At 59.5% G+C, this 112,544-nt stretch carries 108 protein-coding genes, 1 tRNA gene and 5 pseudogenes (1 of these 114 running past the window's edge); 44 read left to right on the top strand and 70 right to left on the bottom strand.

Annotated elements, in window-relative coordinates:
- Positions 1 to 174: 174 nt before the first annotated feature.
- Positions 175 to 251, top strand: a tRNA-Met gene (locus AC1DMK_RS11085).
- 180 nt (positions 252 to 431) lie between these two features.
- On the opposite strand, the gene AC1DMK_RS11090 is transcribed toward AC1DMK_RS11085, so the two are convergent.
- Complete coding sequence (locus AC1DMK_RS11090; protein WP_477858939.1) at positions 432 to 974, bottom strand: GNAT family N-acetyltransferase; 543 nt, start codon at positions 972 to 974, stop codon at positions 432 to 434.
- Positions 974 to 1,282, bottom strand: coding sequence for a type II toxin-antitoxin system TacA family antitoxin (locus AC1DMK_RS11095; RefSeq protein WP_477858941.1), 309 nt, complete (start codon positions 1,280 to 1,282; stop codon positions 974 to 976). The genes AC1DMK_RS11090 and AC1DMK_RS11095 overlap by 1 nt, the downstream gene beginning before the upstream one ends.
- 289 nt (positions 1,283 to 1,571) lie before the next feature.
- On the opposite strand from AC1DMK_RS11095, the gene AC1DMK_RS11100 reads away from it, so the two are divergent.
- From AC1DMK_RS11100 to AC1DMK_RS11145, 10 genes are all read left to right on the top strand, one after another.
- Positions 1,572 to 2,558: a helix-turn-helix domain-containing protein gene (locus AC1DMK_RS11100; protein WP_477858943.1), complete on the top strand. Its 987-nt coding sequence runs from the start codon at positions 1,572 to 1,574 to the stop codon at positions 2,556 to 2,558.
- A gap of 102 nt (positions 2,559 to 2,660) precedes the next feature.
- Entirely contained in the window at positions 2,661 to 4,067 is a 1,407-nt protein-coding gene (locus tag AC1DMK_RS11105) for an aldehyde dehydrogenase family protein (RefSeq protein WP_477858945.1), read from the top strand.
- 3 nt (positions 4,068 to 4,070) lie between these two features.
- A complete protein-coding gene (locus tag AC1DMK_RS11110; protein WP_477858947.1) occupies positions 4,071 to 5,666 on the top strand; it encodes a GMC family oxidoreductase in 1,596 nt (531 codons plus the stop codon).
- A gap of 61 nt (positions 5,667 to 5,727) precedes the next feature.
- The gene (locus AC1DMK_RS11115; protein ID WP_477858949.1) at positions 5,728 to 6,981 is read left to right on the top strand and encodes an ABC transporter substrate-binding protein; all 1,254 of its coding nucleotides are present in this window, start codon (positions 5,728 to 5,730) and stop codon (positions 6,979 to 6,981) included.
- 71 nt (positions 6,982 to 7,052) lie between these two features.
- The gene (locus AC1DMK_RS11120; RefSeq protein WP_477858950.1) at positions 7,053 to 7,919 is read left to right on the top strand and encodes a branched-chain amino acid ABC transporter permease; all 867 of its coding nucleotides are present in this window, start codon (positions 7,053 to 7,055) and stop codon (positions 7,917 to 7,919) included.
- Positions 7,916 to 8,953: a branched-chain amino acid ABC transporter permease gene (locus AC1DMK_RS11125; RefSeq protein WP_477858952.1), complete on the top strand. Its 1,038-nt coding sequence runs from the start codon at positions 7,916 to 7,918 to the stop codon at positions 8,951 to 8,953. Before AC1DMK_RS11120 ends, AC1DMK_RS11125 begins: the two co-directional genes overlap by 4 nt.
- The gene (locus tag AC1DMK_RS11130; protein ID WP_477858954.1) at positions 8,950 to 9,654 is read left to right on the top strand and encodes an ABC transporter ATP-binding protein; all 705 of its coding nucleotides are present in this window, start codon (positions 8,950 to 8,952) and stop codon (positions 9,652 to 9,654) included. The genes AC1DMK_RS11125 and AC1DMK_RS11130 overlap by 4 nt, the downstream gene beginning before the upstream one ends.
- Positions 9,623 to 10,372 (top strand): ABC transporter ATP-binding protein, encoded by a 750-nt coding sequence (locus tag AC1DMK_RS11135; RefSeq protein ID WP_477858956.1) that lies wholly within the window; start codon positions 9,623 to 9,625, stop codon positions 10,370 to 10,372. Before AC1DMK_RS11130 ends, AC1DMK_RS11135 begins: the two co-directional genes overlap by 32 nt.
- Positions 10,373 to 10,387: 15 nt before the next feature.
- Positions 10,388 to 11,104: an SDR family NAD(P)-dependent oxidoreductase gene (locus tag AC1DMK_RS11140; RefSeq protein WP_477858958.1), complete on the top strand. Its 717-nt coding sequence runs from the start codon at positions 10,388 to 10,390 to the stop codon at positions 11,102 to 11,104.
- 11 nt (positions 11,105 to 11,115) lie between these two features.
- A complete protein-coding gene (locus AC1DMK_RS11145) occupies positions 11,116 to 12,060 on the top strand; it encodes a helix-turn-helix domain-containing protein (RefSeq protein ID WP_477858960.1) in 945 nt (314 codons plus the stop codon).
- Positions 12,061 to 12,098: 38 nt separating this feature from the next.
- Here the strand turns inward: AC1DMK_RS11145 and AC1DMK_RS11150 are convergent, their stop codons facing one another.
- The 10 genes from AC1DMK_RS11150 to AC1DMK_RS11195 form a co-directional block, all read right to left on the bottom strand.
- On the bottom strand, positions 12,099 to 12,488 hold the full coding sequence (locus AC1DMK_RS11150; RefSeq protein ID WP_477858962.1) for a nuclear transport factor 2 family protein: 390 nt from the start codon (positions 12,486 to 12,488) through the stop codon (positions 12,099 to 12,101).
- An 11-nt stretch (positions 12,489 to 12,499) separates the two neighbouring features.
- A complete protein-coding gene (locus tag AC1DMK_RS11155) occupies positions 12,500 to 13,279 on the bottom strand; it encodes a MoaF C-terminal domain-containing protein (RefSeq protein WP_477858964.1) in 780 nt (259 codons plus the stop codon).
- A 21-nt stretch (positions 13,280 to 13,300) separates the two neighbouring features.
- Positions 13,301 to 14,089, bottom strand: a complete 789-nt coding sequence (locus tag AC1DMK_RS11160) for an SDR family NAD(P)-dependent oxidoreductase (RefSeq protein WP_477858966.1) — start codon at positions 14,087 to 14,089, stop codon at positions 13,301 to 13,303.
- Positions 14,090 to 14,256: 167 nt separating this feature from the next.
- Positions 14,257 to 15,063 (bottom strand): 4-hydroxy-2-oxoheptanedioate aldolase, encoded by an 807-nt coding sequence (gene hpaI, locus AC1DMK_RS11165; protein WP_477858967.1) that lies wholly within the window; start codon positions 15,061 to 15,063, stop codon positions 14,257 to 14,259.
- A gap of 13 nt (positions 15,064 to 15,076) precedes the next feature.
- Positions 15,077 to 15,880, bottom strand: a complete 804-nt coding sequence (gene hpaH, locus AC1DMK_RS11170; protein ID WP_477858969.1) for a 2-oxo-hept-4-ene-1,7-dioate hydratase — start codon at positions 15,878 to 15,880, stop codon at positions 15,077 to 15,079.
- On the bottom strand, positions 15,880 to 16,752 hold the full coding sequence (locus AC1DMK_RS11175; protein WP_477858971.1) for a fumarylacetoacetate hydrolase family protein: 873 nt from the start codon (positions 16,750 to 16,752) through the stop codon (positions 15,880 to 15,882). The genes hpaH and AC1DMK_RS11175 overlap by 1 nt, the downstream gene beginning before the upstream one ends.
- Positions 16,753 to 16,768: 16 nt before the next feature.
- Complete coding sequence (gene gabD / locus AC1DMK_RS11180) at positions 16,769 to 18,223, bottom strand: NADP-dependent succinate-semialdehyde dehydrogenase (protein WP_477858972.1); 1,455 nt, start codon at positions 18,221 to 18,223, stop codon at positions 16,769 to 16,771.
- A gap of 62 nt (positions 18,224 to 18,285) precedes the next feature.
- Positions 18,286 to 19,266 (bottom strand): 3,4-dihydroxyphenylacetate 2,3-dioxygenase, encoded by a 981-nt coding sequence (hpaD, locus tag AC1DMK_RS11185; protein WP_477858974.1) that lies wholly within the window; start codon positions 19,264 to 19,266, stop codon positions 18,286 to 18,288.
- Between the two features lie 38 nt (positions 19,267 to 19,304).
- Positions 19,305 to 20,822 (bottom strand): 5-carboxymethyl-2-hydroxymuconate semialdehyde dehydrogenase, encoded by a 1,518-nt coding sequence (gene hpaE, locus AC1DMK_RS11190; protein ID WP_477858976.1) that lies wholly within the window; start codon positions 20,820 to 20,822, stop codon positions 19,305 to 19,307.
- A 41-nt stretch (positions 20,823 to 20,863) separates the two neighbouring features.
- Positions 20,864 to 21,256, bottom strand: coding sequence for a 5-carboxymethyl-2-hydroxymuconate isomerase (locus AC1DMK_RS11195; protein WP_477858978.1), 393 nt, complete (start codon positions 21,254 to 21,256; stop codon positions 20,864 to 20,866).
- 124 nt (positions 21,257 to 21,380) lie between these two features.
- Here AC1DMK_RS11195 and hpaR point away from each other — a divergent pair, with 124 nt between their 5' ends.
- Positions 21,381 to 21,854 carry a homoprotocatechuate degradation operon regulator HpaR gene (gene hpaR / locus AC1DMK_RS11200; RefSeq protein ID WP_477858980.1) on the top strand — a complete coding sequence of 158 codons (474 nt, stop codon included), beginning with the start codon at positions 21,381 to 21,383 and terminating at the stop codon, positions 21,852 to 21,854.
- Positions 21,855 to 21,868: 14 nt separating this feature from the next.
- Here the strand turns inward: hpaR and AC1DMK_RS11205 are convergent, their stop codons facing one another.
- The 6 genes from AC1DMK_RS11205 to AC1DMK_RS11230 are packed head-to-tail and all read right to left on the bottom strand — an operon-like array spanning position 21,869 to position 28,260.
- A complete protein-coding gene (locus tag AC1DMK_RS11205; protein WP_477858982.1) occupies positions 21,869 to 22,888 on the bottom strand; it encodes a phosphotransferase enzyme family protein in 1,020 nt (339 codons plus the stop codon).
- An 8-nt stretch (positions 22,889 to 22,896) separates the two neighbouring features.
- The gene (locus AC1DMK_RS11210; protein WP_477858984.1) at positions 22,897 to 24,180 is read right to left on the bottom strand and encodes an aspartate aminotransferase family protein; all 1,284 of its coding nucleotides are present in this window, start codon (positions 24,178 to 24,180) and stop codon (positions 22,897 to 22,899) included.
- A gap of 1 nt (position 24,181) precedes the next feature.
- Entirely contained in the window at positions 24,182 to 25,543 is a 1,362-nt protein-coding gene (locus tag AC1DMK_RS11215) for an aminotransferase class III-fold pyridoxal phosphate-dependent enzyme (protein ID WP_477858986.1), read from the bottom strand.
- Between the two features lie 16 nt (positions 25,544 to 25,559).
- Positions 25,560 to 26,210 (bottom strand): HAD family hydrolase, encoded by a 651-nt coding sequence (locus tag AC1DMK_RS11220; RefSeq protein WP_477858988.1) that lies wholly within the window; start codon positions 26,208 to 26,210, stop codon positions 25,560 to 25,562.
- Positions 26,207 to 27,475 carry a Tm-1-like ATP-binding domain-containing protein gene (locus AC1DMK_RS11225; RefSeq protein ID WP_477858990.1) on the bottom strand — a complete coding sequence of 423 codons (1,269 nt, stop codon included), beginning with the start codon at positions 27,473 to 27,475 and terminating at the stop codon, positions 26,207 to 26,209. The genes AC1DMK_RS11220 and AC1DMK_RS11225 overlap by 4 nt, the downstream gene beginning before the upstream one ends.
- Positions 27,475 to 28,260 (bottom strand): IclR family transcriptional regulator, encoded by a 786-nt coding sequence (locus AC1DMK_RS11230; protein WP_477858992.1) that lies wholly within the window; start codon positions 28,258 to 28,260, stop codon positions 27,475 to 27,477. The genes AC1DMK_RS11225 and AC1DMK_RS11230 overlap by 1 nt, the downstream gene beginning before the upstream one ends.
- Before the next feature lie 328 nt (positions 28,261 to 28,588).
- Between AC1DMK_RS11230 and AC1DMK_RS11235 the strand changes: the two genes are divergently transcribed.
- Positions 28,589 to 30,040 (top strand): APC family permease, encoded by a 1,452-nt coding sequence (locus AC1DMK_RS11235; protein WP_477858993.1) that lies wholly within the window; start codon positions 28,589 to 28,591, stop codon positions 30,038 to 30,040.
- Positions 30,041 to 30,100: 60 nt separating this feature from the next.
- Positions 30,101 to 31,579 carry an aldehyde dehydrogenase gene (locus tag AC1DMK_RS11240; RefSeq protein ID WP_477858995.1) on the top strand — a complete coding sequence of 493 codons (1,479 nt, stop codon included), beginning with the start codon at positions 30,101 to 30,103 and terminating at the stop codon, positions 31,577 to 31,579.
- 393 nt (positions 31,580 to 31,972) lie between these two features.
- On the opposite strand, the gene AC1DMK_RS11245 is transcribed toward AC1DMK_RS11240, so the two are convergent.
- Both AC1DMK_RS11245 and AC1DMK_RS11250 read right to left on the bottom strand, forming a co-directional pair.
- Entirely contained in the window at positions 31,973 to 32,485 is a 513-nt protein-coding gene (locus tag AC1DMK_RS11245) for a flavin reductase (RefSeq protein ID WP_477858997.1), read from the bottom strand.
- A 12-nt stretch (positions 32,486 to 32,497) separates the two neighbouring features.
- Positions 32,498 to 34,060, bottom strand: coding sequence for a 4-hydroxyphenylacetate 3-hydroxylase N-terminal domain-containing protein (locus AC1DMK_RS11250; RefSeq protein ID WP_477858999.1), 1,563 nt, complete (start codon positions 34,058 to 34,060; stop codon positions 32,498 to 32,500).
- A 95-nt stretch (positions 34,061 to 34,155) separates the two neighbouring features.
- Here AC1DMK_RS11250 and AC1DMK_RS11255 point away from each other — a divergent pair, with 95 nt between their 5' ends.
- Complete coding sequence (locus AC1DMK_RS11255; protein ID WP_477859000.1) at positions 34,156 to 35,049, top strand: helix-turn-helix domain-containing protein; 894 nt, start codon at positions 34,156 to 34,158, stop codon at positions 35,047 to 35,049.
- Between the two features lie 109 nt (positions 35,050 to 35,158).
- Positions 35,159 to 35,368 carry an IS66 family insertion sequence element accessory protein TnpB gene (tnpB, locus tag AC1DMK_RS11260; RefSeq protein ID WP_477859001.1) on the top strand — a complete coding sequence of 70 codons (210 nt, stop codon included), beginning with the start codon at positions 35,159 to 35,161 and terminating at the stop codon, positions 35,366 to 35,368.
- Between the two features lie 296 nt (positions 35,369 to 35,664).
- Here tnpB and AC1DMK_RS11265 read toward each other — a convergent pair whose 3' ends face one another.
- Positions 35,665 to 36,705: a LacI family DNA-binding transcriptional regulator gene (locus AC1DMK_RS11265; RefSeq protein ID WP_037062066.1), complete on the bottom strand. Its 1,041-nt coding sequence runs from the start codon at positions 36,703 to 36,705 to the stop codon at positions 35,665 to 35,667.
- A gap of 147 nt (positions 36,706 to 36,852) precedes the next feature.
- Between AC1DMK_RS11265 and AC1DMK_RS11270 the strand changes: the two genes are divergently transcribed.
- The 15 genes from AC1DMK_RS11270 to AC1DMK_RS11340 all read left to right on the top strand — a co-directional run bounded on the left by AC1DMK_RS11270 (position 36,853) and on the right by AC1DMK_RS11340 (position 51,468).
- Positions 36,853 to 37,827 (top strand): substrate-binding domain-containing protein, encoded by a 975-nt coding sequence (locus tag AC1DMK_RS11270; protein WP_477859004.1) that lies wholly within the window; start codon positions 36,853 to 36,855, stop codon positions 37,825 to 37,827.
- Positions 37,828 to 37,944: 117 nt separating this feature from the next.
- Complete coding sequence (locus AC1DMK_RS11275) at positions 37,945 to 38,949, top strand: ABC transporter permease (protein WP_037061981.1); 1,005 nt, start codon at positions 37,945 to 37,947, stop codon at positions 38,947 to 38,949.
- An 8-nt stretch (positions 38,950 to 38,957) separates the two neighbouring features.
- Entirely contained in the window at positions 38,958 to 39,779 is an 822-nt protein-coding gene (locus tag AC1DMK_RS11280) for an ATP-binding cassette domain-containing protein (RefSeq protein WP_477859006.1), read from the top strand.
- A 23-nt stretch (positions 39,780 to 39,802) separates the two neighbouring features.
- Entirely contained in the window at positions 39,803 to 40,705 is a 903-nt protein-coding gene (locus AC1DMK_RS11285) for a sugar phosphate isomerase/epimerase family protein (RefSeq protein WP_477859007.1), read from the top strand.
- A 172-nt stretch (positions 40,706 to 40,877) separates the two neighbouring features.
- Positions 40,878 to 42,050 carry a Gfo/Idh/MocA family protein gene (locus AC1DMK_RS11290; RefSeq protein WP_477859009.1) on the top strand — a complete coding sequence of 391 codons (1,173 nt, stop codon included), beginning with the start codon at positions 40,878 to 40,880 and terminating at the stop codon, positions 42,048 to 42,050.
- Positions 42,051 to 42,122: 72 nt separating this feature from the next.
- Positions 42,123 to 43,064, top strand: a complete 942-nt coding sequence (locus AC1DMK_RS11295) for a sugar phosphate isomerase/epimerase family protein (protein WP_477859011.1) — start codon at positions 42,123 to 42,125, stop codon at positions 43,062 to 43,064.
- Entirely contained in the window at positions 43,061 to 43,375 is a 315-nt protein-coding gene (locus AC1DMK_RS11300) for a putative quinol monooxygenase (RefSeq protein ID WP_477859012.1), read from the top strand. The genes AC1DMK_RS11295 and AC1DMK_RS11300 overlap by 4 nt, the downstream gene beginning before the upstream one ends.
- Positions 43,354 to 44,283, top strand: a complete 930-nt coding sequence (locus tag AC1DMK_RS11305) for a sugar phosphate isomerase/epimerase family protein (protein ID WP_477859013.1) — start codon at positions 43,354 to 43,356, stop codon at positions 44,281 to 44,283. The genes AC1DMK_RS11300 and AC1DMK_RS11305 overlap by 22 nt, the downstream gene beginning before the upstream one ends.
- Before the next feature lie 14 nt (positions 44,284 to 44,297).
- Entirely contained in the window at positions 44,298 to 46,220 is a 1,923-nt protein-coding gene (locus AC1DMK_RS11310; RefSeq protein WP_477859015.1) for a bifunctional 5-dehydro-2-deoxygluconokinase/5-dehydro-2-deoxyphosphogluconate aldolase, read from the top strand.
- Positions 46,217 to 48,055: a 3D-(3,5/4)-trihydroxycyclohexane-1,2-dione acylhydrolase (decyclizing) gene (gene iolD / locus AC1DMK_RS11315; protein ID WP_477859017.1), complete on the top strand. Its 1,839-nt coding sequence runs from the start codon at positions 46,217 to 46,219 to the stop codon at positions 48,053 to 48,055. The genes AC1DMK_RS11310 and iolD overlap by 4 nt, the downstream gene beginning before the upstream one ends.
- A gap of 56 nt (positions 48,056 to 48,111) precedes the next feature.
- The gene (locus tag AC1DMK_RS11320; RefSeq protein ID WP_477859018.1) at positions 48,112 to 48,678 is read left to right on the top strand and encodes a TIM barrel protein; all 567 of its coding nucleotides are present in this window, start codon (positions 48,112 to 48,114) and stop codon (positions 48,676 to 48,678) included.
- Between the two features lie 54 nt (positions 48,679 to 48,732).
- Complete coding sequence (locus AC1DMK_RS11325; protein WP_477859020.1) at positions 48,733 to 49,122, top strand: tautomerase family protein; 390 nt, start codon at positions 48,733 to 48,735, stop codon at positions 49,120 to 49,122.
- Between the two features lie 281 nt (positions 49,123 to 49,403).
- Complete coding sequence (gene nuoH, locus AC1DMK_RS11330; RefSeq protein WP_037061962.1) at positions 49,404 to 50,405, top strand: NADH-quinone oxidoreductase subunit NuoH; 1,002 nt, start codon at positions 49,404 to 49,406, stop codon at positions 50,403 to 50,405.
- A gap of 10 nt (positions 50,406 to 50,415) precedes the next feature.
- The gene (locus AC1DMK_RS11335) at positions 50,416 to 50,982 is read left to right on the top strand and encodes an NADH-quinone oxidoreductase subunit I (protein ID WP_477859022.1); all 567 of its coding nucleotides are present in this window, start codon (positions 50,416 to 50,418) and stop codon (positions 50,980 to 50,982) included.
- Between the two features lie 45 nt (positions 50,983 to 51,027).
- A complete protein-coding gene (locus AC1DMK_RS11340; RefSeq protein ID WP_477859024.1) occupies positions 51,028 to 51,468 on the top strand; it encodes a CBS domain-containing protein in 441 nt (146 codons plus the stop codon).
- A 75-nt stretch (positions 51,469 to 51,543) separates the two neighbouring features.
- Here AC1DMK_RS11340 and nuoG read toward each other — a convergent pair whose 3' ends face one another.
- The 26 genes and pseudogenes from nuoG to AC1DMK_RS11470 all read right to left on the bottom strand — a co-directional run.
- Positions 51,544 to 54,123 (bottom strand): NADH-quinone oxidoreductase subunit NuoG, encoded by a 2,580-nt coding sequence (gene nuoG, locus AC1DMK_RS11345; protein ID WP_477859026.1) that lies wholly within the window; start codon positions 54,121 to 54,123, stop codon positions 51,544 to 51,546.
- A gap of 32 nt (positions 54,124 to 54,155) precedes the next feature.
- Positions 54,156 to 55,421 carry an NADH-quinone oxidoreductase subunit NuoF gene (gene nuoF, locus AC1DMK_RS11350; RefSeq protein WP_477859028.1) on the bottom strand — a complete coding sequence of 422 codons (1,266 nt, stop codon included), beginning with the start codon at positions 55,419 to 55,421 and terminating at the stop codon, positions 54,156 to 54,158.
- 4 nt (positions 55,422 to 55,425) lie between these two features.
- Positions 55,426 to 55,935 (bottom strand): NADH-quinone oxidoreductase subunit NuoE, encoded by a 510-nt coding sequence (nuoE, locus tag AC1DMK_RS11355; protein ID WP_477859030.1) that lies wholly within the window; start codon positions 55,933 to 55,935, stop codon positions 55,426 to 55,428.
- A gap of 16 nt (positions 55,936 to 55,951) precedes the next feature.
- Positions 55,952 to 57,166, bottom strand: coding sequence for an NADH dehydrogenase (quinone) subunit D (nuoD, locus tag AC1DMK_RS11360; RefSeq protein ID WP_477859032.1), 1,215 nt, complete (start codon positions 57,164 to 57,166; stop codon positions 55,952 to 55,954).
- Positions 57,167 to 57,195: 29 nt separating this feature from the next.
- Positions 57,196 to 57,732: an NADH-quinone oxidoreductase subunit C gene (locus AC1DMK_RS11365; protein ID WP_477859033.1), complete on the bottom strand. Its 537-nt coding sequence runs from the start codon at positions 57,730 to 57,732 to the stop codon at positions 57,196 to 57,198.
- Positions 57,729 to 58,232 (bottom strand): NuoB/complex I 20 kDa subunit family protein, encoded by a 504-nt coding sequence (locus AC1DMK_RS11370; protein ID WP_477859034.1) that lies wholly within the window; start codon positions 58,230 to 58,232, stop codon positions 57,729 to 57,731. The genes AC1DMK_RS11365 and AC1DMK_RS11370 overlap by 4 nt, the downstream gene beginning before the upstream one ends.
- Entirely contained in the window at positions 58,220 to 58,585 is a 366-nt protein-coding gene (locus AC1DMK_RS11375; protein WP_037061949.1) for an NADH-quinone oxidoreductase subunit A, read from the bottom strand. The genes AC1DMK_RS11370 and AC1DMK_RS11375 overlap by 13 nt, the downstream gene beginning before the upstream one ends.
- A gap of 155 nt (positions 58,586 to 58,740) precedes the next feature.
- The gene (locus AC1DMK_RS11380; RefSeq protein WP_477859036.1) at positions 58,741 to 60,180 is read right to left on the bottom strand and encodes an NADH-quinone oxidoreductase subunit N; all 1,440 of its coding nucleotides are present in this window, start codon (positions 60,178 to 60,180) and stop codon (positions 58,741 to 58,743) included.
- Positions 60,177 to 61,652: an NADH-quinone oxidoreductase subunit M gene (locus AC1DMK_RS11385; protein ID WP_477859038.1), complete on the bottom strand. Its 1,476-nt coding sequence runs from the start codon at positions 61,650 to 61,652 to the stop codon at positions 60,177 to 60,179. The genes AC1DMK_RS11380 and AC1DMK_RS11385 overlap by 4 nt, the downstream gene beginning before the upstream one ends.
- Positions 61,653 to 61,660: 8 nt before the next feature.
- On the bottom strand, positions 61,661 to 63,421 hold the full coding sequence (locus AC1DMK_RS11390; RefSeq protein ID WP_477859039.1) for a Na(+)/H(+) antiporter subunit D: 1,761 nt from the start codon (positions 63,419 to 63,421) through the stop codon (positions 61,661 to 61,663).
- Entirely contained in the window at positions 63,414 to 63,668 is a 255-nt protein-coding gene (locus tag AC1DMK_RS11395) for a hypothetical protein (RefSeq protein WP_477859041.1), read from the bottom strand. Before AC1DMK_RS11395 ends, AC1DMK_RS11390 begins: the two co-directional genes overlap by 8 nt.
- Positions 63,665 to 65,128 (bottom strand): monovalent cation/H+ antiporter subunit D family protein, encoded by a 1,464-nt coding sequence (locus AC1DMK_RS11400; RefSeq protein WP_477859043.1) that lies wholly within the window; start codon positions 65,126 to 65,128, stop codon positions 63,665 to 63,667. The genes AC1DMK_RS11395 and AC1DMK_RS11400 overlap by 4 nt, the downstream gene beginning before the upstream one ends.
- A gap of 5 nt (positions 65,129 to 65,133) precedes the next feature.
- Positions 65,134 to 65,436: an NADH-quinone oxidoreductase subunit NuoK gene (nuoK, locus tag AC1DMK_RS11405; RefSeq protein WP_477859045.1), complete on the bottom strand. Its 303-nt coding sequence runs from the start codon at positions 65,434 to 65,436 to the stop codon at positions 65,134 to 65,136.
- The gene (locus AC1DMK_RS11410; RefSeq protein WP_037061940.1) at positions 65,436 to 65,936 is read right to left on the bottom strand and encodes an NADH-quinone oxidoreductase subunit J; all 501 of its coding nucleotides are present in this window, start codon (positions 65,934 to 65,936) and stop codon (positions 65,436 to 65,438) included. Before AC1DMK_RS11410 ends, nuoK begins: the two co-directional genes overlap by 1 nt.
- A gap of 321 nt (positions 65,937 to 66,257) precedes the next feature.
- The gene (locus AC1DMK_RS11415; RefSeq protein ID WP_477859047.1) at positions 66,258 to 68,633 is read right to left on the bottom strand and encodes a phosphoketolase family protein; all 2,376 of its coding nucleotides are present in this window, start codon (positions 68,631 to 68,633) and stop codon (positions 66,258 to 66,260) included.
- 11 nt (positions 68,634 to 68,644) lie between these two features.
- Positions 68,645 to 69,820 carry an acetate/propionate family kinase gene (locus AC1DMK_RS11420; protein WP_477859048.1) on the bottom strand — a complete coding sequence of 392 codons (1,176 nt, stop codon included), beginning with the start codon at positions 69,818 to 69,820 and terminating at the stop codon, positions 68,645 to 68,647.
- Positions 69,821 to 69,860: 40 nt separating this feature from the next.
- The gene (locus AC1DMK_RS11425; RefSeq protein WP_477859050.1) at positions 69,861 to 70,151 is read right to left on the bottom strand and encodes a hypothetical protein; all 291 of its coding nucleotides are present in this window, start codon (positions 70,149 to 70,151) and stop codon (positions 69,861 to 69,863) included.
- Positions 70,152 to 70,267: 116 nt separating this feature from the next.
- Entirely contained in the window at positions 70,268 to 71,101 is an 834-nt protein-coding gene (locus AC1DMK_RS11430) for a universal stress protein (protein WP_477859052.1), read from the bottom strand.
- A gap of 474 nt (positions 71,102 to 71,575) precedes the next feature.
- Complete coding sequence (locus AC1DMK_RS11435) at positions 71,576 to 71,929, bottom strand: EF-hand domain-containing protein (protein WP_477859054.1); 354 nt, start codon at positions 71,927 to 71,929, stop codon at positions 71,576 to 71,578.
- A 168-nt stretch (positions 71,930 to 72,097) separates the two neighbouring features.
- A complete protein-coding gene (locus AC1DMK_RS11440) occupies positions 72,098 to 72,511 on the bottom strand; it encodes a hypothetical protein (RefSeq protein WP_477859056.1) in 414 nt (137 codons plus the stop codon).
- Between the two features lie 62 nt (positions 72,512 to 72,573).
- On the bottom strand, positions 72,574 to 75,015 hold the full coding sequence (locus AC1DMK_RS11445; RefSeq protein WP_477859058.1) for an arylsulfatase: 2,442 nt from the start codon (positions 75,013 to 75,015) through the stop codon (positions 72,574 to 72,576).
- A 277-nt stretch (positions 75,016 to 75,292) separates the two neighbouring features.
- Positions 75,293 to 75,574: pseudogene (locus AC1DMK_RS11450) on the bottom strand (anti-sigma factor family protein); the annotation flags it as partial.
- Positions 75,543 to 75,653: pseudogene (locus AC1DMK_RS11455) on the bottom strand (protein-L-isoaspartate(D-aspartate) O-methyltransferase); the annotation flags it as partial. The pseudogenes AC1DMK_RS11450 and AC1DMK_RS11455, both read right to left, overlap by 32 nt.
- Before the next feature lie 309 nt (positions 75,654 to 75,962).
- Positions 75,963 to 76,436 (bottom strand): nucleoside deaminase, encoded by a 474-nt coding sequence (locus AC1DMK_RS11460; RefSeq protein WP_477859060.1) that lies wholly within the window; start codon positions 76,434 to 76,436, stop codon positions 75,963 to 75,965.
- Between the two features lie 240 nt (positions 76,437 to 76,676).
- The gene (locus AC1DMK_RS11465; protein WP_477859061.1) at positions 76,677 to 76,892 is read right to left on the bottom strand and encodes a tautomerase family protein; all 216 of its coding nucleotides are present in this window, start codon (positions 76,890 to 76,892) and stop codon (positions 76,677 to 76,679) included.
- 89 nt (positions 76,893 to 76,981) lie between these two features.
- Positions 76,982 to 77,375 (bottom strand): annotated as a pseudogene (locus AC1DMK_RS11470) (tyrosine-type recombinase/integrase); the annotation flags it as partial.
- 8 nt (positions 77,376 to 77,383) lie between these two features.
- Here AC1DMK_RS11470 and AC1DMK_RS11475 point away from each other — a divergent pair.
- Positions 77,384 to 77,533 (top strand): annotated as a pseudogene (locus AC1DMK_RS11475) (winged helix-turn-helix transcriptional regulator); the annotation flags it as partial.
- A gap of 215 nt (positions 77,534 to 77,748) precedes the next feature.
- Here AC1DMK_RS11475 and AC1DMK_RS11480 read toward each other — a convergent pair.
- The 6 genes and pseudogenes from AC1DMK_RS11480 to AC1DMK_RS11505 form a co-directional block, all read right to left on the bottom strand.
- Positions 77,749 to 78,102, bottom strand: coding sequence for a RidA family protein (locus AC1DMK_RS11480; RefSeq protein ID WP_477859063.1), 354 nt, complete (start codon positions 78,100 to 78,102; stop codon positions 77,749 to 77,751).
- A gap of 144 nt (positions 78,103 to 78,246) precedes the next feature.
- Entirely contained in the window at positions 78,247 to 79,104 is an 858-nt protein-coding gene (locus AC1DMK_RS11485; RefSeq protein WP_477859065.1) for a LysR substrate-binding domain-containing protein, read from the bottom strand.
- Positions 79,105 to 79,233: 129 nt separating this feature from the next.
- A pseudogene (locus AC1DMK_RS11490) lies at positions 79,234 to 80,295 on the bottom strand (ABC transporter ATP-binding protein); the annotation flags it as partial.
- 10 nt (positions 80,296 to 80,305) lie between these two features.
- Positions 80,306 to 81,145: an ABC transporter permease gene (locus AC1DMK_RS11495; protein WP_477859067.1), complete on the bottom strand. Its 840-nt coding sequence runs from the start codon at positions 81,143 to 81,145 to the stop codon at positions 80,306 to 80,308.
- Positions 81,142 to 82,026: an ABC transporter permease gene (locus AC1DMK_RS11500; protein ID WP_477859069.1), complete on the bottom strand. Its 885-nt coding sequence runs from the start codon at positions 82,024 to 82,026 to the stop codon at positions 81,142 to 81,144. Before AC1DMK_RS11500 ends, AC1DMK_RS11495 begins: the two co-directional genes overlap by 4 nt.
- Positions 82,027 to 82,122: 96 nt before the next feature.
- Complete coding sequence (locus tag AC1DMK_RS11505) at positions 82,123 to 83,199, bottom strand: ABC transporter substrate-binding protein (protein WP_477859071.1); 1,077 nt, start codon at positions 83,197 to 83,199, stop codon at positions 82,123 to 82,125.
- A gap of 260 nt (positions 83,200 to 83,459) precedes the next feature.
- On the opposite strand from AC1DMK_RS11505, the gene speB (AC1DMK_RS11510) reads away from it, so the two are divergent.
- From speB (AC1DMK_RS11510) to AC1DMK_RS11545, 8 genes are all read left to right on the top strand, one after another.
- On the top strand, positions 83,460 to 84,521 hold the full coding sequence (gene speB / locus AC1DMK_RS11510; protein ID WP_477859072.1) for an agmatinase: 1,062 nt from the start codon (positions 83,460 to 83,462) through the stop codon (positions 84,519 to 84,521).
- Positions 84,522 to 84,605: 84 nt separating this feature from the next.
- Entirely contained in the window at positions 84,606 to 85,403 is a 798-nt protein-coding gene (locus tag AC1DMK_RS11515; protein WP_477859074.1) for a transporter substrate-binding domain-containing protein, read from the top strand.
- Positions 85,404 to 85,546: 143 nt separating this feature from the next.
- Positions 85,547 to 86,215 carry an amino acid ABC transporter permease gene (locus tag AC1DMK_RS11520; RefSeq protein ID WP_477859076.1) on the top strand — a complete coding sequence of 223 codons (669 nt, stop codon included), beginning with the start codon at positions 85,547 to 85,549 and terminating at the stop codon, positions 86,213 to 86,215.
- Positions 86,212 to 86,859 carry an amino acid ABC transporter permease gene (locus tag AC1DMK_RS11525; RefSeq protein ID WP_477859077.1) on the top strand — a complete coding sequence of 216 codons (648 nt, stop codon included), beginning with the start codon at positions 86,212 to 86,214 and terminating at the stop codon, positions 86,857 to 86,859. Before AC1DMK_RS11520 ends, AC1DMK_RS11525 begins: the two co-directional genes overlap by 4 nt.
- Before the next feature lie 153 nt (positions 86,860 to 87,012).
- Positions 87,013 to 88,008: a bifunctional Delta(1)-pyrroline-2-carboxylate/Delta(1)-piperideine-2-carboxylate reductase gene (gene lhpI / locus AC1DMK_RS11530; protein ID WP_477859079.1), complete on the top strand. Its 996-nt coding sequence runs from the start codon at positions 87,013 to 87,015 to the stop codon at positions 88,006 to 88,008.
- A gap of 250 nt (positions 88,009 to 88,258) precedes the next feature.
- Entirely contained in the window at positions 88,259 to 88,510 is a 252-nt protein-coding gene (locus AC1DMK_RS11535) for a ribbon-helix-helix domain-containing protein (protein WP_477859405.1), read from the top strand.
- A gap of 1 nt (position 88,511) precedes the next feature.
- Positions 88,512 to 88,874: a type II toxin-antitoxin system RelE/ParE family toxin gene (locus tag AC1DMK_RS11540; RefSeq protein ID WP_477859081.1), complete on the top strand. Its 363-nt coding sequence runs from the start codon at positions 88,512 to 88,514 to the stop codon at positions 88,872 to 88,874.
- Positions 88,875 to 89,436: 562 nt separating this feature from the next.
- Complete coding sequence (locus AC1DMK_RS11545) at positions 89,437 to 90,381, top strand: MYG1 family protein (protein ID WP_477859082.1); 945 nt, start codon at positions 89,437 to 89,439, stop codon at positions 90,379 to 90,381.
- A gap of 530 nt (positions 90,382 to 90,911) precedes the next feature.
- Here AC1DMK_RS11545 and AC1DMK_RS11550 read toward each other — a convergent pair.
- The 3 genes from AC1DMK_RS11550 to AC1DMK_RS11560 form a co-directional block, all read right to left on the bottom strand.
- Positions 90,912 to 91,229, bottom strand: coding sequence for a plastocyanin/azurin family copper-binding protein (locus AC1DMK_RS11550; protein ID WP_477859084.1), 318 nt, complete (start codon positions 91,227 to 91,229; stop codon positions 90,912 to 90,914).
- Between the two features lie 10 nt (positions 91,230 to 91,239).
- Entirely contained in the window at positions 91,240 to 91,761 is a 522-nt protein-coding gene (locus tag AC1DMK_RS11555) for a DUF4142 domain-containing protein (protein WP_037061926.1), read from the bottom strand.
- Positions 91,762 to 91,849: 88 nt separating this feature from the next.
- On the bottom strand, positions 91,850 to 92,548 hold the full coding sequence (locus tag AC1DMK_RS11560; RefSeq protein WP_477859086.1) for an RNA polymerase sigma factor: 699 nt from the start codon (positions 92,546 to 92,548) through the stop codon (positions 91,850 to 91,852).
- A gap of 208 nt (positions 92,549 to 92,756) precedes the next feature.
- On the opposite strand from AC1DMK_RS11560, the gene AC1DMK_RS11565 reads away from it, so the two are divergent.
- The gene (locus tag AC1DMK_RS11565; RefSeq protein ID WP_477859406.1) at positions 92,757 to 93,662 is read left to right on the top strand and encodes a LysR family transcriptional regulator; all 906 of its coding nucleotides are present in this window, start codon (positions 92,757 to 92,759) and stop codon (positions 93,660 to 93,662) included.
- A 39-nt stretch (positions 93,663 to 93,701) separates the two neighbouring features.
- Complete coding sequence (locus tag AC1DMK_RS11570) at positions 93,702 to 94,841, top strand: HPP family protein (protein ID WP_477859087.1); 1,140 nt, start codon at positions 93,702 to 93,704, stop codon at positions 94,839 to 94,841.
- Between the two features lie 63 nt (positions 94,842 to 94,904).
- On the opposite strand, the gene AC1DMK_RS11575 is transcribed toward AC1DMK_RS11570, so the two are convergent.
- The 4 genes from AC1DMK_RS11575 to AC1DMK_RS11590 all read right to left on the bottom strand — a co-directional run bounded on the left by AC1DMK_RS11575 (position 94,905) and on the right by AC1DMK_RS11590 (position 99,520).
- Positions 94,905 to 95,204, bottom strand: coding sequence for a hypothetical protein (locus tag AC1DMK_RS11575; protein WP_477859088.1), 300 nt, complete (start codon positions 95,202 to 95,204; stop codon positions 94,905 to 94,907).
- A 238-nt stretch (positions 95,205 to 95,442) separates the two neighbouring features.
- The gene (locus AC1DMK_RS11580; protein WP_477859090.1) at positions 95,443 to 95,847 is read right to left on the bottom strand and encodes a hypothetical protein; all 405 of its coding nucleotides are present in this window, start codon (positions 95,845 to 95,847) and stop codon (positions 95,443 to 95,445) included.
- 154 nt (positions 95,848 to 96,001) lie between these two features.
- Positions 96,002 to 97,033, bottom strand: coding sequence for a sterol desaturase family protein (locus tag AC1DMK_RS11585; protein WP_477859092.1), 1,032 nt, complete (start codon positions 97,031 to 97,033; stop codon positions 96,002 to 96,004).
- A gap of 519 nt (positions 97,034 to 97,552) precedes the next feature.
- Positions 97,553 to 99,520: a hydrolase gene (locus AC1DMK_RS11590; protein ID WP_477859093.1), complete on the bottom strand. Its 1,968-nt coding sequence runs from the start codon at positions 99,518 to 99,520 to the stop codon at positions 97,553 to 97,555.
- 580 nt (positions 99,521 to 100,100) lie between these two features.
- Here AC1DMK_RS11590 and AC1DMK_RS11595 point away from each other — a divergent pair.
- Positions 100,101 to 101,129, top strand: a complete 1,029-nt coding sequence (locus tag AC1DMK_RS11595; RefSeq protein WP_477859094.1) for a glycosyltransferase family 2 protein — start codon at positions 100,101 to 100,103, stop codon at positions 101,127 to 101,129.
- Positions 101,130 to 101,301: 172 nt separating this feature from the next.
- Positions 101,302 to 102,093 (top strand): SDR family NAD(P)-dependent oxidoreductase, encoded by a 792-nt coding sequence (locus tag AC1DMK_RS11600; protein WP_477859408.1) that lies wholly within the window; start codon positions 101,302 to 101,304, stop codon positions 102,091 to 102,093.
- Positions 102,094 to 102,140: 47 nt separating this feature from the next.
- Here the strand turns inward: AC1DMK_RS11600 and lhgO are convergent, their stop codons facing one another.
- From lhgO to AC1DMK_RS11650, 10 genes are all read right to left on the bottom strand, one after another.
- On the bottom strand, positions 102,141 to 103,328 hold the full coding sequence (gene lhgO / locus AC1DMK_RS11605) for an L-2-hydroxyglutarate oxidase (protein ID WP_477859096.1): 1,188 nt from the start codon (positions 103,326 to 103,328) through the stop codon (positions 102,141 to 102,143).
- Positions 103,329 to 103,515: 187 nt separating this feature from the next.
- On the bottom strand, positions 103,516 to 103,758 hold the full coding sequence (locus tag AC1DMK_RS11610; RefSeq protein ID WP_051973997.1) for a hypothetical protein: 243 nt from the start codon (positions 103,756 to 103,758) through the stop codon (positions 103,516 to 103,518).
- A 133-nt stretch (positions 103,759 to 103,891) separates the two neighbouring features.
- Complete coding sequence (locus tag AC1DMK_RS11615) at positions 103,892 to 104,932, bottom strand: fatty acid desaturase (protein WP_477859098.1); 1,041 nt, start codon at positions 104,930 to 104,932, stop codon at positions 103,892 to 103,894.
- A 77-nt stretch (positions 104,933 to 105,009) separates the two neighbouring features.
- Positions 105,010 to 105,390, bottom strand: coding sequence for a DUF6481 family protein (locus AC1DMK_RS11620; protein WP_080725493.1), 381 nt, complete (start codon positions 105,388 to 105,390; stop codon positions 105,010 to 105,012).
- 184 nt (positions 105,391 to 105,574) lie between these two features.
- Positions 105,575 to 105,784, bottom strand: coding sequence for a cold-shock protein (locus AC1DMK_RS11625; protein WP_037061912.1), 210 nt, complete (start codon positions 105,782 to 105,784; stop codon positions 105,575 to 105,577).
- Between the two features lie 342 nt (positions 105,785 to 106,126).
- Positions 106,127 to 107,662, bottom strand: coding sequence for a SpoVR family protein (locus AC1DMK_RS11630; RefSeq protein WP_477859099.1), 1,536 nt, complete (start codon positions 107,660 to 107,662; stop codon positions 106,127 to 106,129).
- A gap of 12 nt (positions 107,663 to 107,674) precedes the next feature.
- Entirely contained in the window at positions 107,675 to 108,988 is a 1,314-nt protein-coding gene (locus AC1DMK_RS11635) for a YeaH/YhbH family protein (protein WP_477859101.1), read from the bottom strand.
- Between the two features lie 25 nt (positions 108,989 to 109,013).
- Positions 109,014 to 110,963 (bottom strand): PrkA family serine protein kinase, encoded by a 1,950-nt coding sequence (locus AC1DMK_RS11640; protein WP_037061908.1) that lies wholly within the window; start codon positions 110,961 to 110,963, stop codon positions 109,014 to 109,016.
- A 292-nt stretch (positions 110,964 to 111,255) separates the two neighbouring features.
- Positions 111,256 to 112,299, bottom strand: coding sequence for an agmatinase (speB, locus tag AC1DMK_RS11645; protein ID WP_477859104.1), 1,044 nt, complete (start codon positions 112,297 to 112,299; stop codon positions 111,256 to 111,258).
- A 62-nt stretch (positions 112,300 to 112,361) separates the two neighbouring features.
- Positions 112,362 to 112,544, bottom strand: partial view of a nuclear transport factor 2 family protein gene (locus AC1DMK_RS11650; RefSeq protein WP_037061905.1) — the 3' end only. Its footprint extends 210 nt past the window's final position; 183 of the gene's 393 nt are visible here — the last part of the coding sequence; its start codon lies beyond the right edge, outside the window; it ends in the stop codon at positions 112,362 to 112,364.

Raw genomic sequence — 112,544 nt, forward strand, 5'->3', positions numbered from 1 at the left:
ACGGCCCAAGCCGAATACAAAGGGCCGCCCAAAGCGGTCCTTTCCGCGTTCGGGCACGYCRACAGAACAGAAACAACAGTTGAGACAAATTGTCTTCGCAATTTGCTCAAACAGGATGCATAATCGCTCGCGCGGTTACGCAAGCGCGACAAATCCAAACGGATYKKCGCTCRACGCGGGGTGGAGCAGCCCGGTAGCTCGTCAGGCTCATAACCTGAAGGCCGCAGGTTCAAATCCTGCCCCCGCAACCATCTCAAATTGCGATACCAAGTCGCGCATATCAGCCGCCCCAACCGGGCGGCTTTTTTGTGTTCGCAAGTTCTGATGGTTGCGCCCTCCCGCAACCATCATTGAAGTCGACGAGACCTCACCTTCTAACCTCATGACGAAATTACGACAGACCCGTCGAGAACTCCATGAGCGGCAGGGGTTTAGTCGAACATCTTTTTGATCGTCGCGATTGGGATGAACATCCGCATCGCGTTTGTCGGCAGAGGCTGGAAGCCGTATTCCTTGTAAAGCTTTACTCGTCTCTCGGTCCGCTCTGCATCACCACAATCCAGGACATCGAGCATGACAATTGCCGTTCCTATGTCATCCGAGATACGCGCTATTCGCGTCAAGCAATCGATCAGCAGGTCGCCGCCGTATCCGCTTCCAGCGAATTTCAAGTCGCGACCGATCATTGAGATGTAGGCCGCGGGAATTGACCCATGTCCGGGCCGGTCGCGGGCAAACCTTTTCGGAAGCTCCGTATAATCAACAGCGTGGCTGTTGATGGCGTAGAAGCCCATCACCGGGCCGCCGTCTTGCGTCATCACGAAAACACGAAGATTGTCGCTCTTCTGAAGCTTGTTTGCGGTCTTCTGAAAGAAGTTGTCGACCTGCTCAATGCCGCACGAAAAAGCCGCCCGATCATGTTTTGAGGGATCGAGCGGCTCGATGATTGGCTTTGGCGCATCGTTTTGCGGCATTATTTTGAAACGACAGTCTCGCTGTGACGCTTGAAAGCAGCCTTAAGTTTATCTGTCGGCTCTGGCGGGTTGTCCAGTGCAGCAAAAAACGCAGCATGATCGGCTGGCTGCAAAAGGGTCCGTTCATGAGCGGCAATCGTCGTCATGGCGGATTGATAAGCAGCGTTGATCGTGAAAGCGGAGTCGTCTACACCGGACAGCGCAGCAGCGCGTTGAATTGCCGTCTTGATGCGCGCCTTCGTACGGAAGCCCATACGTGCGTCGTTTGGTTCATCGATTTCGGCAGTCATGTCTTTGAAAGCAAGCATAGTCGCCTCCTATTCGGGTGTAACAGTGTGGCTATGTGTACGTCAAAACGACGTACGCGTCAAGGGATCCTTGTACGTCGTGTGTGTGTACGTGCAATGAACGTCGCGCAACTTCTATGGTTCCTGCGCACCGTGCGCTACGGCTCGAAGGCGAAGCGGGCAGCGAAGAATGAGCTGCACTTCGAAACATTGCGCCGCCGCAATTTAATTAATGTGTTAATTATAGGAATTGACGATCCGGTCCGCCTGTAGCAATCTTTAGCTTAACTGGCACTGTTGGGAGGCAGAGTTGGACCTATTACAGAACCGTAGTCTCGTACATCGCGACCGGCTGCCGACCCCTTACGATCAATGGGTCGATGACCTTCAGAGTATTTGCGGAAATTTCAATCCACATTTGATGAAACGCGGCGATAGCGTGATTGGTACCGCGAGCCGCATCGACGTCTGTGGAATGGAATTTGCCCATGTCTCCAACGATCTCGATTTTGTTCATCGCGATTGGGATGACATTCGCCGAGATGCCAATGAACATCTGTTCCTGATTATGCAGCTCGAGGGAGCCTGCGGGGTGGAACATTCCGGCCAGCAGAACATCCTTGATGTCGGCGAATGCATTCTCGTGGATTCCACGCGACCGACTACCTTCTATTTTCAGGGCCATTTCTCCAATCATATGTCTCTGCATCTGCCGCGGCAATTGATGTATTCGGACAGTCGGATGGACTTCGATGTGGCCCGCAAGCTTGTTGCCAGCGATCCGATGGCGATGATGCTCCGCGCGTTGATCGCCAAGATGATGACGACGCCGGACAGCGAAGCGGCGTCGCCGTTCCTTCGCCAATTAATGTTCGATACGACACGCCAAGCATTTCTGTCGACCGGCATGCAGACGGCAAGTTTGAGTTCACTGCACGATAGTGCAAGCAAGCGCATGCAGATGGTCGATATCCTGATCGACAGACACCTGACCGACACCGATCTCAATGCCAAGTGGCTGGCGACAAGGTTGGGTGTGTCGATCCGCACACTGCAGCAGGATTTCCAGGGCATGGGGATGACCTGCACCACGGTTATTCGCGACAAGCGCCTGCGCTTTGCCCGCGAAAAGATCGAGCAGCTCAAGGAACAGCGCAGCCCCACGACCATAGCCGAAGTTGCCTATTCGGCCGGCTTCAACGATATTTCCTATTTCAATCGCAGCTTCAAGGAGCTGTTTGATTGTGCGCCGAGTGAACTGCTTCGTTCCGCTGAGCCGGCACAAAAGGTGGAGTGAAGCGCAGTCTGCGCTCTAGTCCAAGACGAGGCGCGTTTCTCCCCAAGACGGGCCTTGTCGCAATAGTCATAGTCCTCCCGAAAGTTACGGGAGGAGAATATCGTGAAGCAGTATAATCTGCTCATCGGCGGCGAACCGGTTGCCACGCCCCATCATAGGTCAATTGCGAATCCGTCGAGTGGCGAGTTGGTCGGTTACATGCCACTTGCCGGCGAAGCGGACCTCGATCAGGCTGTTGCTGCGGCGACGGCGGCCTTCAAGACATGGTCGCAGACTCCGAATGAAGAGCGTGCCAGGGCTTGCCGGGCAATTGCCGAAAAGATCAATGATCATGCCGAGGAACTGGCTCAGATCCTGACCCGCGAGCAGGGCAAGCCGCTTAATGGCCTCGGTTCGCGCTTTGAGATTGGCGGCGCGCTTGCCTGGACGCGCCATACCGCCGAACTCGAGCTGCCTGTCGAGGTTCTGCAGGACGACCATGAGGGCCGCGTCGAGCTGCATCGCAAGCCGATCGGTGTCGTTGGCTCGATCACGCCGTGGAACTGGCCTGTCATGATCGCCTGCTGGCATGTCGTGCCGGCTGTGCGCGCAGGCAACACCGTGGTCATCAAACCGTCGCCTCTAACGCCGCTGTCGACCATCCGCCTCGTCGAGGTCATGAACGAGGTGCTGCCACCTGGTGTCGTCAACGTCATCACTGGCGACAACAGCATTGGAGCTGCGCTTTCCGCACACCCCGGGATCGCCAAGATGACCTTCACCGGCTCGACCGAAACCGGCAAGAAGGTCATGGCCTCGGCAATCGCGACGTTGAAGCGGCTGACCCTGGAGCTTGGCGGCAACGATGCGGGCATCGTATTGCCCGATGCCGATCCGGCGGCCATCGTCGAGGGTCTTTTCTGGGGCGCCTTCATCAACAATGGTCAGACCTGTGCGGCCCTGAAACGCCTCTACGTGCATGATAGCATCTATGAGGACGTCTGCCGGAGACTTGCCGATTACGCCGCCAAAATCGCTGTCGGTGATGGCCTGGACGAGGCAAGCATCCTCGGCCCGGTGCAGAACGAAATGCAATTCAATAAGGTGCGCGAGCTTGTCGACGATGCGCGCGCTCGCGGCGGCCGCATCCTGACCGGCGGTGCCCCGATGGATCGGCCAGGCTACTTCTACCCGATCACGCTCGTTGCCGACGTCGATCACGGGGTACGGCTGGTCGACGAGGAGCAGTTCGGTCCGGCCCTGCCGATCATCCGCTATAGCGACATCGATGAGGTGATCGCGCGTGCCAATCAGAATCCGGCCGGTCTCGGCGGCTCGGTCTGGTCTGCCGATGTCAAAAAGGCAAGGCACTATGCGATGCAGCTCGAATGCGGCTCGGTTTGGATCAACAAGCACGGCACGATCCAGCCCAACGCGCCATTCGGCGGCGTGAAGCAGTCGGGCATTGGTGTCGAGTTCGGCGTCGAAGGCTTGAAGGAATTCACGACGATCCAAACGGTGTTGAGCTGAGCCATGACGACTTACGACTATATCATCGTCGGTGGCGGATCCTCGGGCTGCGTGCTGGCCAACCGGCTTTCGGAAAATCCGGCGCGCAAGGTGCTGCTGATCGAGTCAGGCCGACGTGACTCCGATCCATGGATCCATATTCCGGCCACCTTTTTCAAGGTGCTCGGCAAGGGGATCGACATACACCCCTATGCCTCGAACCCCGACAACGGCTTAAACGGTCGGCCATGCATCATCCCGCAGGGCAACGTCCTTGGGGGCGGCAGCTCGGTGAACGCGATGATCTATATTCGCGGTCATCGCAACGACTACGACATATGGTCGCAAATGGGTTGCCAGGGCTGGTCGTATGATGACGTACTGCCGGCCTTCCGTTCGTTGGAAAACAACGAGCGGCTGAACGGCCATTTCCATGGCAGGAAAGGCGGGCTGCGGGTCTCCGATCCACGCCACCGCCATCCACTGAGCGAAGCTTTCATCAGGGCCGCCACCGAAATCGGCATCCCCCATAATGACGACTTCAATGGCGCCGATCAGGCTGGCGTCGGCTTTTATCAGAGCACCACCTATGGCGGTCGGCGCTGGAGCTCGGCTCAGGCCTTCCTGCGTGAAGCGGAGAAGCGGCCGAACCTGACTGTCCTGACGCAGCGCAAGGTCGCCCGCATTCTGTTCGAGGGGCAGAAGGCCGACGGTGTCGAGCTCCTCGACGGTACGATTTTCAAGGCGTCTCGCGAAATCGCGCTCACCGCCGGCGCCATTGCAACACCGAAGATCCTGCAATTGTCCGGCATTGGCGACGGCACGCATCTTTCCTCTCTCGGCATCAAGGTCGTCGCCGACCTTCCCGGCGTCGGCGCAAACTATCAGGACCATCTGGAAGTGCCGGTGCAGGGTGAAACACAGGAGCCGATCTCGATCCTCGGCCAAGACAAGGGGCTGCGGGCAGCCGGCCACATGCTGCGTTATCTGAGCTCGCATCGCGGGTTGCTGTCCTCCAATGTCGTCGAATGCGGCGGGTTTATCGATACCGCCGGCACCGGTCAGCCGGATGTCCAGTTTCATGTCCTGCCTGTCCTGATCGGCTTCGTCGACCGCGAACCTGAACCGGGTCATGGCATAAGCATCGGGCCGTGCTATCTGCGGCCGAGGTCGCGGGGCTGGATCCGACTGAAGAGTGCCGATCCCATGGACCAGACGGATTTCAATGCCAATCTGCTTTCCGACCCAGCCGATATCGACACCTTGGTGCGCGGCGTGGAGACGGCAATCCGTATCCTTGACGCGCCGGCACTCGCCAAGCTGATCAAGCGCCGGGTGCTTCCGAAGCCCGGTGTCGAAAAGGACCCGGCCGCCTTGCGCGACTACATACGCCAGTCGGCAAAAACCGTGTTCCATCCGGCTGGCACAGCCCGAATGGGCCGGGCTGACGATCGCCTGACAGTCGTCGCACCGGATCTGAAGGTGCGCGGCATCGAAGGCCTGCGTGTCTGCGACGCCTCGGTGATGCCCACCCTGGTCTCAGGTAACACGAACGCGCCGACGATGATGATTGCGGCAAGGGCTGCCGCCTTCATGACCGGAAAGACAATTTCCGGCTAAGGCGGAGATTGCCGAGCTGAAGACCCCGTGGGGAGCGGGGAGAAACAAACTGGAGGAGATTATGCGTATCAATCTGCAAACGCTGGCAATCGGCCTTTTTCTGACGCTCTTTTCGGCGTTCAGTGCTCATGCCGCTGCATCTTGCGGCGACAACAGCGGCAAGCCGGCAAGCGGCGAGCCGATCATCATCGGCGCCATCACCGGCAAGACCGGACCGGACGACTTTTCGAATTCGACAAAGGCCGCCACCGCCTATTTCGACTGCCTTAACGCCAATGGCGGCATTAAGGGGCGGCCGGTCAAATATATCGTCGGGGATGACCAGTGGAATCCTGAGATCGCCGCGCAGCTGGCGGCCAAGCTCGTCAACGACGAAAAGGCCGTGTTGATGGTCGGAAATTCGAGCTTCGTCGAATGCGGTGCGAACGCTGATTTCTACAAAAAGTCAGGCATTCTTGTCGTTGCAGGTGTCGGCGTACCGCGCGAATGCTACTTTGCGGGGAATTATGCACCAACCAACGCAGGGCCGCGTGTCTCCATGTTGGGCGCGATGGGTTATGCGCTCGACAAGCTAAAAGCCAAGTCGGTCGTCTGCATCGGTCCGAATATTCCGAATGTCGGTACCTGGTCCTGTGATGGGATTGCGCAGCTCGCCAAGGAAAAAGGCCTGGCGGCTGAAACGATACTGATGGATCCCGGCACCGCCGATTCGACATCGACGATCTTGCAGGCTGCGGCCTTTAACCCGGATGCGATCATCCTGGGGCTTCCAAAGGGTGTAACTGTGCCACTTCTGACGGCCGCTGAAGAGCAGGGGCTCAATAAAACGATCAAGTTCTTAAGCGCTGCCTCGGCCTATGATCTGTCGGTGCCCGCTACGATTGGTGCCGGCTGGGACGGCAACTTTACCGTCAACATGGAATTCAACGATCTGGAAGCAACAACACCCGACAATCAAAACTGGCGGGCCATTATGGACCAGTACGGCCAGAAATCCGACCCGCGCGACACCTTCTCCCAAGCCGGCTATCTGGCCGCGCGGATTGCCGAAAAGGCACTGATGACGCTCGATCCCGCCAAGATCAACCGTGAGACCGCATCTGCCGCCGTGCGCCAGATCAAGGACTTCAAAAGCGATATCTTCTGCGCTCCCTGGTACTTCGGCGACGGCCAACTACGTCACAATGCCAACTCGACGACGCGCATGGCTGTCAGCGAAGGCGGCAAATGGAAAGTTGTCTCCGACTGCGCACCCTCGCCGGATCCTGAGCTCAAGGACATCCGTGCTTTCGAGAAGTCTGCCGGCATCAACTGAGCCCCTGACACCTGCCATCGTGTTTCGCGGCTGCAACGCCGCGGAACCGAGCGACCCTAGAGGATCAACTTATGAACCTTCTGCCTTTCGTCATTTCCGGGCTAGGGATCGGCGCGGTCTATGCGCTGTCCGGTGTCGGCCTTGTCGTTTTGTTTCGAGCGACCGGCGTTCTCAATTTCGCTTTCGGAGCTTTTGGCGCGATCGGTGCACATTGCGCCTGGCAGTTGCTTGAGTGGAAAATGCCGCTCGCTCTCGCCATTCTTGCCGCCGTTGCCGTCTCCACAGCGATCAGTTTTTTCTACGGCCGGATACTCGCGCCCATGCTGTCGCATCGCGATACCGTCGTGCGGGCCGTTGGGACGTTGGCACCTGCTCTCGTCCTGATCGCCGTCATGGGCGTTGTGTGGGGTGAGCTGCCACGCCGCCTGCAGTATCCGACCGACCAGATGTTCGTCTCGCTCTTTGCCGTGCGCCTTACCTTCACACGCATCATCGCCATTCTTCTTGCGGTCATTATGGTCATCGCCATCACGGTGCTGTTGAGCCGTACTCGCCTTGGCCTCGATATGCGCGCACTTGCCAATGATCGCGATCTCAGCGCCGTGCTTGGCGTACGCATTCTCTATACCGAGACGGCCGCCTGGATCATCACTGGCATCTTTGCCGGCCTTGCCGGCCTGCTGCTTGCCGACCTCGTGCGCTTGCAGGGCACGTTTCTGACTTTATTGGTAATACCGGCGATTGCAGCTGCAATCCTCGGCCAGCTGCGGTCGCTTTGGGAAACGGCTGCCGCCGGCATTTTGATCGGCATCGCCGAGGCGGTGCTGACGCCGATCGCTTGGATATCGCCCTATCGCGCAGCGGCACCCTTCATCATTGCCCTCGTCGCGGTCACGATCCTGGGAGGCACGGCGAAAGCCGCGTTGAAAGACCGATGACCGTCCAGGAGCAAACGATCGCCTCCAAAGCCGAAGGCCTGTCGATGGTCCGCCTTCCCAAGCAGCTCCTGCATGTTCCGGTGACGATGGCGATCTTCTCGATCGTGGTCGCCGCACTTGCAAATTCCTTCTGGCTGTCGGCTGCAACCTCTGCCGTTGCATTGTCGCTTGCGGTTGCCGGGCTTGCCATTCTGTACGGCCAGCTCGGCCTGGTTTCCCTTTGCCAATTTGCGCTCGTCGGAGTCGGTGGCTGGGTGACCCTTCGCATCGGCCATGCTTTTCATCCGCCCTTCGAAGTGAGTTTGCTTGCCGGCGGCATCGTCGCCGCGCTAGTGGGGCTGGCCTTTGGCGTGCCTGCGTTGCGCCTGCGTGGCCTCTATCTTGCGCTCGTCACACTGATGCTGGCAGGCGCGTTCCAGATCATCATCAGCGCCTGGGGCTTCCCCGATGGCGGTCCCGACTTCCTCGGGCGGGCTGACGGTTCCGGACGCGAGATGCTGGCAAGGCCTGCGATGGCCAATGGCGAAGTTGCCTATTTCCTCTATGTCTGTGCGGCGGCTGCCATCGGGCTGCTAATCGCCCAGTGGCACAAGCTTGCCCGCCCCGGCCGGGCTTGGGCGGTGATCCGCAAGGGCGAGACCGTTGCGGTTGCAAGCGGCGTCAATGTCTTGATCTACAAGGCCTGGGCCTTTGCACTGAGCGGCTTGCTGGCTGGCATTGCCGGCGGGCTGCTTGCCGGCAATGTCGGCCAGCTTGACGGGCGTGCCTTCGGCGCCTTCGACAGTCTCAACCTCTTTGTACTTGCCATCGTCGGTGGCGTTTTCAACTGGTACGGCGCACTGATTGCTGGCCTTCTGTTGCGCGCAGTACCGGCGTTGCTGACCGATCTCGGCATCGATGGCTATGTCACCATAGGTATTTTCGGCATGGCGCTGTTTCATGCACTGGCGACGGCGCCGACCGGTATTGCCGGCCAGATATCGGCCCTGATCGTCTGGCTGTGCGATAGGCTTTCCGGAGGGAAGGGACGATGATCAAGATCGACAATCTCGTCGTGCAGTTCGGCGGCGTCCGGCCGATCAATGAGCTCAGCGCCGTGCTGAAAGCCCCGGTCGCCGGCCTTATCGGCCCGAATGGCGCTGGCAAGACCACGCTGCTCAACGTGCTCTCCGGCTTTGTCAGGCCGGTGCAGGGGACAGTCTCCCTTGGCGAGCAGGCACTGCTTCCGATGTCGCCGCTGCAGCGCGTGCGGGCAGGCCTGCGCCGTTCATTCCAGACTGAACAAGTCGTTGAGGATCTGACGGTTGCCGCCAACATCGCCGCAATCGCCGATCATGTCGTAGGTGCCGGGCATCGCTTGGGAGCCGTGGAGGAGGCACTTACCTTCGTCGGCCTGACAGCGGTTGGCGATCGGCTGGGGCAGTCGCTCAATCTGTTTCAACGCCGCCTCGTCGAACTCGCAAAATGCGTCGTCGGAAAGCCGAAGCTCATCCTGCTGGACGAGCCGGCAGCCGGGCTTACCGAAGAGGAGGGGAAGGCGTTTCGCGAACTGGTGCTCCGTATCCCGGTGGAATTCAGGGCGCAGGTTCTGATTATCGACCACGACGTCGATCTCATCCGTTCCATGTGCAGCGAGACCATGGTGCTCGACTACGGCAAGCTTCTCGCTCTCGGTCCAACGCCGACCGTGCTTGCCGATCCCAATGTGCGGCGCGCCTATCTGGGGGAGTTCTGACGTGAGCGAGACATCCGAAGTCCGTGTCGAAAACCTCGTCGTCGAGCGTGGTGGCAAGCGGGTCATTCATAATATTTCCTTCTCGATGGCGGCCGGCAAAGTCACGACACTGCTCGGCGCCAACGGGGCCGGCAAATCGAGCACGGTCATGGCGATGGCCGGCGTTCTGCCTCGTGGTGGCTCGGTCCGTCTGGGCGACATCGCACTCGAGGGATTTCAGCCCGACCGCATTCGCCGCGCAGGTCTCGCACTCGTGCCGGAAGGTCATCGCGTACTGGGACAGCTCTCTGTGGAGGACAACATACTGGTAGCCGCTCTCGATCCCTCGGTCGCGGCGCGCGCACAAAAGCTGGAACGAGCCTACGAGATCTTTCCGGAGCTTGCCGAGCGGCGTCGCCAGTCGGCATCCGATCTCTCAGGCGGACAGAAACAGATGGTGGCGATGGCCCAGGCATTTGTCGCCAAGCCCCGCTTCATGATCGTCGACGAGTTGTCGCTCGGTCTTGCCCCCGCCGTCGTCAAACGTTTGGCTGAAGCTCTGAAGATTGCAGCCGCCAGCGGCATCGGCGTGCTGCTGATCGAGCAATTCGCCAAACTCGCGCTTGATCTCGCCGATCAGGCTCTCGTTCTGGAGCGCGGGCGCCTCGTCTTTGCCGGAGCGGCAGCCGCCTTGAAAGCACAGCCGGACATTCTCCACGGCGCCTATCTTGCCAGTTGAAACGAAGGAGCTTTCATGACGTTTTCCGCCGATCTTTTTGCCGGGCGAACGGTTGTTGTCGCCGGCGGTACATCGGGCATAGGCGCTGCAAGCGTCGAGCGCTTTGCCGACCTCGGCGCCCGCGTGTTGTGCTTCGGGCTCGGCGCGTCGATGGCGCCCACTGGTCCACGAATCGAATGCCATGAAGTCGACGTGCTGAAGCCTGGCGCATTGGAGGCCGTTTTCTCGTCGGTGGAGACGATCGACGTCCAGGTCAATTGCACCGGCGTCAGTCGCGATCGGGGCGAATGGGCGAAAGCGACATTTGATGAGGTCATGGCGATCAATTTGACATCGGTCATGGACTGCTGCCGGCTGGCGCGCCCGCGTATGCAGGCGGGATCGGCGATGGTCAATATTGCGTCGATGTATTCGACCTTCGGCGCTGCCGACCGTCCAGCTTATGCGGCAAGCAAGGGGGCGATCGTGCAACTGACGAAATCGCTGGCGCAGGAATATGCGCAAGCAGGCATCCGCGTAAACGCAGTCGCGCCGGGCTGGATTGTCACACCCTTGAGCCGCACGCTCTTTGCCGATGAGGTGGCATCCGCACCCATTCTGCGGCGCATCCCGGCTGGCCGATGGGGTGCGGCCGAGGAAATCGCCGATGCGATCGTTTTCCTGTCCTCCGAAGCGGCGCGCTATGTCACGGGCGCCTGCGTGCCCGTCGATGGTGGGTATCTCACCTCCTGAGGACTTCTATCATGGCTGCAGCACTCCAACAGCACGTCGATAGCGCCACAGGGCGGGAGTTTGCGGGGCTGGCTCGCCATCTGTTCGGGAATGTTCGGCTGGACTTCGGTACTGCGGATGAAGACAAGAGTCGGATAATATCGGCGATGCTAGGCGCATGCCGGCTGACGAGGCTGGAAGCTGATCGGCATATCGTTTTCGGCGAGCGCGTGATGGCAGACCCCGATGATCCGGATACTATCAAGCTGATTTTGCAAACCGAAGGCAGCGCCTCGCTTGCGCAGGGTGGTCTGTATGCGCCGATTTCGGCCAATGCGCTGGTCATCTATGATCCTCGTCGCCCCTATATGCTGACAAACAGCACTTCGGTCCGACAATTGCTGTTGCAACTGCCGCGCCACGCGCTGCCTCATGCCGCAGTCGAGAGGCTGGCAGCGCCCTTCATAGCGCACGCCATGCAGGACGCCATGTGCCGTATTCTGCTGTCGCTGATGGAATCGACTATATGTGAGATCGGGCATCTCGACACGGCGCGACGCCTCAGCGTCGGGCAGACCATGATCGACCTCGTTCGCAGCTTGATCGGTGGGGATATGCAGTTGGCGAGACCGGTCGCCAATCCGCTGGACATGCTTCTACAGCGCATTAAGGACTTTATCGACGGCAATCTGGTACGGCCCGATCTGACCGTCGGCATGATCGCGCGCCGCATGGGCTGCTCGGTGCGTTACGTCTACAGGGCATTCGAGGTCGAGCGCCTGACGCCTTCCGGCTATATATGGGATTTGCGCCTGCAGAGAGCTGCGGCGCAACTGCGCGAAACAGGTGGCTATGCCGGGGAAATATCCGAGATCGCCTTTGCGCTCGGCTTTTCCTCGAGCGCGCATTTTTCAAGAGCGTTCCGCAATCGCTATGGCACTTCGCCGTCGCAATGGCGCAAAGCTAAGCTTTCATAAGCAAGGTGACCCGGTTTGTACCGGGCCGCCCATTTCGTTTACCGCATAGATTCAGCCACTCTGAGTGTATCGGTGAACTGCTCGAAACGTCGGATTTTGTCGCCTGCCACGCCCCAGACATGCACGACGCGGGCCTTGAAGGGCTTGCCCGTCTGCTTGTGCGTGCCGCTATAATCACCGACGGCAACGACCTCTTCGCCGGCGTCGAGAAGGCGTTCCAGCTTGAAGCTATATCCGTCAAATGCCTGCCCGAGCGCCTGAAAGACGTTCTTGAAGATGTCCTGCGGGCCGACATAGGTACCGGCGCAGGGAAAGCCATCCATCTCCGTCCAGCGGCAGTCGGGTGCGATGTCGGCAAGCATGCCGTCCATGTCGCGGCGGTCGTTGGCGTCGTAATGCTTCTTCACGATATCGAAAGCTGTTCGCATGGTACTATCCTTCACACTGGTTCCTGGCCGGGCAGATAATAGGTCATCGAGGCCTTGCGGATGAAGGCGCCGGCGGGGCTGTTCTGGATACGCCCGTCACCGGTGATGCCCAGGAACTTGCCAGTTGATTGCATGTCGTTGAAATTGTAGAAGAATGTCGATGCGACCGCGATCTTGAACTCCCGGAAAGTGAAGATGTACAGGTTTTCGTCGAACTTGTAGGTGGTGGTCAGGTCGACATCGCCGTGGCCGCGCTGAACACCGACAAGGCATTGCCAGGCATAGCGCTGCGACGACAGATAGGTGTGTTCATAGACATGGTTGGGGCTGTAGGTGAAGTGCGCCCGAAGTCCGATCAGGTCGCGGCTTTCGTGCGGCACCGGCCCGCTTGCCGTGCCGCCGTCGATGACGCCGGGCCGAAAGATCTGCGCCACCTGCGGTTCGCCAACGGCATCCTTGGCATCGCGAACGATCGAATAGATGGAAAGCGCTCGACGCGTTTCGATATTGAGGATCAGCGTTTCCGCTTCCTTGGGGCGCCCGGCAAAGACGATCTCGACGAAATAGGTATTTGGCGCGACCTCGATCACTTCCGCCTTGTCAGTCGCGCTTTCCTTGCCATCCGACCACTTGACCTCGCCGGTGCTGAAGGCAAGTTCTAGGTTGCGGCCGTCCTCAAACCCGATCTTATGGGATGCGCCGCCAAGTGCCCCCGTGGCAGGCAACCGGTTCGTGTCGATGCCGTAGGCGAATTCGTCGTAGGTTTTCCAGTCTTTTGGATTCCGGTTCATCAGTATCTCCTCCTCCTCATATTAGTCAGCGAATGCCAGGGTCGGCAGGTCGACAGTGCCGGCGCCACCATCGACGGTTAGGATTGCGCCGTTGATCATCGATGCCTCGGCCGAAGCCAGGAAGCAGACGGCATTGGCAACGTCCTCGGCTGTCGCCGGCCGGCCGAGCGGCACGTCCTTGGTGACGAGCGCATAGGCCTCCTCAACGTTCTTCAGCTTGAATTTTTCGACGATGAATTCCATCTGCTCGTCAGCCATCGCCGTCGTCACCCATCCCGGGCAGACCGTGTTAGTGCGCACGCCCTTGCGGCCGTAATCGCGTGCCAGCGATTTCGCAAGCCCGATGCAGCCGTGTTTCATGGTCACGTAGCCTGCGGCGTCCGGCCCGGCGAACAGCCCTGCGATCGAAGCGAGAACGACGATGTTGCCCTTGCTCTTGATGAGATCGGGCAGGGATTCGCGGGCACTGACGAAGGCGGTGTTGAGGTTGAGCCGAACGGCCAGATCCCATGTCTCGTCCGACATGCTCACCGTCGGCCCAACGCCGTGGCCGCCGGCATTGGCAATCAGGATATCGAGGCCGCCGAAGGTCTCGACGACTTTCTCGATAGCAGCCTTCATCGCGGACCCGTCGGCTGCATCGGCCGCAACGACCGTGGCGCCGATCTCATCGGCAACGCTTCGAAGCGGTTCCGGACGCCGCCCGACAAGCGCGACATTGCCGCCATCCTGCCGAATGCGGCGAGCGACCGCCGCGCCGATGCCGGTGCCGCCGCCGGTAATCAAGGCAGTCTTGTTCTTGAAACGCATGTTTCCTCCTCTTGGCTTTCATGATCATCATGGCCGATGCAGGCAGAGACGTCGCGTCCAGTTGTGCAGTCCGTTTTGACTGAGCGTGCACAATGTGTCCGCCTGTGCCGAAAATTTGCGTCGCGAAGGAATTGGGCCATACGACGCCGGGGAGGCAGCGTCAGTGATCAATAGACCTTTGCGTCTGTCGGCGGCTTAGCGGCTTCAGCGTTCTTGAAATCGTCGAGAAGTTTTGTCGTTGCGTTGGCAAGCAGCGTGACGTCGTTGCCGATCGCGACGAAGGTGGCGCCAAGCTTGAGATAGCGCTGTGCAAGGGGGAGATCGCCGATCAGGATGCCCGCCGCCTTACCGTGAGACTGGATCCTAGCGAGCGCCTTTTCGACCTCTGCCTGGACCTCAGGCGCCCCCGGCTTGCCGAGGTAGCCCATGTCGGCGGCAAGATCGGCAGGTCCTATGAAGACGCCGTCTACACCGTCAGTCGAAGCGATGGCGTCGAGCGCTATAAGTCCGGCCCGGCTCTCCACCTGTAGAAGCAGACAGATCTCGTCATTCGCCGTCGACAGATAGTCGGGAATGCGATTGAAGGCAGAGGCGCGAGCAAGCGCCGCACCGACGCCGCGCACGCCGTGGGGCGGGTAACGCACCGCCTTGACCATGGTCTCCGCCATTTCCCTGCTCTCGACCATCGGGATCAGCAGCGTCTGAGCGCCGATATCGAGCATCTGCTTGATGATCCAGGCCTCGCCGATCGGTGGACGGATCACCGCATGGCTCAACGTTGCCTTCATCACCTGTAGCTGGGAGACGAGCAGTGGAATGTCATTCGGCGCATGCTCGGCATCAAGCAGCAGCCAGTCATAGCCGGCGCTGGCACAGATCTCGACCGTGTAAGGGCTGGCTAGCGCCTGCCAAAGGCCGATCTGCGCCCGCCCTTCATTCAGGGCCTGCTTGAAGAGGTTCTTGGGTGCCGGCATTCATATTGCTCCTTCACGCGAAATAGAGGCTGACCGACCCATAGGGCCCGAAATCTGCCGTGATCGTGTCGCCGTGCCGAGCCTCGATCGGGCGGATGAAGGAACCTGCAAGCACGACCTGGCCGGCCTCGATGCCGTCGCCATATTGCGCCAGACGATTGGCGAGCCAAGCGATACCGCGTGCCGGTTGATTAAGAACGCCCGCCCCAAGCCCGGTCTCTTCGACTTCAGCATTGCGGCTGACGATCGCGCCCATCCAGCGTATGTCGATCTGATCGGGTCGCATGATACGCCCCCCGGTGACGATGCCGGCATTGGCGGCGTTGTCGGAGATGGTGTCAACGATCGTGCGTGCCTTCTTCGTCTCCGGGTCGACCCGCAGGATACGCGTGTCGAGAATTTCCAGCGCCGGGGTCACATAATCTGTGGCGTTCAGGACGTCGAAGACGCTGACGCCGGGCCCCTTCAATGGTGCTTTCATGATGAAGGCTATCTCCGCCTCGATACGCGGTTGGATGAAACGATCGGCCGGGACGGTGCTGCCATCCTCGAAGACCATATCGTCGAAGAGGACGCCGGAATCCGGCGTGCTGATGTTGAGCGCATATTGCATCGCCTTCGACGTCAGCCCGATCTTCCAGCCAATCGGCTTGCGCCCAGCAGCGATCTTCTTTCGAACCCAGGCACCCTGGACGGCATAGGCGTCATCCATATCCATGTTCGGATGCCTTAACGAAAGCAGCCCGGTTTGAGTACGTGTGCGTTCCGCCTCATCGAGGCCTGAGGCCGCTGCTTCGATTTCCCCATGCGTCAACATCAGAGCGCCTCATCCGCGACGGTGTTTCTCAGAATGCCAAGGCCGTCCGCCTCGACCTCGACGACATCGCCCGGTTTCAGCCAGATCGGCGGATCGAACCGCGCGCCGGCGCCCGTCGGCGTGCCGGTAACGATCACATCGCCCGGCACCAGCGTGGTGAAGGTGGAGATGTAGTTGATGATCCTGCGGAAGGAGAAGATCATCCGGCTGGTGCGATCGCCCTGGCGGATCTCGCCGTTGACCCGGGTTTCGAGCTTGATATCGGCGATCTGTGCCTCGTCCGTGAACGGGACCAGCCACGGGCCGATCGAGCCGGTACGGTCGAAGTTCTTGCCTTGAGTGACGTTGAACTTGGCATGCCGGACCCAATCGCGGATCGTGCCTTCGTTGCAGAGCGAAAGCGCGGCGATGTGATCGAGCGCGTCAGCTTCGGGAATACGCCGCCCGCCTTTGCCGATGACGATGACGATCTCGCCCTCATAGTCGAGCTGCGGGCTTTCCGGCGGGCGCATCAACGGCTGGCCGTGGCCGGTGAAAGAGCGGGGGAAGCGGATGAACAGCGACGGGTTGGCGGGCGCTGCCTGTCCATCCTTGTATTCCTCGTTGCGGTCGGGAAAATTCACTCCCACGCAGATGAGCTTTTCCGGCGTCGGAACGGGAATATCAAAGCGGATTTCGTCAAGAGAGTAGTCCGCTTTCAAAGATTGGCTTTCGTTCGCCAGTGTTACGAGGCTACCGGTCTCGATCACTTCGCGCAGGGTCGGCCATTCCGAACCGTGGCGCGCGGATAGATCGACAACACCGCCTTCAACGGCAAGGCCGTAGCCCCGACGGCCGTTTATGGAAAAAGACAGAAATCTTGGATGGGGCATGGCTATCCTCTTTGCCTCAAGCGATGCCGCCGAGGCAGACATATTTGATTTCGGTGAACTCCTCGATGCCGTATTTCGAGCCTTCACGGCCGAGGCCGGAGAGCTTGACGCCGCCGAACGGTGCCTCGGCGGTAGAAATCAGCCCGGTATTGACGCCCACCATGCCGTATTCCAGCGCTTCTGCGACGCGGAAGACGCGAGCGAGATCCTTGGCGTAGAAATAGGAAGCGAGGCCGAACTCGGTGTCATTGGCCTGCTCGATGACGTCGGCCTCGTCCTTGAAGCGGAACAGCGGTGCCAAGGGCCCGAAGGTCTCCTCGCGCGCCACCACCATGTCCCGGGTGACATCGGCGAGAATCGTCGCCTCGAAGAATGTGCCGCCGAGCGCATGTTTCTTGCCGCCCTGCAGGATCCGCGCGCCCTTGGCCGTTGCATCGGCAATATGTTCCTCGACCTTGGCAAGGGCTGCCTTGTCGATCAGCGGTCCGAGAATGACGCCTTCGTCGAAGCCGTTGCCGGTCTTCAGCTTGCCGACGGCAGCCGCCAGCTTTTGCGCAAAGGCATCATAGACGGTGTCCTGCACATAGATGCGGTTGGCGCAGACGCAGGTCTGGCCGTTGTTGCGATATTTGGCGATCAGCGCGCCTTCGACCGCCGCGTCGAGATCGGCGTCATCGAAGACGATGAACGGCGCATTGCCGCCGAGTTCCAGACCCAACTTCTTGATCGTGGGCGCGCTCTGCTTGTAGAGTTCGGTGCCGATTTCGGTCGAACCGGTGAACGTCAGCTTGCGCACCACCGGGTTCGACGTCATTTCGCCACCGATCGCCGCAGCCGAGCCGGTGATGACGCTGAACAGGCCGTTCGGCAGGCCGGCGCGCTCGGCGAGGATGGCAATGGCGATCGCCGAGAACGGCGTCTGCGACGCGGGCTTCAGCACCATGGCGCAGCCGGCGGCGAAAGCCGGGCCGGCCTTGCGGGTGATCATCGCATTCGGAAAATTCCACGGCGTGATGGCGGCAACGACGCCGATCGGCTGCTTCATCACCATGATGCGCTTGTCCGGCTGGTGGCCGGGGATCAGGTCGCCATAGATGCGGCGGCCTTCCTCGGCAAACCACTCGATGAAGCTTGCGCCATAGACGATCTCGCCGGTGGCTTCCGCCAGCGGTTTACCCTGTTCTGATGTCAGGATGCGGCCGAGATCGTCCTTGTTGTCGATCATCAGCTCGTACCATTTGCGCAGGACGGCACAACGCTCTTTGGCGGTGCGGGCAGCCCAGCCCTTCTGGGCGATCCTTGCCGCCTCGATCGCGGCCTTTGTCTCCGCCGCCCCCAGCTTCGGCATAAGGCCGATGATCTCGCCGGTGGCGGGATTGTTCACCTCAATCGCGTTGTTCGGATCGGCTTCGATCCAGTTTCCGCCGACGAGAGCCGCCTGGCGGAACAATTCGGGGTTTTGCAATTTCATGACATCCTCCTCGTCGAGCGTTCAAAAATAGTGGGCGCCCGGCGCCCGCCCGGCGGAGAAACTCAGGGCGCGACGATCGGCTGGGCCTTCAGCACGGAATCGCGAAGCTCGGTGCCAGCAAATATGCTGCCCTCCTCGAACCATGATTTTGGCGCAGGAGCACCCCAGAGCGTCTGGCGCTGCGGATCCTTGAGGTCCCACTTGATCGGCTCGAGATCAGGATCGACCGTCTGATAGTCCGAGCAATAGATCTCGGTACGATGGCCGTCAGGATCGCGAATGTACAGGAAGAACGCATTCGAGATGCCGTGGCGGCCCGGGCCGCGCTCGATGTTCGAAAGCCAGCCGGTCGTCGACATCAGGTCCAGCAGGTCGATGATATTGAGCGGCGTCGGCACCCAGAAAGCGGTGTGATGCAGGCGCGGGCCGCGACCGTTGGTAAACGCGATGTCGTGGACGCCGCCCTTGCGGTGGGTCCAGGCGGCCCAGAGTTTCCCGGTTTCCTCATCGGCGGTATATTCCGTCACGCGGAAGCCGATCTCATTGTAGAAGGCGACGCTCTCGTCGACATTTGGCGAGAAGCAGTTGAAGTGATCGATGCGGAGCGGCTTCACGCCCTTGTAGAGGGCATATTTCTGGTGGATCGGCGGCAGTCGGTCCATTTTCGAATAGAATTCGAGCGGAATGCCATGCGGGTCGCGGGTTCGGAAGGTGCGCGACTGGTAGGGACGCTCGACCCATTCGACCGGCAGGCCCTTGCCCTTGAAGAAATGCTCGGCCTTGTCGAGATCTTCATCGGAGAAGACCTTGAAGCCCAGGTCACGGGCTTCGGCCTTTTCGGACTTGCGAAGCACGATGCAGTGATGGCCGCGTTCTTCCAGGGCGCGCAGATAGATCGTGTCGGCGGTCTCGTCGGTCACCTGCAGGCCGAGCGTATCGACGTAGAAGGCGCGTGAATTCGCAAGGTCGGTGACGGCGAGTTCGACATGGCTGAGGCGCACGATGTTGAACGGCGGGTAGAGATTGGGTGTGGGCAAGGGCATCAGGGTCTCCTCCAAAGTTTGTGCGGGCTCTCGAGCGTTCAGCCGCCAAGTTTCTGGATCGCGTGCGCGGTGGTGGCGAAGGCGACGTTTTTGGTTTCCATGTAGAAGTCGAAGGACCAGTCGCCGCCATCACGGCCGATGCCGGAATTCTTGACGCCGCCGAAGGGTGTCGGCAGGTGGCGGACGTTCTCGGAATTGACCCAGATCATTCCGGCCTCCAGCGCGTCGGTAAAGCGGAAGGCACGGGTGACGTCGTTGGTCCAGAGATAGCCGGTCAGGCCGTATTGCACATCGTTGGCGATTGCTAGCGCTTCGGTCTCATCCTTGAAGGGGATCGCCGTCAGAACCGGTCCGAAGATCTCTTCTTGGGCAATGCGCATCCGGTTGTTGGCGCCGGTGAAGAGGGTGGGGGAGACGTAGCACCCGCCGCCCGGTCCGTCGAATTTCGTACCGCCTGCGGCAACGGTCGCGCCGTCCTCTCTGCCGATCGCGATATATTCCAGGACTTTCTTCTCGTGCACCGGATGGATCAGCGGGCCAACCACGGTTTCCGGATCGAGTGGGTGGCCGACCTTGATGCGCTTGGCTTTCTCGGCGACCATGGCCGTGAACCTGTCATAGATGCTTTCCTCGACCAGCAGGCGCGAGGACGAGGTGCAGCGCTCGCCGTTCAGCGAATAGATCATGAAGACGGCGGCATCGGCGGCGCGCTCGAGATCTGCATCGGCAAAGACGACGACAGGGTTCTTGCCGCCGAGTTCGAAATGCACGCGTTTGAGGGTGTCGGCGCCCTGCTTCATGATCATCGAGCCGGTGCGGCTTTCACCGACGAAACCGATTGCCTTGATATCGGGGTGTTCGGTCAGCGCTTTGCCGGCGTCCTCACCGAACCCGTTGACGAGGTTCCAGACGCCCTTGGGAAGGCCCGCTTCTTCCGCGATCTCGACGAGCAGCCGCGCCGTCAGCGGCGAGAATTCGGCGGGTTTGTGGACGATCGTGCAGCCTGCAGCCAGTGCAGGTGCGATCTTCCAGGTCGACAGCATGAAAGGCGTGTTCCACGGGGTGATGATGCCGACCGGGCCGATCGGTACACGGGTCGTCATATTGACCTGGCCAGGACCACGCAGCGTCTTGCCGTCGCGCGCTTCTGGCGCGCGATCCGCGAAGAAGCGGAAGTTCTCGGCGCCACGTAGGGCGGCTTTGGCCATGAACTTCAGCGACTGTCCGGTGTCCAGGCATTCGGTGAAGGCGATTTCCTCGGCGCGTGCCACGATCGCGTCGGCGATCTTGTGAAGAAGCTTCCTGCGTGCCGAACCGTCCATGGCAGCCCAGGCGGGAAAAGCGGCCTTCGCAGCCTTGGCCGCCCGGTCGATATCAGCAGCCTTGCCGAGCGCCACGGTCGCCAGAGGCTTCAGGTCGACCGGAGAGATCGTCTCATAGATCGCACCGTCTGCGGCCCGGACGTCCTCGCCGTTGATGCGGTTCATGACGCCGTCTTTGCGAAAACGGGCCAGGTAGCCTTCCGCCTTTGCAATGTTGTCCTCAAGTATCGACATGATTTTCTCCGATGAATTCTTGCGGTCTGGCTAGGGCGCGGTCAGCCGCCTGTCTTGCGAAGGCGCGAGTGAATGGCATTTTTCTTCCAGCTGAGCGCGGGATCGATTTCACGAATTTCGAGGGAGAGAGCAAAATGCGGCGTCTGGAAAAGCGCGCTTAGATGCTCGGTGACCGCTTTGAAAATAACCTCGCCGGTCCGTCGCTTGTCCTCTTCGCTGCGGCCTTCGCCGACGCGAAAAGACATGTCGATGAAAGCATTGTCCTGGAGAAGATCGGCGATCGCGTAAGCGTCGCTGCGGATCGCGCGGACACGCACGGCGCCGGTCTCAAACAGGCCCACAGCCAATATCTCCCCATGGATGACGCGGCAAAGCGCATCGAAATCCACTTTTCCATCGAGATTGGCCGAATAGTCCAAAGTGAAGTGCGGCATCAAATCCCTCCCACGTCATCGGCGTTCATATATTTAACATGTTAACAATATCGCGATCTGTGTCAAGCCCGGCGCGACGATCGCTGTCGTTGCGCATTGCGAAAAATTGCTCCATAGAGCCTTTATGACCAGACATTCCCCCGACAATAACGGCATCACGCAGGATGCCTTGCTGCCCCGCGATACGCGCCGCTCGCTGCCGATTGCCCTGCTTAGGGCTCGTGAAGCGGTGATGGGGCATTTCCGGCCCATGCTGGCGCTGCACGACGTGACGGAGCAGCAATGGCGCGTCATTCGCATTCTGGCAGAGGCCGGTACACTGGATGCGTCCGAGATGGCGGATCGGGCCTTCATTCTCGCTCCGAGCCTGACCCGCATCATCCGGTCGCTGGAAGAGCGCGGTTTCATCACCAAAACCAAGGATCCTCAGGACGGGCGGCGCATCCTGCTGCAAATCACGCCGACAGGGCTGAAGATCATCAATGAGGTCAGCCCGGACAGTCGGACAATTTATACCGCGCTCGAGCAGCGTTTCGGCCGGGAACGGATCGATACGCTGCTGGACATGCTCGACGAATTGGCAACGCTGAACAAATAGCATCGCCTGCGCTCCTATATGCTGGCACCTGTTTTAAGATTATCCGCCAGCGCCAGAGCATCGGCTACATAGCGCCGAAGACGCGTCGCCGCATCCGGCGTCCCAATTCGCTCGCCGATCCAGCCGATATAGGTGATGCTGCGCAGAACCATGAAGAGTGGCAGGGTTTCAAGGGCGCTGTCCGGCAGCGATCGCACGCCGCGATAACCTTCGATCAACGCCGCCTGGATGCATTCGTAGTGCGGCTCGCCACGATTCTTGAACAGGGCTGTGGCGATGTCGAACATCCGCCAGCCGTAACCCCCATCGTCAAAATCGATCAATTCGACTTGATCGCCGTCTATGAGGACGTTTTCCCGAACGAGATCTGCATGAACGAGACCGTAGTCGAGATTGAGACCTGACAGCGCGCCAAGCCGTTCTCTCAGAAAGGGGCGCAGCCCGGAAAGGCGTTCTGCCTCATCCGGCAGCAATCCAGAACAATCCCAAAAGCGGCCCCAGAGCGGTGATTCTCCCAGCAAGCCATCGTCATCCCAGCACGGGCGAGAGAAAGAGGGCGGCGGTTTCCAGGCGTCGGAGGCGGTGTGCATCCGCGCCATCGCTTTCCCGAGGGTGTGGAAAATGTCGACAAGCCGGCCCTTCGGATATGCGAGAAGAACACCCGATTGGCCGAGCGGAATGCCGGTCATCCAACTGACGATGTCGGAGTATTGGTCACCGAACTCAGCATTCGCCGCAAGGGCAACGATCTGGCGTCCATCCGGCGTGGAAACAGGTGCTGGAACGCGCAAGCCCGCCTCGCGCAAGACTTCCATCCAGGAGAGTTCCGAGACTAGCGCCCCTTTGTTGTGGTAACCGGGCCTGTGCAGCCTCAGGGCTGCGGGCTCACCTCTTCCGAGCGTTACCCGGAATACCGCATTCTCCCGGTATTTCAGCAGCTGGGGTGTCTGCGCACAGAGATCCCAATTAGCGAGCGCTTCAGTCGCCCGGGCGTTGAGCGCCTGCATGAAGGGGAGGGGGCCATCGTCAGACATGACCGTCCTCACAATCCGGACAGGACATCGTCGAGGGTCGACAGCATCAAGTCTGCATTGTCCTTGGAAAATGGCATGGGTGGCCGGATCTTGGTCGCGCATTGATGAATGCCGATCTTGCCCATCAGAACGCCGCGTGCCCGCATGTCATTGATGACTTTGGTGGCGAGGTCCGGCGCCGGCGTCTTTTGCTTGCGGTCGAGAACAAGCTCCGCCCCGAAGAACAGACCGCTGCCGCGTACGTTGCCGATGACGTCATGTTTTTCGGACAGGCGCTTGAGGCCGTCCTGCGCATAGGCGCCGACGGCGCGGGCGTTTTCCACCAGGCCTTCATCTTCGATCACGTCGAGGACAGCGAGCGCCGCAGCGCAGGAAACCGGATTGCCGCCGAAGGTATTGAAGTAGCGGAAGGCCTTGCGGAAGGCGTTCAACGTGTCGGCGTTGGCCACCACGCCGCCAACCGGATGGCCGTTGGCCATCGGCTTGCCGAGTGTCACGACATCGGGCACGAAGCCGGCGCGCTGGTGGCCCCACATGTGGCCGCCGGTGCGCCCGAAGCCAGGCTGAACCTCGTCGGCAATCACCAGCCCGCCGGCCTTGCGTACGGCGGCAATCGCCTTGTCGAGGAAACCCGACGGCAGATCCGGAAATCCCTCATTGGCAAAATACGGGCAAATGATCAGCGCCGAAAAACCGTGAGGGCTTGCCTGCAGGGAGGCGATTGCCTTTTCCACCTCGGCTGTGAAAGCCTCGGCAAAGCCTTCTCCCGGCGCACCACCCAGCGGTCGGTAACTGTCTGGTGCCGGCACATGGCGCACATGGCCGCCGAAGCCGCCGACCGGCGGCATGCGGGTGGAGAGCTGCGACACGGCCGTGGTATTGCCGTGATAGGTATGGTCGGTGGCGATGACGCCGGTCTTTCCCGTGACCGCCTGCGCCATGCGCAACGCGATGTCGTTGGCTTCGCTGCCGGTGCAGGTCATGATCGCCGTATCGAGGCTCTCGTCGAAGGTTGCCGTCAGCCGCTCGACATAGTCGAGGATGCCCTCGTGAAGATAGCGTGTGTGGGTATTTAGCGTCGAGGCCTGCCGGGTGATCGCTTCCACGACCCGCGGGTGGCAATGGCCGACATGCGGCACATTGTTGTAGCAATCGAGATATTTCCGGCCATCCGCGTCCCACAGCCAGACGCCTTCGCCGCGCACCAGCTGGACGGGATCGTTGTAGAAGGTCGACATGTTTCGGCCGAGAAGCCGTTCGCGGCGAGCGAGTAGTGTTGCATTGGCCGCCATATCATTTTCCTCCGGCGGCAGCCGTCAGACCCGCATCGAGTGCGGCGACGATCCGATTAACATCAGTGGTGGTGATGACCAGCGGCGGCGAAATGATGATGTTGGAGGCTGAGGTGCGCACCATGACGCCCGCTTCGTAGGCCGCATCCTGCAGGCGCTGGACCGCGTCTTTCGGAGCAGCGGTTTTCGTCACGCGATCGGTGACCAGCTCGAGGGCACACATCAATCCTTTGCCGCGCACGTCGCCGATCAGCTCATGCCTTTCCTTCAGCGCCCGAAGGCCGGCCAGAAGTTCCTCGCCGCGGGCGCCGGCATTGGCTGCCACATCAAGACGTTTCATTTCCTTCAGCGTGGCGAGCGCTGCTGCCGCGCCGACCGGATGGCCGGAATAGGTGTAGCCATGGCCGATGGCGCCGGCGGCGTTCTTGTTGCTTTCGAAGGCGTCGGCGATCTTGTCCGCGATCATCACCGCGCCAAACGGATAATAGCCATTGGTGATCGCCTTGGCGGTGGACATCAGGTCCGGCTTCACGCCCCAGAGGCGCGAACCGGTCCAGGCGCCGGTGCGGCCGAAGGCGGTAATCACCTCGTCGGCAATCAGCAGGATGCCATGTTTGTCGCAGACGGCGCGCATAAGCGGCATGAAGGTCTCGTGCGGCACCATGATGCCGCCGGCACCAAGAACCGGCTCCATGATGAAGGCTGCGATCGTGTCTGCACCCTGAAAGGCGATTTCATCCTCGAACTGCCGGGCGATGGCGGCTGCGATCTCTGCCGGATTGTCGGTGCCGAAGGGGTTGCGATAGGGATAGGGAGCGGCGAGGTGAAAGACGCCAGGCATCAGCGGTTCATAGTTGCGTCGGAAATTGGCATTGCCGTTGACCGAGGCGCCACCGAAATGAGTGCCGTGATAGCCCTTCTTCAGCGCGACAAATTTGGTCCGTTCCGGCTGGCCGTTGACCTTGTGATATTGCCGGGCGAGGCGAAGGCAAGTCTCGACGGAATCCGACCCCCCCGAGGTAAAGAAGGCACGGCTGAGGCCATCCTCGTTGAACCACGCTGCAAGCTCGTAGGACAGTTCGATCAGCGGCGGATTGGTGGTGCCCCGGAAGGCGGAATAATAGGGAAGCTCGTCGAGCTGATCGCGGATCGCCTTTTTGATCGGCTCGCAGGAATAGCCGAGATTGACGTTCCACAGACCACCGACGCCGTCGAGCACCGTCTTGCCGTCGATATCGGTGATCTCCACGCCGGCGGCGGCTTTGACGATGCGGGGCGGGTTGGCCAGCATCTCGGCTGGATGTGCCATCGGATGCCAGACATGACGGGCGTTGTTTTCGGTCAGGAAATTCGTTTCGCGCATTGCACAGTCCTTCCGTTCAAAGTCCAAGCATGGAAAGGGCGCGGGCATAGCCGTCCGCGGGGCGGGTAACGTCGAAATGGACATGGGGAAGCCCCACGGCTTCGGCGCCCTCGATGTTCTTCAACTGATCGTCGACGAAGACGCAGGCGTCGCGCGGCAGGCCGATCGCGGCAATTACCTGTTCATAGGCACGTGGATCCGGCTTCAGTATCTTGGTGTAGGTGGCATCGACGATCACATCGAACAGCTCGATGAGCGGAAAGCGTTTGCGGAACTCCGCACCATAGAAAAGATCGAGCTCGTTCGACAGGATGGCGAGCCGCAGGCCGGCCGCCTTGGCGCGCGTGATGGCGTCGCGCGCTTCCGGACGCAGCACCAGCTCGGCTTCGGCGCCGCGCGCCCGCTGAACGAAGGTCTTCATGTCGGTCCAATCTTCTCCGACGAGCCGGCCCACTTCCGCCGTCCGGGCCATCCAGTAGTCCCGCTCGGTGATCTCGCGGTTCTGCATCGATACCCAAAGGGGATCGGTTGCCATATCGAACGGACCGCCCCAGGTCAGCGTGCCGGCCGGAAGACCAAGCGCCCGTTCGGTGATGTCGTGGGTTTCGAACAGCGTGCGGGTGACAACGCCGCCGAAATCGAGAATGAGCGCGCGATTGCCTGTCATGGCCTGCCTTCCGGAATGATGCCCTGTGAAACCCATGTGTCGAACACGCTGAGGGCCTTGGTGGAAAACTCGGTTGAATTGATGTGGGCATCGACCTCGTGAAGGGCGACGGATGCGGGCACCGCCAGACGCATGGCCTTCGTGAAGGCCTCGAGCCCCTCGGGATCGTGCAACGGCTCGCCCGGCTGGTCCCATTCCTGCACACCCTTGAGCGGCAGCAGGAGAGCGACTGGCGCTTGCGTGCGCCCGAGCTTTTCGCCGATGAGGGCGGCCGTTGCCCGGCGGCCGTCAGGCGAGGTGGTGACAGAGCCGATCAGGCGGTTATGGGCATGATAAGGCCTGTCGGACAGAGCCGCGGGCAGGGGCTGCCAGGCAGGAAGATCGACCATATCGGTCGCGCCGGGTGCCACGATTTGCGGGATGCCGAGGCGACCGGCATTTTCCATCCGGTCCGGGCCTGAGGTCACCACCGTGCCGTTCTGATGATTGACGACCTCCTGCATGCAGAAGTCGAAAACGGCGGCGAAGCCCTTCTGGGCGGCGATCGCCTCGAAAGCCCGCCCGCCCATGCCCGTCGAATGGAATACCGCGACATCGTAGCCGCGCTTTTCAAGTTCGGGTTTCAAATGCTTCATGTACTTCAGACAGGACGAGCCGAGCGAGGTCATGCCGATCAGCGGCCGGTCTGCCGCCGGTTTGACGCTGGAGCGCGCTGCGCCGACGACAGCGCCGCAGGCCTGCGAGAGCACCGCCCGGCAGATACAGTTCAGCCCGTAGAGCCCGCCGGCCCACAGGATCATCATCAGGTCGGGCGCGATGCGCTCCGGTGGCACGAGATGCGAATAGGCAATCGTCGAGACCACAAACTTTGGGACGCCGAGCGGCAGCGCCGCCGCCACGTCAAGTGCGAGGTCCGTCCCCATGGAGCCGCCAAGAATGATGACGCCATCGGCCTTTCCGGTTGCGTGCAGCATGCCGACCAAGGCCGCGGCGCCGTCCGACATCAGCGCCATTGCCGAATTTTCGTCACCACTGTCGATGATCGCCTCGATCGAGGTTCCTGCCGATCGGGCAATATCATGCCGCGAATAATCCGGCTTGTAGGGCGGATCGGAAAGAATGCTGACATCGATCATGACGGGCCTTGCGCCCGCATCGCGGATGATGCCTGCCATGAATTGCAGTTCGTCGGATTTGGTATCCCCCGTTCCAACGACCAGGATATTCGGTTCGCTGAGATGTGTTGAAGACGCTGCGAGGTTCATCAACCGGTCCCCCTTGCTTGTGTTGCAGTTCCCATCGGTCTTTCCGACCCGTAGTATTTTTCAGAGATTCGTTTGGCGGCCGCCGATACGACCAGGCCGAAGTCGTTGAGAGTGGCGGCATTCGCCCGCACGAGAGGTGCGGCGATGGCGATCGCGCCGATCGGCAGGCCCGTTGGCGAGCGAATGGCGGCCGCCGTGCTGACCACGCCGCTTTCAAGGCCCTGGTTGCTGATCGAATATCCACGCTCGGCCGTCTCCGTCAGCATCCTGCGAACCGTCAAAGGGTCGGTCACTGTATGGTCAGTAAAGGCTTCCAATGGTTGCGACAGTGCTGCATCGCGCTGCTCCTTGCCGCAGAACGCCAGATAGGCGAGACCCGATGCCGTGGCATGTAAGGGCAGGCGCGTGCCGATCTCGATGATGACCCTGTGAGCGCGCGGGGAATCCTCGACATGGATCGTCGACAATCGCCCGCCGGCGAATTCGGAAAGATGAACCGTCTCCTGCGAGGTTTCCGCGATATCCTTCGCGAAGGCAACGGCGATCCGCAGGAACGGATAGCGGGCCTCGCGAATCCGCGCCAGGCGAACAGGAGCCGATCCGATCCGATATTTGCGCGTCTCCGGATCCTGTTCGACGAAACCGTGTTTTTCCAGTTCGACAAGCATGCGCCGGGCGGTTGCCTTGTCGAGATCGCAAAGGCGGGCGACTTCGGTCAATCCGGGTTCAGCGTTCAGTTGGGACAGTTTGTCCAACAGAGACAGGGCTTTTCCGACGGTGCTCATGCGGCTTTCCTCTTTTGCCGGCCTGCTGCTTTGGCGCTGCCGGATTGATTGTTGTCAGGCACCCGTCAGGTCAGAACCGCGCCTTCCCCGCTCGCGGTCAAATTACTTAACATGCGAATTAACTTGACAGGTGCCGCCATTCTTTGCAAGTCTATATTTGAAGCGGAGGTTCAATATATGAACCATGAGCGCTGACAGACCCACGACCAAGAGCAAAAGCCAGAATGTGTGTCCGTCAGTCCGGTGTGAGACGTGGAGGTCGGTTTCGGGCAACGCAAGTTGCCCGCGGCGCATCGAATAAAATCGCAACAAGGGGAACGTTAGCGACATGGACAATCAACTCTCAACCAGCGCTGGGGAAAACCAGCTGCGTAAGAACAGTCTCGGCGTCGGCGCCGTGACATTCCTGGTGGTCTCGGCAGCGGCACCGCTGACGGCGGTGGCGGGGGGCGTTCCGCTTTCCATGCTGCTCGGCAACGGACCAGGCATCCCGCTGACTTTCCTGCTGGTCACGCTGATCCTGGTTCTGTTCGCCGTCGGCTACGTCGCCATGGCGCGCCACATCCGCAATGCCGGCGCCTTTTATGCCTATACTGCCCAGGGCCTCGGCGGGATGATGGGTGGCGCGGCCGCCCTTATCGCCATCCTTGCCTACAATGCCATGCAGATCGGCGTTTTCGGGCTCTTCGGTGCGGCAACATCGGGTTTCTTCGCGGGCCTCGGCCTCGAACTGCCCTGGTGGGTCTGGACCTATGTTGGTATCGCCATCGTCGCCATCTTCGGCTATCGCCGCGTCGATCTTTCGGCCAAGGTACTGACGGTCCTCGTCATCCTTGAATATCTCGTCGTGCTGGTCATCGACGCCGCCATCCTGTTCAAGGGCGGCGACAGCGGCATCTCGACCGCACCCTTCACGCCCGCCGCCTTCATGGCCGGAACGCCGGCTATCGGCATACTGTTCTGCTTTGCCGCCTTTATCGGCTTTGAGGCTACCACCATTTACAGTGAGGAAGCTCGCGAGCCGCACAAGACCGTGCCGCGCGCCACCTATATTTCCGTGCTTCTTATCGGCTTCTTCTACATGCTGACCTCGTGGCTGATGGTCAATGGCGCCGGCGTCGATAAACTTGTTCCCGAACTGCAGGGGCTCGCAGATCCGACGACGTTCCTCTTCGGCCTTGCCGAACGTTATGTCGGTCACTGGATCGTCCCGGTCATGAATGTACTGTTTATCACCAGCCTGTTTGCAGGCGTGCTCGCCTTCCACAATGGCGTCGCCCGTTACATGTATGTTGCCGGCCGCGAAGGCCTGCTGCCGAAGTCCGTCGGGGTTACCCACCCGGTATTCCAGAGCCCGCATGTCGGCTCGGTGATCCAGACGATCATCGCGGTTCTCGTCGTCGCGCTTTTTGCCTTCACTGGCCAGGATCCGGTGCTCGCACTGTTCTCGTGGCTTACCAATGTCGGCACACTGGCGATCATCCTGCTGATGGCGTTCACCGCATTCGCCATCGTTGCCTTTTTCAGCCGCAATCCGGGCCTGGAAAACAACGTACTGGTGACGAAGGTGCTGCCGATCATTACCGGCGCGATCCTTCTGGGGCTGGTCTACTACATCGCGATGAATTTCGGCGCGATCGCCGGTGCAAGCGGCGTGCTCGGCGTGCTTTTGCCGGGCCTGGTGCTGATTGCCGCCATCGTCGGCTTCATAGCGGCCGCCCGTCTGAAGTCGGCCGATGCCGCCGGCTTTGCCCGGCTCGGCGCCGGCCAGGAGGTCTAACCTGTCGCAGCCATGATGGCGGGCGCTTGGCCCGCCATTTTCTCTCGTGAGGACATTGAGATGCAGGACAAGATCGATCAACTCCGCTTAGGCGCTATCTCCCCACAGTCGCTGTTCATCGGCGGCGAGTGGCGGGCGCCTTTAAGCGGCGCGACCATGGATGTCATCTCACCGATCGACGGAACAAAATTGACGACCATCGGCGATGCCGCGTCAACCGATGTCGACCTCGCCGTCAAGGCCGCGCGCGCCGCTTTCGAGAAAGGCACATGGTCGAAGGCAGCGCCGGCCGAGCGCAAGAAGATCCTTTTCCGGATTGCCGAACTGATCGAGCGCGATGCGCTGGAACTGGCCGTGCTCGGCGTGCGTGACAACGGCACCGAGATCAGCATGGCACTGAAGGCCGAGCCCGGCAGCGCTGCCACCACATTCCGCTATTATGCCGAAGCCCTCGACAAGGTCTATGGTGAGATCGCGCCCACTTCCGAAAGCGTTCTCGGCCTCGTTCACCGCGAGCCCGTCGGCGTCGTCGCCGCTATCGTACCGTGGAATTTCCCGATGATGATCGGGGCCTGGAAGATCGCGCCGGCACTGGCAGCTGGCAATTCCATCGTGCTGAAGCCCGCCGAAGGCGCATCGCTCAGCCTGCTGAAACTGGCGGCGCTGTGTGCGGAAGCCGGGCTGCCGGAGGGCGTGCTCAACGTCGTCACCGGCCGCGGCACAGTCACAGGCGAGGCGATCGGCCTGCATGGCGACATCGATGTTCTTGCCTTCACCGGATCCGGCGTGGTCGGGCGCCGACTGCTCGAATATTCGGCCCGCTCCAACCTCAAGCGTGTCTACCTCGAACTCGGCGGCAAATCGCCCAACATCGTTTTTGCCGATGCGCCGGACCTCGAACAGGCGGCAAAAGTGTCCGCCTATGGCATCTTCCGCAATTCGGGGCAGGTCTGCGTCGCCGGCTCGCGGCTTCTGGTCGAGCGATCTATCCATGAGGAATTTTCCGAACGAATTTCAGCCATCGCCGCGAAGATCAAAGTCGGCGATCCGCTTTTGCTGACCACCGAATCCGGCGCAATCTCGAGCGAAATCCAGCTTGAGAAAGATCTCGGTTTTGCCGACGAAGCATTGGCCCAGGGTGCGCGACTGAGAACCGGTGGGGAGCGCATCCTGGAAGAAACTGGCGGCTTCTATATGCAGCCGACCGTCTTCGACGTGACGCCGGAGATGACGCTTGCCAAAGAAGAGGTGTTCGGGCCGATCCTCTCCGTCATTCCGTTCGACGACGAAGCGCAAGCCCTGCGCATTGCCAATGCGACGCCTTACGGCCTCGCTTCGGCGGTATGGACCGCGAACCTTTCCCGCGCGCACCGCATGGTGCGCGATATCAAAGCCGGCGTCGTTCACGTCAACACCTATGGCGGCGCCGACAACACCGTTCCGCTCGGTGGTGTCCGCCAATCCGGCAACGGTCATGACAAGTCGCTGCACGCTATGGACAAATACCACAATCTCAAGACGGCGTGGATCCAGTTGTAAAGCATCGAAGCGACATTCACCGCTCGGAAGGCGCTCATGCGGCCTTCGGTTTCGGTCGTCATTTTTGCGCCGGTTGCGGGTTCGCTCGCCGGCAGATCGCCATTGCATCGCGTTATCTGATTCAGAACCAGCAGGAGATGACCCTTCGTGCCCAAGGTCCAGTACAGTTCGAGGGCTGGGAGTTCCGCGTGCCCGTTGCGCTCGATGTCGGCTTCATTCGCTGACGAGTTCTTCTAAAAGCTGCCATCGATGCATGTCTGCGCATCGGTGTTGCACTGCTTGAAATGAGCCGCATCTCCGGTTGGAGCGGCAGCGTTCGTGGCGGACCACTATAGGTAATGCAGCCGCGCGACATCCACATGCGCCTCCTCGGGATATCGCGCGGCGGCAAAATCAGCCACCGAAACTGCCGGTCTGCGTCGGTACATGCACATAGTTGCGGTCGAAATACAGCAATGCATGCCCGTCCCTGCGGGAGCGGATATTCACCACCTCACCGACAAAGATATTGTGCGTGCCGACCGGGCGTGCCTCGACGAGGCGGCAGTCGAAGGAGACGATCGCATCGGTGAGCGCCTGGTTGCCCGATGGCAGGCTGACCCACTCGGCCGCAGCGTAACGTGCCTCCATGTCGGATTGCTGACCCGCGAAGGAACCGGCAAGGTCCTTGTGCTCGGGAGTGAGCACGTTGACGCAAAAACGGCGGTTCTCGACGAAAAGACCTGTTTGGGCGGAGCGACTGTTCATGCAGACCAAGAGGGTCGGCGGTTCGTCGGTAACGCTGCACATTGCGGTGGCGGTGAACCCGCCGCGCCCGGCGGGTCCGTTGGTGGTGATCACGTTGACGGGCGCGCAAACCCGCGCCATCGCGTTGCGGAACTCGGTTTTCGAGATAGCCTCCTCCATGACGCTCTCCCTTCACTCGGCCGCGCTGCGGATCAGATCGGCATCGTTGAGCGGTGGCAGCCAGGTGTCACCCGTCCAGCCGTTCTCGTCATAGTCGGCCATGCACTGATCGACCAACGCCTCCATTTCCTTGAGTCGCCCGCCACGCTCCGCGCCCTTGAGCACCTGCAGGCGGACCTCTTCCGGCGCGCCGGCATAATTCAACTCGTAGAGCGCGTGGCGGCCACCAAACTCAGTGCCGGTTGCGTCCCACAAGAGCTTCATGATCTTGATGCGCTCGATATGGCCCATGTCGTCCGATCCGCGGACATATTGGGCGAGGTAGCGGTTGATGTCCGGATTGGCGAAGTCCTTGGCGGACGACGGCAGATAGATAAGACCGGAGGCGACCGTGCGGCGGACGATGTCGATCACCTTCGGATAGGCTTCCGACATGAAGGTGCGGTAGCAGAGGGCAGCCTCCAGGTTCGGCAGCACCGCGCCATTGGCCCAGGGAATTGGATTGTGCGCCATGGCATTGGAGAAGGTCCAGAACTGATGACGGATGGCGATCAGCTCGCCGAGCATCGCCTGATTGCCGCGGAAGGCATCGCCGCCGGTGGCACGCAGTGCCTTGGCAAGCAGACCAGCCAGGAAGTCCATCTTCACCGCAAGCCGGGTGCAACCCTGGAAGCAGTAGCCATGCATGAAACCGGAGGCGGGGTGGAAGGAGAGGATTTTGGCGGCATCGCGCAGAACCAGCACGTCTTCCCAGGGCACGAAGACATTGTCGAGGACCAGGATCGCGTCGTTCTCGTCAAAGCGCGAGGATAGCGGATAGTCATAAGGGTGGCCCGCCGAATTCGCCGTCTGTTCATAGGAGACGCGGCAGAACATCTTGATACCAGGTGCATTCATCGGAACGATGAACATCACCGAGAGCGAGGGATCTTCCGTGACCGTCGCCGAACTCTGGGCGAGGAAGTTGTAGTGGGTCAACGCGGACGATGTCGCGACCACCTTCGCGCCCGAGACATAGATGCCGGCATCGGTTTCCTTGGTGATGTGGACGAACACATCCTTCACCGCATCGGCCGGCTTGTGACGGTCGATCGGCGGATTGACGATCGCGTGGTTCATGAAGAGAACCGATTCCTGCGCCCGCTTGTGCCAGGCGAGTGCATTTTCCTTGAAGGGGCCATACCAGTCGGCGTTCGCCCCGAGCGTATTCATCAGCGCCGCCTTGTAGTCGGCTGTGCGCCCCATCCAGCCGTAGGACATGCGCGCCCAATCGGCGATCGCACCCTGCTGGGCGACGAGGTCGGACGATGATTTCGCCACCCGGAAGTATTTGTGGGTATAGCCGTCCGAACCGGTATCGGTCGGTGAGGTCAGCCGGTCTTTGGTTTTCTCGTCATGCAGCGCGTCGTACATCCGCGCGATCGAACGGGCGGAATTGCGCATCGCGGGATGGGTGGTGACATCGGCGATGCGTTCACCGTTGATGTAGACTTCGCGCCCGTCGCGAAGGCTTGCCAGGTATTCAGCGCCGGTAAACGGACGGGTCTTGTCGGCACGATGATCTTCGGCTCGCATCTCGAATTCCTCCCTTGAAAAGTTGACAAAAGCTAAGGCGGGATGAGGCGGTGGACCATGGACAAAGAAGGCAATTCGCTGGTACTTTTTCCGGTATGGCCACGAGAAATGATGTTCCGAATTTCTTTGTTTACGGCGAGCCGAGCCGCTCGCTGGACGTCGGCTTCATGCACGTCGAGACTGTCATGGATCGAAAAACCATGCATTTCGGCCATGTCGCACCCCACAAACACCCACTGATGGGCCAGATCACCTATTGGTTTCAAGGAGGCGGAACATATCGGATTGAAGATCAGACTTGGAATTTTTCAGCTCCAACCATCAGCTTCGTTCCGAGCAACGTTGTGCATGGCTTCGAGGTCGACGATCAGTCGGACGCCATCGTCGTTTCCATTTCCGACGACATGCTGAAGGCTATGACCACACAGGTGGATCTGACGATCGACATCCCGACCTTGCTGACCGGCCAAACGGGGGATCCCGCATGGCAAAAGATCGGTGCTCTCCTCGACATGGTGGCGACGGACTATCGCGAGCGCGGTGCCGAAAGCGAGAAAGTGATGGTCGGCCTCGTCGGCGTCGTGCTCTCCCTCATGGGGCGGCTTGGCGGCGGGGCGGCACCTTCGACCTCGCCGGCAGTGGCTCTCGCTCTTTCGCTACGCCGCGCCATCGACCGCCACTATAAACAGGACTGGCCCGTCGCACATTATGTCGATCTGCTCGCCACCACGCCCCACCTTCTGGACAAGGCAGCGCATGAGGTCTTCGGATCGACGGTCAAGGACATGCTGCTGCAGCGGCGGCTTCTGGAGGCGAAGCGCCTGCTGATGTTCACCATCCGCCCGATCGAGGATATCGGCCGCGAGATCGGCTTCGAAGACCCGGCCTATTTTTCCCGCTTCTTCCGCAAGCGCATGGGAGAGGCACCCGCGGCCTGGCGCCGTCGACATCTTGAGCCCGAGGTGCCGGTGCCGCCAGGAGAGAACTAAGCCAGCGGCGGTCGGCTTTGGTCCGGACCTCGCGCTCGATATCGATATCGATATCGAAGCCATCAAGAAATAACGACGGCGCTTTTGGATTTCCGTGTGTTGAGGCTGCATGATCGGGCCTACGGGGAATGTGCGGGTCTACTTGGCCTGCGGGGTGACCGATATGCGGCGTGGTATCGATGGACTGTCTGCGATGGTCGAGGCGGTGATCAAGGAAGCGCCGGGTTGCGGCGCGATCTTCGGCTTCCGCGGGAAACGCGCGGATGCTGCTGCTATTTCCGATCGGCCAGCGGCCCTGAGCGGAACTTTTTCGGCTTAAATCTGAAGTGATTCCGCGCGATCAGATGTAACGCGGTCGCCTATTGCGGCAGCCGGAAATGATCGTCGATCTGGCGCAGATGCCGCGTCTCCTTCGCCCAGCCGATGGAGCGGCGATAGCTGCGAAAGATTGGCTCTCTTTCACCTTTTCGATAGTGAGCCGCGCGCCCGCGCGCAGCTGAACTTCTGCACCGAGGTTGCTCCGGGATTAATCTTGGTTCGGAAAGCACTCGGCATGCGCCGGCGTCGCAGCTGAGGCTAGCTCGCGCGGCCCACGGGGAAAGAAACGCGCGGCGCCTATGTCCAAATGCTTTCAGGCGTGAGGATGTCGAAGGGGACAATACGCTGTTCGATAGACGATGTGTCTCGACGTTCGATCAGTCGCAGCATGACATCGATAAGCTCCGCCGGCATTTTGTCGAGAGGATGGCACAACGACGCTGTGATCAGGCCCTCGCTCAGCCCTTTGCGCGTTTCCGGTCCAACGTCGCTGCAGACAATACGGATCTTGTTCTGCCGTTCAGGCGAAAGCTCACGCATGGCTCGTAGGACCCCTGATATGCCTCCACCGTTGACGAAAATGCCTCTGACATCCGGCTCTTGTTCGATCAGTCGCCGTACGATCTGATAGGCATTCTCAGGCACCTCGTGTGTCAGCAGCGTTTCGCTGATCTGAAAGCCTGGGGCGTTTTCCCGCATGTAGGACCGAAAGCTGGCATCGGCGATATCCTGACATTGATAACGGTTGCTACCAACCAAGGGGAACACTTTGCCGGGCTCATCTGCCGTCTGGCTGATAAACCAGGCAGCGGTTCTTCCGCGCTTCCAGTTGTCTGTTCCAACAAATCCAGCGCGGCTGGCGGCCGACAAGTCGGTCACATAGGCGACCACCGGAACCCCCTTGCCACGCAATTCGTCTATCGCCTGGCTGACCAGCGGGTGATCTGCCGTGATGATTGCCACCGCGTCTGCTGACTGACCTATCTGCAACAGGTTTGCAGAGACGGCTTCCGGGGACAAATCGTCCTCGAATATGACTTCGGGTTCGATGACGGCGTCGATCCTTTTATGGGCCGCGACCGTTAGCCCTTCTGCCCACAATTGATAGAGGGGTCGGTGGGACTGCTGCATGAGAAAACTGAAGCGGCGGTGTGGCAGGTTGTCTTGTTTGCGTTGGCGCAACGCACCTAGGCCGTAAAATCCAATTTTGTCCGCGGCCTGAAGAATTCGATCGACCGTATCGACCCGCACGGTCCCCGTCCCGTGTAGGAGCCTATTGACTGTTGAAAGACTGACCCCGGCCGTATCCGCCAGATCAGATATTGTAGGCCTATTCATCAACATCCTCTCCTATGTCATTTGTGGATGATACGTTTTGAAATGAAATATGCTTCAACACGCCAAGCCAATTTCATTTTGGCATTTCACACGCTACAGATCAACACGCATTCAGTCCGTGGGGACGATGAAATGGGAGGAGAAGTTATGCATGGAATTACGCGCTTTTGTGCAGCGTTGCTCGCGACGACTATGGTTGCGTTCACAGTACCTTCGGCGATGGCCGCCAATATTGCCGTCGTTGGCGGCAAGAATGACGACGCATTCTGGAATCTCATCAAAAAGGGCATCGATGATGCGCGGCCGGTCGTCGAGGCCAACGGCGGTAAGGTGAACTACCTGCGCCTCCAGACCTATGACAACTTCGCTCCCGACGTCGTCCAGCTCATTCAGACGGCCATTAGCCAGAAGGTCGATGGTCTGGTCATCCCGAACTGGGTTCCCGAGGGTGAGGATCCGGCGATCAAGGAAGCGGTTGCCGCGGGCATCAAGGTCATCCTGATGAATGCTGGCGGAATTGAGAAAGCCAGGGAACTCGGCGCTATCAACTACGTCGGCTCCGATGAATATCTCGCGGGTGTCGCAGGTGGCGAGTATTTCGTCAAGAACGGCAAGAAGAATGTAATCTGCGTCAATACCGTGCCGGGCGCCGCCAATCTGGAAGCGCGCTGCAAGGGCGTGATCGATGGGATTACAAAGGCAGGCGGTACGGCCAAGCAGCTACCCTTGCCGGCAACCAGCTTTGGCGATGCCACCGCCGTTGCCGAGGCTATCAAAGCGACGCTCCTCCAGGGCGCAACGATCGACGGCCTCATTACGATCTCCGCAGGCGATGCGGACTCCGCAGCAATTGGTATTCAACAAGCCGGAAAGGCCGAGACCACTCTTCTTGGAACCTTTGATCTCAATCAGTCCGGTCTTGATCGCATCAAGGACGGAACGCAGGGTTTCGCGATCGACCAGCAGCCTTACCTGCAGTCGCTCCTGGCAGTGACACTTCTTGCTTCCGCAATCGACTTCGGAACGGAACTTCCAACGTCCCCGGTGCTCACCGGCCCCGGTATCGTCGATAAGTCGAATATCGCAGCCACCTTGACGGGTGTCTCGAAGGGCGCGCGCTGACCGCAAATCAATGTCTCGCGTCGATCCGCTGTAGCAGCGGATCGACGGTGCATTCGCACCGTGAACGCTGATTGGCGACAGACCAACTCGCCTGCGGCCAACTCTGGGAGGAATTACATGAAAAACTTATCCCTGGGCGATCTTATTCGACGCCCTGAATCCGGCGCCATCCTTGGGCTCGCTTTCGTGCTCATCTTCTTCGTCGTCTTCGGAAGCATTGAGTTCCTGAAGCCGGCTGGTGCGGCAAGTTGGCTCAACGTTGCCGCCAACCTTGGCATCATAGCTATCCCTGTCGGATTGCTGATGATTTCCGGCGAGCTCGATATTTCCATCGGCGCGATGATCCCGGCGGGCGCGCTTACGGTCGCAATCATCACCGGCTACTACCACATGCCGATCTGGGTGGGAATCCTGGGTGCTTTAAGCCTGGGTTTGGTGGTCGGGCTGATCAATGGATTTCTGGTCATTCGGACCGTTGTGCCTTCGCTCATCGTGACGCTTGGCACACTATTCGCGGTGCAGGGGCTAATCCTTGGCTTTTCTGTTCTGCTTACCGGAACGACAAGTGTTGCGCTTAGTCCGGCTGCATCCGGCGTCATCGCAAAATCGCTGTTTGGCTCCTTTGTCGGCGGCAGCTTCCAGGTAACGATCTTTTGGTGGCTCGCTCTGACAGCACTCTACATTTTCTACGTTCATTTTTCGCCTTTCGGAAACTGGATTTTCGCCATGGGTGGCGACCGCGTCAGCGCGAGAAACGCCGGCATTCCCACCGACAGGCTTACCGTTACGCTGTTCGTGCTGTCGTCGATGAGTGCCGCCTTCGTTGGCATGTGCCAGGCCATCCTTTTCAACGTCGCGCAGGTCTCTGCCGGCATGACGTTTATTTTCAACTCCATCATCGCGGTTGTGGTCGGCGGGGTTCTGCTCACGGGAGGCTTCGGCTCAATCGTCGGTATTTTCCTCGGGACGGTCACGTTCGCGATCGTCAACCAGGGCATCTACTTCACGACGTTTGATCGCAACTGGTCGAGCTTGATCATCGGCGTCATGCTGTTGCTGGCCGTGTTGATGAACAACACGTTCCGCATCATGGCGCTGACCTACTCGCCGAAGAAGAAGTGAGGCCAGCTATGAGCACTTCAATCCTTGAACTTAGAAACGTCAACAAGTCCTTCGGACCGATCGACGTTCTCAATGACATCTCGCTCAAGGTTCATGCCGGCGAAGTCCTTTGCCTCCTTGGCGACAACGGCGCAGGCAAATCCACCCTCATCAAAACCCTGGCGGGCGTCTATAAGCCCAATACCGGCGACGTGTTGATGGATGGAGAGCCTGTAGACTTCCAAGGTCCGCGCGATGCCCAACAGAAGGGTATCTCGACCGTCCACCAGTTCGGCGGGACCTTTCCCCTGATGAGTATCGGTCGCTCGTTCTTCATCGGAGTTGAGCCGACGAAAGGCTTCTGGCCCTTCAAGGTCTACGATCGAAAGAAGGCCAACGAGATCGCCGTGAAGGCTGTTCAGGAATTCGGCATCACCCGGATCGATGACGGCGACCGGCTGATCGGCGGCCTGTCGGGAGGTGAACGCCAATCGCTTGCGATTGCTCGCGCGGTCTATTTCGGCGCACGGGTTCTGATCCTTGACGAGCCGACCGCGGCGCTCGGTGTCAAACAGGCATCCCACGTGTTGCGCATCGTTCTTGAAGCGAAGAAGCGTGGCATCGCTGTCATTTTCATCACACATCAGGTGACGCACGCGATGGCCGTCGGTGACCACTTTGCTGTCCTTATCCGAGGGGCGGTCGCTGCCAACTTCCACAAGGGAGAAAAGACGCGCGAGGAGATCACCGATCTTATGGCCGGCGGCGAGGCGCTAGCGAACCTGGGCGCCGAAGTCGAAAGCTACATGGCGACGCATGACGGCCATCCGCCGCCGGCAGCGTCGAACTGATTGAATAGGAAGGGAGAAGACCCATGAAGATTGCACTTGATCCTTTCATGCACCGCCATCTTTCGCTGGAGGCCTTGCCTGCGAAAGTTCGCGAGCTCGGCTACGAATGGATAGAGCTATCGCCGCGTGCCGATTTTCTGGAGTGGTTTAAGGCACCCCGGGTATTTCCGGAGCGGATCAGGTCGTTCAAGAAAGCCCTGGCCGCCGAGAACGTGAAGATTGCCTCATTGCTGCCGATGTACCGGTGGGCTTCKAACGACGAGGTAGAACGGCAGGCAGCCGTGAAACATTGGAAACGCGCCATCGAGATCGCAGTCGAACTGGAAGTCGACACAATGAACTCCGAGTTCGGTCGAGGCCCTCATCCCGACAAGGGATCTTGCTACTGCTGCCATACCGGTTCGATGATCGAAGCTTGCGAAGATGCCTGGTGGCGTTCGATGGAAGAGCTGGTGCCGATTTTCGAACGGGAGAACATAAGCTTGCACGTCGAGCCGCACCCGGAAGACTGGTGCGAGACGTTGCAGCCGGCGCTTGATATCGTTCGCACGGTCAATTCGAAGAACGTCAAGTTCCTCTATTGCGCCCCGCATACCTTTTATTTCGGGGACGACACCAAGGCGATGCTGCGCGAAGCCAAGGATGTTCTTGCGCATGTCCACGTTGGCGACACTTTCAATCACAAGGCAAGTTCCGGTCTGCGCTATATCCTGAATCCTCCAGGCACACAGGCGCGCATTCATCAGCACCTGAATATCGGCCAGGGCGAAGTGCCGTGGGACGATTTCTTCGGCACACTGGCGGAAATCGGCTTCGACGGCATCATGACCTCCTGCGTTTTTGCCTGGGAAGACAAGGCGGACGAGTCCGGGAAATTCATGTGCAACGAGATGCAGAGCTACGTTCAAAAGTACCAGAGGGTGTAGCCCCACACAGCGCAATCATCGACCGGCTTTTTCGCATAGCAGGCCGATCAACTAAGTAGCCAGGCGCAAAAGAGCGCGCAGTTTGACGAGAAGTTTGCAGCGGCGCCGGGTCCCAACCGCCGGACGGCGAAGCTTGCCACGAAAACCGGCAGAGGGCCGGAGGAGATATGACATGATCAATGGTGAAAAGAAGACAGAACGACCGTTGCGTTGGGGTATGGTTGGCGGCGGCCGGACCGGGCAGGTGGGCTACAAACATCGCACGGGCGCGTTGCGTGACGGGACCTATCGACTGGTCGCCGGCGCATTCGACCTCGATGCTGCTCGAGGCCGTGATTTTGGCGTCAACCTCGGCGTCGAAGCGGGCCGGTGCTACGATGACTACAAGGAACTGATCGCCAAGGAAACGGCGCGCGAAGATGGTGTCGAAGTTGTTTCCATCGCAACCCCGAATTTCACACACTACGAAATCACCAAGGCATGCCTCGAAGCCGGCATCCATGTGATCTGCGAAAAGCCGCTCTTCTTCACGGTCGCCGAGTGCGAGGAGATCGAGAAGCTGGCGAACGAGAAGGGCCTCATCGTCGGCGTCACCTACGGCTTTACAGGCCATCCGCTCGTGCATCAAATGGCGGCCATGGTTGCCAGGGGTTTGCTCGGTGACATCCGTATCGTCGATCTCCAATATACCCATGGCTTCAATGCGGGTGATGACGTCGGCGCACCGGAAGCGGTGAAGTGGCGTACCAATCCGAAGACAGCCGGTCCGACATTCGTTCTCGGCGATATTGGCACGCATCTCTATTATCTCTCGGAAATCGTGCTGCCGCAGCTGAAGATCGAGAAGCTGCTTTGCGACCGCAAGGCGTTCATTCCGACCCGCGCGCCGCTGGAAGATCATGCGACCGTGCTGACGCACTATGACAACGGTGCCCGCGGTCGTCTCTGGGTCTCCTCCGTTAACGCCGGCAACATGGGGTCGCAGCGCTACCGGTTTGTCGGTTCCAAGGCATCCGTTGAATGGTCGGATAGCCATCCGGACCAATTGTTCTACGACGTACAGGGCGAACCGAACCGTATCCTGCACCACGGCATGCCATACCTTGAAGAAGAAAGCCTGGCGATCGATCGGATGGGTGGTTTGCATACGGAAGGTCTCGGCGACAGCTGGGCGAACATCTATCTGTGGATCGCCCAAGCCATCGATGCCAAGAACCGCGGCGATGAAGCGTTCCTGGAAACGCATCACTATCCGGGCATTAAGGCCGGCACGGAAGGCGTGCGCTGGCTGGAGAATTGCGTCCGCTCGGCGGATGCCGGCGCCACATGGATTGACTTCAAATAGCTTCTCCGGGGGGCGTGCAGACCTCCCAAGCGCGCGTCCCCACACTCATTCGAACACTGGAAAGACAAGCTGATGAAACTTTCGATTTGCACCGACGTCATGGGTGGCCTGTCCTTCACGGATATGCTCGACAAATGTGTGAAACTCGGCGTCGAAGGCATTGAAATGACCGGCGGCGGTTGGTCCCGTGCGCCGCATTTCCGGGCTGACGAACTGCTCGCCGACAAGGGTCTCTTGAAGACGAAACTCAAGGAGATCGAGGCCCGCGGCCTGGAAATCGCAGCGCTCAATTGCTCGGCCAACCCGCTCGATCCGGGCGACATGGGCAAGCGCCATCGCAAGGAAATGGAACAGACGATCCGTCTGGCCGGCGAGATCGGAATCAAGACAGTCGTGACGATGTCTGGACTGCCGGAAGCCGCCCCCGGCGATATGGTGCCGAACTGGCTCGTCTACACCAAGAGTTGGCCGGACGAGATGCCCGAGAGAGATCGTTATCAGTGGGAAGACCGCGCGTTCCCGCTCTGGCACGACCTGGTGAAGCTTGCCAAGGACGTGGGCGTCGAGAAGTATGCGCTCGAAAATTTCTCGGCGATGCTCGTCTGGAATCCCGAGACCCTGTTCCGTCTCCGAAACGAGGTCGGCCCGAGTGTCGGCATGAACCTCGATCCCAGCCACCTGTTCTGGAAGGGCGCCGATCCGATTGCCTCGGCCCGCGCTCTCGGTTCTGCGATCCATCATTGCCACGGCAAGGACACGCGTATCGAGCGTGGGCTTGCTGATGTCAACGGCCTTCTGGAACTCAAGGACGTGACCGACGTTGCCAACCGCAGCTGGAACTACGTCGCCGTCGGCGCAGGACATGATCTGCAATGGTGGAAGGAGTTTTTCTCCGTCGTCCGCATGGTCGGCTACAACGGCTGGGTCAGCCTCGAAATGGAAGACTTCACTATGTCGACCGACGCCGGCATCCAGTCGTCCATCGAGGCGCTACAGGCCACGATCAGCCGATGACAGAGCCGTACAAGTTCATCGTCACGATTGAGCTTGTTCCGGGGACGCGGGACGAAATTCTCGCCCGCGCTCCGGCGGTGCAGTCAGCGACGCGAGCTGAACGCGGTTGTCTTTCCTTTGACTGCCTAACCTGTACGGACAATCAGGACCGGCTGGTGTTTATCGAGGCCTGGAAAGATGAGCAGGCCTATGCGGAACACCTACTTCAAGACCATACGCAACGCTTCCTCGAGTTTTATGAACGATTCCATCGTTCCTTTACCTTCGAAACAATCATGGTGAACACCCGATGCGCAATCCAATCACCATAACGACCGCGCCCTGCTGCTGGGGTGTCGATGACGTCAGCAATCCGCATCTTCCTGCGTGGGAAAAGGTGCTCGATGAGGCGCAGGCGGCCGGTTTCGGCGGATTGGAACTTGGGCCATATGGTTATCTGCCACTCGACTTGACGCAAGTTTCCGAAGCGCTAGACGAACGTGGCCTAAAGATCGTCGCCGGTACGATTTTCGATGATTTGGTCTCCCCTGCTAATCGCAACAACCTCCTGCGCCAGACCGACGAGATCTGCGCACTGATCACCCGGCTCCCGAAGCCCGAAACTCATTCCGGTCAGCGATATACGGCGCCTTACCTCACCGTGATGGATTGGGGGCATGACGAGCGCGACTATGCGGCGGGCCATTCTGATCGGGCTCCCCGTCTCAAGGTCGGCGCGTGGCAAGGCATGATCGACAATATCCGTGCCATCGCGACGCTGGCGCGCGACAAATATGGCGTGCGCTCGACGATCCATCCTCATGCCGGTGGGTATATCGAATTCGCCGACGAACTGCAGCGAGTAGTCGACGATATTCCATCCGAGCTTGCAGGGCTCTGCCTGGATACGGGCCATATGGCCTATTCCGGCATGGATCCTGTCGCCACGCTTCGGAAATATTGGGATCGCGTCGATTACATTCATTTCAAGGATATCGACACAGAGGTCTACGCCGAGATCATGGAAAAGCGCATTCGCTTCTTCGATGCTTGTGCCAAGGGTGTCATGTGCCCGATCGGCCGCGGGTCAATAGACTATCAAGCCGTCCGCGCGCTTCTAACCGAGCTTGGATACGGCGGCTACATCACCATCGAACAAGAGCGCGATCCGCGCAACACAGGCAGCATTTTGGACGATCTGGCTGCCAGTCGGAGCTTCCTGTCGCGCGCGGGATTCTGAATAGGAGTATTCGAATGAAACCACTCGACGTCATCACCATCGGTCGGTCGTCGGTCGATCTCTACGGTCTACAAGTCGGCGGCCGATTGGAGGATATGGGCTCGTTCAACAAGTATATCGGCGGTTCCCCGACCAACATTGCCTGCGGGGCGGCGCGGCTCGGCCTCAAATCCGGGTTGATCACGCGCGTTGGCGACGAGCATATGGGCCGCTTTATCCGAGAGCAATTGGTCCGGGAGGGCGTGGATGTCGGTGGAGTCGTCACCGATCCAGAGCGCCTGACCGCACTTGTCCTACTCGGCATTCGCGACGAGGACGCTTTCCCCTTGATCTTCTATCGCGAAAACTGCGCCGACATGGCGCTTTCCGAGACCGACATCCGGCGGGACTACATCGCCTCGGCACGTGCTGTCGTTGTAACAGGCACGCATCTGTCCAATCCGCGAACTAAGGCTGTCGTCTTGAAGGCCCTTGGCTTCGCACGTGACAGCGGTGCCAAGACCGCGCTCGACATCGATTATCGGCCCAATCTCTGGGGGGTCGCCGGTCATGGAGATGGTGAGAGCCGTTTTGTCGCCAGCCGAACCGTCACCGAAGAATTGCAGTCGACGCTGCATTTCTTCGACCTGATTGTAGGTACGGAAGAGGAATTCCACATTGCCGGGGGGACGACCGACACTGTCGCGGCGTTGAGAGCGGTCCGCGCGGTATCCTCCGCCACGCTGGTCCTGAAGCGAGGCGCTAAGGGTGCGGTCGCGTTTGAGGGCGACATCCCGGGCAGTCCGGATGATGGAATCTCGGGCGAAGGTTTTCCGATCGAGGTCTTCAATGTGCTCGGTGCTGGCGATGGATTCTTCTCCGGCCTATTGAAGGGCTGGCTCGATGGGGAAGGCTGGTCGACGTCTCTCAAATACGCCAATGCATGCGGCGCATTTGCTGTTTCCCGGCACGGCTGCACACCCGCCTATCCGTCATTGACCGAGCTAGAGTTTTTCCTGCGACGAGGTATGCAGCGGCCGGATCTGCGCAACGATTCCGCACTCGAGCAGGTCCATTGGTCCACCAATCGCCACCGCGATCATGGCGAAGACTGGCAGGACTATCGGGTATTCGCCTTCGACCATCGAATCCAGCTCGAGCAAATGCCAGGCTACACGCTGGAACGGGGCGGCGCCTTCAAGGAGCTCTGCCTTCAGGCAGCGGTGAAAGTCCAGGCTGGTCGCCCAGGCTACGGCATTCTCTGCGACAACCGCATCGGCAGAAAAGCCCTGCATGCAGCGTCGGGGAGCGGTCTATGGGTCGGGCGTCCCTGTGAATGGCCAGGGTCGCGCCCGCTGACGCTGGAGCCCGAACTCGGAAGCGACTATGGCGCCTTGAGCGAATGGGCACGCGACAATGTCGTGAAAGTGCTGTGCTTCTGCCACCCAGACGACGATACCGAGACCCGAGCCGGCCAGGAGGCAACCGTCAAGCGACTATTCGAAGTGTCGCGGCGCAACAATCTGGAGTTCCTGCTGGAGATCATCCCGTCGAAGGTCGGGCCGGTCAACGACGAGACGTCCGCGATCCTCATCCAGCAGTTCTATGACAACGGCGTTTTCCCTGACTGGTGGAAACTCGAACCGATGACAACGCCCACGGCATGGTCAAAGACAATTGCGGCAATCGAAAAGAATGATCGTTACACGCGAGGGATCGTCGTACTCGGTCTCGATGCCCCGGAGGCAGAACTCGCCGCAAGCTTTGAGGTGGCGGCGAGTTTCGAACTGGTCCGAGGATTTGCCGTCGGACGAACCATCTTCGGCGATGTCGCGCGCGCCTGGATGAAGGACGAAATCGAAGACGCGGTCGCCGTCGAGGAGATGGCGAAGCGTTATGGGCGCCTGGCGTCGATCTGGGACAAGGCGCGGGCAGCCGCGCGGGAGAAGGCAGCATGACAGAGACAATCAGGCTCACGGCAGCACAGGCCCTGGTAAAGTGGCTTTCGATGCAGATGACGGAGGACGGCGAGCGCTTCATTGAAGGCGTATGGGCAATCTTCGGCCACGGGAACGTGGCAGGCCTCGGCGAGGCTCTGCACGGCATTGGGGATGCCCTACCAACATGGCGAGGACAGAACGAGCAGACGATGGCCCATGCTGCCATCGCTTTCGCCAAGACAAAGCGGCGCAAGCACGCCCACGCCGTAACCTCGTCCATCGGGCCGGGGGCAACCAACCTGATAACAGCGGCAGCGCTTGCACATGTAAACCGTCTCCCCGTGCTGTTCATCCCCGGTGATGTTTTTGCCAACCGCCGGCCGGATCCCGTCCTTCAGCAGATCGAGGATTTCGATGATGGCACGGTTAGCGCCAACGATGCGTTTAAGCCGGTCGTCAGATATTTCGACCGCATCGCTCGCCCGGAACATCTGCTGACGGCGCTTCCAAGGGCGCTGTCGGTCATGACCGATCCTGCAAACTGCGGGCCGGTTTGCCTTGCGTTCTGCCAGGACGTGCAGGCGGACGCCTACGACTATCCCGAGAGCTTCTTCGAGCCAAGGGTGTGGCGCATCCGTCGTCCCGAGCCCGATCTACGCGAGGTAGAAGAGGTTGCGGCCTTGATCCGCGCCGTGAAAACCCCTGTGATCATCTCCGGTGGCGGTGTTCTCTATTCCGATGCTGAAGATATGCTCGCAGCCTTCTCGCGGAAGCACAATATCCCCTTCGTCGAGACGCAAGCGGGGAAGGGCGGCAACGCTTGGACCGAGGAGTTCAATTTCGGATCTCCGGGGGTTACCGGCTCGGAATGTGCCAATCGTCTCTGCGAAAAGGCGGATCTGGTGATTGGTGTCGGAACGCGGTTTCAGGATTTCACGACCGGATCCTGGGCGCTGTTCAAGAATGGCGGCCGTAGGCTCGTCTCGATCAACCTTCACGGTTACGACGCGACGAAGCACGGTGCGGCGCCGGTCGTTGGGGACGCGCGGGTGACGCTGGAGAAGCTGTCTGCGCTTCTTGCCGATTATAAGGCCGCGGACTTCGATGCCGGTTCTCGCACCAGCTGGCACCAGGCCGTGAAAGATGTGACGGCAGCCCCGGCGCCCGGTGCGACGAACCATCTTCCAACCGATGCGCAGGTCATCGGAGCCGTCCAAAGAGTTTCCACCGACGAAACGGTGGTCATGTGCGCTGCCGGCACGATGCCTGGTGCATTGCAGGTCCTTTGGCAATCCGCCAAGGGCGGCTACCATATGGAATATGGTTATTCGTGCATGGGCTACGAGGTGGCCGGTGCCATGGGTATCAAGCTAGCTGCGCCCGAGAAAGAGGTTATCTGCTTCGTTGGCGACGGTTCCTACATGATGGCGAATTCGGAGCTTGCCACAGCAGTCATGCGCCGGGTCCCCTTCACGGTCGTCTTGACCGACAACCGTGGCTACGGCTGCATCAATCGCCTGCAGATCGAGTGTGGTGGCGCCGAATTCAACAATATGTACAAGGACAGCAATATCGAGGCCATGCCGGAGCTCGACTTCGTCGGTCATGCCCGCTCCATGGGGGCTTATGCTGAGAAGGCAGCCGACATTGCGGACCTTGAGAGGAAGATCGTTGAAGCGCGTTCTCGCACCAAACCGACCGTCATCGTGATCGACACGGATGCTGTTCCGGGCACAGGGGCAGGTGGCCATTGGTGGGACGTTGCGGTGCCCCAGACCGGCGGCCCTGAACGGCTGGAGCGCGCGCGCGATCACTACAACCAGAATGCGCGTGACCAGCGGACTTTCAACTGAGGAGCCCGTTATGGTTGATCTTCAGTGCAAACCATTTGGCAGCCACGGGAAGGTCCATGAGATCACTGATTGGCGCTGCCGTCGAAAGCGGCGCCGAGACCTTCAGCCTGATCCCGCGCGTCGATGGAAAGGCAACCGAGGATGGTGTGCGGCAAACGGCTTTGCGGCAGGCCATACGCGAAATTCTCCCTATGTTGGCAGGCACTGATCTGGTCGCGCTGATCGAGCCGATCGGCTTTGCGTCTTCGTCGTTGAAGGACAAGGCCGAACTTGTCGATGCCATCGAGGTCGAGGGCGGGAAACCAAGGTTCAGGCTCGTGCATGACACGTTCCAGCACGCGATTGCCGGCGGGGGCACCATTTATCCGGAATACACCGCTGTGGTGCACATTTCGGGGATATCGGATCGCAAGCCGATGCTTGGCGAAGAACTTGATGCGTACCGTGTACTCGTCGATGAGGGTGACCGTTGCGCAACTGTCGCTCAAATCGCTGCCTTCTTGGGGGCCGGTTATGAAGGCGCTTTTTCATTTGAGTGTACAAGTCCCTCCCTCCAGACAAGCGGCAAGCTCGAAGACGATATTCGCCGCTCTTTCGAACTCATCGAGGCATCGTTGGCGTAAAGCCCTGAATGCCTACCTCACCGAATCCACCTCGCGACATTAACGGAGACCGCAATGCCTTTGCTGAAGTTTCATCTTTATAAGGGGCGCTCGACCGCTGAAGTTGGCCTGCTGCTCGACGCAGCTCATGACGCCATGGTTCAATCCTTTGAAGTACCGCCGGCAGATCGGTACCAGGTCGTGTCGGAATACGAGCATCCCTTCCTGCAGGCACTCGATACTGGGCTCGGTATCCAGCGAACGGAAAAGTTCGTGCTTGTCGAGGTTGTTTCCCGACCGCGCGGCAAACAGGCCAAGGTCGATTTCTACCAGAACCTCTGCGTAGCGCTCGGCAAGAAGTGCGCAATCCAGGCTTCCGATGTGATGATTTCCTACGTGGAGAATTCCGACGAGGATTGGTCATTTGGCTGCGGGCGGGCGCAATTCCTCACCGGCGAGCTCTAACATGGGACGATCGCGCCGCGATTACCCCATGTTGGAGATCGTGCTGATGGCATGCTTGAAGCTATGGAAGCGTAAGCGAAGGACCCAGCCCGTTACTTCTGGGAGTGCAAAGGCACGAGTGCGTCGATATCGCTAGCTGGCCATGATAGCATTGCATGAGATTGTATGAGGTGCGTCGCCGTTGTACGATGAAGCTTGGCAGTTGTGCAAAGTGCTCAGTGTGTAGCCGGAGCCAAAGTCCGGCCGCGCGTTTCAACCCGATGAATAAGTGGCCGCGGATCATGGAACTTATCGTCGCCCTTGGCCTGATCGTCTTCAAGGTCGCGCTTCTGATTGCGATCTTGCTGCTGCTGCCATTGCCGCTAACCTGGCTGGAACGCAAGATCGCTGGGCACATCCAGCAGCGGATGGGGCCGATGCGTGTCGGGTGGCACGGGCTGCTACAGCCGGTGGCGGACGGAATAAAGCTCTTAACCAAAGAGGACCATATCCCGGCCGAGGCAGATCGCTTCCTGTTTAAGCTGGCGCCAATCCTTGCGCTCGCCCCGCCCTTTGTGGTGTTCGTCGCGATCCCCTTCGGCGAAAGCACGTCGGTCCTCGGCGCCGAGATCACGCTCTACGTCTCAAACATGAATGTGGCGCTACTCTTCATCTTTGCGGTGATCGGGATCGAGGTCTATGGTGTCATCATCGGTGGTTGGGCCGCCAACAGCAAATACGCTGTCCTGGGCAGCCTCAGGACCTGCGCGCAGATGATCAGCTACGAGATTCCGATGGGGTTCGCGGTGATCGGGGTGGTCATGTTGGCGCAATCCTTGAGCCTGCTCGACATCGTGCGAGCTCAAGCCGATGTCTGGAACATCGTCTACCAACCGGTCGGCTTCTTCGTGTTCTTCGTCGCCGGATTGGCCGAAGCGCAGCGTATTCCTTTCGACCTGGCGGAAGCGGAAGGCGATCTGGGGGCTGGCTTTCATACCGAATACAGTGGTATCCGCTTTGCGTTTTTCATGGTCAGCGAATATGCCATCGTGTTGCTGGTGTCGGTCTTGGTGGTGATCCTGTTTTTCGGTGGCTGGAACGGTGTCCTAATCCCATTGCCACCACTCCTCTGGTTTGTGCTCAAGGTCGCATTCTTCGTCTATGTGTTTATCTGGTTCCGCTTCACTTTCCCCCGCTACCGCTACGACCAACTGATGGCGATCGGATGGAAAGTCTTGCTTCCTCTGTCGATGGCGAACATAATTATAACTGGTGTACTTTTAGGGGCCGTAGCGGCTCCATAGCGAGGCGGCGATGTCGCGCGCGCGAGACAGCGTTGGAGCATGGATTGGTTGGGCGTTCTTCGCCGATCTGGCGAGCGCTTTGGCTCTGACCTTCGGCTACATGTTCTCCAGAACCGTAACCATGCAGTATCCGGACAAGGAAAAATGGCTACCCTACTCGCGCTATCGCGGGCATCACTTCCTGACGCGTGATAAAGAGGGCGAGATCAAGTGCGTGGCCTGCGAACTCTGCGCGCGGATCTGTCCCTGCGACTGCATCGAAGTCGTCCCCTACGAGGACGAGAAAGGCAACCGGCACCCGGCCAAATTCGAGATCGACACGGCTCGCTGCCTGTTCTGCGGGCTGTGCGAGGACGCCTGCCCGGCGGATGCGATCGCGCTTGGCCAGCAGTACGAATTTTCGAGTTTTTCCTCGCGTGACCTGGTGATCGGGCGCGACGACCTGCTCGCCAAGCCGGGCAAGGCGGCAACCGGCGGCGGCGTGGTTGGCGCGCGCCTGAATACAAAGAAGGACGTGGTCGTCGAGACGACGGAAACGCAGGGCTACAACTGGTGGCGGAATATCCGGCGAACGTGAACGCGCGCCATCCGTCAAGCCGGAGCGCGCAGACAGGAGGCTCAGATGCTTGTCGGCGAAATCATGAAGAGCAAGGGTGTCGGTGTCATCGCGGTCGCTCCCGATCAGACGATGGTGGAAGTCTTGAGGTTGTTTCGCGACAACAATATCGGCTTCGTCGTCGTCAGCCAATCGAACGACGAATACCTGGGGTCGCTATCGGAGCGGGATTGCTGCAATGCGGTGGCGGAATACGGGGCCAAGGCGGCGATGATGCGTGTCGCTGATGTCATGAACCGCAATGTGGCGACCTGTTCGACACGGGATTTGCTACCCGTCGCAATGGGGATCATGACTCAGCGGCGGACGCGTCATGTGCTGGTCATGGATGGACGCGAAGTTGTCGGCGTGGTCAGCATTGGCGACGTGGTTAAACACAGGCTCGACGAAGCGCAGCGCACAGAGCAGGATCTGCAGGATTACATCTGCGGAACCAGGTATCACTGACGTCGCCAGATCGATGAAGACGCTGGGTCGGGGCAGCTTGCAGAGGGCGCCTTGCGGTGCCCCGACCCCAAATCTTCAGACCCCACGCCAGGTTCGGCTCGGGCGATCGATCTCAAGAGTGGCATGCGCCTTCTGGACCTCCACCGGGTATGGGTATTCGCCCCGCCGCATCAGGCTGTTGAGACGCAAGGCTTTATAGTTTTCCGGAACGAAGACGAGGCCCTTGGGAAACCGTCTGTCGACCTTGAGCTGCGCCGTCAGTTCGCCCTGGGCGGAACGCACAATGACCTGATCGCCATCCGAAAGGCCAAGCTGTGCGGTATCCTGCATGCTCATCGCGACATAGGGATCATTGGCGACCGTGTTCAGGGTGTCCGACCGTTCGGAAAGATATCCGTTGTGGAACAGGCAGTCGCCGGTGATCAGCATGAGCCGGTCGGCTGCGGTCGGGATGGGCGGCGGCGCAAAGAACACTCCCTCCGGTGGCGTTGGCACCGCCTTGGTGAATGCGCCGTCGGTGCCAAGCCCGTCCTGCGTCAACCCCTTATAGGCCGGAACCAGCCGTGCAATCTCGTCGAAAATTTCGCCTTGCGTCGATGGCCGCAGTGCCTGGTTGCAAAGCGCCGCGACGAAGTCGAAGATCGCCAGATTGCTCCTCGCCTCGAAGGCGGGTTCGCGGAATTTGCAAACCTTCTGGGTCCGGCCCTCGTTGTTGGTGAACGTGCCGGACTCCTCACCGTAACCCGCCGCGGGCAAGACGACCTCGGCAAGGCCCGCCGTATCCGTGAGGAAGGTGTCCTGCACGATCAGGAGATCGGCGGCACCAAGCGCCCGCGTCACGAAATCCCTGTCGGGATAGGCGATCAGGGGGTCGGTTCCGGCGATGTAGAGCGCACCCATCCGCCCGCCGACGCAGAACTCCAGAATGGCGTCGAGATCCGCGCCCGGTTCAGACGGGATTTCGGCGCCCCAGTTCAGCGCAAGAGTTGTACGCGCCACATCGTCGGCGACCGCCTGCAGCCCCGGCAGAGCCGCCGGCAGAACTCCCATGTCCCAGGCCCCCATCTGGTTGGCACGGTCGAAGAGGAACTGCATCGCCGGGCCCTTGCCGAGCAGGCGGAGAACGTGCAGCAGGTTGTTGATTTGCTGCAGCGTCGCGCGCGCTTCGGGTGATCTCAGGAGGTCGACGCTGACAAGCACGGTGACGCTGCGCCCTTCCTTGAGCGCAGCGGCCATACGATCCGGCCCGTCAATACCAGTACTCGCCGCCGGCTTGCCGATTGTCGCGCCGATGCCCGCAAGAACGTCGTCCGGCAAGGCCTGACCAACTGCTGCCACGAGACTGGCCACCACCGCCGCAACGCTCGCCGCTTCTTTGCCCGGCAGCGCGCGAACCACCACCCTTGCATCAGCGTCCAGACGGGATGGCCGCGCCGAGAGCATGAGCAATCCGGTCTGCCGCCGCCGCACGCCATCCCGCAGCAGGTATTCGGTGACCGGGTTCTCCTCGGTAACGTTGCCGCCGACGACGAGCACGCAGTCGTTGCCGATCACTTCCTCCAGCGGTGCGCGGCTGTTGAAGGCTGCCAGTAGCGGGCCGAGCGTATCGAAGGGCGTTGACCAGCGTGACGAGCAATCAATGTTGTTGGTCCGGAATGCCGTTCGCATCAGCTTCTGGAACTGATAGAGCACCTCGTTGGGGAGGCGAGGGGAGGCCAACCCGCCGGCAGCCTTGCCCTCGACGGCCGATAGCCGCCGGCGTAGATAGTCCCCTGCCTCATCCCAGGAAACCGGGACCAGGGCGCCATCGCGACGGATCATCGGTCGCTTGATCCGGTCCCGGCTCGCGACGAAATCGAGGCCGAAGCGTCCCCGAACGCAAAGCGTTTCGCGATTCACTCCCTCGTCCCACTTCGAGCGCACCCGCATGAACTCGCCCTTGCGTGTGCCTACCGTCAGCTGGCAACCGGTGCCACAATGCGGGCAGACCGTGTCGGTCTCGACCAGATCCCAGGGCCGCGCCTTGTAGCGATAGGGGAAGCTCATCAGCGCGCCGACCGGGCAGACCTCGACGCAATTGCCGCACTGGTCACAACTCGCGAGACTGCCCTCGAAGCCGGTCACGGCGGTATCCATACCTTTTTCGATGGTGCCCAGGGCGACCGCGCCGACGACCTCCTCACACATCCGGACACAGCGCTGGCACTGGATGCAGCGGTTGACGTTCATGATGATGACCGGGCTCAGACGGATGTCCTCGGAGTGGAACACACGCTTGTCATCGCGGAATTGGCTCTCGCGGGGTCCGTAGGCCATCACCATGTTCTGAAGCTCGCATTCGCCGCCCTTGTCGCAGATCGGACAGTCGAGGGGGTGGTTGGCGAGCAGCATATCGAGCATGGAAGAGCGTGTTTCCTCGATCAGAGGTGTGTTCGCCCGCACCACCATACCCTCGGTGACGGCGGTGGCGCAGGACGGCTGCAGCCGTCGCTGCCCCTCGATCTCCACCAGGCACATGCGGCAGGAGGCCAGCGCCGGCAGGCGCTTCAGATAGCAGAAGGTGGGGATATCGATGCCCAATCGCTGGGCGGCCTGCAGCACTGTCGAGCCAGCCTCAACTTCCAGCGTTTGTCCGTCGATCGTAATGCTAACCATACTTCCTCGCAGTCCTATCGCTTCGTAAGCCTTCAGTGAAAGGGGCACCTCCGGTCCTCGATATGGGCAACGAACTCATCGCGAAAATGGGCAAGTGCCGCCCGCAACCCCATCGCCGCCCCGTCACCCAAGGCACAAAACGTATTGCCGAAAATTCCTTTGCAGAGCATCTCCAGCTGCTCCAGATCGCCGGGTGCGCCATCCCCGGCCTCGATCCGGCGCAGGACCTTCACGACCCAGTTTAATCCTTCCCGACATGGCGTGCACTTGCCGCAGGACTCATGGTGGAAGAACTCGATGATCCGGGTGGCGACCTTGACCATGCAGGTCGAGTCGTCGATCACGATAACGCCAGCCGAACCGAGCATCGAGCCGGCGGCAGCCAGCGAGTCGAAATCCATCCCCACCCCCAGCCCGTGTTGTGGAATGACCGGCGCTGAGACCCCGCCCGGGATCACCGCCTTGATTCTGCGTCCCGGCAGCGCACCGCCGGCGTGGTTCTCGACCAGTTCGCGCAGCGGTATGCCCATCGGCAACTCATAGAGCCCGGGTTTGCGCACCTGCCCGCTGAGGCAGTAGAGCTTCGGGCCGGGGCTCTTGTCCGGGCCGATGCCCCGAAACCAGTCCGACCCCCGCATAACGATATGCGGCACGCAGGCGAGCGTCTCGACATTGTTGATCACTGTGGGGCTGGCGTAGAGCCCGGCCACGGCGGGAAATGGTGGCTTCAGTCGCGGCTGCGCCCGCTTGCCCTCGAGCGATTCGAGCATCGCAGTCTCCTCGCCGCAGATATAGGCGCCGGCGCCGCAGTGGACGTGTATGGCGAAATTGAAATCCGAGCCCAGAATGCGCTTTCCGAGATAGCCCTTTGCGTGGGCCTCGGCGATTGCCTGCTCCAGACGACGGATCGCCGTTACATATTCTCCGCGAATGTAGACATAGGCGGTTTCGGCGGCAATCGCGTACGCACTTACCGCGAGCCCCTCGATCAGTTGGTGCGGGTCGCGCTCCATGATGATCCGGTCCTTGAACGTGCCCGGCTCGCCCTCATCGGCGTTGCAGCACAGATATGTAGGCTTGTCGGCGCGCTTCGGCACGAAGCCCCATTTCATTCCCGTTGGGAATCCTGCGCCGCCGCGACCGCGCAGGTTGGACCGTTTGACGAGGTCGACAACCTCGTCAGGCGTGTGCTCGCGCAGCGCCTTCGCCAGCGCCTGGTAGCCGCCACCTGCCTCGTAGGCCGACACCAAATGACCGTCCGCCACACCGACATTTTTGAGAAGAACCGGCTCGAACATGGCGCTACTCCCCCGGCAGCCGCGCAGAGGCGTGCTCGACGCTCGCGATTCCCGCCGTAGCCCGGAGGCTGTCCAACAGTGCGTTTATCCGCGCCACATCAAGGTCGCCATGGTAGTCGTCGCCGACTTGCATCACCGGAGCCATCTCGCAGGCGCCGAGGCATTCGACGGTCGAAAGCGTGAACAGCCCGTCCGGGGTGGTGTCGCCTTTCTTGATCCCCAGCACCGTTTCCAGATGCTTTAGCAGGTCCTCTGATCCGCACAGCATGCAGGAAACATTGTCACAGAGTTGCAGGTGGAACATCCCCACCGGCTCGGTATGGAAGAGGGTGTAGAAAGTCGCCAGCTCGTAGACCCAGATCCGCTCGACGCCGAGAATGTCGGCGACCTCTTCCAACACTGGCCCAGGCAGATGGCCATGTTCTCGCTGCGCGATCAGGAGCGCGGGCATGATCGCAGAGCGCTGGTCGGGATACCGCGCCGCCGCCTCTTCGATCTGTTCGCGCATGGTCATTTCATTCAAATCCTTGCTACTTGTCCACCTCCGCCATCACGGGGTCGAGGCTGCCGAGTACGGCGATCATGTCTGCCAGATAGCGGGCGTTGGTGACCCCGAAGAGGGCCTGAAGATTGACGAACGATGGTGCCCGCACCTTCATGCGAAACGGCTTTGGCGACCCGTCGCTGATGATGTAAAAGCCAAGCTCGCCCTTTGGCGCCTCGATCGCCGAATAAACCTCGCCCTTCGGCACCTTGAAGCCATAGGCCGACAGGTCGAAATGCTGGATCAGCGCCTCCATCGAGCAGTGCACCCGATCCTTGTCCAGCGGGAAGGCGATTGTCGGCATGTCGATCTGGAACGGCCCCTCGGGCATCTGGTCGAGGCATTGTTCGATGATTCTGACGCTCTCGCGCATCTCATCGACGCGACATCGCCAGCGTGCATAGCAATCGCCCTCATCGCGGGTAATGACGTTGAACGCGAGCCGGTCATAGATCTCGTAGGGCTCGTCGCGGCGGATGTCCCAATCGACGCCCGAGGCGCGCAGGTTCGGGCCGCTCAGGCCAAGATCGATACCGTCCTCGGCGGAGATCACGCCGATCCCCTGCGTGCGCTTCAGGAACACCCGATTGTTATCGATCAGCCGTTCATAGTCGCGAATCCGGTTCGGGAAGATGCCACAAAACTCCCGGATTTTGGGAAAGAACCCGTCGGGCAGATCCTCGCGCACACCGCCGACCCGGCAGAAGGAAGTGTGCATCCTCGCCCCGCTGATCATCTCCAACAGGTCCATGATCATTTCGCGCTCGCGCATGACGTAGAGCAAGGCAGTCATGGCGCCCAGGTCCAGCGGCAGCGCGCCGGTGATCAGAAGATGACCGGAGATCCGTGCCAGTTCGGCCATCATCACGCGGATATACTGCGCCCGCAACGGTGCTTTTATGCCGAGGAGTTTCTCCACCGCCAGCGCAAAGGCGAGGTTGTTGGAGGGCGGGCAGAGATAGTCTAGACGGTCCGTCAGCGGGAAAATCTGGGTATAGGTGAAGCTCTCCGCCAATTTTTCGGTGCCACGGTGGAGGTAGCCAATATGAGGGTCCACGCGCAGGACGGACTCGCCGTCCAGCTCGAGGACGAGCCGCAGAACCCCATGCGTGCTGGGGTGCTGCGGGCCGAGATTGAGAAGCACTTCCTTGGTTTTGAGCGCTTCGTCTTCCGGCTTGCTGAGTTCGGTGACTTCGGTCATCTCAACTTTCCGGCTTAGAGCGGCCTCCCTTACGGAATGTCCCTGGTGGCAAGGTCGGGCTGTGTTGGCGGCGGACCTTCGGCCCCGAAGGGGTTCAGCTTGTCCTTGTAGCCCCTCAGGGGAAAATCCTTGCGCTGGGGGAAGCCCTCGAAGCCTTCCCACATGTAGATCCGGCGCAGATCGGGATGCCCCTTGAACCTGATGCCATACATGTCCCAGGCCTCGCGCTCGTGCCAGTTGGCGGTACGCCAGACCTCAGTGACCGAGGGAACCTGCGGGGGATCGCCAAGCCGGCACTTGATGCGAACCCGCCACCCGTTGGGCAGCGAATAGAGGTGGTATACCGCCTCGAACCGCGGTGTTTCGGGATAGTGATCTACCCCGCAGATGTCCGAGAGGAAATTGAATTGCAACGCCGGATGTTCTTTCAGAAACCGGCAGAACTCGACGATCTTCTCAGGTGGAACGGCAAATGCGTGAATCCCGTGCGCTGCGCCTAGGTCCTCGATGGCTTCCCCGAAACGCCCGATGATCAGAGTGCGATAGACAGACGGCCCCACACTCATGACGCTGCAACCCGATCCAGAGGCGTCCCAGCCAGCGCACGGGACCTCGTGATCTTCTCTTGAAGCAGGAGGAAGCCGTGCATCAGCGCCTCGGGCCGCGGCGGGCAACCGGGCACATGCACGTCCACCGGCACGAAGGTTTCCGCCCCCTGCACCACGGCATAGGTGTTGTAGACCCCGCCCGAGATGGCGCAGGTGCCCATAGCGATGACCCAGCGGGGCTCCGGCATCTGGTCATAGAGCCGGCGCACCACGGGCGCGAACTTCCGCGTTATGGTGCCGGCGATGATCATTACGTCAGACTGACGGGGCGATGGCCGGAAGACCACGCCGAACCGGTCGAGATCATAGCGGGCGCACCCCGCCGAGATCATCTCGATGGCGCAGCAGGCAATTCCGAAGGTCTCGGGCCACAGCGCCGACTTTCGGCTCCAGTTGATCAGGCTGTCGGCCGTGGTGAACAACACGCTGTCGCGGATCGCGTTGTTTACGCCTCCCATTCAAGCGCCCCCTTCAGCCAAGCGTAGGCGAAGCCCACAAGAAGCAGCAATATGAAGATGAACATCTCGACATAGCCGACCAGTCCGATCTCTTTCAGCACGACAGCCCAGGGAAAGAGAAACATCGTCTCGACATCGAAGACGACCAGCAGGATCGCAAGGATAAAGAACTGCACCCTCAAGCGGCCCCCGGCGGCCTCGCCGGCCGCGTCCATGCCGCATTCATAGGGCATGTTTTTCGCGGGATAGGGATTGGACGGGCGCAGGAGCGAGGAGACAAAAAGCGTCGCCCCCGCCACCAGAACAACTCCGGCGATCATAAAAAGAACCGGTAAAAATTCCATGGCAGCCATATCGCACTGCACCGGTCACCCATAGAGCGCTTTCCTCACGCCGCGACCGACCCCGTTCGGGACAGGTAATGCGGCCGCCCTGGGAAGCGATGCGGGCAATCCTTTCTTGAGTTGTCAGTTTATTCCGTCGAGCGGATCATTGCAAATCCAATCGATTAACCACCAAACACCGCATGCTGAGCAAGGCTCAGAAACCACGCCGGAAATAGGCCGATGCCGATGGTGCCGGCGGCAGTGAAGGCCAGCGTGGCGCGCACCAAAGGCGTCAGTGCGGGGTCGAACGTCCTCTCCGGCTCTCGCATGTAAATCACCATGACGATGCGGATGTAAAAGTAGGCGGCGACGACACTCAGCAGCACTGCGATCACCGCCAGCATGACGAAACCTCGCTCGACGAGCGCGACCAGCACGTAGAACTTGGCAAAGAACCCGGCCGTCGGCGGAATGCCGGCCAGCGAGAACAGATAGAGCAGCATCAGAAGCGCCAGCCCGGGATGCGACTTGGCGAAACCCGCATATTCTTCGATAACCTCGCCCGAGAAATCGCCATTGCGCATCATGATGACGGTGGCGAAAATGCCGAGATTCGTGAAAGAGTATATCAGCAGGTAAAGCATCACGCTGGCGATTCCGTCCGCACCGCCGGCGGCCACGCCGAAAATGGCGAACCCGGCATGGGCGATGCTGGAATAGGCCAAGAGACGCTTGAAATTATCCTGTACCAGCGCCACGAAGCTGCCGAGCGCCATCGTCACCACCGCAAGGACCGCGAGGATGATCCAAATGTCCGAGGCTGCGACCAGAGGGTTGAGGAACACCCGCAGGATCACCGCGAACCCCGCCGCCTTGGGGCCTACCGACATGAAGGCGGTGATCGTCGTCGGCGCACCTTCATAGACGTCCGGCACCCACATATGGAATGGAACCGCGCCGACCTTGAAGACTAGCCCCGCGACGATGAAAACCACCGCAAGCAGCAATCCGGGATCAAGCGGATCGCCGGTCGCGGCCGCAGCCATCCCGTCCAATTGCGTTGTGCCGGTGAGCCCGTAGACCAACGAAACGCCGTAAAGGAAAATCCCAGTCGAGACCGCGCCGAGGATTACGTATTTCAGTGCTGCTTCGTTCGACCGCCGCTCACGCCGCAGGAAGCCGGTCAGCACATAGGTACAAATTACCATCAGTTCGAGGCCCACATAGATCGACAGGAGATCGGTCGCCGAGGCCATGATCATCATGCCCGAAAGCGCAAAGAGCAGCAGGACATAGTATTCACTGCTCGCGATCTTTTCGATATCGGCATATTTCCGCGAAAGGAGGAACGTCAGAACGGTGGCTAAGTAGAAAACGAACTTGAAGAAGACCGCGAAGCGGTCGGCGATGAACATGCCCGTGTAGGCCGGCCTCACCTCGCTCGCCAGCATGAGTGTCGCCAAGGCGGCGATCAGAACGACCGCCACAGACGCTGAGACAAGGAAATGTTCCTGTCCCTTTCGCATAAACTGTCCCAGGATCAGCAGGATGCAGGCGCCGGTGATCACCACGATCTCAGGCAGGCTCGCTAGGGCCGACTGGAAAAGCGCGGCGGCGGTCATTGGCCGCTCCCCTTACTGTGCACATGCGTCAGCAGATGCTTCACCGAGGCATCGATGACGTTGAGAAAGGGTTTTGGATAGAGCCCAACCCAAAGCACGAAGACGGCCAGCGGTACGATCGCAACCATCTCACGGGCGTTCACGTCGCGTATCGTGAACCGAGCGCCGACGCTGGCCGGGCCAAGCGCGACTTTCCCATACATGCCAAGCAGATAGGCCGCGCCCAGCAACGCGCCCAAAACGGCGGCCGAGCCGGCGACCATGTTGGCCGCAAACCCACCTGACAGCACCAGCAACTCGCCGACGAACGAATTCGTTCCCGGCAGCGCCATCGACGACAGGGTGAACAGCGCCAGAAACGTGGTATAGACCGGCGCCACCTTCATCAACCCGCCATAGTCGGCGATGCTGCGGGTATGGGTCCGCTCGTAGATCAGCCCGACGAACAGGAATAGGGCGCCCGTCGTCACGCCATGATTGAACATCTGCAGGATGCCGCCCTCGACACCACGGAGGTTCAGCGCAAAAATCCCCAGCGTCACGAAGCCCATGTGGCTGATGCTGGAATAGGCCACCAGCTTCTTCAGGTCGTCCTGCGCCAGCGCGAGCAACCCGCCATAGACGATCGCAAGCACCGAAAGCGCCAGCATCAGCGTCGAATAGTACATCGATGCCTCCGGCAGCATCGGCAGCGAGAACCGTAGGAATCCGTAGGCGCCCATCTTCAGAAGCACTCCGGCGAGGATAATGCTGCCCGCCGTCGGCGCCTGCACATGGGCGTCCGGCAGCCAGGTATGGACCGGCACCATCGGCACCTTGACCGCGAAGGCGATCAGGAAGGCGAAGAACAGCCAAGACTGGACCTGGAACGGCAAATCCTGCGCTGTGAGGGCGAGGATGTCGAAGGTCTCGCCGCCGTTGAAATAGAGTACGATGACACCGATCAGAAACAGGACGCTGCCCGCCAGCGTGTAGAGGAAGAACTTGAACGCCGCATAGACCCGGCCGTCGCCGCCCCAAACGCCGATGATCAGGTACATCGGGATCAGCATCGCCTCCCAGAAGACGTAGAACAAGAACAGGTCGAGCGCGCAGAACACCCCCAGCATCAAGGCCTGCATGCCCAGCAGACAGATCATGAACTCCTTCACCTTGCGGTCGATCGCGACCCAGGAGGCGAGCACGCAGATCGAGCCCAACAGCGCGGTCAGGAAAACGAAGAGCGCACTGATTCCGTCGACGCCAAGGGCATAATGGATCCCGAGCGTGGGGACCCACTGGCGCGTCTCGGTGAACTGCATCTCGTGGGTCGTGGTGTCAAAGCTGGCCAGCATTGCGGTGCAGAGAGTGAGGTCGAGTACGGTCACACCCAGCGCTGTCCAGCGTACGGCATCGTCGCTGCGGAGAAACATCAAAACCGCTGCCCCGACGGCCGGCGTGAATACGATGAGGCTAAGTAGCGGGAATCCCATTGCACCCCCTACCGCCACACCACAGCGAAGACCACGGTGGCTGCGACCACGCCGACGATCATTGAAAGCGCGTAATGGGTCACGACCCCGGTCTGGAGCCGCCGCAGCGCGCCGCCGCCGCGCAGGATCGAGCGGGCGACGCCGTTCACGACGGCGTCCACGCCGGTGAGATCGATCCACAGTCCCGCCCGTGCCGCCCCATAAAGGAAGGGTAGCGCTGCGGTCTCGGACACGTCACTCACCGCCTTTTCGTAGCGTGCCAACGGTTTTTCGGCGAGCCACATGAAGAGCCGCGCTCCCTTGCGATAGAACCAGTCGGTGTCGAGGCTGATCGTGTTCTCGGGGTCGAGCGCCCTGAGGAACAGGACGAATCCCAGGGCGGTGAACATCAGCAGGCCGAGGCTCTCCGTGACATGGAGGCCCGTGTAGGGTTCGAAGTCGACCGGATAGGGCAGAAGCGCATAAAGCGGCTGGGGGAATACCCCGATTGCAATGCAGAGCACCGCCGCCATGCCCATTGCAACCAGCATGTTGCGCGGCGGCTCCCGCGCCTCGAGTTTTCGGTCCACGCCGAAAAACATGTAATACGGCAGCTTGAGCCCGGTGTGCAGGAACGTCCCCGACGACGCCATCGTCAGCGCCAGCACCACCAGCGCCCGATGATCCTGTGCGGCCGCCGCAATCACCATCGATTTGGTGACGAAGCCCGAGAAGAATGGAAATGCCGAGATCGCGAAGGCACCGACCATATAGAGCGCCACGGTCAGTGGCATGGTCTTGTAGAGCCCACCAAGCTCGGTGAGTTTGCGACGGCCGGTGACGTGGATCACCGCACCAGCACCCATGAACAGGAGTGCCTTGTAGAGGATATGCGCGAAGGCATGGCCAGCAGCCCCGTTCACCGCCATCTCGGTCCCGATGCCGACACCCGCGATCATATAGCCCACCTGGCTGACGATGTGATAGGCCAGGAGCCGCCGGCAGTCATTCTCCAGCACCGCGTAGATGACGCCGTAGAGTGCCATCGCGGTACCGAGCCAGACCAGAAGCTCGGTCCCCGGAAACGCCCGCGCCAGCACATAGACGGCTGTCTTGGTGGTGAAAGCGCTCATGAACACCGCCCCGGTGACGGTTGCCTCCGGGTAGGCGTCCGTCAGCCAGGCGTTGAGCGGCGGCACCGCGGCATTGAGGATGAACCCGGCAAGGATCAGGTAGGCGGCCACTCCCATTTGCCCCTCGATCGGGCCAAAGAGAAGCGAACCGGTGGTGAACCCGTGGAGAATGATGCCACCGAGTAGAACGACACCGCCGGTGATATGGACCATGAGATACCGGAATCCTGCGTGGATCGCCTTTTCGCCCCGCTGCGCGAAGACGAGATAGGCAGAGGCAAACGCCATACCTTCCCAGAATAGGAACAGGGTGAGGTAGTCGCCGGCGAATACCACGCCGAGCGCGCTGCCGACGTAGATGAATGCGGCCACATGCTGGCCGGCGCGCGTCAGGTGCAGGGCGTAGACCGTTCCGATCAGAGCCATGATGGTGAAAACGGTCGCGAAGACGATACTCAGTTTGTCGACCTTCGCGATCAGGATTTCCTGCCCGACGAAAGACGCCGCTCCATAGCTGCCCGGATGCATTGCAAGCACTGCGAGGATCGCCAGCGTCGGGATCACCAGCAGATAGATTTTGCGAATTGACCCATTCAGAAGGGGGATCGGCAGGGCGCCGAGAATGAACAGCAGGGTCGGATGGACGAAGTCAGTCATAATAGTCCTCGCGCCGCATGATCCCACCCTGATGTCCGAGGAACTTGGAAACAAAAATCAGCAGCACGCAGGATAAGAATCCGTAGACGGCCGACCAGCCGGGCACGCGGTCCCACAGGTATTCGGCGTGTTCGCGGGAGACCAGGAAGTCGGCGACGACGACCAGGACGAGCACCAGATAGAACAGCCGGCGGCGGCGTGTCGCATAGGCCTCGTTGCCGAAGAAATCGACAATGCGATTGATCATCTGACCACTCCTTGCGCCAAAGCCAGAAAATAGTCGGGGAAGATGCCCATCGATACCGACAGGATGGCGGTTGCGACGAGCGGGATCGTCATCATTGGAATTTCACGGACCGTCGCCGGACTTTCCTGCGCCTCCGTCCCGAAAAAAGCGAGATAGCTAACCGGCAGGAAGTAGGCAGCGTTCAGGATCGAACTCACCAGGAGCACAATCAGGAACGCGATTTGCCCCGCCTCAACTGAGCCCAGCGCCAGATACCACTTGCTGACGAAACCCGCGGTCGGCGGCACTCCGATCATGCTCAGCGAAGCGACAAAAAATGCCCCCATCGTCCAGGGCAGCTTGCGGCCGATGCCGCCCATGTCACTGATATTGCGCTTGCCAGACGCGCAATAGATCGACCCGGCGCAGAAAAAGAGTGTGATCTTTGAGAATGCGTGAGCTGCAATGTGTATGATCCCGCCGACCATCGCGACGGGCGATAACAGAACAGCGCCCAGCACGATGTAGGAGAGCTGGCTGACCGTCGAATAGGCGAGCCTGGCCTTCAGGTCATCCCGCGTCAGGGCGTAGACCGACGCCATCAGGATCGTGAACGAAACCAGATAGGCCGTGGCGATGCCGAGGCCCAGCCCGCTTACCAGCCCGACGCCGAAGACATGGAACACCACCCGCAGAACGCAGAACACGCCCATCTTGACCACGGCCACTGCATGCAAGAGCGCGCTGACCGGCGTCGGTGCCACCATCGCAGCAGGCAGCCAGGCGTGCATCGGCATCACCGCGGCCTTGGCGAAGCCGAAAAGATAGCAGAAATAGACGACCGTCAGCAGCGCCGCCGAGGCATCGACCCCGGCCAGCAGCCCCCCCGCTACAAAGTCGAGCGACCCCGCAATGTGGTAGGTCAGTGCCAGCGCGGCGAGCAGCACGCTTTTCGACGCGCCAATCAAATAGACGAGGTACTTGCGGCTGCCTGTCCACCCCTCTTCGTCCTCATGGTGGTAGACAAGCGGATAGGTGACGAGGCTGAGTACTTCGTAGAAGATCACCAGCGTAAACAGATTGGCGGCGAAGGCGCCCCCGGCGGCCGCGGCGAGGCTGGCGGCGAAACAGGCGAAGAATCGGGTCTGCGCATGCTCGTTCAAGTGCCGCATGTAGCCGATGGAATAGATCGCCGCCACGATCCACAGCAGCGACGAGACGGTGGCGAACACCATGCCGAGCGCATCGACCCGGAAAGCGAAGTCAATCCCCGGCAGGATCTCGAACAGGCGCAATTCGACCGTCCCGCCCGCCAGCACCGTGGGCGCCATCGAGACGACAATCGCGAACATGGCGATCGCGGCCAACGGCGAGACCAGATCGCGGGCTCTCTCGCGGTTGTTCAGAAGCAGAACTGCAAGGGCCGCCAGACCTGCGACGGCGACGGCAAGCAGCGGCCGGATCGATACAACCGGGTCCAAAGCCGCTATCCTTTCATCGTGGTCACGTCGTCGACCTTGAGGGTGGATTTGTTCCTCACGAGGGCGACCAGGATACCGAGGGCGACGGCAACCTCCGCCGCGGTGATTGCGATGACGAAGATCGCGAAGATCTGCCCGCGGAAATCGGCGTAGTAACGCCCGAAAGCAATGAAATTGATGTTGACCGAGTTGAGCAGCAGCTCCAGCGACATCAGGACGACCAGAATATTGCGCCTGAGCAGCACACCCCCCGCTCCGATCACGAACAGGACTACTCCGAGCACAATATACCACCAGAGCGGAACCATCACCCCTGCTCCTTCCGCGCCAGTACGATGGCGCCGACCAGGGCCGCCAGCAGGATTACGGAGGCGGTTTCAAACGGCAGGAGATAGTCGGCGAAAAGTGCTGTGCTAAGCTGCCTGACGCCATCGCCGCCGCCCATGGCAACGGGCTCCATGACCGAAAAGCGGTCGCTCCAGAGCACCAGCACGAGCATCTCGACCCCAAGCAGGACGAGCAGCACCAGAGCCGGCAGGTTGCCCCCCGGCAAGAACCGCTGCAACACCGCTTCGCGCACATCGATCATCATGATCACGAACAGGAACAGGACCATGATCGCACCAACATAGACGAAGATCTGGATGACCGCGAGCAACGGCGCCTCGAGCAAGACGAAGATTGCCGAGACCTGCAGGAAACACGCCATCAGCGCCAATGCGCTGTGAACCGGATTGCGCGCCAGGACCACCGTCAGGGCCGTGATCACGGATACCGTAGCGAACAGAAGAAAGAACCCCTGATCCATCGACGCCGACCCTCCGACGCGAACTGTCACTCGGCGCGAGACGGCCGGATTTGCGATTGCGCCGCAACTTCAGATGCCTTCACAAATTGTGCCCTAGTATCGGATTTTTCACAAGATTATTGTCATCGGCGGAGCAAAACCAAGCCAATCCGGATGTCGCGACGGCCGCTCGCGAAGCACGCTTTCTCGATAGCGCCATAGGAGCGGGGATCTAGCGTGGCTGTTAGGGTCAGATGGTTCCGGATCCAAAGCCTCGCATCCGAAGAAAGCGATCTGTCAGTGCCATGGAACCTGCCGATTGTAGAGGCAGGTACGCGAGGCTCATCGCCGCCATCTCCAACCTGCGATCTCGGGCATGTCCTCCCCAAACTCCCGGATGAAGGCAGAATGCTGAGCGAGCTTCGCTTTTAGCTTGTCGATCACCCCTGGCACCTTCGCGGGGAGACCGGGAATGCGCGCGATCGCCTCCAACGCGAGGTGATATCGGTCGAGCTGGTTCAGAACGGCCATGTCGAACGGTGTCGTTGTCGTTCCCTCCTCGATGAAGCCTCGGACATGGATGTTGCCGTGGTTCGTCCGCCGGTAGGTGAGGCGATGGATCAGATACGGATAGCCGTGATAGGCGAAAATGACAGGCCTGTCGGTCGTGAACATCGCGTCAAACCGCTGGTGACTTAGACCGTGCGGATGCTGGTCCGTATCCTGCAAAGCCAGCAAGTCGACGACATTGACGGTTCTGATCTTGAGCTCGGGAATCGCCTCATGCAGGAGCATGACAGCGGCGAGCGTTTCCATTGTTGGAACGTCGCCCGCGCACGCCATCACAACGTCCGGGGCAATGGCATTATCTTCGTAACTGGCCCAGTCCCAAACGCCAACGCCGGCTTCACAGTGCTGAACCGCCTCGTCCATCGACAGGTATTGGGACTCTGGCTGTTTTCCGGCAACGATGACATTAATACGATTGTAGGTCCGCAGGCAGTGGTCGCCTACCCAAAGCAGTGTATTGGCGTCCGGCGGGAGATAGATGCGGACGATGTCAGCTTTCTTGTTGGCGACGAGATCGACGAAGCCGGGGTCCTGATGAGAGAAGCCATTGTGGTCCTGCCGCCATACATGCGATGTCAGCAGATAGTTCAGAGAGGAGATCGGTTGGCGCCACGCAAGTTCCTTCGAAACCTTCAGCCACTTGGCGTGCTGGTTGAACATCGAATCGACTATGTGGATGAAGGCTTCGTAGCACGAGAAGAGGCCGTGCCGTCCTGTCAGGAGATAGCCCTCAAGCCATCCCTGGCATAGGTGCTCGCTGAGTATTTCCATGACACGACCGTCTCGGGCGAGATGAACGTCATAGTCCTCGATTTCTTGCATCCACACCCTGTTGGTTTCTTCGAAGACGCTTCCCAGCCGGTTGGACTCCGTTTCGTCGGGACCGAAAATCCGGAAGTTCTTGGTACTCGCGTTCAATTTCAGGACGTCGCGCAGATATCTTCCCAGGATTTCGGTCGACTGGACCTGCTTGGAACCGGGCTCGCCAACTTCGATCGCGTAGTCTTCGATGTGTGGCACGACAAGGTCTTGGCGCAGACGGCCACCGTTGCCGAAGGGGGTTGCGCCCATTCTCTTTCCTCCGAGCGGCGCAAGTGCTCGAAGCTCTGGTTTCAGACGGCCCGTGTCATCGAAGAGGTCATCGGGATCGTAGCTCCGCATCCACTCTTCAAGGATCTTTCGATGTCTATCGTCGCCCCGGCAATTCGCGACCGGTACCTGGTGCGCTCGCCAAAACCCCTCGACCTTCTTCCCATCGACTTCCTTGGGACCGGTCCATCCTTTTGGGCTTCGCAGAATGATCATCGGCCACCGCGGAACTTCGGCAGATTCCACGCCCTCGCGGGCGTCGCTTTGCAGACCACGAATTAAGTCGAACGCCTCGTCGAACGCATGTGCCATCTTTCGATGCATTTCGGCAGGCTCGTGCCCCTCCACGAAGATCGGCTGATAGCCCAATCCCCAGAACAGGCTGTTCAGATCGCCATCGCGCGTTCGCGCAAGCACCGTCGGATTGGCAATTTTGTAGCCGTTGAGATGGAGTATGGGGAGAACTGCTCCATCGCGCGCAGGGTTGAGAAACTTTGTGGAGTGCCATGCCGCGGCTAGGGGGCCGGTTTCTGCCTCTCCGTCGCCGACCACGCAGGCGACAACGAGGTCAGGATTATCGAATGCCGCTCCGAATGCGTGGACGAGAGCGTAACCCAGCTCACCGCCCTCGTGGATCGAACCGGGCGTCTCGGGCGCCACATGACTTGGTATGCCCCCTGGGAAGGAGAATTGCTTAAATAGTTTTTGCATACCTTCGATGTTTTCGGTGACCTCGGGATAGACCTCGCTGTAGGTGCCTTCCAGATAGGTGTTCGCTACCATCCCTGGGCCACCATGGCCGGGGCCGCAGACATAGAGTATGTCAAGGTCTCGTGCCTTAATCACACGGTTGAGGTGCGCGTAGATGAAGTTTAATCCCGGTGTGGTTCCCCAGTGACCAAGTAGCCGTGGCTTGATGTCCTGCGGCTTTAGTGGTTCGCGCAGCAGTGGATTGTCCACCAAGTAGATCTGTCCGACCGATAGATAGTTGGCCGCGCGCCAGTAACGGTCGATGAGCTGCAGTTCGGAATCGGCAAGCGTTGGCTCGTTGGCTGGCATGACCGCGCTCCTCAAAGTCTATGTTGCCTGATGACGGCGAGCGCCTCGTCAGCGATGACTTGCTCCTCATCCGTGGGGATGACGAAAACCGATACTCGGCTACGCCGTGCGCTAATGACAGTCGCGTTAGCCCTGTTGGCAGACTCGCTCAGCAGAAGCCCCGCCCAGGACAAGTGGCGTTCTACTCCCCTGCGAATTTCTGGCTGGTTTTCTCCGATGCCGGCCGTAAATACCAGTGCGTCGATCCCACCTATGGAAACTGCCAGGCGGCCGATCTCGCCCGCTATCCTAAAGCAAAACAGATCGAGCGCTTCTTTCGCCTCGGGGCGGAACTCCCTTATGAGCGTTCGGGTGTCTCCGCTTATACCCGATACGCCAAGAAGCCCGCATCGGTGATAGAGGAAGTCCTCCAGTTGGTCGGCGTCGGGAAATTCCGTCCGAAGCAGGTGGATGAGTACGCCGGCATCGATCGCACCTGGTCGCGTCGCCATGGGAATCCCGTCGAGGGCAGAAAAGCCCATGCTCGTATCGATACTGACGCCGTCGACCATGGCGCAGAGACTGGCGCCACTCCCCAGATGCGCGCAGATCACCCTGCCGCCGCCCATATCCGGCGCAAGTTCTTTGAGCTGGGCGACGACATGCTTGTAGGAAAGGCCGTGGAACCCGTAGCGGCGTATTCCTGCGTCGTGCATAGCGCGCGGGATTGCCAGCCTGGTCGAGAGGCTGCACTGGGAGGAATGGAATGCCGTGTCGAAGGATGCCGTCTGTACTACAGATGGATGCAAGCACTGGACCGCGTGAATGACGCGAAGCGCCTGGGGTTGGTGGAGAGGGGCCAACGGCGTCAGGCTCCCGATCTGCGTGAGCGAGTTATCGTTCACAATCGCAGCACCGTTGAAGATAGACCCGCCATGCACGACGCGATGACCGAAAAATCCGATCTGGCATCCGGCTGGAAGCATATGATCGAGAACGTGTGAGATAAGGCGTTGACCAATCTGATCTACGCCTGGCAGTTCGATTTCCTCCAACTCGTCGCCTATTATGCACTTCAGCCTCGGGTGCCCGCCTAAGACGACGGTGCCTCTACCGATTGGCTTTGCGTATCCTGCAACGTTCTCAAAAACGCCGATTTTGAGCGTTGATGAACCAGAATTGAAGGCAACTCCAACTTCCTTGACCATGCTGACCTCGCTTGGGCAGATTCTGGATATTCGAACCCGCCTATGTTGCGCGAGCCTTCTCGAGGGCGGCCTCGAGGAGACCCATTGCGTATTCGGCGGTAGCTTTGTGATCGTCGGCACAGAGCTTGAGTGACCGGCAGTTTTCTTCCAGGTTGTGCAGCACCAGTCGCCGGACTTTCGAAATGACCGACGCGTGTTTCTCCCTCATGAGCTGCTGCAGGCAGGCCACTGCGATCACTTCGTAAACCAGCAGCTTGCCTTCGATTTCGCCTTGGGTAGGAATCGCCAAATGTTCACTTCCGCTTTTGGAATCCCTGTCAGTCGAGAGCATTTTATTTCTCCTTTTCGATGACGGTGTTTTCGTCTGGATCGAGTGCACGCCTCAGCCTCCGAAGAATGACGGCCCGATCAACGCCGGGGCTTGAGGGGCGGACGAGGGGTTCGTGCTCACCTCGATAGGAAAAGCGGAATTTGGCTGTCCTTCAGCATAGATCGGGTCACCCCGCCGAAAAGTCGTTGTTGAATCCGAGGATGATTATAGGCTCCCATCACCACCATGTCCGCGGAGACGTCCATCGCGTGCTGGCGCAGCGTCTCGTCCACGCGGCGCCCACCGCTTGCGATACAGTCCACTTCGACCTTGACGCCATGGCGGGCGAGGAACGCTGCGATGTCGGCTCCTGGTTCCTCACCGTCGGCGAAGCTAGTCGCCACAGGGTCTACAAGTGTCACGTGGACGGCTTCGCAGTCTTTGAGGAATTCCATCGACTGGCGCGTTGCACGTGCCGCCTCTTCGCTCGAGTCCCACGCGAGCAATATCGATTTTGGAACCGCAACCACAGACTGCATGCGGGGGTTGATGAGAATTGGGGTCGGCGACTGGAATAGCGCTCCGTCGACCACGCGTCGCTGCAATTCCTCGTTGCCCGCGGCCTGTGGGCCGATGAGCACTAGATCGCCGTAGAGCGCGTGTTCGGCGATGTCTTCGTCTGCCCAGGCGAACTCGGTGTAAATCTCTTGCACGTCGAAGGACAGCTCTGTCCTTTCCAAGGTTTTACGAACCGCCGTCGTCTCCTCGGTAAGGCGGTCAATTTCTCTCTGCTGGCTTTCGAGCCAGCTCGTAGAGATCGCTTCGTAAGTTGCAATCGCCGGGACCCTACCCATGCAGACGACAAGAGCGGTCATATGCGCACCCTGAGCTTCGCAGAAATCGATGGCCGTCTTGAGGTCCTGGTTCCACTGGCCGACGCCAAAGACACATATTACGGTTTTGATGTTCATCACGCTGCGCTCCCTATTTGACGAGTGCAAGTGTATTACATCCAGGAGCCGCTCGCTTTGATGCTCGTCAAAGTCCTGTCTCTAATTTAGGTTCATCAGGAACGGTAGCTAGACCTGTCTTATGGCCCTCCACATTCGAGTAGGCACCAGTCGTCATCATGTAAGCTCCGGACAATGCCGCGCCAAAAGCGGGCTGGGGGGTGGGAAGTACAGCAGGGCCTGGGCTGTGCCTGCGGACGACGATGCCCATCGGCCCCTTGGTCTAGGCGGCGAGATGTCCTGCAACGAGCTCTACTGCCTGTCTGGTGCCTTTTCGACCGCATGGAGTTGCCGGGAGACGTTGAGCCATGGGCGGCGGCGCAGTAAATTATCGCCGAGATCCTTCACAAATGTCTCCACGACCGCTTCGGATCATTGCTTTTTGGACTCTCCCGTTTGGCGGGTGAGCAATTGTTCGCCCGCCAGATCCTCGGCTTACTTCTGGTGCATGAAGGATTCCAGCTCGTCCGGCGTAACCTTGCCATCCTTGTTCGCGTCGACCGCGTCGAATATCCGTTTGTGAATCGTCGTCACTTCCTCGAACGAAAGCGCGCCGTCTTCATCGGCATCAGCAATGATGAACATGATCGTCATCATGTGACCACTCATTGGACCGATCATGCCCGGCATCGCGTCCGATCCATCGTCCGGCGTGGTTCCTCCACTCTGGATCGCCTTTTTTCCGCCGTCGGAATGCTGGCCATCCTTGGTATGAGCATGCGCGATGCTAATTGCAACGACGGCTATGAAGATGGCCAGCAGGCCAACGGGCAATTTGAACATGGACATTGGCTGTCCTCCTTCCTTGCACAACGCACTCCGCACCTGCGAGGTTTGTTTGAATACGACGAGTGCCGATTTGCCGCGTTGAGATATGTCAAAGATGGCCACAATGCTCATCTCGATGTCGTGAAGCTTGCTCTGGATAGTCTTGCGTGTTGTGAGCAAACGATATCGCTAGCGGTCTGCGATGCGGGTCGACGCCAACCCGCACGCTACACACCAGACGCCCAGCGCGATGTGCCCCGCGACAACAGGCCAGAAAGCGATCCCGGAGGTACCGTGGCGAAGCCACTCAAGAACAAGTATTGCGACCACGGCGAAGTTGTAGAACAGCATCGCTGTCACCAATCCCTTTGCCGCCTTGGCTGTCACGTCGCCCCGCGCAAGCCAGCATGCGACCGCCAGACTGAGCACAGCAGCACCAGCGATACGGGCGGCCGTCGTACCGACAGGCGTATCTGGCACGGCCCCGAGCAGCACTTGAACCAAGAGAGCGGGTGCCAGCAGCAACACCAAGCCCGTCGCGGCTTCAATCACGCCCGTTACCGAAAGCAGCAGCTTGGAATTCGCTCCCAGGGTTCCAGGCATTTCGCCTCCTTGAACGCTTCGGCACATGCGTCGCAAGCCCGACGGCGTGGGCCTCGTTGCATCTATTGCCCGAGCTTGAAGGTCAGCTTGTCGATTTGGCCGGAGAACTTGAACGGAGCGTCGTAACGATACTCGACCATGGCGACCCCCGTGCGGGTGTCTTGTCCGACATCGAAGCTTTCGTCCTCCGGAAAGGTAACCGGGACCGTATGTTCCAGCGAGTTTGTCGCCACCTCCTTGCCATCCACCGACAGGACGCCGCTACCCCCTTTGCCGAGGCCGGGACCATCGGACTTGAACTCGAAGACGATTTGATGCTTGCCAACTTCCAGTTCCGGCCCTTCCCACATCGTGCGCTTGAGGTCGAGAAGGTTGTAGAGAAACACGACCCTGCCTCGCCCGACGCCGAAGTCGCCTTTGCTGAGGAACAGGCCGTAGCCGCCGAACCTTCCGCCCTCCGTCACGATCATGCCGTCCGCCCCGCCTTCGGGTATCTCGACGTCAGCCGTGATCGTAAAGGATTTGTTCAAAATGCTCGGTGCGGCGCTAGCCGGCACACCGCTCAATTCGCCCGAATAAGTGAACTCGGTTCGTCCCGCCGTAAGGTTCGGGCGCGGCGTGTTCCAGCGGGCAAGCGTCGAATTGTCCAGCGGCAATACATTGTATTTCTTCGCCTCGGAATAGAAGAGGTCCTGCATTTGCTTGAGCTTGTCCGGCATCTTGGCGGCAAGGTCGTTGAACTGTGTGGGATCATCATCGACGTTGTAGAGTTCCCAGTTGTAGCCGGTGATGACGTCAGGCGGCGTCGCGGTACTCAATTCCCATGGTCGGGTTGCTGGCGTCGTCGCTGCCACCCAGCCATTGTCGTAAATGGCTCGGTTGCCCAGCATCTCGAAGTATTGCGTCGTGTGTCGGGTGGGGGCGTCGGCGTTTGCCTTGTCCCACGTATACATCATGCTTACCCCTTCGACCGGCTTCTGCTCGATGCCATTGATTGTCTCGGGTGTCGGGATGCCGGTCGCTTCGAGGATGGTTGGCACGATGTCGATCACATGCGAGAACTGGCGGCGGATGCCGCCGACGTCAGTGATGTGGCCGGGCCAGGACATGGCCACCCCTTGCGAGGTTCCGCCGAAGTGGGACGGCACCTGCTTGACCCATTTGAATGGTGTGTCCATCGCCCACGCCCAGCCCGCCGCAAAATGCGGGAACGTCCGTTCCGATCCCCAGAATGGATACCAGAGCAGTTGGTCCTTCACAGGCACGGAGACTCCGTTGAAGGTGGTGAACTCGTTCGGCGTGCCGTTGAGCATGCCTTCGGCGCTCGCGCCGTTGTCGCCGCCGATATAGATGATCAGGGTATTGTCGAGTTCGCCGAGGTCATCGACGGCCTGAATGACGCGGCCGATCTCGTTGTCGGCATAGGCAAGGTAAGCGCCGTAGACATCCGCCTGCTTGATAAAGAGTTTTTTCTCTTCGAAGTTCAAAGTATCCCATTCCGGCAGCTCCTTGGGCCACGGCGTCAGTTGGGCGTTCTCCGGCATGATACCCAGCCGTTTCTGGTTGGCGAAGATCGTCTCGCGCAGCTTGTTCCACCCCTCGTCGAAGAGGTGCATGTTGCCAATCTTCTTGACCCATTCTGGAGTGGGATGGTGCGGCGCATGGGTAGCGCCCGGTACGTAGTAGACGAGCCAGGGCTTGCCGGGTGCGATCTCCTTCAATTGCTTCATGTACTGGATGGCTTCGTCAGCCATCGCGGTTTCCATGTTCCAGCTTGGATTGCCCTCGAAGGGGTAGATGGCCGTCGTGTTGCGGTAGAGGTTAGGCTGCCATTGGCTTGCGTCACCACCGACAAATCCGAAGAAATATTCAAAGCCCATTCCTGTCGGCCATTGATTGAACGGACCTGCCTGGCTGGACTGATAAGAAGGGGTGTTGTGGTTCTTGCCGAACCACGACGTCGCATAGCCATTCTCCTTGAGGATCGTACCGATGGTGCCTTTCTCAACTGGAATAATCGAATCGTAACCCGGATAGCCCGTCGCAATTTCGCCGACCACGCCCGCACCGACCGAATGGTGGTTTCTTCCCGTGATCAACGCAGCCCGCGTTGGCGAACAGAGCGACGTCGAGTGGAAATTGGTGAAGCGGAGCCCCTGGCTCGCAATGCGATCCATTGCAGGGGTGGGAATGACGCCGCCGAAGGTGCTTGGTGCACCAAATCCCTGGTCGTCAGTCATGATCAGCAAAACGTTGGGTGCGCCCTTTGGCGGCGTGACGCGCGGAGCCCACCAGGGCTGCGATTCCGGGGCCTTCTCCTTGATCACCCCACCGAATTTCGGTGTGGGCGGCGGAAGCTGCTTGCCGTCGAGGGTAATCGTGGCCCCCGGTGCGCCGGTTGCCGACTGGGCGAATGCCGCCGGGCAACCAAACGCGGTCAAGGCCGTGAAACCCAACGCGGCAAGTACGCCGCTTGAGATGCGCAATACGCTGTAGCGACGCATGGAATCCCTCCTCTCGGCCAAGCGGAGCTGCGTCAACCAAGAAGCACAGAACCAACTCGTGCAAGCACAACGGTTGGAACGCAGGAGGCGTCTGGCCAGAATGAACAGGAGCAACGTTGGCAGCGCTTCCATTCCAGGACGCATGCAACCCTGGGGAGGGTGCCCGAATACCGTCTGTCTGTATAGTAAAATACCGTATGATACGGTCCGCTTTGGGGGCCACAACAAGACCGGGCCGGCCCTCCAGAGCCGATTCGGTTCCACCAAGATCAAATCATCACTGAAGCGGTGAAGAGCTACTACATCGGCTCGCACGAGATGACGTGGAGACATCGACGCCCATCGACAATGCAAAGAACAGGCCGCCATCCGACCATTTTCTGATGTTGCAGCCGTCCTGCACTGTCGTCGTCTGTGCGGCTGGTACCGCCTGCCAAATGAACAGGTCGATGACGTGACCGTGGCGCCGGCAGACGAGGGCGGCCGCGCCAGTGCGCTTGCCGATACAGTCGACACACCCTCCGACGAACGGAAAGCCTTCCTTGGACAGATCGCTGAGCGAGGAGATCGGTCATGAGAGCGACGATGAAGGGCTGCGAGATGGTTTTATCGAAGCCGATCGGCAGCGGCATGTCCTGTAGGCATACGCCAAGCAGGGCAACCTTGATGAGCGGGACGGTGCCCGGATTACCGAAGCGGCGATAGGCGAAGCGAATGCCGCCGGCATCGACAAACTGGGTCGGGACGGTCTGGTGTGTGTAATGTGTCATGACAAAATCCATTGAAAAGCGGAGCCGCGCTCAGCGGCGCAGGCAAACCCTGGGCAAATCAACAGGCCGCCATTGTTGCGCGGGCAGTGAGCGGGGGGCCCATTTGAGAAGATGCGGCGGAGCCGTCGAGACGCACTGCCTCGGTGTGCCCGCCAGCGCCATTTCGGACGAATGAGGCTATGACTTGCCCAGATGCTTCGGCCAGAATTCCTGATGTACTTCGGCGGCTTCGTCTTCGAGGTTCGTCGGGCCAACCACAGTGACAATGCGCGCGCCGGTTTGCAACACCGCTCGGCTCGGCACGTTCAACCCGATCCCAGCGATCTCCCCAAGCCGCGTTTCGGAACACGCAAACACCATGCGCCCGATGCCCGACCAGTAAATCGCCCCGGAGCACATCGCACACGGCTCCGTGCTGGTGTAAAGCGTGCAGTCAGCGAGAAAAGCAGTGTCGTAGTGCTGCGCCGCCAGTTTAACCAGGTTCATCTCCGCGTGGTTCGTCATATCGTGGCCGGTAAAGACGCTGTTTTCGGCACGCAGGATTACTTCGCCGTCCTTCACGAGCACCGAGCCAAACGGTTCGTCGCCGAGTTCCATCGCGGATTTCGAGAGCGCAATCGCCTCGCGTAAAAACGGCTCGTGGTTTTCCATCAGAGTCTCCCCAAAAACTAGAGCGAGATGATTCTGTCTTAAATCGAAAAGATTTCCAAGGGGCCGCAAATTAGATTCAAGACGCAGGCTGGGGAAGGAGGCCGGCATGGATGGCAAGGCATATTCGAACGATCTTCGACAGCGGGTTATCGCTTCAGTTGAGCAGGTGGGCCGTCGAGAATAGTTCGAACGAGGTCACGACCGTAGTTGGCACTTCTGAGCCATGACGCCTTGCGTTCTCTATGGTGTGTTCGTCTTAGCCTGTTGCCACAAGTCGGTCAGCGATAGGCCCTTCCTACCCCAGTTGTCGGTGTCCACCTCATCGATCACGACAAAGACATACTCAGGATCGCGGCCAAGCTCCTCGACAAGAACCTCAGTCATCCTTCGAATGACAGCACGCTTCTGATCGACGCTGGCAATTCCTTTTGCAATTTCAACTTTGACGTATGGCAACGGCTAACCTCCCATGCTGAATACCCACTCTATTGTCTTATGAGCCCCTCTTGCAATGACCGCTATTGGCGCGTTCCGGCCGAGGCGTTCTACAATTCAATCTGCTCAGCAATCCTTAGCGCGTCATCCACCTCAAGGCCAAGGTATCGGACGGTGCTTTCCAGTTTCGTATGGCCGAGTAGGATTTGAACGGCACGGAGGTTGCCTGTCTTCTTATAAATCTGCGCGGCCTTAGTCCTCCTCATCGAGTGCGTGACGTAGGCGCTGGCTTCGAGGCCGATGGAGGCGACCCATCGATGGACAATCCGGGCATACTGCCTTGTAGAAAGATGCTGCGAGATTTTGCGGCGGCTTGGAAATAGATAACTGCCGCCGTTCCTTCGAACGAGCGGAAGCCACGAGTGCGGTCTTCGTCTGTTCGGTGACCTCAAGTTGGACGGGCCGCTTCGTTTTCGTCTGGATGACGGTCGCCCGATCCCGGATCGAACTTCTTCGCGGAGGTGCCGCCGCGCGTTGACTATCAGATCACCCAGAAGGCACGTGGACTGGGGCCGACAATGCAAGCGCTTACGGCATGGTGGAACGAGTACGGAAAAGCCTTGCCAGCTAGATCGACTGGTCGGGGCAGGAAGAGTTCTTAGGCGCGTCAATGTCCGTTTATGCATTGCTGCCGTGATATGCCGAGCTTGCAATTTGGACCTATCGGAAGCCGCGAGCCTTAGGGAACTGCCTCGGCATAGTCTCGGGCTGGGGATAAGTCAGGGATTTGCGTATCGACACTTTGAAGGTGAAAACTACCATTAACTTGGAACTGTGTTTGACGTCGCGCGACAAGCGATCCATGGTGACGGGCGGCTCAGATTTGCCCAGCCCGCCTCTTTCGCGACGCTGCTACGTCAATACGGATGTTGCACATCGGTGGGAGATTCTTGTCCTCAAACGTCGCCCGCCGCGGCGTCCCGCTATCCGGCATCCAAACATCCCAGGCTGTGTTCATTTCCTCGAATGAGGCAAGGTCGCTGAGCCAGATGTTGGCGAGAATGATCTCCGACTTGTCGGTACCTTCGTGCAGCAGCATGTCGTCGATGCGCTGCAGTATTTCGTTGGCTTGCGCCGCTACGCTCGCACCCTTCGTGAGATTTGCGATCTGGCCGGGCAGATAGACGGCATCTGTAGGGAGAATTTCGTCAAGTTTTGCTTGCCCCATCATCGTATGCGCAGACTTCCATGAACACTTGAAGTTTGAATGTTTGAGATTTGGGCGGTCTACCCTTCATCCGATCACTGTGGAGCTTTGCCCGCCATTTCGGTAGAGCGAATTAAATTGACCGGATATAATGGAAGCTGAACGCTGCTAGCTGGACAATATGGCGGTATGCCGCGAAATGAAGTCCACAAGGTAGCGCGCGCCTTCGGCCGTCTCGGATTGAGCGTAGAGACCGATCTCGATGCGCACGGGACCCGGAAGGTCCGCCGACCTGTCAAGGGTCCGGCAACCCTCTGGTTTGGTTGTGAGCATCATTGGCGCGATGCCGATACCGACCCGGACCGCGGTCGCCATGGCCACCAACGTCGATGCGACGCAGGCCGTCTTCCACTTGATGTTTCGCTGCGACAGAGCCGCAATCGTCGGCAGAGTCCAGGGGCACCCCTCCTCGAACATGATGATGGGAAGCGGTTTTTCCGCGTCGGCCACAAAATCGGATCGGACCGTCCACATTAGATATTCGGTCCAGATCAGGGTCGGTTTTCGCGAAAGGCAGGTGATGTCGCACACCACGAGATCCAGCTTCCTGTCTTCAAACAGGTCGGCGAGGCGGCGATTCGGCTCGACAATGATGTCGATCTCGACCTTCGGGTTCTGGGCTCTGAAGTCGCGAAGAATGTCGATCAGGTGGCCGGCCGCGAAATCCTCGACGACGCCGAGGCGAATGCGGTCCTCGATCATCTTGCCCGTCAGTCTCTTCTCGACCTCGTCGCTGAGTGCGACCATTTCGCGCGCATAGGCCAGCATGATCTGCCCCTGGCCGGTGAGCTCGAGGCCCTTTGATGATCGCGAAAACAGAGTAACGCCGACTAGCTCCTCGAGCTTGCGGATCTGCATGCTCACGGCCGCCTGCGTTCTGTTCAACCTCACAGCTGCGCCATTGACGGTGCCAATCTCCGCGACAGTCAGGAATGCGCGAAGCAGATAGGAATCAAGATCAAGCATCAGAAGCCGTGTTTCATACCTTGTGGCGCTCGAGAGCCAAGGACTCCCTACCGATCAGCGGATACTGGACGAACCATGTCCTTCCGGCAACAGATGCTCATTAGCGGGGGAGACATCCGTATCAGCCTGTCGCTCGAAGAGTACACATGCCTCAGGCGGGATGGAAATGCTGATCTCCTGCCCGCGAGCGAAGGCGATGTCCGGACGATTAGGGCATGCCGAGACGATGCGGTCGCCACTGGCGAGGTCCAGAACGACATGCCTGAAGGCGCCGAGTGTCACGACGTCAGCAACGCGTCCGGTCATGGCCCCGGCCGTCGCAGCGCCGGACACGATCTCGACGCTTTCCGGCCTCACGCAAACCTCGGCGGCGCCTGAAAGGCTTCCCGCGGATGCGACCGCAAACTCCCAGCCGGATTCGGAACGAAATTTGCGGGCCGTTCCGCTGGCGCTCGAAACCGAGCCATGAATCCAGTTCGTCCGGCCCATGAAATCGGCGACGAAACGTGAGTCTGGACGCCAATACACATCGTCGGGTCTGCCCGACTGCATGACTGCGCCACGGTTCATCACGAATATGCGCTCACCCAGGCTCATCGCCTCCTCCTGGTCGTGGGTCACCACGATTGCAGTCGAGCCGACCGAGGCGAGCACCTCCTTCAATTCGGCGCGCAGTTCATGTCGAAGCTTGGCGTCGAGGGCCGACAGGGGCTCATCCAGAAGAACAAGGTTCGGGCGGGTCGCAAGCGCCCGCGCAAGAGCTACGCGCTGCTGCTGGCCGCCACTCAACTGGTGCGGCCGCCGCGCTCCGAAGCCGACAAGCCGGACGAGTTCAAGCATTTCGGCAACGCGGCCGGGTATGTCGCCTGGCGCATGGTTGCGATGGCGAAGTCCGTAGCCGATGTTCTGTTCGACGCTCATATGCGGGAAAAGAGCGTAGTGCTGGAACAGCAGCCCGACATTTCGCTCATAGGGTTTCAATCCGGCCATCGGCTTTCCGTCAATCATGATCGAGCCTTTGTCGGGTCGCTCGAATCCGGCAATGAGGCGAAGAATGGTGGTCTTACCGCAGCCACTCGGTCCAAGCAGTGCGATGATTTCACCTGGCTTCACCGAGAAGGAGATATTGGCCAGGGCGACCGTTTCGCCGAAGCGCTTGCTGACCCCTTGAAATTCCACCGCAGAAATCATCGTATTGTCCTCATGAACGAAACAAACCCTGACCGACGACAGTGTCGAAGCCGACGACACGGTCGAGCACAACAATCAGCAATGTGGTGACGGCGATCAGCACAACGGCTGCCGCAGCGATCGTCAGGTCGAAAGCCGCGCGCATGTTGCTAACCAACGTGACAGGCAACGTCGTTGCCGACGGGTCGCTCAGAAAGAGACTGATCGATACGTCATCCATCGAAATTGCGAAGGCGAAGATCGCGCCGGTGACGACGCCCGTGCGCATGAGCGGTAGTGTGATGGTCCAGAAGGCCTGGCGCTCAGTGGCGCCGAGAACCATTGCGGCTTCCGTCAATCTCCCGTCGCTGCCGAGAAGGCTGGCGAGACTGGTCCTTATGCAATAGGGCACCGTTACGATCACGTGGCCGAGGAGCAGGCGCGCCATACCATTTGTGATGCCGGCCTTGGAAAGGAAAAGCAGCAGGCCGAAACCAATAACGACCGGCGGAACGATGAGCGGCGAGAGAAAGGCTGAAGTCAGAGCCGCCTTTCCTGGAAAATTTCCACGGGCAAGGCCGACGGCCGCCGCCGTTCCAATCGTGACGGACAAAACCGTCGTGAGCACCCCCAAGATGAGGCTGGTGCGAAGGCTGGCAAGGATATCGGCCTGGGAGACGAGGCGTTCGAACCAGTGAAGCGACAAGGCTGGCGGCGGCAATGGACCGAGATAGGTCCTGGCATCGAAAGCCATGAGGCAGGTTATCAGCAACGGGATGGCGAGGAAGGCCAGTCCAAGGCCTATGACACCGTAGGCAAGGGAACCGGCGATCCGGTCCCCTGTTCTCGCGGCACGAGACTGTATGCTCATCGAGAAACCTTCCGCGCCTGTGCAAACGTTATGACTGCGACTACTGCCAGCGCCGTGGCAAGCATGACGAGCGAGATCGCCGCGCCGCTGGGGTAGTTGGCGATATCGCTGAACCGGGTGTAGATGACGTTCGACATGAAAAGCACCCGGCCCCTCCCGAGCACCATGGGAATGACGAAGGCGCTGATCGCAAACGTCAGTGAGATGAGCGTGCTTGAGATCAGAGCCGGGAGGCTCAGGGGAAACGTGATCGACAGATGCGCTTTCCAACCCGGCGCGCCGAGCGACTGGGCTGCATCGAGCAGGCGCGGATCGATCGATTGCATTGCGCCGATCAGCGTCAGTGTTGCGACCGGTATGATTGAGTGAACCAGACCCGCGATAACGACGATATTGATATACTCGCGGCTGTTGGGCGACAGGCCGAGAGCCAAGAGGAGCGGTTTGAAGATGCCGACCGACCCGAATGTCAATTCGATCGCATACGTCTTGATCAGGACGCTGGATAGCACAAGCGTAATGAGGAAACCGAGGGTCAGCGTGCGCATCCGAGGGGAGATGCGCCGTACGATGAAGTAGGCCAACGGGAATGCCACAAGCTGGCCGATGATCGCGGCCGCTCCACCGATCCAGAAAGTAGTCAGCAGGACATTCACAAATGCCTGGTTTGCAAGCTCGTAGTAGTTCTGAACCGTCGCCGCGGCATTGTCCACGGAGCCTATGCGCCCCGGTGTAAACTCCTTCACGCTTTCGATTGCCAGATTGATCAGTGGTGACAGAAAACCGAATGCGAACACCAGAAGGGCCGGCCCGAGCGCCAGGGCGGCATCTCGGTGATCCGGAATTGAAATGGCGACGGGTTGCCGCCTAGCTTTGGTCATGGTGGAACAGCCTTTTCTTCGCCCTTACGAGCCTTGAGAAAGGGGAGGGTGCAAAAGCGCGCGCTCGCGCCCTTCGACACCCTGCCGCGACTTGCCTTAGAGCAGCGGGGCGATGTCCTGTTCCCAGCGCTTGGACCAGGCGTCCTGCTGTTCGAGAACGACATTGTAGTCCGGCACATAGACGAAGCTCGAAAACTCGTCCGACGTGAAGGATAGATGCTTGAGATTGTCGGGCGTGACCGCCTTGCCGTTCAACGGCGCTTCACCAGCCACCTTGGCGTAGAGCGAGTTCATGTCCGGGCTGATCGCGAAGTTGACGAAATCGAGCGTTGCCTTGGTGTTCGGTCTATTCTTCAGTACGCCGAAACCGCTCTGGTAGAGGAAGGCCTTGAAGTTGCTGTCCTTGGTGAAGCGCTTGATCGGAAAGTTCTTCGCCACGGCCGCCCAGCCGGGCTCAGCGAAGAAGCCGACGGAGGTCTCGCCCGACGTCAGCGAATTGGTGAAATCGATATCGGTGACGGCGACGCGGCCGATATTGCCGGACTTCGCCAATTCCTTCATGAGCTTCCAACCGGGCTCCATATTCGTTTCACTGCCGCCGGCGTGAAGGGCGAGTGCGACGATCTGGAGCATCATGCTCTGTGTCGGGCCTGGCCAGCAGATCGCGCCCTTCAGATCGGGGCTCAGCAGATCATCGATGGTCTTCACAGCGATAGGAGCTTTGTCGGTCCGTGCACCGAAATACATGCCGCCAACCGCGCGAGGGACGGCTTTGATATTGCCCTTGCCATCACGGATGATGATTTTCTCAGGGATATTCGCAAGGTTGGGAACATCGGCAGGATTGATGGTCTCGAGCCAATCCTCCTTGACCATGCTGTTGAAAGAGCCTTCCCAGCCGGCGACATAGTCGTAGTCGACATTCGGCCAGACGGCCTTGATCTTCGGAAGGATCGCGCCCGCGCCGCCTTGGTGAAGAACCCAGTTAAATGTCGCGGCGTTCTGGTCGGCGGCAATCTGCTTCATGGCTTCGACGACATCGCCGCCCCATTCGACGGCGGTGAGATTGCCGCTGCCGGCGGCGGCAGATCTTGCAAACCCGGTCATTGTGCCGGCAACCCCGAGCGCGGCGGTAGATCCGAGGAAGCGGCGGCGTGTCATATTGTGCAGCATGGTAAGTTCCCTTTGTTGTCGGCTCCTTGCTGGGCCGTTCCCATCGGAGACTGCGGGGACGCTGCCAACCGCGGTAGTGGGAAAATTCTCGCCGGGTTATAAAGTTTTCTGAATGTGCCGATGGCCGCATTATCCACTTCGTGGCGCCTCGGCGAACCCGGTCTATCAATAATCGTTATATCCCCTCTCGAATTTTCGAGGTTCCAAGAGAGACGGTGGGCGCCGATGGTGATGGCGACATAATACCGTGGGAGCCAGCCTTGACCATTGACCGGGATCTTCTGGAAGACTTGAGAAAGCGCTTCGGTAGCGCTGCAGGCGGGGAGATGGAAGATCCGCACTTCCGCGCCGTGGCGGCGAGCGTCTTTAGGGATGGCGACAGCCGCAAATGGCCCTTTGCCGATCCTGCCACCTTTCTGGACGCCCGTTTCATCGAGAACGGCTTGCGGCCCGAGGTCCTTGAAGCGCTTGACGTGGCCCTGATAGGCGTACCGATGGATCTCGGTGTCACCAATCGCGCCGGCGCGCGGTTGGGACCGCGAGCCGTGCGGGCCATCGAGCGTGTCGGACCTTACGAGCATGTTCTGCGCGTCGCGCCGATGGGAGGGCTTAAGGTCGCCGATGTCGGTGACGTGCCGATGCGCAGCCGCTTCGATCTGGCCGAGTGCCATGCCGACATCGAGGCCTGCTATCGGATGATCGCGGCAACAGGGGTTATCCCGCTGTCGGTCGGCGGCGACCATTCGATCTCTGGCGCCATCCTCAAGGGCCTTGCGGCCAGCCAGCCGGTGGGCATGATCCACATCGACGCTCATTGCGACACCGCTGGTCCCTATGAGGGCTCGAAGTTCCATCACGGCGCGCCCTTCCGCGAAGCGGTGCTGGCGGGTGTGCTCGATCCGAAGCGTACGATCCAGATCGGCATCCGCGGCGGCGGCGAATATCTCTGGGAGTTCTCCTTTGCCTCCGGCATGACCGTCATCCACGCGGAAGAGGTGGCGGAAATGGGCCTCAAGGCAGTGATCGCAAAGGCTCTGGAGGTTGCCGGCGCCGGTCCGACCTATCTCAGCTTCGACGTGGACAGCCTGGATCCGGCCTTCGCTCCGGGAACCGGCACGCCCGAAGTCGGCGGGCTCCAGCCAAGGGAGGTGCTGACCCTGCTCCGCGGCTTCAAGGGCATCAACCTCGTCGGCGGTGACGTAGTGGAGATCGCGCCGCAATACGACAACACCACCAACACCGCGCAGATTGCCGCGCAGGTTCTGTTCGAACTTCTGTGCCTCGCGGCGTTCAGTCCCGCGGCCAGGGCGAATGTGACCTGAGAACCAGCTCGAAAACGGCAGTGCGTTTCGTCCCGCTGCCGCCCATCACCTGTCGCATAACACGTCTCAAAAAGGGGAACGACAATGACTGCTCTTATGAAGTTGCGCCACACCGCCGCAGCGGCGATTGCGGCATTCGCCGTCCTGGCAGGGACCGCGCAGGCCGACGAAATTGCCGATATCAAAGCCGCAGGCGAGATCAACATCGGCATATTCTCCGATTTCCCGCCCTTCTCCTCGGCCAGCGCCGATATGAGCATCAAGGGCTATGACGTCGACGTCGCCCAGAAGATCGCCGACAGGCTCGGCGTGAAGCTCAATCTCGTCAGCGTTACTGGCCAGAACAGAATAGCTTATCTGAACGACGACCGCGTCGACCTGCTGATGAGCGTCGGTTATTCGAAGGAGCGAGCCGAGGTCATCGATTTTGCCGCCCCGTACGCTCCCTACTACATCGCCGTCATCGGCCCGGCGGCGCTGAAGGTAAGCGTCAAGGAAGACCTTGCCGACAAGACCGTTGCCGTCAATCGCGGAACGCTCGAAGACACCTCGCTCACCGCCGCCGCCCCGGGTTCGGCCACGATCCAGCGTTTCGAGAACTACAATTCGGTCATCCAGGCCTTCATATCCGGCCAGACCCAGTTGATGGTCGTCGGCAACGACGTTGGTGCGCAGGTTCTGGCGCGACAGGACGCGTTGAAGCCGGAGCAGAAATTCCAGCTCCTCAGCTCGCCCTCGCACATCGCGCTGCGCAAGGGCGAGGAAGGCCTGAAGAAGGCTGTCAACGACAGCGTCGCCGCCATGATCTCCGACGGTTCGCTCGACGCAAGCTCGACAAGTTGGCTAAAAGCGCCGCTCAACCCTGAAAACCTGAAGGACTGACGAGGACGCCCTCCTACTCACCAGAGCATGATGCCGAAAACTGCAAGCGATTCCAGCGGCATCGTGCTCCGATTCATTGGTCGAGAGGCGGATCCAGATTTCGGGTCTAACCGCCCAAATCATCTGGCTCCGAAGGACAAGCGATGAGATACAGCCTTGATTTCAATTGGCTTTGGGACGGAATGGGAGCTCTGGCCTATGGCGCAGGCACGACGCTTGCACTGACCGCCACGACATCGTTCCTCGGGATCGTTGTCAGCGTTCTCGGCGCGGCCGCACGCCGTGGGCCTTATCCGTGGTTGCGCAAGGTCGTCGGCCTGTATGTGGAAATCATGCGCAACACGCCGTTCCTGGTGCAGTTGTTCTTCATCTTCTTCGGTTTGCCAAGCATCGGCATTCGCCTCGATCCGATCGCCGCCGCAGTCCTTGCCATGACCCTCAACATGGCGGCCTACACGATCGAGGTGGTCGGGGCCGGGCTCGATGCCATACCGAGGGGCCAGAAAGAGGCTGCACAGGCGCTCGGCCTGAGGCCTCGGCTGGTTTTCTTCAAGATCATTCTACCACAGGCGCTTGCCATCATTTTTCCGGCGCTAACGAGCCAGATCATCATCATGATGCTGGAATCGGCGGTGGTTTCGCAAATATCCGTCCGCGAGCTGGCGCAGGAGGCCGATCTGCTTCAGTCGCGCACCTTCCGCTCCTTCGAGACCTATCTGGTGGCGACGTTGATCTACCTTTCGATGTTCGCCGCGCTTCGCCGGCTCCTTTTTGCCGGGAAACGCCGCTTTCTGGGAGCCGGTCTGGCATGATTGAGTTCACGTTCTGGGACATCCTGCGCAATCTTCTCTTCGCGACACGCTGGACCCTGCTGCTTTCGCTCGCGGCCTTTGCCGGCGGTGCTATCGTTGGCCTGGCGATCCTGTCTGCACGGATATCGAAAAGGCGCTGGCCGCGCCACTTCGCGTCCGGTTACATCGCCCTGTTTCAGGGAACGCCGCTCCTCATGCAGTTGTTCCTGATGTTCTTCGGCCTGCCGATGCTCGGTTTTCGGATAGAGTCGTGGACGGCAGCTGTCTGCGGCCTGACGTTCTATGCTAGCGCTTATCTGGCCGAAATTTGGCGGAGCGGCGTAGAGGCGGTACCTCGGGGGCAATGGGACGCTGCAGCCAGTCTGGGCTTGCATCGTCTCCTGGAACTTCGCCTTGTCATCCTGCCGCAAGCTTTTCGGATCACGCGCGCGCCGACGGTCGGCTTCCTGGTCCAGTTGATCAAGAGCACCGCACTGGCCTCGATCCTCGGCTTCGAAGAGTTGCTGAAGACCGCGAACGCCATCAACAACGCGACCTTCGAACCCTTCAAGGTCTACGGCCTCGTTGCTTTGATCTTCTTCGTCCTCTGCTATCCGCTGACGCAATACGCCAGAATGTTGGAAAAGAAAGCCGCGTTTGCCTGAGCGGCGCTGCTCCGCATTCTGGTAGCCATACCGGGTAGAAAAAGCCGCCGCTCCATGAAGCGCGGCGCGGATAAGGCGCTGGCTCGATCCAATGAGAAATCGTCTTGTCCAACCGCCACGGCAGCAGCTGGAATTTATCTGGGAGATGCTTCAATGACCGACGCACAAATCCGCATTCTCGACGCCCGGACAACCGGTGAGCTTCTTCCCTTCGGCGCGCTGGTCGCGACCCTGCGGCAGGCATTTGCCGAGGGCTGCGCCGTGCCGGCACGGCATCACCACACGATAGCCAATGACGGCGACCCGGATGCGACGCTGCTTCTAATGCCGGCCTGGCATGCGACGCATCGGTCGAAGCGCTACCTTGGCATCAAGATTGTCACCGTCTTTCCCGGCAACACGGCGCGCGGCATTCCCGGCTTGACCTCGACTTACATGCTATATGATGGTCGGACCGGGATGCAGCTTGCGCTGCTTGACGGAAATACGATCACGACGCGGCGCACGGTGGCGGCATCCGCCCTTGCGGCTGACTATCTTGCCCGAAAGAACGCGAGCCGTCTGCTGGTGGTCGGTGCCGGCCGCGTCGCGAGCCTGATCCCCGATGCTTATCGCTCGGTCCGGCCGATCGCGCATGTCGATATCTGGGATATCGAGGCCGCCAGTGCGGAACGGCTGGCGCAGACCCTCCGGCAACAGGGGTTGCGGGCTGATGCAGTCACGAATCTGGAAGCCGCGACGCGGCAAGCCGATATCGTCAGCGCGGCGACGCTGTCGACCGCGCCGCTTATCCGGGGCGAATGGCTACGGCCGGGCACCCATGTCGACCTGATCGGCGGCTTCACGCCGGCTATGCGCGAGGCCGATGACGAGGCGCTCCGGCGTTCCTCGGTCTATATCGATACCCACGAAGCCCTTCATGAAGCGGGCGATCTGGTTCAGCCGATCAGGGCCGGCGTCATTTCTACGGATGCCGTGCGTGCGACACTTGACGAACTGTGTCGACGGGATAGTCCGGCGCGGACGTCAGACGATGAGATCACTCTCTACAAGGCAGTCGGAACGGCGTTGGCGGATCTTGCCGCTGCGACGATGGTGTATGAAATCGCTTCAATCGCCGGCTCTGCGCCCGCGGCGCGGGGAGGCTGACACGTTCGGGCACAGCGACGAGAACGCCATCAGCATTGCGGTTGTAACGCTACCTTCACGGACGTCCGGTTTTCTGATCGGTGGCCGCGCGGCATTGCCGATGGGACTTCCTGGGAGTCGAGCTTGAGGAGCATCACCACTTGACCGCCAGCTTGCGGCTTCATGCTGCGCTCCCGTAAGGAGGTTGTGAAGAATAGTGACAATATGTGCTACGCTCCCCACGATAGAAGAAGAACGAAAGGGTATGCCGGTGGCATCGGGAAGCATTCATGTGAAGGTGGGCGGACAATTGCAGGCCCATATTCAGCAGCAGATTGGCAAGGATGGCCTCTATGAAAATGCCAGCGAGTATATTCGCGCCTTGATCCGTCACGATTTGCAGACCCGTGCTGAAGCATGGGACGAATTGCAAAAGGAGTTGGCCCCCGCCATGCGTGCCGATGACAGTGAATTCGTCACCGTTACGGCCCAGGATGTAATCCGCCGAAACAAGCGCCGCTAGTATGGGCGCATATCGTTTTTTCCCCCGAGCGGATGCCGCTCAGGACAAGACTTGGCGTGACACCGTAGAAAACGGGGGCGAGAAGCAGGCGGTGACTTACATCACCGGCTTGCATACCCATTTGCAGCGGTTGTGTGACAACAGGGCGATATGGCGCAAGCTCCCGCAGAAGCTTGCGGTTCCCGCTGACATCAACCGCGAAGCCTATTTTAGCCGCTACGAGCGCCATCTTGTCTTTTTTCGGGAGTTGAACAATGGCGACCTTGGTGTGATGAGCATTCTGCATGAGCGGATGGACCTGCCGGTACGCCTCATGGAGGACTTGGCTTCATTGGATGAGAAAGCGGCCAGCGCAGAGAAATAGAATTTCGGCTAATAAGCCCGTAGGCGTTGAATTGTCGTGAAGCAAATTAATGACTCGATACTGAGGCCGGGCGGTATCATGTCTGACGACATCAACTGCTGCCGTCAGCAAGGCAATTCGGATCGCGACGCGACGCGATGTTTTGCATGCTATGTCTGCGTCAAAGGCTACTCGCTCATGCGCTTGTAGGGGCGGGCCGCCGAATCTATCTCCCAGCGCCAGATTGCCCACGCCCTACTGACGGCGCGTGGGATCGCGCGTCTTGTAGAGCTGCGCGACGCTGGCGTAGCGGCCGCCACGTCAGGTCGAGCAGAACGTACAGGACGCCGGCCATCGGCTGTGGCAGCCCGTGGCGTGCTTTCCGTCGCTGGAAGCTTGGAATGAATAGCTGGAGCGTCGATGCTGTCGACCTCCTTCGGAGGCGAATTCGACACAGCGCCGCGCGAACTATGGCGAGACGACGCGCCAGTGTAAGGAAGTAGCGGCTTGAGATGGCATCCGACAATGGCTATCTGGTGCTAGCCACATACGGTCCTCAACGAACTACAAGGTGTTTCCCGGCATGATTCCAGATTTCCTCGTCACCCATTCCGGTGGCTTCCATGCCGATGAACTGCTCTCCAGCGTTATCTTGATCCGGCTTTTCCCGAAGGCTCGTCTCATCCGCAGCAGGGCGCCGGAATGGATCACACCGGGCGTAGACCGTATCATTTACGATGTGGGCGGAACATATGACGCTGAAAGGCGGATCTTCGATCACCATCAACGCGGCGCACCACTGCGGGAAGACGGTCAACCGTTCAGTTCGTTCGGATTGATCTGGAAACACTATGGCCGCGATTATCTTGCCGCCATGGGCCTCCCTGAGGCGCATATTGAGGCGGTGCACGCCTCGTTCGATGCAAGCTTTGTGCTGCCGGTCGATCTGGTGGACAACGGTGCGCTTAGTCCCTCCGTTGCCGGGCTGCTGGCAGGGCTCACGCTGCCAGCATTGCTGGAGACGCTGAAACCTGTCTTCGACGAGCCGGATCCCGATGCCGAAGATCGCAGTTTCCACAGCGCCCTGGACATTGCCCGTCGTTTCACCGAGGCAAGCATAGGCCGCAGCGACGCAAAATTGCGGGCCGAGGCGCTTGTCCGTCAGGCAATCGAGGACACTGGTCAAGGGCGTATTCTGGAGCTCCCAATGGGTATGCCCTTCCGTCCCGCCGTCGTGAAGGCGGGCGCCGATCACCTCATGTTTGTCGTCCATCCGCGTGAAAACGATTGGTGCCTGACCGGCATCCGCCGCGCGGACGAGGGGTTTGAGCTGCGAGCAGATCTGCCTGCGGCTTGGGCCGGTCTGACCAATCGTGACCTTGAGGCGGCTTGCGGCGTAGATGGCGCAACTTTCTGCCACAATGGCCGCTTCATAGCGGCCGCCAAGACCCGTGCGGCTGCTATTGCCATGGCCGAGTTGGCCGTATGGGAGGCTATCTCTCGGGCAAGCTCAAGCGGTGGCAGCTAAGGTCGCGCGGTAAGGCCTTGGCCCGGCGTGGGGCGTGTTTGGAAGTGTACGCTTGCCCGATGACCGGATGCGAACCTTGCCGGAGCGCCTGAGCGGGTCTGCCGACGCACCATAAATCGCCTGCCGCACGCGCCAGGCTCGGAGTGCCGAACGGTTCTTGCCGGTCTTTGGAGGGCACAGAAAATCTGGCTCGGGGGCCTGAAGAGGGAATGGGCCGGCTCGAAGGGTGGCCCTGAGAACCATTTCTTGAACCTGGAATAGTGGAGCTTTGGAGCCTTCGACAGGTCGTCCTTCGACGTGTCGACAAGTGCCTTCCACTTCAATAGGGTGGGAGGGTGACCCGCGTGGAAATTGCATGTGCGACCCGAGCTTTCGATCACCTCGAGGCGAGGCGAGGCGAGGCGAGTTCGAATGCAAGAAGTGCTGATACCGAGAAGGCCAACCCCACAGACGGAGCCGACGATAAGGCCGATACAGACTGGCGCTCTGCATCCTGGTGGACGGGAAACACCAGGAGCATCCTCAAACAACTATCTCATCTCGACCTTGAGCGTGCCGACCATATTGGGATGATATCGGCAGTGGTATCGGATCGTTCCTGCCTTCGTCAGGATCAGAGTACCTGTGCTGCCCGCAGGGATCAGAATATCGAAGGCTCCATCAAGGGTCGCCGTGTGATCCATCACATCCTTGTTCGACCAGACGATCCTGTCGCCGACGGCCGCGTCTACCGTGCCAGGGCCGAAGGCGAGTTTCTGGATAGTGACTTCGATCGTCGCTGCTTGCGCTGGCAACGATCCCAGCAGGAGGATGGTGCCGGCAAAGCCAGTGCCCAAAATGGTTTTCATCGACCGCGCTCTATTTGAGCGTTGCTGCGACGTGTTCGGCGTGCTGCTCATGCCCTTGAAAGAGCTTCAGGCCCGTCTCCAGGAGGTCCTTGAGTTCGCCGTTCTTGGCCGACGGTATAAGCAGCGTTTCCAACGCACCGTTGACCTGCTTGTGGTATGCCACCTCATTGTCGACGTAGGCTTTGTCAAACGCGGATCCCTTCAGCTTTGCCAGCTTCTTGCGCTCTTGGATAGCGGCGTTGGACAAGGACTGGCTGGTGCTGTTGTCTTCGGGCGTCACATTGAGCTTCTTTACGAGATCGAGCGCTTGCTTGTTCACGGCCTCGTGGTCTCGCAGCATGTCGTTCGCGAAGGCGACCACCTGTTTGTTCTTTGATTTCTCGATCGCCAGTTTGGCGGCTTCGATATCGATCACGCCTGCGGTGTAAGCAATGTGAGCGATCTGGGGATCTGTCGGGCTTTCACCCGCAGCAGATGCGACTGGCGTGACAAGGCAGATTGCGGCAAATACCGCACTCAAACGGGTAAACATGGAGTGTCTCCTTTTGGCTGGCGGCCAAGGCCGCGGAACCGTTGCTGACATTCCTTGGATGCTCGTCTGCGCCAGACGTTCCCCAGAATTACGGCATGAAGCCCATTTTTCCCATGACGCACTCCGTCAAGCGCGCGCACCTCTTGCCTGCGAAGGGAAACGCATCGAGGAGGACAGGTCCAATGCGTTCGTCGATGTGCCTTCGCAACAGGATGCGAGCGCGGTGAAGTCTCGTTCGCACCGTCTCCGGCTTGATTTCCAGCAGTTCGGCGGTGTCTTCAACAGACAAACCTTCTATCACCCGTGCAACAAACACGAGGCGGAAGGTGTCAGGAAGCTGATCGGTGGCTTCTTCGACCAATTGCAAAATCTGACGCTGGGCCATCGCTTTCTCCGGATCATCCGCGGCGACATGGGGAAACTGCAAAATCTCAGCCCCTGAGAGGCCGGATGGCAAAGGCGTCTCGCGGATGCGGGATATCTTGCGGAGCCGTGTCAGAGCTTCGTTGAGGACAATCCGATGCAGCCAGGTGGAAAGTCGGGATTCAGCCCGAAAGCCGTCAAGGTGCTGGAAAGCCCGGAGATAGGACTCCTGGACGACATCCTCGGCTACGCTGTCGTCGCGGACGACCCCACGTGCGATCCTGAACAGACGTTGATTGAATCGGGTCATGATAGTGCGAAACGCGTCAGGATCGTTGCGAAGAGCGGCTGCGACAAGTGCCTTGTCGTTCGACCAGTCCAGGGAGTTGGGCTCTGCCGGTGTCATACTGCCTAAAGGGTTCATGGCGATCTCCAGTCGCTGATTGGATGCCGGAGTAGCTGAAACGTTCCCAACGATCACTGAATATTGTTGCGCACGGCCTAGCTTTCTGCTGCATCGGGACCGCTGACATCACAAGTTCAGATCGCGGCTGGAAGATGCTTGAGCTTTCCAGTTGATTTTTGTAAAGAGAATTGTAGACAATAATCATTCTCGTATCGAGATCTATACGGTGGACCTTACTTCAATAGCGATTTTCCTGGCGGTTGCGCGAGACCGCAGCGTCACCAAGGCGGCAGCGGCTATCGGACGCGCGCCTTCCAATGTGACGACCAGAATCCAGCAACTTGAAGAAGACCTTGGTGTCGCTCTTTTCAGTCGCGACGGCAAAAAGATGACATTGACCCCTAAAGGCGAGAGTTTTCTCGGATACGCCAATCGGTTGCTGGCGCTCGCGCTGGAGGCCCGCCAAGCGGTGGGGCTGTCGACACCAAGTGGAATGTTGCGCGTTGGCACAATGGAAAGCACGGCCGCAAGTCGTCTGCCTTCCGCGCTCTCCCAATTCAACCAGATGTGGCCCGACGTCTGCCTCCGCCTCAAGCTCGGTGCTTCGCGAGATCTCACGCGTGAGGTCCTCGCTGACACGTTGGATTGCGCACTGATAGCGCGTCCGCCAAAGCACCTGCTGGAGACCGAGAAGTCTTTCCATATGGATCTCAAGGCGCTGCAAACGGAGCCCGTCTTCGTGGAAGAACTGTTGATCGTGCTTCCCGCTGGGCATCCACCCATTGGGTCGGCGTCGGATCTGCGGGTTTCCAACCTTGCCGCTCTGGAGCCCGGCTGTACCTATCGTCGCATCGCCGAAAGCTGGGCTGGCAAATCGGCTTCCATCGAGATCGTCGAGCTAGGCTCCTATCACGCGATCATGGCAAGTGTCTCAACTGGAAACGCCGCCGGCGTCGTGCCGCGATCGGTCCTCGATCTGATGCACTGGCCAACAAAAACGCCAGCCCATTCGGTGGGGCCGGTTGAGACGATGCTGGTCTATCGAAAAGGCAACCTTTCCAGCGCATTGAGCGCCTTTCAACAGGTTTTGAGCGCCACCAAAGGCAGAGACCGTCGTATGATGGCAGCCTGAAGCCATTCTCTCAAACGAAACCCAATCCCGGTTCCAATCATGTCCTCACCCAATCCAGGGCGCGCGGAAACTTCCCGTCTCCGACGCTTTCAACTCTTCTCACCGATTCTGGCAGGGGCCACCCTCAGGGAGCGATTGATCGCATGTCTTGGTGCGTTGGTCGGTATTGGCTTGACCGGTGTCATCAGCGGCTACCTATTCGGACAGGGACCGGATCTTCCGCTGATTGTCGCCCCAATGGGCGCTTCTGCTGTGCTTCTCTTTGCGGTGCCTTCCAGCCCGCTTGCCCAACCGTGGTCAATTATCGGCGGCAATACGATCTCGGCCATGATGGGGATCCTTGCCGCTTACTGGATACATGATCCGATCATCGCAATCGGGGTCGGGGTGTCTCTTGCGATCGGAGCGATGTCGTTTACGAGAAGCCTTCATCCACCAGGGGGCGCGGCGGCACTGACAGCCGTTCTCGGCGGTCCGGTCGTCGCGGGCTGGGGGTTCCTGTTTCCCTTCGTCCCCGTTGCTCTGAACTCCTGCATTCTCGTCGGTCTGGGGCTCGTTTTCCATAAGCTTGCAAAGCGAAACTATCCCCATGTTGCGCCAAAAGTCCCGGAGAACACGCATCAGACAGCGGATCTGCCCTCTTCCTTGCGGGTGGGCTTTCGGGAAGAGGATGTGGACGCCGCGCTAGCGACGCTGGAAGAGACATTCGACATCGACCGGGACGATCTGGCAAGGCTCCTGCATCAAGTGGAATTGCAGGCAGCAATCCGGTCGAATGCCGGCATTAGCTGCGCTGACATCATGTCGCGTGACGTCATTGCGGTAGAGGAAGACGCGGCTCCGGCCCATGCACGTCATCTGCTCGTCAAACACAATATTCGTACGCTGCCGGTTAAGGATCGCGAGGGCAGGCTTGTTGGTACGGTTGGATTGAGGGAACTGCTGGAGAGCGCAGACACCCTCAAAAAGATGGCTAAGCCAGCGACCGCGTCGCCAACGGATCATGTCCTTTCACTCTTGCCCGTTCTCACCGATGGGCGGACACATGCGGTTATCGTCACGGACGACGACGCCCGCATCCTGGGGCTCATCTCACAAACGGATCTGCTCAGCGCTGTAGCTCGTCTTCTTCCGACGGGCGCGCCGCAGAGACCTGTGAGGGTCTCTGCTCAGAGGTAGGAGAGGCTCGAGCCGCCGGCTGACGGGCAAGGCTGACGGGCAGGGCTGACGGGAAGCGGAAATCTACTGGCGCAGCGCTAGCTCTGCCTCGCCGCGAACGGCCGTGCGTTCGAAGCGTTCGGAGATGTTCGCGACAAAAGTGATACCCTGTTCCAATAGAAGTTCAGCCGCGCGCAGATCGCGCTCTGCAAGATCGACGGCGCAGCCTCGAACTGTCAGCGCAAGACATATCGAGTTCTGGGCGGAGCGTACGTCGCCGCGCTCTTCGGCCTCTTCAGCTACCGCTTCCAGCGCATCTGCGACCATCCCCATCATGTCGGATCGCTCGCGTCTCGTCATCTCATTCAAGGTTCTTCCAAGCATGGCTTCATCCATTGTCTCGCGCAGGGACAAACGCGTGTCGCGCACTTGCCGGCGTCGGTGTTGCAGTGTTGGAGACTATCGACGTGAATCTCGTCTGGTAGATCCTAAATGGAGTTCGGCGTGTCTGCTAACAAGGCCTGGGTCTATGCGGCCAGCGCACTGCAGCAGTGCAGAGCATCGCAGGCGGCGCAGATCACTGCTAGTGGTAACCTATGGGCGCGCTCGCCGAGGTCGCATGTCAACCTTGGCGAGGAGTTCCGCGCTCCAGCAAAACGACATTCTCGTTCGACAGGGTAACCGATATCGGCACGCCCAGAACGCGAACCGTGACCTCGCCCTTGCTGCTGTCGACAAGGGTAATTTCGCCGAACAAACTAACCCGATCGCCTTGACTGAACGTCCGAGCAACGTTGTCGGTGCGCCATGTCGCGCTGTCATCCCAGTATAGATCGAGTTCGGAGACGCCGATGCTTGATAGAAAGGCGGCCTGGAGGTTTTGTTCCAGCCATTCCGGTGAGCAACCCAGTACGGTAGCCGCTTCCGTGACGTCCCGATAGTCGTTCTCGCCACCGTCGCCCCAAGTGACCGTGACGGACTGCGCACGGTCTGGATTTCGGTATACCCGGATGTTCTTCTGTCTCATGGCAGGTGCTCCTTCCGATCGGTTCCTTTGACGCAGACGTATCGAATTATCCTCGCTAAGCCTGCAGCAACGTCTTGCTCCTTGCTTCCGCGCTAGCCCCCTGGATCGGTTGTCGAACGCGTTCAAGCTGACATCTCGACTTGCCTGAAAGCGTTCAACGTTCAGAACGGAGGCGCGCTGCGCCCACAGTGCTCGCTTCCGTCGCTTCGGATGATACGGCCGCCGAGTTGTCTAGTTTGGGTCGGAACAGCTTCAAAAGAGCCCTGCCGCTCCTCAGCATGGGCGTGATAAATGCACCCTTGATTGTATTGAATTTCTGCAGCGAATTGTCGCTGTAGCCGGAGATGCCGAACACAATCTTCTCTCCCTTCGCCGGTCGATAGCCGGTTCGGAAAAGCCAGTCAAAAATCGAGAGATTTGTACCAAAATTCCTGTCCCAGTGCGGCTGCAGCTTACTATGGTGAATTTGATGCATATGCGGGCTGATGAGGAAGCAATCGAACCATCCGAGGCCGACGGGAATATGCGAGTGCTTGAGCGGATCGAGCGTCCAGACGGTAAAGATTTTGCCCGCCACCGCTTTAAGAAGCAGTGCTTCCGGCAGACTGATGCCAAACACGTACATAAAGACACCGGCTGTCGGGCCTGTGATCATACCAGCCATGGCCCCGCCATAAAGGAGTGGAAGCGAATGGCCGCGCTTGGCTGTAAGCGGATTGAGAAAATCCGCCGAATGATGGACTTTGTGCAATTCCCATAGCACGGGGACCTTATGCTCGAGATAATGAACGACATAATCGGCGAGTTCCGCGGCCAGGAATATTCCGATCGTGCATATAAAAGTTGCCACATAGCCAACATGATATGGCGTCATGTCGCCAAGCAGACGCCGCAAAACCAGATCCGTGAAGCCGGCCGCCAACGCCATGACGGCGACACCGGGTGTGAGAAAAACAAAGTCGGTGAATTTCCGGTAGACGTATAAAAGGACGTCCATGTGGAAGCTTTTCGAGTTCCATGGGCTGAACGGAATGCAGTGGTCAAGCATTTCCTTGATCRCGAACTGACCACGATTGCGGTACAGCTGAAACGCAAATGTCAGCAGTCCAGCGCCGAAAAACATCCCCCAGGTGATGGCGAACTGGGGAAAGCTCATGAAATAGGAGTATAGCGCTTCCAGGTGCATAACTCTGCTTTCCTCAAATTGCCATCTCGCGAAGTAGCGGCGGTGTCTCGGTGACGCAGTCGACTGGAGTGTTTCCTTGCCAAGACCGCATATTCTGTAACCGAGGCTGCACCCGTTCGGCAAAGTCTGTATGCACTGTATGCAAGAGGCCCCTGCGCTCGGCTCCCCCTGAAGAGAGCAATCTCATTGGTTGACGACGAGCGCGCGCAACCTCACCCTTAAGTTTAAGGCAACCGATGCTGGCAAATAGCATGTTTTAAATAACATCAACATGAAGTATGTGTCAAATATGAGGAACGGAAACGTGATTTATCTGCGATTATGTCGAGAAAAGCCATGTTTTGTTACCCGCCATCGAAAGTAGAAATAGGTGGAATCGCCTTGGCGACGAATACTATTCATTCGTCGAGCGATTTTAATATTGCAAAACCGGCGCGAGCGGAAAGCGCACCTCCATCCGGCAACATTGCAGCATCGATGCCCTGTCGAAGCGATTATGAACCGCTCCTCCGCGTCCTCTTACAAGTGTAGCCGTGCAGACACCCCCCTCACGATATGGGCCAGTTCCAGCGCCGGAAGGAGCGCCGACTTCAGGCGGGGAAAATCGCGGGCGATCGCGCCTTCCCGCCAAAGCTGCGACTTCATCGACGTCAACCGGCGCGCAAAATCTACTTTGTCCGTCTGTTCAAGCACGTGAACGCTTTCCCGGCGACCAAAATCGACCGAGCGGGGCCCGACCCCAAGCACAGCCATGTCCGAAGCGCTGGGGTTGGTGATCGCCCGCTTCAGGCGCGACCATGCAACGTCAGCTTCCTGCATGACCTGGGCGCCATTCCCAAGGCAGTCGATGTACTCAAGGGCGCCCGAAAGCAGTGCATTCCCGGCGGCGGCGTCGATCACGCCATAGTCTATATCGCCGGCGTTGCTGCGCACGGCGCCATCCTCGCTTTCATTCAAACGGCGCACCGAAGGGATGGAGGGCTCGAAGAGGCTTTCGATGATGTGCCAGTATCGAAGGATAACTGTTTCGATCCTCATCGGATTATACTGGTTCTCTTCGACGACCAATCCGCTGACCTCGGGGAAGTGATCCTCACTCATTCGCTTGTAGTTGCAGCGGGCGAATTGGATGGTCTCGAAAATCCTCTCCGGGACCCCTGCTGCCAGAAGGCGTTGCGTACTCCCGTAAAGACCCGTGTCGCACAAGATGATACGTGTGCCAGGCGCAGAAAACGTGTCGAGATGCCGCCTGAACAATTGATTTTGTCGGGCGATGTCTTCGACCACCGGCTGCCCGTCGGACCTGTCGAGCATTGCGAAGAAGCGCGCAGGTGCAAAGGGATCGTGCCAGGCGCCTGCAAGGTGATATTCGCCCCCACCCAAGGCGGTGGCGACCTCTGCGAAGCTATTCTTGGCAAACTCCCGACCGAGCTCGTCCAAGACGGTGGAACTGCGCATTTCCAGAGCAGTGCGCGCCGCTACCAATCTTGAAATGAGGATATTTTTGCGCGGGATGGCCAGCGGCAGCTGGAACCGTGCAAGCAGGCGTTCAAAGGCCTCTCGGATGCCAATCCCACCCCTAGCGCAGAATGCCAGGACACAATCGCCACGTGCCTCAGCCTGCGATGCATAAAGCCATATATAGAGGCAGAACTGCGCAACGATGGGCCCGAAAACTTCGCGGCCGAACGAGCCGCCATCACCCGACAGAGGAACGGAACGGCAAGGGGACGACAACTGCCGCCGAACTTGCCTGAATGCTTCGGCGCGCACGCCATCAGCTCGCGTGGCAAGGTGCCGGATGCGACCCTTTGGCATGTGCACCGTCTGGATGCCCATCGTGCTTGGGACAAGGTGATCGGCGACATAGTCGTCGCCAATATGCAGCATCTGCGCGGCAGAAATCTTCTCCGCCGAAAGGACGGCGGCAAATAGGCTGCCGAAGCGCTTGCTGGCTCCGATGTCGGCACTAGAGTAGACTGCGTCGACGAGGCCGGGCCCATGAAAGTGGTCTATGAGCTGTGCCAACTGATCGGCAGGCAGGGCAGTATCGGAAACCGCGACGACGCGAAGGCCGGCCTGCCGCTGTTGACGCAAGACATTGGCTAACGCGTTGTTGGCCGAAAGTGATGCCCTTTCCACCGCCATCTCAAGCACGAGCCGCTGTTGCAGGAGATCTGCTGGGAGCCCGAGCATCGCCAGCTGGCGTGCGATAATGTCGTTCAGACGAACCTCTCCAACGCCCCCTCCGACGTTGAGGGCACGATAGGCGAAGCCTTCGGCCAGCAGACGCGCCCGAAATAGTTGTTCGGGGTCTGTGCGAAACCCTTGCTCTCTCAGAAGACGAGCAAAACGCCGTTCGCCCTCCATAACGCGCGAGCGTTGTGATCGCGGCCGACGGAGCAGCAAGGTATCAAATACGTCGCTGGAAATAAGGTCAATTCCGTCCAACTGGCTTCTGAGACGATCGAGGTTTCGCCTGCACATCCCTTCGCCATCTCCATCTAGCTTCGTCCCAGTAGGAAGGCGTCCTGTTTGAGCCCGGCCCTTTCTGGAAGTGAACACGCCATCCCGCGAGCGGATGACGGTTAGTATATAATCGCACAAAAATATATACATCAAGACAAAAAGGATAGCTCCTGCGAGTAAACAAGTCGCATTTGAAAACACTATTCGTGACAGAATGGTCTATCTTCGTCTTCTTTCGGAATCGGCGCTTATGTGCCCTAGTAATACTATCTTATCGCAAAGCGAAAATGCATACGCATCGCAGTCAACCGGGAATGTGAGCCAAAAAATAGCCTGCGTAGCTACAGTTCAGCAATTTGAGCGATCATATTGATTCAGGAGTGTCGGGAGAGGCTTGGAACAAATGGCTCTCCAGGGAATGCCGGCTTGTGCCGCTGCTCGGTCAAGCGGTAAGAGGATGTCGTTCGCGCAGATACACTCAAGAAAAACCTAGGGATGTAGGTCTATTTGATGTTCAATATTCCGCCATATTAGTAGACTGACAATTAGAGGGGTGGTATACGGCGCATCGGAGTGAATTGACGACGCGAGGTGTGTAGTGCACACGGAAGCTCCTCTTCTCAGTATTATAATTACTTGCTTCAACTACGAGTTGTTTATTCGAAAGTGCATCGATAGCGCGCTTCAGCAGAAATATTCAAATTTCGAGGTCATCGTCGTCGATGACGGTTCGACAGATCAGTCCTGGCAACGAATTCAGGAATACCAGGGCAGGATCATCGCTCTTAGGACCGAAAATCGAGGGGCCTTGGGATGTTCGCTAACGGGGTTCTCGCTGTCCAAGGGCGATTTTGTTCACTTCCTGGACGCCGATGATCTCCTTTTGCCTGATGCGTTTCAGCACATTGCGACGCATCTACGACCGGATGTGTCGAAGATTCAGTTTATGCTCTTGCCGATCGACCAAACGGGAAACCCGATCGGCGAAGCCTTTCCAAAGTTGACGGCGACGGAGAGCTCGGTCTCCCTGATCCAGTCAATAAATCGCCGAGGCTATTACAATACGCCGCCGACGTCCGGCAACGTCTACCGTCGTGACGTCTACGAGGATCTCGGCGACCTCAGCTATGAGCGGGCCATTGACGGTGTGCCCTACCTGCTGGCTCCTTTTGTCGGCAATGTCGTTTCAATAGATAAACCGCTGGGGAAATATAGGATCCATAGTACGAACCTGTCGTCGTTCTCGACACTGACCGGCGAACGAATGAACGGATATGTCGACCGATTTCAGGGGCGGCTCCGGCATTTGGTGGAGCTTATCAATGCGCGTGGCCTGCGCCATGAGATGACGCTTCGTGACGACTATGGCTATGTCCTGGAAATGAAGATGCTCGGAATAGTTGCGTCTGGCAGACGTCCTGATTGGGGGCTCGCATCTTCCTATCTGGCGGCCATGCGGCGGGAACATCAGGGTCTTCTTCGAAGAATTATGCACTTCGCGTTTACGCTCGGCCTGCTTGTTTTGCCTGACACGGGGCGCCAGCGGCTGGCAAGATTTCGACTTGATCCGGCGCAGTTCCAAAGGGTGCGGACACGATTGAAGCAGTCGCTTTCAGTCCAACAGTGACTGGGTGCTAGCGGCCAAGCCCCTGCACACCAGCGCGTAGAGATTGCGCCACTTGTTGGTGATAATCGCAAGAGACCATTGGTAAGAATGCCTATTCTTGTTGGCGTTCGTGTCGTTATGTCGTGTTCATCGAAACAATGTGCTCCACGCACACGCAACGAGGATGATTGAGATGGATCTTCAACTAAAGAACAAAACAGCCCTGGTGACGGGCTCGACGGCCGGGATCGGCCTTGAGATCGCAAGGACTCTTTCAGACGAAGGCGCGAGGGTTTTCATTACTGGACGGTCGCAGGCCAAGCTTGATGAAGCGGTGGAAAGTCTTGGTGTATCAGCCCGTGGCAATGTCACCGCCATTCTGGCCGACCTGGCAACGGAAGTGGGCGCATTGACCTTGCTGAAGGCCGTCCCCGCGATCGACATTCTGGTCAATAATCTCGGAATCTACGAGATTAAGCGGTTCGCGGAGATTTCCGATGACGATTGGCGGCGCTATTTCGAGATCAATGTGCTTGGCGGGATTCGTCTTGCGCGGGCCTACTTCGGTGGCATGATCGAGCGAAATTGGGGTCGTATCATTTTTGTTTCGAGCGAGTCTGGGCTCATGACACCAAGTGACATGGTGCACTACGGCATGACAAAGACCGCGCAGCTGGCGGTATCGCGCGGCTTGGCGGAGCTGACCAAGGGGACGAAAGTAACAGTCAATTCCGTTCTGCCTGGGCCGACACGTTCAGAAGGGATCGTTGATTTCCTGCGGGGATTGTCGAGCAGTCCCGGTGCCTCGGCACAGGACGTGGAAGCGGAGTTCTTTGCCAAGCATCGTTCGACTTCGCTCCTGCAGAGGCTGATCGAGCCAGAGGAAATCGCCAGCCTTGTGGCCTATGTAGCAAGCCCACTTTCTTCGGCCACCAATGGCGCGGCACTGCGCGTCGACGGCGGCGTCACTCCCACTATGGCCTGACGGCTTCAATTGCTTGAGGAAGCCGCGGGCACCGTTGCTGACGATCGTCAGCTGCCGAGCAGGCGATCGACGATCATACGCCCGATCGGGATGGCAGAGGTCGCAGCCGGGGAGGGCGCGTTGCAAACGTGGAGCATTCGTTCTGTCTGCTTGAAGAGAAAGTCATGCACAAGGCTGCCGTCGGACATGACAGCCTGGGCGCGAATGCCCGCCTGGGGTGCTGTCAGATCGTTGATGGTCAGAGAGGGGCAGTATTTCTGGCACTCTTTGAGGTAGCGGGCCTTCGAGGCCGAATTGGCAAATTCGGTCATCGCTGAACGCCAGTTGCGTATAGCCATCTTCCAGAAACCCGTGAACGCCATCATGTCTGCGACGTCGGCAAGAGCGAAGCTTCCCTTCGCGTACCCTTCCCGGGCGAAGCCCAGAACCGCGTTGGGACCGACTGTCATCCCACCGTCGATCGTTCGTGTCAGGTGGATACCGAGAAACGGCAAATCAGGGTCGGGGATCGGATAGATGAGGCGTTGGGTAACGCGCGCCTTGGATGGCGAGAGGACATAGTATTCTCCCCTGAAAGGAACGATCCGATGATCGATTTGCAGGCCCGCCATCGACGCGATACGGTCGGACTGGAGGCCAGCGCAGGCAACCAGCCTTCGGGCCTCGATGCGGTCCGAGGTGCCTTCGACCAGCACGCCATCCTCGTTTTCGTGAATGGCCGATACCTCGACCCCGCGCCGGATTTCGCCGCCGTTCGCCTCGACGCGCATCACCATTGCCCGGCATACTGCCGTGTAGTCAACGATGCCCGTGGAATGCACGAGCAGGGCACCTAGGCCAGCGATATCAGGCTCGTCCGATCTCAGGCGCGATTTCGAGAGCCGGGAATATTCGATCGCATTCTGCCGGGCCCTCTCTTCGAGGCCGTCCATGCGGCGCATTTCCGTATCGTTGGTTGCCACGAGAAGCTTGCCGCAGGTTTCAAAGGGGATGCCATTTTCGGCACAGAACCGCTTGGTTGCATTCGCTCCCTCACGGCACAACGTCGCTTTCAGCGAGCCCGGGGCGTAGTAGATACCGGCGTGGATGACGCCGCTATTGTGCCCGGTCTGATGGCGGGCAATATTCGGTTCCTTTTCGAGCAGGATTAGGGTTGCGCCAGGCGTTTTTTCCTGCAGCGCCATGGCAACCGCCAAGCCCACGATACCGCCCCCAATGATGCAATACTCATACATTTTTGACCCGCCGGACCTGCACGCACGCAACGCCGGGCCGTGGCCTCAGTTTGCCGCATTTCAGTGTCTGCCAAATATGATGCAGATCGGTTAACTGACGGCAAAGGCACCGGATGCCGAAGGCACGATGGGATGGCGGCGGAAGCTCCCGCGGTCGGGAGCTTCGATCCTCAATCGCTTGAAGCCGCTATTTGTTTTTCAGAAGCCAGATTTTACCAGCCATGGTTATGCTGTGTGCCGTCCGTTCCATCTCTGCGTCAGGGTCGAGAGGTTGCACAAAGCCGGCTTCCCTCAGTTCGGTGAGGGTGTTCGTGCTTAGAAATTTGACCTTCTGCGGCCGTTCCTTAAACCTGTCGGTCTTTGCATAGGTGACGACAGCATTCAGGTGTGTCCATTTCTTCGCGTCCTGGGGAAAGAGATCCCCATCCATGGCGAGTTTTAGACCTCTAATTTGGATCGGCGTAAGCGTAATCGGGGTCAATGTTAGATCCTTGGAACGGGTAGAGTTAGTTTTGGCGACCGGCTGCGCTTGGGGCGCGCGCGGTCGTGCGCGGATTTGGTCGTCAGGCGGTCGTGGCTGCTTTGGCGGCATCGCGGAAGGACACGAGCTTTCGGCTCTTTTCATCCCAGAGCACGAGCTTAACACATTGCAGGCTCTCCCATAAAGTTATGCGGCCGATATCGGCCAATTCCKGATGGTCACGAAGGACCTCGGGGAGCCGATAATAGGGTATTCTGCTCGCAAGGTGATGCACGTGATGAACCCCGATGTTGCCGGTGATCCATCGCAGCACCAGCGGCAGGTCGTAGTGCGAGGCGCCGTGCAGTGCGGCCTGCGGGAATTGCCATTCTTCGTCCTTTGACCAGTGCGTTTCCTCGAACTGGTGCTGAACGTAAAACAGCCACACTCCGGCCGCTCCTGCGAGCAGTACGATGGGGAGATGAACCACAAGGAACGGCACCAGTCCGACCGCCCATATTGCAGCGACGGTCAGCAGGGCGATGGCAGCGTTGGTGGCCATGGTGGAAATCCATGGTGACGGGCCATTGCGCATCATCCCAAAGGGCAGGCGCTGCTTGAAGAGGAAGATCCAGGCCGGGCCAATGCAGAACATCACGAGTGGATGCCGGTAAAGTCGATAGGCGAGCCGTTTCGATCTGGGAAGCGAACGATACTCAGCGACCGTCAGCGTGGTGATGTCACCGATACCGCGCTCGTCCAGATTTCCGGCTGTTGCGTGATGGGCGGCGTGGCTTCGCCGCCAATAGTCATAGGGCGTCAAAGTCAGTACGCCAAGGACGCGGCCTGTCCAGTCATCGAGACGCCGGCGTCCAAAGAAGGAGCCATGTCCGCAATCGTGCTGGATCATGAACAGGCGCAGCAGGAAGGCGGCGGCCGGAACGATCAACACCAACCCAGGCCAAAAACCCTTGTAAACGCAGATGTAGGCGCCGGCCCAGAATGCGATGAACGGAAGCAGTGTGACGACAAGCTCGAAGCTGCTCCGTCCCATGCGTGGCTGGCGATAGGCTGAAAGAATCTTCAGCCAGCTTGCGACGTTGTCTTCGGCAGGTGCCACAGTTGCGTAGGCGTGGGCGTTCATGAAAATCGATCCGCTTTTGGCTGGATATGCAGCGCGGCCGAAAAGACCCGCTTGCACCGTCCCGCATATATCAATCGTCAGCCTTGACGGGCCTTGCGCGCCGCGTAGCGACGATCCCGTTCGGCCTTGCGTGCGGCTTCGTCAGCGACAACGCGCGAAATGCGATTATTGATTTCAGCTTCTCGGGCCTCAGCCTCAGCCTTTTCATGAGCTTGCGCGGCGGCTGCGAGCGCCGCGGCCTCGGCCAGGAGGCGCTCATTTTCCGCCTTCTTGGCGGCTTCGCGCTCGGCACGACGGGCTTCCTTGGCGCTGGCCAAGGCAACACGGGCGGCAAGCCGCTCCTGCATCTCGGGGTCGGTCGGTTTCGGCGCGGATTCAAACTTCGCCAGCAGTTGCTTCTTCGCGACTGCCGCGGCATTGCGACGTTCTGCAAAGCCATTGTCGTTCGGGTGTCTCAACGTGTGTTCCTTGTTCGATTTTTAACGGAGCGCAGCTGATGCGCAACTTGTTGTCCAGTCGTTAGCCCCATGGATACCACAGTCATGCAAAGGGATCTCGACGAAAAAAGGTCAGACAGATGCCTGACCTTTCACAACCTTGTGCTTCCATGCCAGTACATCCGTGGTCATGGGCAGCAATGACTTAAGCGGCCTGGAGTTGGCCGGCGGACATCTTGCCCGACTTCTGGTCGCGCTCAAGCTCGAAACCGAGCTTCTGTCCTTCAACGATCGATCTCATGCCTGCGCGTTCAACAGCAGACACATGGACGAACACGTCCGGGCTGCCGTCATCCGGTTGAATGAAGCCGAAGCCTTTGGTGGCGTTGAACCATTTAACTGTACCAGTGTTCATAACGAACCCTTTCATGGCGATAGCTAACCACCGCTGAGCGACGCGCAGCGGGCATTTTTCGACTTTTGAGAGGGGAAGTTCGTCACGACGCGCGAAGCGCAGCAAAAACAAATATCGGCAAACAAAGTATCGATGTGTCCAGACATACAGGCCAGATGTCGCCGCGTCAACTTTTTGTTTTGCTGACCGGGCGAGCAGTCGCCATAAGGTTGTGTTTTCGACCGGGACATGCGCTTGCCGCGACGACCAGGACAACCCATTTGCGAGCGCTAGCGGAAGCGGCGTGCGACCGCACAATTCTCCACGAAGCGCAGCGGCATGATACGAGATCGGCCTCGAATATCACCCCGTCGAACACTCGTACAGCATTGCGCCGGTTGCCCCATCGACGCCTTCCAGACTGACCTCATACCCCCAGAGATGACGAAGATGCATCAGCGTGGCATCGCGACTGGTTTCCTCGAGGCGAAGGCCATCCTTGACGATGTGCTTCAACCGAAGTTGCCTGTCGCCAAGAAGGTCGACGTCGACGACCTGGATGTCAGGCTGCCGGGCTCCGACATCATAGCTGCGCGCGAGCGCTGCGCGGACCGCTGCATAGCCGCGCTCGTTGTGAATGGAGGAGACCTCGCAATAGTTGTCGGTTGCGACGTCGGACAGCAAAAACAGGCGAAATTTGCGGATCATAGCCGGGCTTAGATATTGCAGGATGAAGGACTCGTCGCGATGGTTCGCCCAGGCATCCAGCAGGGTACTGCGCCAGTCGCCATTGCCCGCAAACGAGGGAAACCACTCGCGGTCTTCGGCGGTCGGATTCGTGCAAATGCGCTCGATGTCCTGCATCATTGCAAATCCGAGCGCATAGGGATTGATCCCCGAAAAGCGCGGGTCGTCGAAGGAAGGCTGAAAGACGACGTTGGAATGGCTGCGCAGCAACTCCAGCATATTGCCTTCGCTTATTTTTCCCTGATCAAAGAGACGGTTCATGATGGTGTAGTGCACGAATGTGGCACATCCCTCGTTCATCACCTTTGTCTGGCGCTGTGGATAGAAATACTGGGCGATGACACGCACGATCCGCAGGATCTCACGCTGCCAGGGTTCGAGGATCAGGCTATGCTTCTCGATAAAGTAGAGCAGGTTCTCCTCAGGCAGGTTCAAAATCTTCTTCCGCTCGGAGGCATTGCGTTCTGCTTCTTCCGGATCCCTGCTCTCGGCTGCGAGCGGCAGCGTTCGCCACAGGTCGCTGTAGCTCTGCTCTTCATATTCCAGGCGTTCGCGCGCACGTTCCCTAACTTTCTCCGAAGACAGCCGGGGCGGGCGGCGATAGCGGAATACGCCGTGATCCATGAGCGCATGGGCGGAATCGAGGATCGCCTCCACGGCCACGATGCCATGCCGCTCCTCGCATTTGGCGATGTATTTCTTGGCGAAGTCCATGTAGCCGAGGATGGCGCCCGCGTCCGTCCACTGGCGAAACAGATAGTTGTTCTTGAAGAAATGGTTGTGACCAAAGGAAGCATGGGCGGTGACGAGCGCCTGCATGGCCATGGTATTTTCTTCCATGAGATAGGTGATGCAGGGATTGGAGTTGATCACCAGCTCATAGGCAAGCCCGCGCTGGCCTTTCCGGTACAGGTGGTCTTCGAAGATGAAGCGCTTGCCGAACGACCAGTGCTGGTACATCAGCGGCATGCCGACCGAGGAGTAGGCGTCGAGCATCTGCTCGGACGAGATGATCTCAAGCTGATTGGGATAGATGTCGAGCCCCATCTCGTCGAGCGCAATCGTCTCTATGGCCTCATAGGCGCGGGAAAGCGTCGCAAAATTCCAGTCGGATCCATGAAACAGAAGGCCTGCGCTCGCGCGTTTCGCCATGTCGGTGGTCCCTCAGTTGCGCGCACGCCCGCCCGGTTGGCGGCTAAAGAGTTTACGAAAGACGGGATAGATGTTTGCTGGCCTCGCAATCCGGGCCATATGGAAATTAGGCACGTCGCCATCGACCGTACGATAGGCGCGCCAGAGCGAGGTGCCGTTGTCGGTCGAGCCGAATATCTCCGTCTCGCGCTCGTCGATGATCTCGACATAGGCATAATATTGGCAAAGCTTCATGAGTTGCCCGCGAAGAAGGGCTGCGCAGCGTTCGGAGTCGCCGCTGGTGTTGTCCCCATCGGATGCCTGGGCCGCATAGATGTTCCAGAGTCCGGCGGGATATCTCTCCTCGATAATCCGCAGCATCTCTTCCAGCGCGGTCGAAACGACCGTGCCCCCGCTTTGCTTGCTGTAGAAAAAAGTGTCCTCGTCAACCTCCCGGGCCTCGTCGGTGTGGCGGATGAAGACGATATCGATCCGCTCGTAGCGACGCTTGAGGAAGAGATGCAGCAGCACGAAAAAACGCTTGGCGAGATCTTTCTCGCGTTCTCCCATCGAGGCTGAGACATCCATCAGGCAAAACATCACAGCGTTTGCATTCGGCACCGGTTGGCGTTCAAATCGATTGAAGCGCACGTCGACGGGATCAACGTAGGAGATACGCCGGCGCCGACGCTCCAGCGCCTCCAGCTCTTCACGCAGGGCCTTGAGGCGACGGCTATCCTCCAGGGAGGTAGCCTCCTCTTCGAGCACCGATATCTCGTCGGCAACGGCTTGTATCTGCCTTTCGCTCGGCCGCTGCAGAGCCATGCGCCGGCCGAAACTGTTGCGCATGGTCCGACCGATATTGATGTTCGTCGGCGTGCCGGCGGTGGTGAAGCCAACCCGGTGCGACTTGAAGGTGACCGTCTCCTTCAGGTTCAGCTTCACCATATCGGGGAGCTCCAGATCTTCGAAGAAGAGGTCAAGCACCTCCTCTCGCGACAGCACGAACTGGAATTCATCGTCGCTTCCACCCGAACCAGCACCATGGCCCATGCCGCCGGCCCCGCTCTCCGGCTTCGAAAGGCGGTCACCGGCAGAATATTCCTTGTTGCCTGGAAGAACATGTTCGCGGATGCCGCTGCCGGGGGAGGGTCGAAAGGTCGGTTCGCCTGCACCACGCGTCGGCATGGGTACGCCGTGAGCGGCGTCCACATCGACAATTCTGTCGGACTTGATCTGATCCTTGATCGCCCGTTTCAGTTCTTCGCGAGCCCGGTTCAGGAAACGCTGCCGGTTCCCGAGGCTCTTGTCCTTCGGGTTAAGCCGGCGGTCGATGAAATTCGGCATCTGCCAATCCCTCGTTTCGGCATCGTCAACCGGCCTTGTTTACGCGCATGTACCAGTCGACGAGCCGACGGACCTGGCGCGCCGTATAGCCGCGCTCGGTCATCCGCTGAACGAACTCGGCATGCTGCTTTTCCGTCGAGCTGTCTTTCTTGGATCCGAAACTGATGACAGGCAGCAGATCCTCGACCTGACCGAACATGCGCTTTTCGATAACCTCGCGCAGCTTTTCGTAGCTTGTCCACGAGGGATTGCGCCCGTGGTTCTTTGCCCGCGCGCGTAGCGTGAATTTCACCACTTCGTTGCGGAAGTCCTTTGGATTTGCAATGCCGGCGGGCTTCTCGATCTGGGACAGTTCGCTGTCGAGGATCTCGCGGTTGAGGATCTGCCCGGTGTCGGCATCCTTGAAATCCTGATCTTCGAGCCAGGCATCGGCATAGGCGATGTAGCGGTCAAAGAGGTTCTGTCCATACTCGCTATAGGATTCGAGATAGGCCTTCTGGATTTCGTGGCCGATGAACTCGGCATAGCGAGCGGCAAGCTCCGACTTGATGAAGTCGAGGTAGCTTGCTTCTATCTCCTTGGGAAACTGCTCGCGCCGTATCGCCTGCTCCATGATGTACATCAAGTGAACCGGATCGGCCGCAACCTCCTTGGTGTCATAGTTGAAGGTCTCGGACAGAACCTTGAAGGCAAAGCGCGTGCTGATCCCGGTCATGCCTTCGTCGACCCCGGCAGCATCGCGGTATTCCTGTACGGATTTCGCCTTGGGGTCAGTATCCTTGAGGTTCTCGCCATCATAGACGCGCATCTTGGTATAAAGTGGCGAGTTCTCGTGGCGCGCAAGCCGCGTCGCGACCGTGAAGCGGCTCAGATTCTCCAGCACCTCCGGCGCACAGGGGCTTTTTGCCAGTTCGCTTTCCCGCAACAGCTTCTCGTAGATCAGCCGCTCTTCGGTCACGCGCAGGCAATATGGCACCTTCACGACGAGGATTCGGTCGAGGAAGGCTTCGTTGTTCCTGTTGTTCTTGAACTGGAGCCATTCGGACTCGTTGGAGTGGGCGACAACGATCCCCTGGTAAGGGAATGCACCGAAATTCTCGGTGCCGTTGTAACTTCCCTCCTGAGTTGCCGTCAGCAGCGGGTGCAGAACCTTGATCGGCGCCTTGAACATCTCGACGAATTCGAGAAGACCCTGCGTCGTGCGGTTGAGACCCCCGCTAAAGGAGTAGGCGTCTGGGTCAGCCTGGCTGAAGTTCTCCAGCTGCCGGATATCGACCTTGCCGACCAGTGCCGAAACGTCCTGATTATTCTCGTCCCCAGGTTCCGTCTTGGCGATGGCGATCTGGCGAAGGCGGGACGGCATCAGTTTGACGACGCTGAATTTCGAGATGTCGCCGCCGATTTCGTCCAGCCTTTTGGTTGCCCAGGGTGAGATCAGCCCTGTGAGCCGCCGCCGCGCGATCCCGTACTTGTCCTCAAGAAGGTCCGCCATTCGCTCCGGGTGGAAGAGGCCGAGTGGGGATTCAAAGACAGGGCTGATCTTGCCGTCAATGGCCAGTGTGTAGACCGGGAAGCGCTCCATCAGCTTCTTCAGCCGCTCGGCAAGCGAGGATTTTCCGCCGCCAACAGGGCCGAGAAGATAGAGAATCTGCTTGCGTTCCTCGAGACCTTGCGCCGCGTAGCGGAAATAGCCGACGATACGCTCAATGGTGTCTTCCATTCCGTAGAAGTCTGCGAATGACGGATAGACCTTTACGGTCCGGTTGGAGAATATCCGTCCCAGACGCTCCTCGGCGCTTGTATCGATCAATGTAGGCTCGCCGATGGCTTCCACCATGCGCTCCTGCGCGGTGGCATACATTCGTTTGTCATCACGGCAGGCCAGGAGGTATTCCTGGAGGCTAAGCTCTTCTTGCGCGGCGCTCGTATAGATCTCTGAAAACAGATCGAATACGTCGCATTCGCTCTTTTGCATCGTGCTCTCCCGCGGCCGGTTGTTAGGACGGGATCGCTGCACGTCGGCTCGCGTAAGGTAAACGCGTCAGACCAGCTTGTGTTCCAAATGCTTACACGAAGTTCGAGACAGTCTGATGCCGATCAGCCGCGATATTCGTAGAATCAGCATTATGCAGTCGCCGTGGCCAATCGCCAAGGCCGTTAAATGAATTCCACGTCTTTTTCGTGCATTGCGACAATAGCGCGCGCTGACAAGGCGCCGTATGCAGCCCCTTGGCAGCGCATTTCCAATCGATCTGCAGTGTCTAGGCTCATTTCGCGAGTGCAGGGCTGAACACCAGAAGGCTGAGGATTTCAAATAGCACCTGCGCGCCGGCCTGGGCGGTATTGGTGGTGCTGTCGTACTGCGGGGCGACTTCCACCACATCGGCACCGACGAAGTTGAGGCCCTTGAGGCCGCGAAGCAGCTCCAGCGCCTCGCGACTTGTCAGTCCGCCGATTTCGGGTGTCCCTGTGCCGGGAGCGAACGCAGGATCAAGGCTATCGATGTCGAACGACAGATAGGTCGGTCCGTCGCCGACAATCTGCCGCGCCTTCTCGATGATCGCCGCAATGCCCATGCCGGTAACCTCTTCGGCATGAATGACCGTCATTCCGGATTCATAGGAAAATTCCCAGAGGTATTCCGAGGGGCCCCTGATGCCGATCTGTATGGTCCTTGTAGGATCGAGCACACCGTCCAGAACCGCGTTTCGCATCGGCCCGCCGTGATGGAATTTCGTCTGATCGAAGGGGCCGCCGGTGTCGCAATGCGCATCGATATGGATCAGGCCGACCGGCCGTCTGGCGCCGACTGCCTTCAGGATCGGGTGCGTTATGGAATGGTCGCCGCCGACCGAGACGGGAATGACGCCGGCCTCGACGATCTTTGTGATCACCGCCTCGATGTTTTGATGACACTGTTCGAGCCGATATCGGCTCCCAAAGGGCACGTCGCCGACGTCGGCCGCACGCAGGTCATAAGCAGGTGCGCAGTCGAGGACATGGTTGTAGGGACCGATGCGCTCGATACTGCGAACGGCCCGGGGGCCGAAACGCGAACCCGGCCGATTGCTGACGCCGAGATCCATCGGAATACCGATCGCGGCAACCTGCAGGTCGCCAAAATCCGGGGCGGCGAAATTCACCTCCTTGTAGGGAAGGCTTGCGAAGGTCGAAATGCCGGAATAGGGCGCCGCACGCGTGCCGCCCCTGAAAATCTTCTCGGCCACGCGGCGAAACCGCGGGTCGAAAAATTCGGCGCTGTCGGCGAATTTCCGGCGCAGATCTTCCAGGTTCGTCTTCAGATCAACCATTCGTCTCTTCCTTTCCAATGACCTTGCATCGCAATATGTGTTACGGGCCGGCGCGGCGGTACTCACGACAGGGGCGACAGATGCTCGTGGATTGCCAGCCAATCTCCCGTTGCCTGCTTCTCGAACACGATCGTCTCCCTTTCGGTGTTTGTCGCCAACGCACCATCGACGACGAGATCGGTTTCCACACGATGAGTGAAAATGGCGACTGGCCCGACGATTTGAACATGCGGTTCGGTGGAGCG

Source organism: Rhizobium sp. 05L419 (assembly GCF_056397845.1).

What these genes read in the sequence shown, in the direction of transcription:
- AC1DMK_RS11570 (WP_477859087.1), top strand. Translation starts at nt 93,702, where the DNA reads ATGTCCTCACCCAATCCAGGGCGCGCGGAAACTTCCCGTCTCCGACGC.
- AC1DMK_RS11485 (WP_477859065.1), bottom strand. Translation starts at nt 79,104, where the DNA reads ATGCTTGATCTTGATTCCTATCTGCTTCGCGCATTCCTGACTGTCGCG.
- AC1DMK_RS11255 (WP_477859000.1), top strand. Translation starts at nt 34,156, where the DNA reads ATGGCCACGAGAAATGATGTTCCGAATTTCTTTGTTTACGGCGAGCCG.
- AC1DMK_RS11150 (WP_477858962.1), bottom strand. Translation starts at nt 12,488, where the DNA reads ATGCGAACAGCTTTCGATATCGTGAAGAAGCATTACGACGCCAACGAC.
- AC1DMK_RS11420 (WP_477859048.1), bottom strand. Translation starts at nt 69,820, where the DNA reads ATGGTCAAGGAAGTTGGAGTTGCCTTCAATTCTGGTTCATCAACGCTC.
- AC1DMK_RS11375 (WP_037061949.1), bottom strand. Translation starts at nt 58,585, where the DNA reads ATGGCTGCCATGGAATTTTTACCGGTTCTTTTTATGATCGCCGGAGTT.
- AC1DMK_RS11245 (WP_477858997.1), bottom strand. Translation starts at nt 32,485, where the DNA reads ATGGAGGAGGCTATCTCGAAAACCGAGTTCCGCAACGCGATGGCGCGG.
- AC1DMK_RS11520 (WP_477859076.1), top strand. Translation starts at nt 85,547, where the DNA reads ATGAGATACAGCCTTGATTTCAATTGGCTTTGGGACGGAATGGGAGCT.
- AC1DMK_RS11270 (WP_477859004.1), top strand. Translation starts at nt 36,853, where the DNA reads ATGCATGGAATTACGCGCTTTTGTGCAGCGTTGCTCGCGACGACTATG.
- AC1DMK_RS11635 (WP_477859101.1), bottom strand. Translation starts at nt 108,988, where the DNA reads ATGCCGAATTTCATCGACCGCCGGCTTAACCCGAAGGACAAGAGCCTC.
- AC1DMK_RS11275 (WP_037061981.1), top strand. Translation starts at nt 37,945, where the DNA reads ATGAAAAACTTATCCCTGGGCGATCTTATTCGACGCCCTGAATCCGGC.
- AC1DMK_RS11380 (WP_477859036.1), bottom strand. Translation starts at nt 60,180, where the DNA reads ATGACCGCCGCCGCGCTTTTCCAGTCGGCCCTAGCGAGCCTGCCTGAG.
- AC1DMK_RS11265 (WP_037062066.1), bottom strand. Translation starts at nt 36,705, where the DNA reads ATGAATAGGCCTACAATATCTGATCTGGCGGATACGGCCGGGGTCAGT.
- nuoE (WP_477859030.1), bottom strand. Translation starts at nt 55,935, where the DNA reads ATGACCATGCGCGAACAGATCGAAGAGGCGGCGGCGCGGTATCCCGAC.
- AC1DMK_RS11305 (WP_477859013.1), top strand. Translation starts at nt 43,354, where the DNA reads ATGCGCAATCCAATCACCATAACGACCGCGCCCTGCTGCTGGGGTGTC.
- AC1DMK_RS11515 (WP_477859074.1), top strand. Translation starts at nt 84,606, where the DNA reads ATGACTGCTCTTATGAAGTTGCGCCACACCGCCGCAGCGGCGATTGCG.
- AC1DMK_RS11390 (WP_477859039.1), bottom strand. Translation starts at nt 63,421, where the DNA reads ATGACTGACTTCGTCCATCCGACCCTGCTGTTCATTCTCGGCGCCCTG.
- AC1DMK_RS11125 (WP_477858952.1), top strand. Translation starts at nt 7,916, where the DNA reads ATGACCGTCCAGGAGCAAACGATCGCCTCCAAAGCCGAAGGCCTGTCG.
- AC1DMK_RS11525 (WP_477859077.1), top strand. Translation starts at nt 86,212, where the DNA reads ATGATTGAGTTCACGTTCTGGGACATCCTGCGCAATCTTCTCTTCGCG.
- hpaD (WP_477858974.1), bottom strand. Translation starts at nt 19,266, where the DNA reads ATGCCCTTGCCCACACCCAATCTCTACCCGCCGTTCAACATCGTGCGC.
- AC1DMK_RS11335 (WP_477859022.1), top strand. Translation starts at nt 50,416, where the DNA reads ATGTCGCGCGCGCGAGACAGCGTTGGAGCATGGATTGGTTGGGCGTTC.
- hpaE (WP_477858976.1), bottom strand. Translation starts at nt 20,822, where the DNA reads ATGTCGATACTTGAGGACAACATTGCAAAGGCGGAAGGCTACCTGGCC.
- AC1DMK_RS11460 (WP_477859060.1), bottom strand. Translation starts at nt 76,436, where the DNA reads ATGGAAAACCACGAGCCGTTTTTACGCGAGGCGATTGCGCTCTCGAAA.
- nuoG (WP_477859026.1), bottom strand. Translation starts at nt 54,123, where the DNA reads ATGGTTAGCATTACGATCGACGGACAAACGCTGGAAGTTGAGGCTGGC.
- AC1DMK_RS11385 (WP_477859038.1), bottom strand. Translation starts at nt 61,652, where the DNA reads ATGGGATTCCCGCTACTTAGCCTCATCGTATTCACGCCGGCCGTCGGG.
- AC1DMK_RS11580 (WP_477859090.1), bottom strand. Translation starts at nt 95,847, where the DNA reads ATGAGACAGAAGAACATCCGGGTATACCGAAATCCAGACCGTGCGCAG.
- AC1DMK_RS11425 (WP_477859050.1), bottom strand. Translation starts at nt 70,151, where the DNA reads ATGCTCTCGACTGACAGGGATTCCAAAAGCGGAAGTGAACATTTGGCG.
- nuoK (WP_477859045.1), bottom strand. Translation starts at nt 65,436, where the DNA reads ATGGTTCCGCTCTGGTGGTATATTGTGCTCGGAGTAGTCCTGTTCGTG.
- AC1DMK_RS11540 (WP_477859081.1), top strand. Translation starts at nt 88,512, where the DNA reads ATGGGCGCATATCGTTTTTTCCCCCGAGCGGATGCCGCTCAGGACAAG.
- hpaH (WP_477858969.1), bottom strand. Translation starts at nt 15,880, where the DNA reads ATGTTGACGCATGGGGAAATCGAAGCAGCGGCCTCAGGCCTCGATGAG.
- AC1DMK_RS11640 (WP_037061908.1), bottom strand. Translation starts at nt 110,963, where the DNA reads ATGCAAAAGAGCGAATGCGACGTATTCGATCTGTTTTCAGAGATCTAT.
- AC1DMK_RS11090 (WP_477858939.1), bottom strand. Translation starts at nt 974, where the DNA reads ATGCCGCAAAACGATGCGCCAAAGCCAATCATCGAGCCGCTCGATCCC.
- lhgO (WP_477859096.1), bottom strand. Translation starts at nt 103,328, where the DNA reads ATGTATGAGTATTGCATCATTGGGGGCGGTATCGTGGGCTTGGCGGTT.
- AC1DMK_RS11175 (WP_477858971.1), bottom strand. Translation starts at nt 16,752, where the DNA reads ATGCCCCATCCAAGATTTCTGTCTTTTTCCATAAACGGCCGTCGGGGC.
- nuoF (WP_477859028.1), bottom strand. Translation starts at nt 55,421, where the DNA reads ATGTTCGAGCCGGTTCTTCTCAAAAATGTCGGTGTGGCGGACGGTCAT.
- AC1DMK_RS11225 (WP_477858990.1), bottom strand. Translation starts at nt 27,475, where the DNA reads ATGAACCTCGCAGCGTCTTCAACACATCTCAGCGAACCGAATATCCTG.
- AC1DMK_RS11340 (WP_477859024.1), top strand. Translation starts at nt 51,028, where the DNA reads ATGCTTGTCGGCGAAATCATGAAGAGCAAGGGTGTCGGTGTCATCGCG.
- AC1DMK_RS11220 (WP_477858988.1), bottom strand. Translation starts at nt 26,210, where the DNA reads ATGACAGGCAATCGCGCGCTCATTCTCGATTTCGGCGGCGTTGTCACC.
- AC1DMK_RS11545 (WP_477859082.1), top strand. Translation starts at nt 89,437, where the DNA reads ATGATTCCAGATTTCCTCGTCACCCATTCCGGTGGCTTCCATGCCGAT.
- AC1DMK_RS11290 (WP_477859009.1), top strand. Translation starts at nt 40,878, where the DNA reads ATGATCAATGGTGAAAAGAAGACAGAACGACCGTTGCGTTGGGGTATG.
- AC1DMK_RS11320 (WP_477859018.1), top strand. Translation starts at nt 48,112, where the DNA reads ATGAGATCACTGATTGGCGCTGCCGTCGAAAGCGGCGCCGAGACCTTC.
- AC1DMK_RS11560 (WP_477859086.1), bottom strand. Translation starts at nt 92,548, where the DNA reads ATGAACCCTTTAGGCAGTATGACACCGGCAGAGCCCAACTCCCTGGAC.
- hpaR (WP_477858980.1), top strand. Translation starts at nt 21,381, where the DNA reads ATGACCAGACATTCCCCCGACAATAACGGCATCACGCAGGATGCCTTG.
- AC1DMK_RS11250 (WP_477858999.1), bottom strand. Translation starts at nt 34,060, where the DNA reads ATGCGAGCCGAAGATCATCGTGCCGACAAGACCCGTCCGTTTACCGGC.
- AC1DMK_RS11205 (WP_477858982.1), bottom strand. Translation starts at nt 22,888, where the DNA reads ATGTCTGACGATGGCCCCCTCCCCTTCATGCAGGCGCTCAACGCCCGG.
- AC1DMK_RS11110 (WP_477858947.1), top strand. Translation starts at nt 4,071, where the DNA reads ATGACGACTTACGACTATATCATCGTCGGTGGCGGATCCTCGGGCTGC.
- AC1DMK_RS11415 (WP_477859047.1), bottom strand. Translation starts at nt 68,633, where the DNA reads ATGCCAGCCAACGAGCCAACGCTTGCCGATTCCGAACTGCAGCTCATC.
- hpaI (WP_477858967.1), bottom strand. Translation starts at nt 15,063, where the DNA reads ATGCCGGCACCCAAGAACCTCTTCAAGCAGGCCCTGAATGAAGGGCGG.
- AC1DMK_RS11505 (WP_477859071.1), bottom strand. Translation starts at nt 83,199, where the DNA reads ATGCTGCACAATATGACACGCCGCCGCTTCCTCGGATCTACCGCCGCG.
- AC1DMK_RS11280 (WP_477859006.1), top strand. Translation starts at nt 38,958, where the DNA reads ATGAGCACTTCAATCCTTGAACTTAGAAACGTCAACAAGTCCTTCGGA.
- AC1DMK_RS11095 (WP_477858941.1), bottom strand. Translation starts at nt 1,282, where the DNA reads ATGCTTGCTTTCAAAGACATGACTGCCGAAATCGATGAACCAAACGAC.
- AC1DMK_RS11500 (WP_477859069.1), bottom strand. Translation starts at nt 82,026, where the DNA reads ATGACCAAAGCTAGGCGGCAACCCGTCGCCATTTCAATTCCGGATCAC.
- AC1DMK_RS11550 (WP_477859084.1), bottom strand. Translation starts at nt 91,229, where the DNA reads ATGAAAACCATTTTGGGCACTGGCTTTGCCGGCACCATCCTCCTGCTG.
- AC1DMK_RS11310 (WP_477859015.1), top strand. Translation starts at nt 44,298, where the DNA reads ATGAAACCACTCGACGTCATCACCATCGGTCGGTCGTCGGTCGATCTC.
- AC1DMK_RS11325 (WP_477859020.1), top strand. Translation starts at nt 48,733, where the DNA reads ATGCCTTTGCTGAAGTTTCATCTTTATAAGGGGCGCTCGACCGCTGAA.
- AC1DMK_RS11370 (WP_477859034.1), bottom strand. Translation starts at nt 58,232, where the DNA reads ATGGGAGGCGTAAACAACGCGATCCGCGACAGCGTGTTGTTCACCACG.
- tnpB (WP_477859001.1), top strand. Translation starts at nt 35,159, where the DNA reads ATGATCGGGCCTACGGGGAATGTGCGGGTCTACTTGGCCTGCGGGGTG.
- AC1DMK_RS11480 (WP_477859063.1), bottom strand. Translation starts at nt 78,102, where the DNA reads ATGATGGGGCAAGCAAAACTTGACGAAATTCTCCCTACAGATGCCGTC.
- iolD (WP_477859017.1), top strand. Translation starts at nt 46,217, where the DNA reads ATGACAGAGACAATCAGGCTCACGGCAGCACAGGCCCTGGTAAAGTGG.
- AC1DMK_RS11155 (WP_477858964.1), bottom strand. Translation starts at nt 13,279, where the DNA reads ATGAACCGGAATCCAAAAGACTGGAAAACCTACGACGAATTCGCCTAC.
- AC1DMK_RS11555 (WP_037061926.1), bottom strand. Translation starts at nt 91,761, where the DNA reads ATGTTTACCCGTTTGAGTGCGGTATTTGCCGCAATCTGCCTTGTCACG.
- AC1DMK_RS11410 (WP_037061940.1), bottom strand. Translation starts at nt 65,936, where the DNA reads ATGGATCAGGGGTTCTTTCTTCTGTTCGCTACGGTATCCGTGATCACG.
- AC1DMK_RS11195 (WP_477858978.1), bottom strand. Translation starts at nt 21,256, where the DNA reads ATGCCGCACTTCACTTTGGACTATTCGGCCAATCTCGATGGAAAAGTG.
- AC1DMK_RS11240 (WP_477858995.1), top strand. Translation starts at nt 30,101, where the DNA reads ATGCAGGACAAGATCGATCAACTCCGCTTAGGCGCTATCTCCCCACAG.
- AC1DMK_RS11295 (WP_477859011.1), top strand. Translation starts at nt 42,123, where the DNA reads ATGAAACTTTCGATTTGCACCGACGTCATGGGTGGCCTGTCCTTCACG.
- AC1DMK_RS11495 (WP_477859067.1), bottom strand. Translation starts at nt 81,145, where the DNA reads ATGAGCATACAGTCTCGTGCCGCGAGAACAGGGGACCGGATCGCCGGT.
- AC1DMK_RS11300 (WP_477859012.1), top strand. Translation starts at nt 43,061, where the DNA reads ATGACAGAGCCGTACAAGTTCATCGTCACGATTGAGCTTGTTCCGGGG.
- AC1DMK_RS11230 (WP_477858992.1), bottom strand. Translation starts at nt 28,260, where the DNA reads ATGAGCACCGTCGGAAAAGCCCTGTCTCTGTTGGACAAACTGTCCCAA.
- AC1DMK_RS11600 (WP_477859408.1), top strand. Translation starts at nt 101,302, where the DNA reads ATGGATCTTCAACTAAAGAACAAAACAGCCCTGGTGACGGGCTCGACG.
- gabD (WP_477858972.1), bottom strand. Translation starts at nt 18,223, where the DNA reads ATGAAATTGCAAAACCCCGAATTGTTCCGCCAGGCGGCTCTCGTCGGC.
- nuoH (WP_037061962.1), top strand. Translation starts at nt 49,404, where the DNA reads ATGGAACTTATCGTCGCCCTTGGCCTGATCGTCTTCAAGGTCGCGCTT.
- AC1DMK_RS11625 (WP_037061912.1), bottom strand. Translation starts at nt 105,784, where the DNA reads ATGAACACTGGTACAGTTAAATGGTTCAACGCCACCAAAGGCTTCGGC.
- AC1DMK_RS11430 (WP_477859052.1), bottom strand. Translation starts at nt 71,101, where the DNA reads ATGAACATCAAAACCGTAATATGTGTCTTTGGCGTCGGCCAGTGGAAC.
- AC1DMK_RS11130 (WP_477858954.1), top strand. Translation starts at nt 8,950, where the DNA reads ATGATCAAGATCGACAATCTCGTCGTGCAGTTCGGCGGCGTCCGGCCG.
- AC1DMK_RS11575 (WP_477859088.1), bottom strand. Translation starts at nt 95,204, where the DNA reads ATGCTTGGAAGAACCTTGAATGAGATGACGAGACGCGAGCGATCCGAC.
- AC1DMK_RS11440 (WP_477859056.1), bottom strand. Translation starts at nt 72,511, where the DNA reads ATGCCTGGAACCCTGGGAGCGAATTCCAAGCTGCTGCTTTCGGTAACG.
- speB (WP_477859104.1), bottom strand. Translation starts at nt 112,299, where the DNA reads ATGGTTGATCTGAAGACGAACCTGGAAGATCTGCGCCGGAAATTCGCC.
- nuoD (WP_477859032.1), bottom strand. Translation starts at nt 57,166, where the DNA reads ATGACCGAAGTCACCGAACTCAGCAAGCCGGAAGACGAAGCGCTCAAA.
- AC1DMK_RS11630 (WP_477859099.1), bottom strand. Translation starts at nt 107,662, where the DNA reads ATGGCGAAACGCGCGAGCGCAGGCCTTCTGTTTCATGGATCCGACTGG.
- lhpI (WP_477859079.1), top strand. Translation starts at nt 87,013, where the DNA reads ATGACCGACGCACAAATCCGCATTCTCGACGCCCGGACAACCGGTGAG.
- AC1DMK_RS11395 (WP_477859041.1), bottom strand. Translation starts at nt 63,668, where the DNA reads ATGATCAATCGCATTGTCGATTTCTTCGGCAACGAGGCCTATGCGACA.
- AC1DMK_RS11435 (WP_477859054.1), bottom strand. Translation starts at nt 71,929, where the DNA reads ATGTCCATGTTCAAATTGCCCGTTGGCCTGCTGGCCATCTTCATAGCC.
- AC1DMK_RS11115 (WP_477858949.1), top strand. Translation starts at nt 5,728, where the DNA reads ATGCGTATCAATCTGCAAACGCTGGCAATCGGCCTTTTTCTGACGCTC.
- AC1DMK_RS11215 (WP_477858986.1), bottom strand. Translation starts at nt 25,543, where the DNA reads ATGCGCGAAACGAATTTCCTGACCGAAAACAACGCCCGTCATGTCTGG.
- AC1DMK_RS11590 (WP_477859093.1), bottom strand. Translation starts at nt 99,520, where the DNA reads ATGTGCAGGCGAAACCTCGATCGTCTCAGAAGCCAGTTGGACGGAATT.
- AC1DMK_RS11120 (WP_477858950.1), top strand. Translation starts at nt 7,053, where the DNA reads ATGAACCTTCTGCCTTTCGTCATTTCCGGGCTAGGGATCGGCGCGGTC.
- AC1DMK_RS11135 (WP_477858956.1), top strand. Translation starts at nt 9,623, where the DNA reads ATGTGCGGCGCGCCTATCTGGGGGAGTTCTGACGTGAGCGAGACATCC.
- AC1DMK_RS11160 (WP_477858966.1), bottom strand. Translation starts at nt 14,089, where the DNA reads ATGCGTTTCAAGAACAAGACTGCCTTGATTACCGGCGGCGGCACCGGC.
- AC1DMK_RS11210 (WP_477858984.1), bottom strand. Translation starts at nt 24,180, where the DNA reads ATGGCGGCCAATGCAACACTACTCGCTCGCCGCGAACGGCTTCTCGGC.
- AC1DMK_RS11445 (WP_477859058.1), bottom strand. Translation starts at nt 75,015, where the DNA reads ATGCGTCGCTACAGCGTATTGCGCATCTCAAGCGGCGTACTTGCCGCG.
- AC1DMK_RS11610 (WP_051973997.1), bottom strand. Translation starts at nt 103,758, where the DNA reads ATGGATGGGGATCTCTTTCCCCAGGACGCGAAGAAATGGACACACCTG.
- AC1DMK_RS11235 (WP_477858993.1), top strand. Translation starts at nt 28,589, where the DNA reads ATGGACAATCAACTCTCAACCAGCGCTGGGGAAAACCAGCTGCGTAAG.
- AC1DMK_RS11145 (WP_477858960.1), top strand. Translation starts at nt 11,116, where the DNA reads ATGGCTGCAGCACTCCAACAGCACGTCGATAGCGCCACAGGGCGGGAG.
- AC1DMK_RS11365 (WP_477859033.1), bottom strand. Translation starts at nt 57,732, where the DNA reads ATGAGTGTGGGGCCGTCTGTCTATCGCACTCTGATCATCGGGCGTTTC.
- AC1DMK_RS11140 (WP_477858958.1), top strand. Translation starts at nt 10,388, where the DNA reads ATGACGTTTTCCGCCGATCTTTTTGCCGGGCGAACGGTTGTTGTCGCC.